The sequence below is a fragment of the Halioglobus sp. Uisw_031 genome (assembly GCF_047729875.1).
Classification (GTDB): domain Bacteria; phylum Pseudomonadota; class Gammaproteobacteria; order Pseudomonadales; family Halieaceae; genus Marimicrobium.
The window spans coordinates 1,152,745-1,268,087 of sequence record NZ_CP159826.1; the positions used below are offsets into that span (position 1 = coordinate 1,152,745).

At 50.9% G+C, this 115,343-nt stretch carries 112 protein-coding genes and 1 tRNA gene (1 of these 113 running past the window's edge); 48 read left to right on the top strand and 65 right to left on the bottom strand.

The annotated features are described in order from the left end of the window. On the top strand, positions 1–1,180 hold the 3' portion of the coding sequence (gene cls / locus ABXT62_RS05265) for a cardiolipin synthase (RefSeq protein ID WP_415357555.1). Its footprint begins 269 nt before the window's first position; only the last 1,180 of its 1,449 coding nucleotides appear in the window; its start codon lies off the left edge, out of view; its stop codon occupies positions 1,178–1,180. Between the two features lie 134 nt (positions 1,181–1,314). Here the strand turns inward: cls and ABXT62_RS05270 are convergent, their stop codons facing one another. Next, a complete protein-coding gene (locus tag ABXT62_RS05270; protein WP_415357556.1) occupies positions 1,315–3,819 on the bottom strand; it encodes a TonB-dependent receptor in 2,505 nt (834 codons plus the stop codon). Between the two features lie 107 nt (positions 3,820–3,926). Continuing rightward, positions 3,927–6,182, bottom strand: coding sequence for a TonB-dependent receptor (locus ABXT62_RS05275; protein ID WP_415357557.1), 2,256 nt, complete (start codon positions 6,180–6,182; stop codon positions 3,927–3,929). A gap of 486 nt (positions 6,183–6,668) precedes the next feature. Between ABXT62_RS05275 and ABXT62_RS05280 the strand changes: the two genes are divergently transcribed. Further along, a complete protein-coding gene (locus tag ABXT62_RS05280; protein WP_415357558.1) occupies positions 6,669–7,376 on the top strand; it encodes a polysaccharide deacetylase family protein in 708 nt (235 codons plus the stop codon). 25 nt (positions 7,377–7,401) lie between these two features. Here ABXT62_RS05280 and ABXT62_RS05285 read toward each other — a convergent pair whose 3' ends face one another. Together ABXT62_RS05285 and ABXT62_RS05290 are read right to left on the bottom strand one after the other, a co-directional pair. Next, positions 7,402–8,316, bottom strand: a complete 915-nt coding sequence (locus ABXT62_RS05285) for a sterol desaturase family protein (protein WP_415357559.1) — start codon at positions 8,314–8,316, stop codon at positions 7,402–7,404. Between the two features lie 34 nt (positions 8,317–8,350). Continuing rightward, positions 8,351–9,292 carry a sterol desaturase family protein gene (locus tag ABXT62_RS05290; protein WP_415357560.1) on the bottom strand — a complete coding sequence of 314 codons (942 nt, stop codon included), beginning with the start codon at positions 9,290–9,292 and terminating at the stop codon, positions 8,351–8,353. A gap of 56 nt (positions 9,293–9,348) precedes the next feature. Here ABXT62_RS05290 and ABXT62_RS05295 point away from each other — a divergent pair, with 56 nt between their 5' ends. Beyond that, entirely contained in the window at positions 9,349–9,531 is a 183-nt protein-coding gene (locus ABXT62_RS05295) for a hypothetical protein (protein WP_415357561.1), read from the top strand. On the opposite strand, the gene ABXT62_RS05300 is transcribed toward ABXT62_RS05295, so the two are convergent. The 6 genes from ABXT62_RS05300 to ABXT62_RS05325 all read right to left on the bottom strand — a co-directional run bounded on the left by ABXT62_RS05300 (position 9,528) and on the right by ABXT62_RS05325 (position 14,120). Continuing rightward, a complete protein-coding gene (locus tag ABXT62_RS05300; protein WP_415357562.1) occupies positions 9,528–9,962 on the bottom strand; it encodes a nuclear transport factor 2 family protein in 435 nt (144 codons plus the stop codon). The genes ABXT62_RS05295 and ABXT62_RS05300 overlap by 4 nt on opposite strands. 65 nt (positions 9,963–10,027) lie before the next feature. Continuing rightward, on the bottom strand, positions 10,028–10,423 hold the full coding sequence (locus ABXT62_RS05305) for an MAPEG family protein (protein ID WP_415357563.1): 396 nt from the start codon (positions 10,421–10,423) through the stop codon (positions 10,028–10,030). 62 nt (positions 10,424–10,485) lie between these two features. Beyond that, complete coding sequence (locus ABXT62_RS05310; protein WP_415357564.1) at positions 10,486–11,865, bottom strand: glycerophosphodiester phosphodiesterase family protein; 1,380 nt, start codon at positions 11,863–11,865, stop codon at positions 10,486–10,488. Positions 11,866–11,935: 70 nt separating this feature from the next. Further along, positions 11,936–12,799: an alpha/beta fold hydrolase gene (locus ABXT62_RS05315; protein WP_415357565.1), complete on the bottom strand. Its 864-nt coding sequence runs from the start codon at positions 12,797–12,799 to the stop codon at positions 11,936–11,938. 162 nt (positions 12,800–12,961) lie between these two features. After that, positions 12,962–13,540 (bottom strand): hypothetical protein, encoded by a 579-nt coding sequence (locus tag ABXT62_RS05320; protein ID WP_415357566.1) that lies wholly within the window; start codon positions 13,538–13,540, stop codon positions 12,962–12,964. A 67-nt stretch (positions 13,541–13,607) separates the two neighbouring features. After that, positions 13,608–14,120 (bottom strand): bactofilin family protein, encoded by a 513-nt coding sequence (locus tag ABXT62_RS05325; protein ID WP_415357567.1) that lies wholly within the window; start codon positions 14,118–14,120, stop codon positions 13,608–13,610. A gap of 210 nt (positions 14,121–14,330) precedes the next feature. On the opposite strand from ABXT62_RS05325, the gene ABXT62_RS05330 reads away from it, so the two are divergent. Genes ABXT62_RS05330 through ABXT62_RS05340 form a run of 3 tightly spaced genes read left to right on the top strand, consistent with a single transcriptional unit; the run spans position 14,331 to position 17,562 of the window. Continuing rightward, the gene (locus ABXT62_RS05330; RefSeq protein WP_415357568.1) at positions 14,331–14,993 is read left to right on the top strand and encodes a DUF3313 family protein; all 663 of its coding nucleotides are present in this window, start codon (positions 14,331–14,333) and stop codon (positions 14,991–14,993) included. A 17-nt stretch (positions 14,994–15,010) separates the two neighbouring features. Further along, entirely contained in the window at positions 15,011–16,279 is a 1,269-nt protein-coding gene (locus ABXT62_RS05335) for a sulfotransferase family protein (RefSeq protein ID WP_415357569.1), read from the top strand. After that, positions 16,276–17,562, top strand: a complete 1,287-nt coding sequence (locus ABXT62_RS05340) for an alkyl sulfatase dimerization domain-containing protein (RefSeq protein ID WP_415357570.1) — start codon at positions 16,276–16,278, stop codon at positions 17,560–17,562. Before ABXT62_RS05335 ends, ABXT62_RS05340 begins: the two co-directional genes overlap by 4 nt. Positions 17,563–17,569: 7 nt before the next feature. On the opposite strand, the gene ABXT62_RS05345 is transcribed toward ABXT62_RS05340, so the two are convergent. Beyond that, entirely contained in the window at positions 17,570–18,595 is a 1,026-nt protein-coding gene (locus tag ABXT62_RS05345; RefSeq protein ID WP_415357571.1) for an SDR family NAD(P)-dependent oxidoreductase, read from the bottom strand. A 245-nt stretch (positions 18,596–18,840) separates the two neighbouring features. On the opposite strand from ABXT62_RS05345, the gene dbpA reads away from it, so the two are divergent. Further along, complete coding sequence (gene dbpA, locus ABXT62_RS05350) at positions 18,841–20,220, top strand: ATP-dependent RNA helicase DbpA (RefSeq protein WP_415357572.1); 1,380 nt, start codon at positions 18,841–18,843, stop codon at positions 20,218–20,220. A 134-nt stretch (positions 20,221–20,354) separates the two neighbouring features. Then, entirely contained in the window at positions 20,355–21,962 is a 1,608-nt protein-coding gene (locus tag ABXT62_RS05355; protein WP_415357573.1) for an ABC-F family ATPase, read from the top strand. Between the two features lie 38 nt (positions 21,963–22,000). Here ABXT62_RS05355 and ABXT62_RS05360 read toward each other — a convergent pair whose 3' ends face one another. The 4 genes from ABXT62_RS05360 to ABXT62_RS05375 form a co-directional block, all read right to left on the bottom strand. Continuing rightward, positions 22,001–22,792, bottom strand: a complete 792-nt coding sequence (locus ABXT62_RS05360; protein WP_415357574.1) for a class II aldolase/adducin family protein — start codon at positions 22,790–22,792, stop codon at positions 22,001–22,003. A 241-nt stretch (positions 22,793–23,033) separates the two neighbouring features. Further along, complete coding sequence (gene fghA / locus ABXT62_RS05365) at positions 23,034–23,855, bottom strand: S-formylglutathione hydrolase (protein WP_415358167.1); 822 nt, start codon at positions 23,853–23,855, stop codon at positions 23,034–23,036. 305 nt (positions 23,856–24,160) lie between these two features. Continuing rightward, positions 24,161–25,267: an S-(hydroxymethyl)glutathione dehydrogenase/class III alcohol dehydrogenase gene (locus ABXT62_RS05370; RefSeq protein ID WP_415357575.1), complete on the bottom strand. Its 1,107-nt coding sequence runs from the start codon at positions 25,265–25,267 to the stop codon at positions 24,161–24,163. Between the two features lie 90 nt (positions 25,268–25,357). Then, positions 25,358–26,245: a LysR substrate-binding domain-containing protein gene (locus tag ABXT62_RS05375; protein WP_415357576.1), complete on the bottom strand. Its 888-nt coding sequence runs from the start codon at positions 26,243–26,245 to the stop codon at positions 25,358–25,360. Positions 26,246–26,356: 111 nt separating this feature from the next. Here ABXT62_RS05375 and ABXT62_RS05380 point away from each other — a divergent pair, with 111 nt between their 5' ends. From ABXT62_RS05380 to ABXT62_RS05395, 4 genes are all read left to right on the top strand, one after another. Beyond that, positions 26,357–27,130, top strand: a complete 774-nt coding sequence (locus tag ABXT62_RS05380) for a ferredoxin--NADP reductase (RefSeq protein ID WP_415357577.1) — start codon at positions 26,357–26,359, stop codon at positions 27,128–27,130. Positions 27,131–27,258: 128 nt separating this feature from the next. Then, a complete protein-coding gene (locus ABXT62_RS05385; RefSeq protein ID WP_415357578.1) occupies positions 27,259–28,059 on the top strand; it encodes a DoxX family protein in 801 nt (266 codons plus the stop codon). A gap of 81 nt (positions 28,060–28,140) precedes the next feature. After that, complete coding sequence (locus ABXT62_RS05390; RefSeq protein WP_415357579.1) at positions 28,141–28,668, top strand: DUF4136 domain-containing protein; 528 nt, start codon at positions 28,141–28,143, stop codon at positions 28,666–28,668. Between the two features lie 128 nt (positions 28,669–28,796). After that, positions 28,797–30,104, top strand: coding sequence for a DEAD/DEAH box helicase (locus ABXT62_RS05395; RefSeq protein WP_415357580.1), 1,308 nt, complete (start codon positions 28,797–28,799; stop codon positions 30,102–30,104). Positions 30,105–30,173: 69 nt separating this feature from the next. Here the strand turns inward: ABXT62_RS05395 and ABXT62_RS05400 are convergent, their stop codons facing one another. The 3 genes from ABXT62_RS05400 to ABXT62_RS05410 all read right to left on the bottom strand — a co-directional run bounded on the left by ABXT62_RS05400 (position 30,174) and on the right by ABXT62_RS05410 (position 34,492). Next, positions 30,174–31,976 carry a long-chain-acyl-CoA synthetase gene (locus tag ABXT62_RS05400; protein WP_415357581.1) on the bottom strand — a complete coding sequence of 601 codons (1,803 nt, stop codon included), beginning with the start codon at positions 31,974–31,976 and terminating at the stop codon, positions 30,174–30,176. Between the two features lie 207 nt (positions 31,977–32,183). Next, positions 32,184–32,939 (bottom strand): endonuclease/exonuclease/phosphatase family protein, encoded by a 756-nt coding sequence (locus tag ABXT62_RS05405; protein ID WP_415357582.1) that lies wholly within the window; start codon positions 32,937–32,939, stop codon positions 32,184–32,186. 29 nt (positions 32,940–32,968) lie between these two features. Then, positions 32,969–34,492 carry a PQQ-dependent sugar dehydrogenase gene (locus tag ABXT62_RS05410; RefSeq protein ID WP_415357583.1) on the bottom strand — a complete coding sequence of 508 codons (1,524 nt, stop codon included), beginning with the start codon at positions 34,490–34,492 and terminating at the stop codon, positions 32,969–32,971. Between the two features lie 362 nt (positions 34,493–34,854). Between ABXT62_RS05410 and ABXT62_RS05415 the strand changes: the two genes are divergently transcribed. Beyond that, positions 34,855–35,427, top strand: coding sequence for a hypothetical protein (locus tag ABXT62_RS05415; protein WP_415357584.1), 573 nt, complete (start codon positions 34,855–34,857; stop codon positions 35,425–35,427). Positions 35,428–35,449: 22 nt separating this feature from the next. On the opposite strand, the gene ABXT62_RS05420 is transcribed toward ABXT62_RS05415, so the two are convergent. The 6 genes from ABXT62_RS05420 to ABXT62_RS05445 all read right to left on the bottom strand — a co-directional run bounded on the left by ABXT62_RS05420 (position 35,450) and on the right by ABXT62_RS05445 (position 43,504). Further along, a complete protein-coding gene (locus ABXT62_RS05420) occupies positions 35,450–36,154 on the bottom strand; it encodes a LutC/YkgG family protein (protein WP_415357585.1) in 705 nt (234 codons plus the stop codon). Further along, positions 36,144–37,568 (bottom strand): lactate utilization protein B, encoded by a 1,425-nt coding sequence (locus ABXT62_RS05425; protein ID WP_415357586.1) that lies wholly within the window; start codon positions 37,566–37,568, stop codon positions 36,144–36,146. Before ABXT62_RS05425 ends, ABXT62_RS05420 begins: the two co-directional genes overlap by 11 nt. A 3-nt stretch (positions 37,569–37,571) precedes the next feature. Then, positions 37,572–38,363 (bottom strand): (Fe-S)-binding protein, encoded by a 792-nt coding sequence (locus ABXT62_RS05430; protein ID WP_415357587.1) that lies wholly within the window; start codon positions 38,361–38,363, stop codon positions 37,572–37,574. 121 nt (positions 38,364–38,484) lie between these two features. Then, a complete protein-coding gene (locus tag ABXT62_RS05435; RefSeq protein ID WP_415357588.1) occupies positions 38,485–40,596 on the bottom strand; it encodes a hypothetical protein in 2,112 nt (703 codons plus the stop codon). Positions 40,597–40,702: 106 nt separating this feature from the next. Next, a complete protein-coding gene (locus tag ABXT62_RS05440) occupies positions 40,703–41,938 on the bottom strand; it encodes a saccharopine dehydrogenase family protein (RefSeq protein ID WP_415357589.1) in 1,236 nt (411 codons plus the stop codon). 9 nt (positions 41,939–41,947) lie between these two features. Continuing rightward, positions 41,948–43,504 carry a peptide MFS transporter gene (locus ABXT62_RS05445; RefSeq protein ID WP_415357590.1) on the bottom strand — a complete coding sequence of 519 codons (1,557 nt, stop codon included), beginning with the start codon at positions 43,502–43,504 and terminating at the stop codon, positions 41,948–41,950. A gap of 167 nt (positions 43,505–43,671) precedes the next feature. On the opposite strand from ABXT62_RS05445, the gene ABXT62_RS05450 reads away from it, so the two are divergent. The 5 genes from ABXT62_RS05450 (at position 43,672) to leuB (ending at position 51,180) form a co-directional block, all read left to right on the top strand. Next, on the top strand, positions 43,672–45,858 hold the full coding sequence (locus ABXT62_RS05450) for an ABC transporter substrate-binding protein (RefSeq protein WP_415357592.1): 2,187 nt from the start codon (positions 43,672–43,674) through the stop codon (positions 45,856–45,858). A gap of 2 nt (positions 45,859–45,860) precedes the next feature. Continuing rightward, entirely contained in the window at positions 45,861–46,838 is a 978-nt protein-coding gene (locus tag ABXT62_RS05455) for an ABC transporter permease (protein ID WP_415357593.1), read from the top strand. Between the two features lie 3 nt (positions 46,839–46,841). Further along, positions 46,842–48,212: an ABC transporter permease gene (locus ABXT62_RS05460; RefSeq protein ID WP_415357594.1), complete on the top strand. Its 1,371-nt coding sequence runs from the start codon at positions 46,842–46,844 to the stop codon at positions 48,210–48,212. Next, positions 48,209–49,840 (top strand): ABC transporter ATP-binding protein, encoded by a 1,632-nt coding sequence (locus ABXT62_RS05465; protein ID WP_415357595.1) that lies wholly within the window; start codon positions 48,209–48,211, stop codon positions 49,838–49,840. The genes ABXT62_RS05460 and ABXT62_RS05465 overlap by 4 nt, the downstream gene beginning before the upstream one ends. A 230-nt stretch (positions 49,841–50,070) precedes the next feature. Further along, positions 50,071–51,180 (top strand): 3-isopropylmalate dehydrogenase, encoded by a 1,110-nt coding sequence (gene leuB, locus ABXT62_RS05470; RefSeq protein WP_415357596.1) that lies wholly within the window; start codon positions 50,071–50,073, stop codon positions 51,178–51,180. 28 nt (positions 51,181–51,208) lie between these two features. On the opposite strand, the gene ABXT62_RS05475 is transcribed toward leuB, so the two are convergent. Further along, positions 51,209–52,750 carry an alpha-isopropylmalate synthase regulatory domain-containing protein gene (locus ABXT62_RS05475; RefSeq protein ID WP_415357597.1) on the bottom strand — a complete coding sequence of 514 codons (1,542 nt, stop codon included), beginning with the start codon at positions 52,748–52,750 and terminating at the stop codon, positions 51,209–51,211. A 104-nt stretch (positions 52,751–52,854) separates the two neighbouring features. Then, on the bottom strand, positions 52,855–53,835 hold the full coding sequence (locus ABXT62_RS05480) for a tRNA dihydrouridine synthase (protein WP_415357598.1): 981 nt from the start codon (positions 53,833–53,835) through the stop codon (positions 52,855–52,857). Positions 53,836–54,143: 308 nt separating this feature from the next. Between ABXT62_RS05480 and ABXT62_RS05485 the strand changes: the two genes are divergently transcribed. Beyond that, positions 54,144–54,518 (top strand): DUF805 domain-containing protein, encoded by a 375-nt coding sequence (locus tag ABXT62_RS05485; RefSeq protein WP_415357599.1) that lies wholly within the window; start codon positions 54,144–54,146, stop codon positions 54,516–54,518. A gap of 86 nt (positions 54,519–54,604) precedes the next feature. Here ABXT62_RS05485 and ABXT62_RS05490 read toward each other — a convergent pair whose 3' ends face one another. From ABXT62_RS05490 to ABXT62_RS05545, 12 genes are all read right to left on the bottom strand, one after another. Continuing rightward, positions 54,605–54,943 (bottom strand): TraR/DksA family transcriptional regulator, encoded by a 339-nt coding sequence (locus tag ABXT62_RS05490; protein ID WP_415357600.1) that lies wholly within the window; start codon positions 54,941–54,943, stop codon positions 54,605–54,607. Positions 54,944–54,961: 18 nt separating this feature from the next. Next, on the bottom strand, positions 54,962–55,162 hold the full coding sequence (locus tag ABXT62_RS05495; RefSeq protein ID WP_415357601.1) for a hypothetical protein: 201 nt from the start codon (positions 55,160–55,162) through the stop codon (positions 54,962–54,964). A 9-nt stretch (positions 55,163–55,171) separates the two neighbouring features. After that, a complete protein-coding gene (locus tag ABXT62_RS05500) occupies positions 55,172–55,480 on the bottom strand; it encodes a zf-TFIIB domain-containing protein (protein WP_415357602.1) in 309 nt (102 codons plus the stop codon). Positions 55,481–55,668: 188 nt separating this feature from the next. Further along, entirely contained in the window at positions 55,669–56,499 is an 831-nt protein-coding gene (locus ABXT62_RS05505; protein WP_415357603.1) for a class I SAM-dependent methyltransferase, read from the bottom strand. Between the two features lie 216 nt (positions 56,500–56,715). Continuing rightward, positions 56,716–57,768: a TIGR03857 family LLM class F420-dependent oxidoreductase gene (locus ABXT62_RS05510; protein WP_415357604.1), complete on the bottom strand. Its 1,053-nt coding sequence runs from the start codon at positions 57,766–57,768 to the stop codon at positions 56,716–56,718. 127 nt (positions 57,769–57,895) lie between these two features. After that, a complete protein-coding gene (locus ABXT62_RS05515) occupies positions 57,896–59,128 on the bottom strand; it encodes a sulfotransferase family protein (protein ID WP_415357605.1) in 1,233 nt (410 codons plus the stop codon). Positions 59,129–59,246: 118 nt separating this feature from the next. After that, a complete protein-coding gene (locus ABXT62_RS05520) occupies positions 59,247–60,236 on the bottom strand; it encodes a hypothetical protein (RefSeq protein WP_415357606.1) in 990 nt (329 codons plus the stop codon). Continuing rightward, positions 60,236–61,000, bottom strand: coding sequence for a pyridoxine 5'-phosphate synthase (locus tag ABXT62_RS05525; RefSeq protein ID WP_415357607.1), 765 nt, complete (start codon positions 60,998–61,000; stop codon positions 60,236–60,238). The genes ABXT62_RS05520 and ABXT62_RS05525 overlap by 1 nt, the downstream gene beginning before the upstream one ends. Then, positions 61,000–61,572 (bottom strand): peptidylprolyl isomerase, encoded by a 573-nt coding sequence (locus ABXT62_RS05530; RefSeq protein ID WP_415358168.1) that lies wholly within the window; start codon positions 61,570–61,572, stop codon positions 61,000–61,002. Before ABXT62_RS05530 ends, ABXT62_RS05525 begins: the two co-directional genes overlap by 1 nt. A 26-nt stretch (positions 61,573–61,598) precedes the next feature. Then, positions 61,599–62,273, bottom strand: coding sequence for a TIGR04211 family SH3 domain-containing protein (locus ABXT62_RS05535; RefSeq protein ID WP_415357608.1), 675 nt, complete (start codon positions 62,271–62,273; stop codon positions 61,599–61,601). A 118-nt stretch (positions 62,274–62,391) separates the two neighbouring features. Beyond that, the gene (locus tag ABXT62_RS05540) at positions 62,392–62,691 is read right to left on the bottom strand and encodes a YciI family protein (RefSeq protein WP_415357609.1); all 300 of its coding nucleotides are present in this window, start codon (positions 62,689–62,691) and stop codon (positions 62,392–62,394) included. Positions 62,692–62,714: 23 nt separating this feature from the next. Then, positions 62,715–63,320, bottom strand: coding sequence for an inner membrane-spanning protein YciB (locus tag ABXT62_RS05545; RefSeq protein ID WP_415357610.1), 606 nt, complete (start codon positions 63,318–63,320; stop codon positions 62,715–62,717). Positions 63,321–63,406: 86 nt separating this feature from the next. Here ABXT62_RS05545 and ABXT62_RS05550 point away from each other — a divergent pair, with 86 nt between their 5' ends. The 5 genes from ABXT62_RS05550 to ABXT62_RS05570 all read left to right on the top strand — a co-directional run bounded on the left by ABXT62_RS05550 (position 63,407) and on the right by ABXT62_RS05570 (position 68,757). Beyond that, positions 63,407–64,237, top strand: a complete 831-nt coding sequence (locus ABXT62_RS05550) for a PHP domain-containing protein (RefSeq protein WP_415357611.1) — start codon at positions 63,407–63,409, stop codon at positions 64,235–64,237. Between the two features lie 40 nt (positions 64,238–64,277). Then, entirely contained in the window at positions 64,278–64,901 is a 624-nt protein-coding gene (locus tag ABXT62_RS05555) for an L-threonylcarbamoyladenylate synthase (RefSeq protein WP_415357612.1), read from the top strand. A 175-nt stretch (positions 64,902–65,076) separates the two neighbouring features. Next, positions 65,077–65,355, top strand: a complete 279-nt coding sequence (locus tag ABXT62_RS05560; protein ID WP_415357613.1) for a YrhK family protein — start codon at positions 65,077–65,079, stop codon at positions 65,353–65,355. Positions 65,356–65,748: 393 nt separating this feature from the next. Continuing rightward, entirely contained in the window at positions 65,749–67,254 is a 1,506-nt protein-coding gene (locus ABXT62_RS05565; RefSeq protein WP_415357614.1) for a sugar phosphate nucleotidyltransferase, read from the top strand. Positions 67,255–67,452: 198 nt separating this feature from the next. Continuing rightward, positions 67,453–68,757, top strand: a complete 1,305-nt coding sequence (locus ABXT62_RS05570) for a hypothetical protein (protein WP_415357615.1) — start codon at positions 67,453–67,455, stop codon at positions 68,755–68,757. Here the strand turns inward: ABXT62_RS05570 and ABXT62_RS05575 are convergent. The 7 genes from ABXT62_RS05575 to ABXT62_RS05605 all read right to left on the bottom strand — a co-directional run bounded on the left by ABXT62_RS05575 (position 68,754) and on the right by ABXT62_RS05605 (position 74,490). Further along, positions 68,754–69,827 carry a sulfotransferase gene (locus ABXT62_RS05575; protein ID WP_415357616.1) on the bottom strand — a complete coding sequence of 358 codons (1,074 nt, stop codon included), beginning with the start codon at positions 69,825–69,827 and terminating at the stop codon, positions 68,754–68,756. The two genes, ABXT62_RS05570 and ABXT62_RS05575, sit on opposite strands and share 4 nt — an antisense overlap. Then, positions 69,824–70,204, bottom strand: coding sequence for a hypothetical protein (locus ABXT62_RS05580; protein ID WP_415357617.1), 381 nt, complete (start codon positions 70,202–70,204; stop codon positions 69,824–69,826). The genes ABXT62_RS05575 and ABXT62_RS05580 overlap by 4 nt, the downstream gene beginning before the upstream one ends. Before the next feature lie 39 nt (positions 70,205–70,243). After that, entirely contained in the window at positions 70,244–70,513 is a 270-nt protein-coding gene (locus tag ABXT62_RS05585; RefSeq protein WP_415357618.1) for a hypothetical protein, read from the bottom strand. Positions 70,514–70,536: 23 nt separating this feature from the next. Continuing rightward, positions 70,537–71,862: an arylsulfotransferase family protein gene (locus tag ABXT62_RS05590; protein WP_415357619.1), complete on the bottom strand. Its 1,326-nt coding sequence runs from the start codon at positions 71,860–71,862 to the stop codon at positions 70,537–70,539. A 245-nt stretch (positions 71,863–72,107) separates the two neighbouring features. Then, a complete protein-coding gene (locus ABXT62_RS05595) occupies positions 72,108–72,851 on the bottom strand; it encodes an SDR family NAD(P)-dependent oxidoreductase (protein ID WP_415357620.1) in 744 nt (247 codons plus the stop codon). 7 nt (positions 72,852–72,858) lie between these two features. Continuing rightward, on the bottom strand, positions 72,859–74,160 hold the full coding sequence (locus ABXT62_RS05600) for an FAD-binding protein (protein WP_415357621.1): 1,302 nt from the start codon (positions 74,158–74,160) through the stop codon (positions 72,859–72,861). 253 nt (positions 74,161–74,413) lie between these two features. Beyond that, positions 74,414–74,490 (bottom strand) — tRNA-Arg (locus tag ABXT62_RS05605). A gap of 350 nt (positions 74,491–74,840) precedes the next feature. Here ABXT62_RS05605 and ABXT62_RS05610 point away from each other — a divergent pair. The 3 genes from ABXT62_RS05610 to rluB are packed head-to-tail and all read left to right on the top strand — an operon-like array spanning position 74,841 to position 77,379. Further along, the gene (locus ABXT62_RS05610) at positions 74,841–75,650 is read left to right on the top strand and encodes a segregation and condensation protein A (RefSeq protein WP_415358169.1); all 810 of its coding nucleotides are present in this window, start codon (positions 74,841–74,843) and stop codon (positions 75,648–75,650) included. A gap of 1 nt (position 75,651) precedes the next feature. Further along, positions 75,652–76,464, top strand: a complete 813-nt coding sequence (scpB, locus tag ABXT62_RS05615) for an SMC-Scp complex subunit ScpB (RefSeq protein ID WP_415357622.1) — start codon at positions 75,652–75,654, stop codon at positions 76,462–76,464. 6 nt (positions 76,465–76,470) lie between these two features. Further along, a complete protein-coding gene (gene rluB / locus ABXT62_RS05620) occupies positions 76,471–77,379 on the top strand; it encodes a 23S rRNA pseudouridine(2605) synthase RluB (RefSeq protein ID WP_415357623.1) in 909 nt (302 codons plus the stop codon). A gap of 14 nt (positions 77,380–77,393) precedes the next feature. Here rluB and ABXT62_RS05625 read toward each other — a convergent pair whose 3' ends face one another. The 4 genes from ABXT62_RS05625 to ABXT62_RS05640 are packed head-to-tail and all read right to left on the bottom strand — an operon-like array spanning position 77,394 to position 80,902. Continuing rightward, positions 77,394–78,152 carry a YciK family oxidoreductase gene (locus tag ABXT62_RS05625; protein WP_415357624.1) on the bottom strand — a complete coding sequence of 253 codons (759 nt, stop codon included), beginning with the start codon at positions 78,150–78,152 and terminating at the stop codon, positions 77,394–77,396. Positions 78,153–78,165: 13 nt separating this feature from the next. Further along, complete coding sequence (locus tag ABXT62_RS05630; RefSeq protein WP_415357625.1) at positions 78,166–78,855, bottom strand: HAD family hydrolase; 690 nt, start codon at positions 78,853–78,855, stop codon at positions 78,166–78,168. After that, a complete protein-coding gene (gene ubiG, locus ABXT62_RS05635; RefSeq protein ID WP_415357626.1) occupies positions 78,855–79,565 on the bottom strand; it encodes a bifunctional 2-polyprenyl-6-hydroxyphenol methylase/3-demethylubiquinol 3-O-methyltransferase UbiG in 711 nt (236 codons plus the stop codon). The genes ABXT62_RS05630 and ubiG overlap by 1 nt, the downstream gene beginning before the upstream one ends. Further along, complete coding sequence (locus ABXT62_RS05640; protein WP_415357627.1) at positions 79,562–80,902, bottom strand: TRZ/ATZ family hydrolase; 1,341 nt, start codon at positions 80,900–80,902, stop codon at positions 79,562–79,564. Before ABXT62_RS05640 ends, ubiG begins: the two co-directional genes overlap by 4 nt. Positions 80,903–81,195: 293 nt before the next feature. On the opposite strand from ABXT62_RS05640, the gene gyrA reads away from it, so the two are divergent. From gyrA to ABXT62_RS05710, 14 genes are all read left to right on the top strand, one after another. Next, positions 81,196–83,781 (top strand): DNA gyrase subunit A, encoded by a 2,586-nt coding sequence (gene gyrA / locus ABXT62_RS05645; RefSeq protein WP_415357628.1) that lies wholly within the window; start codon positions 81,196–81,198, stop codon positions 83,779–83,781. Between the two features lie 36 nt (positions 83,782–83,817). After that, positions 83,818–84,897 carry a 3-phosphoserine/phosphohydroxythreonine transaminase gene (serC, locus tag ABXT62_RS05650; protein ID WP_415357629.1) on the top strand — a complete coding sequence of 360 codons (1,080 nt, stop codon included), beginning with the start codon at positions 83,818–83,820 and terminating at the stop codon, positions 84,895–84,897. A gap of 10 nt (positions 84,898–84,907) precedes the next feature. Continuing rightward, the gene (gene pheA / locus ABXT62_RS05655) at positions 84,908–86,026 is read left to right on the top strand and encodes a prephenate dehydratase (protein ID WP_415357630.1); all 1,119 of its coding nucleotides are present in this window, start codon (positions 84,908–84,910) and stop codon (positions 86,024–86,026) included. 7 nt (positions 86,027–86,033) lie between these two features. Further along, positions 86,034–86,942 (top strand): prephenate dehydrogenase/arogenate dehydrogenase family protein, encoded by a 909-nt coding sequence (locus ABXT62_RS05660; protein ID WP_415357631.1) that lies wholly within the window; start codon positions 86,034–86,036, stop codon positions 86,940–86,942. A 14-nt stretch (positions 86,943–86,956) separates the two neighbouring features. Then, positions 86,957–88,261: a 3-phosphoshikimate 1-carboxyvinyltransferase gene (aroA, locus tag ABXT62_RS05665; protein WP_415357632.1), complete on the top strand. Its 1,305-nt coding sequence runs from the start codon at positions 86,957–86,959 to the stop codon at positions 88,259–88,261. A 2-nt stretch (positions 88,262–88,263) separates the two neighbouring features. Beyond that, entirely contained in the window at positions 88,264–88,947 is a 684-nt protein-coding gene (cmk, locus tag ABXT62_RS05670) for a (d)CMP kinase (protein ID WP_415357633.1), read from the top strand. Between the two features lie 166 nt (positions 88,948–89,113). Then, positions 89,114–90,790, top strand: a complete 1,677-nt coding sequence (gene rpsA / locus ABXT62_RS05675; protein WP_415357634.1) for a 30S ribosomal protein S1 — start codon at positions 89,114–89,116, stop codon at positions 90,788–90,790. A 204-nt stretch (positions 90,791–90,994) separates the two neighbouring features. Next, on the top strand, positions 90,995–91,291 hold the full coding sequence (locus tag ABXT62_RS05680; protein WP_415357635.1) for an integration host factor subunit beta: 297 nt from the start codon (positions 90,995–90,997) through the stop codon (positions 91,289–91,291). Positions 91,292–91,357: 66 nt separating this feature from the next. Beyond that, positions 91,358–91,693: a LapA family protein gene (locus ABXT62_RS05685; RefSeq protein ID WP_415357636.1), complete on the top strand. Its 336-nt coding sequence runs from the start codon at positions 91,358–91,360 to the stop codon at positions 91,691–91,693. Further along, on the top strand, positions 91,690–92,388 hold the full coding sequence (pyrF, locus tag ABXT62_RS05690) for an orotidine-5'-phosphate decarboxylase (RefSeq protein ID WP_415357637.1): 699 nt from the start codon (positions 91,690–91,692) through the stop codon (positions 92,386–92,388). The genes ABXT62_RS05685 and pyrF overlap by 4 nt, the downstream gene beginning before the upstream one ends. 103 nt (positions 92,389–92,491) lie before the next feature. Next, on the top strand, positions 92,492–92,875 hold the full coding sequence (locus tag ABXT62_RS05695) for a ComEA family DNA-binding protein (protein ID WP_415357638.1): 384 nt from the start codon (positions 92,492–92,494) through the stop codon (positions 92,873–92,875). 61 nt (positions 92,876–92,936) lie between these two features. Beyond that, on the top strand, positions 92,937–93,878 hold the full coding sequence (locus ABXT62_RS05700) for an NAD-dependent epimerase/dehydratase family protein (RefSeq protein ID WP_415357639.1): 942 nt from the start codon (positions 92,937–92,939) through the stop codon (positions 93,876–93,878). Then, positions 93,875–94,861 carry an MraY family glycosyltransferase gene (locus tag ABXT62_RS05705; RefSeq protein ID WP_415357640.1) on the top strand — a complete coding sequence of 329 codons (987 nt, stop codon included), beginning with the start codon at positions 93,875–93,877 and terminating at the stop codon, positions 94,859–94,861. Before ABXT62_RS05700 ends, ABXT62_RS05705 begins: the two co-directional genes overlap by 4 nt. Before the next feature lie 73 nt (positions 94,862–94,934). Further along, the gene (locus ABXT62_RS05710; RefSeq protein ID WP_415357641.1) at positions 94,935–96,950 is read left to right on the top strand and encodes a polysaccharide biosynthesis protein; all 2,016 of its coding nucleotides are present in this window, start codon (positions 94,935–94,937) and stop codon (positions 96,948–96,950) included. Between the two features lie 316 nt (positions 96,951–97,266). Here the strand turns inward: ABXT62_RS05710 and ABXT62_RS05715 are convergent, their stop codons facing one another. Further along, on the bottom strand, positions 97,267–99,690 hold the full coding sequence (locus ABXT62_RS05715; RefSeq protein ID WP_415357642.1) for an SO2930 family diheme c-type cytochrome: 2,424 nt from the start codon (positions 99,688–99,690) through the stop codon (positions 97,267–97,269). A 150-nt stretch (positions 99,691–99,840) separates the two neighbouring features. Beyond that, positions 99,841–103,836 carry a glycosyltransferase gene (locus ABXT62_RS05720; protein WP_415357643.1) on the bottom strand — a complete coding sequence of 1,332 codons (3,996 nt, stop codon included), beginning with the start codon at positions 103,834–103,836 and terminating at the stop codon, positions 99,841–99,843. A gap of 520 nt (positions 103,837–104,356) precedes the next feature. On the opposite strand from ABXT62_RS05720, the gene ABXT62_RS05725 reads away from it, so the two are divergent. From ABXT62_RS05725 to ABXT62_RS05745, 5 genes are all read left to right on the top strand, one after another. Continuing rightward, entirely contained in the window at positions 104,357–104,587 is a 231-nt protein-coding gene (locus ABXT62_RS05725; RefSeq protein WP_415357644.1) for a hypothetical protein, read from the top strand. Positions 104,588–104,590: 3 nt separating this feature from the next. After that, the gene (locus ABXT62_RS05730) at positions 104,591–104,992 is read left to right on the top strand and encodes a hypothetical protein (RefSeq protein WP_415357645.1); all 402 of its coding nucleotides are present in this window, start codon (positions 104,591–104,593) and stop codon (positions 104,990–104,992) included. An 85-nt stretch (positions 104,993–105,077) separates the two neighbouring features. Then, positions 105,078–105,215, top strand: coding sequence for a hypothetical protein (locus tag ABXT62_RS05735; protein ID WP_415357646.1), 138 nt, complete (start codon positions 105,078–105,080; stop codon positions 105,213–105,215). After that, on the top strand, positions 105,212–105,577 hold the full coding sequence (locus ABXT62_RS05740; protein ID WP_415357647.1) for a DUF1622 domain-containing protein: 366 nt from the start codon (positions 105,212–105,214) through the stop codon (positions 105,575–105,577). The genes ABXT62_RS05735 and ABXT62_RS05740 overlap by 4 nt, the downstream gene beginning before the upstream one ends. Beyond that, on the top strand, positions 105,570–105,914 hold the full coding sequence (locus tag ABXT62_RS05745) for a DUF1622 domain-containing protein (protein ID WP_415357648.1): 345 nt from the start codon (positions 105,570–105,572) through the stop codon (positions 105,912–105,914). The genes ABXT62_RS05740 and ABXT62_RS05745 overlap by 8 nt, the downstream gene beginning before the upstream one ends. A 250-nt stretch (positions 105,915–106,164) precedes the next feature. Here ABXT62_RS05745 and ABXT62_RS05750 read toward each other — a convergent pair whose 3' ends face one another. The 11 genes from ABXT62_RS05750 to ABXT62_RS05800 form a co-directional block, all read right to left on the bottom strand. After that, positions 106,165–106,497 (bottom strand): tautomerase family protein, encoded by a 333-nt coding sequence (locus tag ABXT62_RS05750; protein ID WP_415357649.1) that lies wholly within the window; start codon positions 106,495–106,497, stop codon positions 106,165–106,167. A gap of 496 nt (positions 106,498–106,993) precedes the next feature. Beyond that, complete coding sequence (locus ABXT62_RS05755; protein ID WP_415357650.1) at positions 106,994–107,437, bottom strand: ferritin-like domain-containing protein; 444 nt, start codon at positions 107,435–107,437, stop codon at positions 106,994–106,996. 412 nt (positions 107,438–107,849) lie between these two features. Next, entirely contained in the window at positions 107,850–108,671 is an 822-nt protein-coding gene (locus ABXT62_RS05760) for an alpha/beta fold hydrolase (RefSeq protein WP_415357651.1), read from the bottom strand. Between the two features lie 2 nt (positions 108,672–108,673). Next, positions 108,674–108,955 (bottom strand): putative quinol monooxygenase, encoded by a 282-nt coding sequence (locus ABXT62_RS05765; RefSeq protein ID WP_415357652.1) that lies wholly within the window; start codon positions 108,953–108,955, stop codon positions 108,674–108,676. 73 nt (positions 108,956–109,028) lie between these two features. Further along, entirely contained in the window at positions 109,029–109,409 is a 381-nt protein-coding gene (locus ABXT62_RS05770; RefSeq protein WP_415357653.1) for a hypothetical protein, read from the bottom strand. Positions 109,410–109,498: 89 nt separating this feature from the next. Next, on the bottom strand, positions 109,499–110,023 hold the full coding sequence (locus ABXT62_RS05775) for a DUF6790 family protein (protein WP_415357654.1): 525 nt from the start codon (positions 110,021–110,023) through the stop codon (positions 109,499–109,501). 27 nt (positions 110,024–110,050) lie between these two features. Then, entirely contained in the window at positions 110,051–110,713 is a 663-nt protein-coding gene (locus ABXT62_RS05780; protein WP_415357655.1) for an isochorismatase family protein, read from the bottom strand. A gap of 113 nt (positions 110,714–110,826) precedes the next feature. Beyond that, a complete protein-coding gene (locus ABXT62_RS05785; RefSeq protein ID WP_415357656.1) occupies positions 110,827–111,159 on the bottom strand; it encodes a YnfA family protein in 333 nt (110 codons plus the stop codon). A 72-nt stretch (positions 111,160–111,231) separates the two neighbouring features. Next, positions 111,232–111,492: a helix-turn-helix transcriptional regulator gene (locus tag ABXT62_RS05790; protein WP_415357657.1), complete on the bottom strand. Its 261-nt coding sequence runs from the start codon at positions 111,490–111,492 to the stop codon at positions 111,232–111,234. Beyond that, on the bottom strand, positions 111,492–111,749 hold the full coding sequence (locus tag ABXT62_RS05795; protein ID WP_415357658.1) for a type II toxin-antitoxin system mRNA interferase toxin, RelE/StbE family: 258 nt from the start codon (positions 111,747–111,749) through the stop codon (positions 111,492–111,494). The genes ABXT62_RS05790 and ABXT62_RS05795 overlap by 1 nt, the downstream gene beginning before the upstream one ends. A gap of 141 nt (positions 111,750–111,890) precedes the next feature. Continuing rightward, complete coding sequence (locus tag ABXT62_RS05800) at positions 111,891–112,430, bottom strand: MAPEG family protein (RefSeq protein WP_415357659.1); 540 nt, start codon at positions 112,428–112,430, stop codon at positions 111,891–111,893. A 144-nt stretch (positions 112,431–112,574) separates the two neighbouring features. Here ABXT62_RS05800 and ABXT62_RS05805 point away from each other — a divergent pair, with 144 nt between their 5' ends. Beyond that, positions 112,575–112,826 carry a type II toxin-antitoxin system Phd/YefM family antitoxin gene (locus ABXT62_RS05805; protein ID WP_415357660.1) on the top strand — a complete coding sequence of 84 codons (252 nt, stop codon included), beginning with the start codon at positions 112,575–112,577 and terminating at the stop codon, positions 112,824–112,826. Continuing rightward, on the top strand, positions 112,823–113,077 hold the full coding sequence (locus ABXT62_RS05810) for a Txe/YoeB family addiction module toxin (RefSeq protein WP_415357661.1): 255 nt from the start codon (positions 112,823–112,825) through the stop codon (positions 113,075–113,077). Before ABXT62_RS05805 ends, ABXT62_RS05810 begins: the two co-directional genes overlap by 4 nt. A 210-nt stretch (positions 113,078–113,287) precedes the next feature. Here ABXT62_RS05810 and ABXT62_RS05815 read toward each other — a convergent pair whose 3' ends face one another. The 3 genes from ABXT62_RS05815 to ABXT62_RS05825 form a co-directional block, all read right to left on the bottom strand. Then, positions 113,288–113,437 carry an SPASM domain-containing protein gene (locus ABXT62_RS05815; protein ID WP_415357662.1) on the bottom strand — a complete coding sequence of 50 codons (150 nt, stop codon included), beginning with the start codon at positions 113,435–113,437 and terminating at the stop codon, positions 113,288–113,290. Between the two features lie 54 nt (positions 113,438–113,491). Next, on the bottom strand, positions 113,492–114,085 hold the full coding sequence (locus ABXT62_RS05820) for a radical SAM protein (RefSeq protein WP_415357663.1): 594 nt from the start codon (positions 114,083–114,085) through the stop codon (positions 113,492–113,494). Between the two features lie 521 nt (positions 114,086–114,606). Continuing rightward, a complete protein-coding gene (locus tag ABXT62_RS05825) occupies positions 114,607–115,299 on the bottom strand; it encodes an HAD family hydrolase (protein ID WP_415357664.1) in 693 nt (230 codons plus the stop codon). Positions 115,300–115,343 lie beyond the last annotated feature (44 nt).

Genomic DNA, 115,343 nt, shown 5'->3' on the forward strand with positions numbered 1-115,343 from the left:
ATCTATCGGTATACCTTCCCGCTATGTGCACTTGTTTCGAGTGGGACGCTCCATCAGTAATTTTGCTCCTGTGGCAGGCAATAGTGCACAGTTGATGCGGGACTCAGCCGCGACCATCGACAGTATGGTGTCAGATATTGATGCTGCACGCAGTGAGGTTAACTTACTGTTCTATATCTGGCTTAATGACAATAGCGGTGTGCGCGTTGCTGAGGCCCTTAAACGCGCCGCCAGTCGTGGAGTGACTTGTCGGGCTATCGTCGACGGTTTAGGGTCGCGGGTGTTGACCAAGTCCCGGCTCTGGCGAGAGATGGGTGCTGCGGGCGTTTGTACTGCGGTAGCACTGCCTCTAGGCAATGTCTTTCTGCGCCCTTTGCAGGGGCGCGTTGATTTGCGAAATCATCGAAAAATAGTCGTTGTTGACGGTCAAATTACGTATTGCGGTAGCCAAAACTGCGCAGATAAGGAGTTCAGGCCCAAGGCAAAATATGGGCCTTGGGTCGATTCCGTTGTGCGAATGGAAGGTCCAATCGCGAGACAAAATCAAATACTGTTTACGGCCGACTGGCACCTTTGCACAAATGAGGTTATAGGCAGTCCAACTGAACAGCCGCAGACCCCTGAGGCAGAGACTGTTGTGGCTCAGGTGATTGCGAGTGGACCCACTCTGCGTCATTCGGCGATGGAAGAGGTGTTCATCTCCCTGATGTTTTCAGCACGTCATGAGTTGACGATCTCTACCCCCTATTATGTGCCCAATCAGCCGATGCAGGCAGCCCTGTGCGCTGCCGCGTACCGAGGGGTGCAAACAACGCTTATTTTACCTGCTAGAAATGATTCCAGAGAAGTGGCCGGAGCCAGCCGCAGTTACTATGCTGAATTACTGGAAGCGGGGGTAGATATTCGCGAATACGTGGGTGGGTTGTTACACAGTAAAACGCTGACACTGGACGGCGAAATTACCCTGATCGGGTCAGCGAATATGGATAGGCGCAGCTTTGATCTCAATTTCGAAAATAATATTTTGATCTATGACCCTGAGCTGACGCAAACTGTGCGTGCGCGGCAGCGGGATTATATTGATAGCGCCAACAGAATAACCTTGGAGCAGGTAGAAAAATGGTCGCTAACCCGATGTCTTTGGAACAACTCAGTCGCGATGTTGGGGCCTATACTATAACGTCTTACTGTATTTCAGGGTCACAAAAAAGGGACGTTCACGAACACTGCGTCTCAATGGCGCATTGAGTGTTTTGGTGCGTCCGGATACAGTGTTAGTGATGGACATCCGTGCTGACCTTCTACGACTCTTGGTTAAAAAGCAATGGATGCTTCAAGGCCATAGGTACGTGGCGCTCCTAAGACATAGGAGCCGGCTCCCAAAGACTCAGTGTTTGAAAAGCCGCCCTGAAAATAGTTTTCATCAGCCAGATTATCAATAAAAAACCATAGTTGAATATCATCATTGTCGATTGGTGTGTAGCCGAGTCGGAAGCTCCATAACGTGACATCGTCGATAGTGGTACGATCCCGAAACTGCGAATCCCAAGCCGTTGCATCCAGACCGGTATACAGAGAGTCTCGGTAATACATTGATAGTCGCGGTGCAAACTCACCAATTTCGGTCGGCAGGATAATCATTGCCGAAAGTGAATAAGTCAGTTTTGGTATTGCGGCAAAATCTTCAGCTGAGCGATCTATTGTTGACTGCACCGGTGGAATGGCTGCGGTATCAACATCAGACGCGATAAACTCATCGTAGCTCGCATCGGTATAACTGGTCGTTGCAGTCAGGACGACATTGGGCACAGGAAGCACCGTCAACTCCATTTCGAAGCCTTGTATGGTTGCCGCGCCCGCGTTGTCGATGAACAGCAAAATGTCGGCAAAAGATTGGCCCTGTTCCGTTATTCGAATTTGAATATCATCGTAATCCATGTAATAAAGCGCAGTATTAAAACGGAGACGCTGATCAAATGCGTCCACTTTTAGTCCGATTTCGTAGTTGGTCACGTTCTCTGGTTCGAATTGTGATATCTCAAGTCCCTTCATTTCAAACCCGCCGGATTTGAAGCCTTTGCTATAGGTCAGATACAGCAGAGTACTGTCAAATACAGTGTTTTCCAAATACCTATCGGGAAGGCTGAACGCGCTGGTAAGGGTCGGAGTCCATTTTGACCACTCCTTGTCTCCCTTTGCCTTGCCGTTGTCTCCCGCGAGTCGAACGGGTAAAACGGACGGTGGATTTTCATAAAAGCCACTGGGGTCCGTTAGCCCTAGGACGTCAAACGCACACAGATCAGTAGCGCCAGGGACTAAATTAGCGCTTAGAATAGCCTTACAATCTGGTTCGAATAAAGTCGCATCGCGCTGACGTTTCTCTATGGTATATCGGGCACCCGCTGTCAGTTGATACCAGTCTGTGATCTGGTAAGTGCCCTGAGCAAAAAAAGCAAAACTGTCATTGGTAAGATCACTGCTGGTCCCGATGATCTTCGGTATGAGTGTTGTCACATTGGCCTTATAGGAGTAGCCCCTGTCACCGACCATATTGCCCGACATGCTATTGTCTATCTCTTCTCTGGCAACAAAGATCCCCGTTGTGTATGAGAGCCGATTATCAAGGGCTCTGCCGGTAAGCTGTAACTCCTCGCTGTATTGATTGCGTTGTTCATCATCGGGCAGCGAGAAATCGCCATATCCTGATGCCAGTGAAGCTTCCAAGCCTATGCGGACAGCGAGGGGTCCAGTTTCAACGCCTGCTATGTCTGTTGCGTCACTGTCATTCACAATGCCAATATTGTTTTGATGGCTCCATGCAGTGATGCTCTTGATTTCAAAATTTTTGTACTCCCAGTTTAGCGTTAATCCAACAATCTGGCTGGTCATCTCAAATGTGGAAGGCCCATTGATGAGCACTTTGTGATCTTTGGACTCTGCTTCACTGCTCCGGCAGCGAGACTCATAGGACTTCGGTGCGGTAAACCCGGGCCAGGTAAATGTGTTAAACACGCTGTCCGGATTCTGAAAGAAACAGGTTAATCCTGCACCTTTTTCATCGGTTTTTGACCAGTAGTAGAACAGGTCAGTATTAAAGGCGTTAGAGGGCTGCCAATAAAGACGCGCCGTTGCACCGAGGCGATCCTGATCACCATATTCTTCACCGTCGTAGGTGCTCTTCAGATAGCCATCCATATGCGTGCTCTTGAGGCTAATGCTGGTTGCCAGAGTGTCAGCGTTTAGCGGTATGTTCGTGCTTATCTTGAAATCACGGCGGCCATAATTGCCAAGCCGGGTAGACACTGTGGTTTCTAGGGCATTGGTGTGCGGTTTTTTGGTGGTGACCAGCAAGGCACCACCGGTATTGTTTTTGCCAAAGAGGGTCCCCTGTGGGCCGCGCAATACCTGTATCGATTCAGTGTCCATAAGGTCCAGTAACTGGCTGTCGGTGCGCGCGATATAAATCGAATTGATATAAACACCCACGCCGGGATCAAGTGCTGCTAATGACTCTTTCTGGCCGACGCCGCGGATGAATATAGAGGGCGCTTTATTGCCCATTTCGCTGAGATTAAGACCGGGCACTGATTCCTGTAGGTCGCGGATATCGGCAATGCCAGCAACTTTCAGCGCTTCATCAGAGAAGGCTGAAATAGCGATAGGTGTCTCTTGGATTCGCTCCACTCGTTTTCGGGCTGTGATGATCACTTCTTCCTGCATCAGTCGCTGCTGAGAACTATTGGACGTAGGGCTATCAGCTTTTATTGATGCTGCGGAGTAGGATAAAAAAATGATTAAAAAAAGTAGTAATTTTCTCATTGAAAATATTGCGCCAGTGGTAGCTTGAATAGCGAAGATAGCTAATGCTTAATTTTGCGGTAGCTGTTTGATGTCATTTTCTCCTAGGTGGCATTAGATGCTGCTGGCTAAAAGTCGTAGCGGACTTCGATGCCTGCGATTCGGTTAGCATACTTTGGAACGTATTGAATATAGCCATTTGGAAGGAGGACTTCGCTATTGGCATAAATGAGCGACGCGTAGTTGGTATCGAATACATTTTTTACGAAGGCTGTAACTCGATAACCTTCGCGGGTTCCTGCGAGCGTCGCGCGTATATCAACAATGGTATAAGCCTCCTGTTTCGTGTTTTCATCTTGCGAGAGTCCGTAGAGAACATCATCCTGAGAGCGCAGGTTGCCGCCAAGCACAACATGGAAGGGTAAATCATCGAGTCGAATTGTATAGTTAGTGCTTAGATTGAGTTTCCATTTTGGCGTGTAGGGAAGCTGGCCTCCTGAAAGGTTTTGGAACCCCAGGGGACATTCACCGCGATACTTCTGGCCACCGCTACAATTACCTTCGGGGTAATCATCTATGGTGGCGTCGGTGTAGGCAACACCGCCCGTAATCATCCAGTCGACACTGGGCTGAGCAATCACTTCTAGCTCTATTCCCTGAGTAGAAACCTTGCCCGCATTGACGAGCACAAGACTAGCGGGGAGCAAGTCGTCCGGATCGTCGACCGAAGCTTGCGCCTGAAAGTTTTTATACTTCGCATAAAAAGCGGCAAAATTGACTATCAATCGATTGTCCAACCAGCGTGATTTAAATCCCGTCTCCCAAGCATCGCTAGTTTCTGGCTTCACATAGGATCCCCCCGCTATCAGGGAGGTGTCAAAGGCCGGACCTTTATATCCACCGACATAGCTGGCGTAAACCATCGCATCGTCGTTCATGTCCCACTGTATTGCGATCTTTGGTGAAATATCACTATCATCTAACGAGTCACTGAAATCGCCAGCGGGTGGAAAAATGAGGTTGTCTGTCTTGTCAGCGCTTGTATCATATTCCAACTCATCATAGGTATAACGGCCACCTAATATGAGTTGCCAGTCTTGCCAAAAATTAAAGTTCACTTCGCCAAATACGGCGACATTTTTCCCTGTGACGTCCTTTTTTGACGTGCGGGTAGTCGCTGGGACAAGGGGTTCAAGTAGAGACGTCGTCGTGGCATTGCTGGTATTGATATCCTGTTCAAAGTAAAACGCACCGACGATATAGGAACCCCAGTCAGCGGGTGGGGATGCAATACGGAACTCCTGTGAGAACTGATTCTGGTCTGTTTTTGGTGGAGATGGAAAGCTTAGTGCTAGTGGGTTGGTGGGTCCGTCATCAAAATCAACAATGCCCTCGCTTTGCCAATCGCGGTAAGCAGTAATCGATGTTAGGCCATAGTTATTCAGCTCCCAGTTGGTCGTAAGGGAAACGCCGCTGCTTCTTAGGTGAGTGAAGGTCGGTTGATCATTATTTACATTCTGATTCTTCTTCGAGGGTACTACGGGTAGCTGTTGCTCTAGGAGATTTTGTTGATCGGGTCCTGCCAGGATTGAGCGAACACTTAGCGCTGTGCAGTCACAATCGCTTTTGCTGTAGTCACTGGATAGCATAAACTCTAGATCTTCGTTTGCTTGCCACAGTAGTTTGCCACGCACGTTGTAGCTCTCTGTGCCGTTGATTTTGTCTCCGTTGTAGACATTTTCGGCATAGCCATCGTCATGCACGCCCGATCCCGTCAGTCTAAAGCCTAGGTCGTTTGTTATCGGACCCGCAACACTGCCATCGATGCGGTATTCATCATCTTGAATCGCCGTGGCCGCTGCGGTTCCGCTCAGTTCAGGGGTGGGATCCTTGGTGATGATATGCACCACACCACCCGATGCATTCTTGCCGTAGAGAGTACCCTGAGGGCCGCGGAGGACCTCAACCCGCTCAACGTCCACTAGATCCAAAAAAGCCATGCCTGATCTGCCCATTACGACGCCGTCCAACATGGTGGAGACGCTTGGGTCCACAGCAGGACTAAAGGCTTGCGTGCCAATTCCTCGAATATTGAAAGAAGAGGTCGAAGGACCAGAACTGGCTTGTACGTTAAGCGTCGGTATCAGGGTCGCTAATTCTGCGGCATTTTTAATTTGTGCATTGCGCATTGCCTTGCCCGACAGTAGTGACACTCCCACCGCCACATCCTGCAGGTTCTGTTCGCGCTTTTGCGCCGTCACTATGAGTTCTTCTAGTAGGGGGCGGTCCCCGGTAGTTGGGGTTTGAGCGACTCCGACCAAAGGCAGAAGACTGGCACTCAGTGCTGTGTAGAAAAACGCGATATTTTTTCTGTATACGGTCATTTTTATACCTTACTTATTGTTTTAAATTATTCTGATAACAGTCTACTATCCGCCCTAGGTAGGCGCAGCCCGACGAGCTATCCTCCAGCGAGCTTTCTGGCAATCCCTGAGGGATTGCCGGCGCAGGACCGCCAGTGCTCAGCCAGACTCAGCTAATAGCGTTACACGCCGCGATGGTAGTATCAGGACATGAATAGGCTACTCATCTCATCAAGGCAGTGAGCTGCAATCGACCCTCAGAGCTGCCGTCTTTGGCTGCAGCCCACTGCCTTCACGAGGTTTAGGGCATCTACTCTTGTGGCAGGTTTTTGAAGGCGTTTTCTACGCATCATGATCAACCTCTATGAGCCCTTCTGCTCCGGGAAGCTCGCTTGTGGCTACGTTTTAGTGCAGAAATTTTATGAACATTAATAGACTGATTATACGACTTCTGTTACAGATGTGAAGGTATGGCCCTCATTTAACGCACTACGTGGAAAAACCGTTATGATTGGAAAAATTGCCGCTTACGTCGCCGTTGTACTAGTTGCCTTTATTGGTGTATTTGTATGGTGTTACAGCGGGGCTATTGTGACGGCTACCGTCGCTGAAAAAGTGGTGGCTTTGACCTACGATGACGGCCCCAATCCTCCGCACACACAAGCTTTACTGGATACGTTAGAACGCCACTCCGTTAGGGCAACTTTTTTTCTCAAAGGTCAAAACGTAGAGGCGTTTCCTGAGTCCGTGCGCGCGGTAGCTAAGGCTGGTCACGAAATTGGTAACCACAGTTACAGTCATCGCCCGATGTTTTCGTTGAGTAAGACTGAGATGCTCGAGGAATTGGTGCGAACTAATCGACTGATAGAAAACCTGGTGGACTATGAGCCTGTGCTTTTCCGCCCTCCATACGGCATTCAGGGGCCGGGTTTGAAAATGGCTCTGGACGAGCTCGATATGACGTCAATACTGATGAGCACAAGTGGTTTGGATTGGGAGGTGACTGATCCTAAGTTGATTGCCAGCGCTGTTGTTGAATCGATAGAGCCGGGGAGTATTATCCTACTGCATGACGGCCACGGCGATGTGAGCGATCCGAGTGCTCAGGATAGTAGAGCCGCGAGTGTAGAAGCAACCGGCATTATTATCGAAGCGCTCAGAACTCAGGGCTATCGATTTGTGACCGTGGGTGAGTTGATACAGCTGTCGAAGTAAAAAGGGCTTCCGTCCACTGTTAATGTTAGCTTATCTGCCCTCGCGGTCGACGGGCATAGCGATTCTTCAGCATTTGAAGCCACGCAGAGAAAGGCCCTGTTTGCGCCTCCCACAGGGATTCGATCTTTTCGCCAGACGATAAGCCTGATGCCGGATATTCGTCTACCGAAGGTCGATAGTAACTGCCGAAAGCAACATCAAACATTGGAAGCCAAATAGCAAAGTTTTTATCCTGATGCTGCGGCATTTTAGAGTGGTGAATCCAATGGTATTGGGGCACTGAAAAGAACGGCATTAGACGATTGAGTCTGTCTATTCTTACGTTGGCATGGATAAAGTAGTCCCAGAGCACAGGTAATAATCCGGCCGCTACAATGGCCAAGACAGTCTCTGGCGCCTCTGTTACATCGAAAATCAACCCGATTGTTAATCCTTTCACGAGAGCCTGCCCCGCAGGTTCAAGGAAGTGGGAACGATAAATGGTCGTGCTATTCATGTGTTCATCGCTGTGATGCAGTTTGTGGAGTTCCCACAGAAATGGCACCTTATGCTGCGCACGATGCCACCAGTAATACCAAAAGTCGCCCAAAAAAACCGCAGTGAAGAATATTACTATACCCTGCAAAATAACATCCAAAAACGGAATTCCAACTGACAGTTCGGAGGTTGGTATGCGCAACTGTGTCAGGCCAGAGTAATTGACTAAAGACACCGCAAACAGCACGATCATCGCGGCGAAGGGGGGCGCCAGTAGAAGGTTGCTGCAGGTGATTTTCCAATTTAAAGCGTACTGCGAACGAGACGCATACTGCGTTACAGGTTTGAATTTTTCGACTAATAAAAAAATCGGCCAACTTAAAAGCAACGATAAATATGCAACAGCTAATACCGCGAAAGTGCCAGTCGCAAGTTCAATATACTGGGACCAAAATTCCTGCATAGAGATATCCCCAAATTAAATACGTTCAAACGTACTATGCGCGAGTTCCCTCTCGCGTGATAACGGCCCTTTTTTTGAGTGCCGCAGCTGTTTGTTGTTCGCCCTCAGGGCTCCAGCCTGGCGGGCACAAGAGGTAACCGAAAAAAGCTCTGAGATTGCCGGCGCTGCGCAAATCAGACCACAGTAAGGTGAATTCTCCAAAGTGCACATCGAGGAAGCTGGATGTATTGACCTCCCGTGTAATACCGTACTTCACTGGCTCTTGAGCTTGCAGTGGTTGTAGCGTGCCCATCAGCCAGTCGCCCAGTAGGGTGATAGAGTTGTAATTGGTATCCATGTACTTCACATTCTGGGCATGATGTACACGGTGATAAGACGGTGTCTGCATGAAGCGTTCAAGGGGTCCCCAGCGACGTGTTACCACCTTGTCACTTAAATGCAGCAGATTACCCCATACGACATCCACAAATGTGAATACGGCAATGATTATCGGATCGACACCTAGAAGAGCCGGAACCAGCCCAAGGGTGATCGGCATATAAAAGATAATTTCAAGGAAAGAATGGTTGAAACCTACGAACAGATTCATGGACTGGGGCGCATGGTGGGGTGAGTGTAGGCACCACAGCAATCGCACCTTGTGTGCGAGCCAGTGCTGTACCCAGTAGCTCATCTCATAAATAAAGAAACCGTAAAACCATCCGACAGGTGTGAGGCCCGCATCGAAGGGGCTGAGGCTGGCGCCCCACACTGCAAGCAACAATTTGCTAAACGGGCCGACCACAAATTCAACCAACACGCCGACAAGGCCGGTAAAGCCTAGTCCCTTCAGGGACATGCCATATTCGCCCAACTTCGCTTTACGTTGCCGAAAGTGTACAAAGCTCAGTTCCGCTAGTCCGTAAATGAACAGTGCCAACACGAATAGTGGCAGTATTTTTACTAGGGGTAGAGACTCGATCGGCAGGGTATCCATGGGGTTTAGCCTAACGCGACTCGAGTAAAATTTCTAGTAAAGAACAGAATACGCTTATGAAAAAAACTACCACTGAAGTTGATGAGTGTCGACTTGATCTCGCGACGCTAGTCCAGCCAAGGCCTATGGTCATGAAGGACGGCCAATCGTTCATGATATCGCGTTATATCGACAGCAACAGTGTACTGACAGACAAAGTACACTATCTCGCGAATACCCGGGCAAAGATGCTCCTTTAGTCACTAAAATCAGCCGCTGTTGACTTCATCATTTCTTCGAGAAACCAGTCAGGGAACTGGCCGGCAAACTTCTGCATGTCCCAGTAGTCGCTCCAGCGATAAATTAAGCCATCTTTGATTTCGTGCATGCTGGCAAATGTGTGGGCGGCTGTTTCCCCTGAGGTAAATGTCCATTTTTCAGTGTGGTCCAAAAAAACGATATCACCGTCTGCGGCTAGGTGGTGCGTGACCTGTTCCTGTTTTTGCAGATGCTTGAAGGCAATTTGCAGGCGTTTTACGCAATTTTCTGGTCCGTGGGCGCCGGGGTCATCGCTAGGGACATCTCGGTAGTGAATTTCTGGGTGCATACAGGCTTTCATCGCATCCCAATCCATATCACCTAGCGCCGTCCACATTTTTTCCACTACGGCTTTATTAGCATTGTTTGACATTGTCTATTCCAGTGCGTGTGATGAGAGACTCGAATTGTTGCATAACATAAGACTGTGCATCTTCTTTAGCCTGCCGACAGCGCGATATAGAACAGGTAGATGCAGATACCCAAGCCTGCGATAAAACTGAGCGAGCGCAGTTTATCTATATTGCCGATATAGAGGGGGATGTAGGCAACACGCAGTGCTACAAATACCATTATCGGTGTGGAGATGCTCTGTAAGTCTATCCCGCTGATAAAGACCGCGAGTATCGCGGCGCTGTAGACTCCCAATGCTTCCCAAGTGTTACTTTGTGCCGCTACCGCTCGGGCGCCAGCCCCTGTGAGTTGCAAGGACTGCAGTCGGGGTTCTTTATTGTCCACGCTGCCGAGTTGTTTTTGACGATAGAATCCCGCTGTCCACGCACATATTAGCGGAAGCAGAGACAAAATGAGTAAGCTGAGTATTACTGTATTCATAAGTTCTATTTTCCTTTGGTTCTATTACCCTACAGTTTTTGAGTCGCTGCGGTCGCAATTAGTCAGTCACACTGACGCTCTGCAGCTGGCGTTCCTAGTAGTTTCGCTAGCAGCACAGGTTGGTCTGTCATAATGCCGTCTACCTTGAGGTCAATCATACGCAACATGTCTTCGCAGGAGTTAATGGTCCAAACCTGCACAGCAAGATTTGCTGCGTGGCTAGCGGCTACTAATTCGGGAGTGGCAAGCGGTATCGCCGCGTCACCGGGTAGCTCATCCCCAATCTGGCTGGTATCGGGAGGTGCCTGAAAGCCTATATGCTCTGGCACCGCAGGGAAGCTTCCAGAACCCAAAAAGACTGCGAGTAGGCTAAAGGCTTGATTAAACGGCACTGAGGAGTATACACAGGGCGCCACGGCTTTAAAATTATTGGCCGCTTCATCAACGAAGGATGCTGCGATTACGTCTGTGGATCGACCATACTGCTGAAGCAGATCGGCCATCAGTCGCTCATAGTCACCGACACCGTCCTGATCCGGTTTTAACTCTAAGTTCAGCAACTCACGAGGGAAACGCGCTAATGCCTCCTCGAGTGTGGGTATTCGGAAGTCTTCGGCACTGTAGCCCACGGGCGGCGGCTGCTGCCCGGTAGCGATGCCACGGAAGCTATAGTCTTCATCTGGTCGGTCATGCGGAGTTCCTGCGCCTGGTACAAACCAATAGGCGGCATCGAGCTTGCGTAATTCTGCTAGGGTTAGGTCCACCACATCGCCTCGACCGTTGGTAGTTCGATCGACGTCTAGGTCGTGCAGGATGACCAACGCGTTATCTTTTGTCTGGTAGACATCCATTTCCAGCACGTCTGCCCCTGCCTTGGCTGCTTCCGCGTAGGCATAAAGTGTGTTTTCAGGGAAGTCGGTGACACCACCGCGGTGAGCAAAATTCAGTGGATCTGCCCCCTGCATCAGCCACGGATTAGGATCCTTAGTGAAAGGCTTGTCACAGGCGGTGTCATCATTGGCGATCGTGCCGATAACCTGTGTCTCGGTAGGTATTGCATTGTCGGAGGCGCTGAATTGTAGGATAAAGGTTTCTGCTGCTTCCTCGTCACCATCACCGATCAGGTTAATAGTGACCAGACCCTCGATAGTACCTGGCGGAATCGTTAGCTCACCGGCTGTTTGCAGGTAGTCCTGATCTTCAGTCGCGGTCCCGGCGACAGTCTGATAGACGATATTTACCGGCTGCGACTGCGGCTCAGTCATGGTGACCCTGAAAGTCAGTGTGCGCATTTCACCGGCAGCGCCTTCCGGGGCAGCACTGGGGACAATCGTCAGCGATGACGGGGGTGCGGACGGGGTAGGGGAATCGTTGGAGCCGTCGGAACATCCAACGATGAGTGCCCCAAAGCTTAAACTGACAGCTGCAATCAGATTCTTCATAATGACCTCATTTTAAAAGTACAAAAATTATCGGTACAGACTACACCATGATGTTCGGGTCGCAGCAAGATTATTTCGCTGCTTGAATATAGTGGGCTACCAGTTCTGGGTTCTGCATGGGAATGAAGTGATTTAACTCGGGAAGGTATATCTCTTGGCAGTTTGGCAGTGCGGTTGCAAGACCGGGCCAAGTAGGGGAGAGGCTCAGATTGGGTCGGGCATCATCACCCGGTGGTGCTCGCAACAGGGTGACTGGAGTATGTATATTGGGCAATTCTTCAAGGGCTGCTTCATTGCCCTTCTGGTGAAGATAGATGCCCGCCTCGTTAACGGGGTCACAGGCAAGCTGTCTCAGAGCGTCATCGTGCGCCGGTCGCAGTGCATAGTCGCAGTAGTCCTGCAGTACCGCTGGCTGCCAGCTATTGAAGGGCGCGCGTCCTTTAAATCGGTCGTACATTTCCTGTGCATCGCGCCATTGATTTTTACGCCGGCTTACAGGGTGATCTTTAGCATCGAGTCCTTCCGAGAATGCATGGAAGTCTGCATAACGCTCGGGAGACATGATGACCGGATCAATGAGGACAAGATGTTTGAAACGATCAGGAGCTTTAGCAGCGGCGCGCGCAATCAAATGTCCTCCAATGGAATGGCCCACGCCTATCAATCCAGTGAGGTTCAGTTTTTCTATGAGCAGGCGAATATCCTCGGCCATAATCCCCCAGTCCGTATCGCCGGCATCGCCGCTGGCACCGTGGAAGCGCAGGTCCACCGCATAGACCTGGCGACCTGGCAAGTGCTTGACCACCTGAGTCCAGCACCGACTATGAAAGCCAGTGGCATGTAATAGCAGAACGGGATCACCTGTCCCGGTCCACTCGATGACACACAACTCAATATCACCGATATCCAAGTGGAACTCTTTTGCCATTTGCATAATTTAACGGGAACCTGCGATCAGAGGAATAGAGTGCCATTGTACGACAGAGTGAGTTTTTTGGACGAATCAATCACAGAAAACATTGAATATCACTGCCTCTGCTTGCCCATATGCGTAATGATTGCTGCAGCTATTTGTTGATTATCAGCACAGCGAATACTACAAGCTCGCGTGCAATAGGAGTTCGAGTCGACTATCGGCAAGTAGCACGCTGCGCTCAAGTTTGAAGCAGTGTAGTAGTTGTTTCAGTTGATTCTGGCTATGCGGCGCGTATCCCGGCGGCGCTGCGAGTCGATGTCTGACGCTGAGAATATCTAGCTGCTGGATGCCGTAGAGATGACTGTTATGACGGGTTTTGAGGTTGTGTACTGAAAATGCATGGGCGAGACTGTTGTTCTTTAGGTGGGGGCGCAGTGCTGTCAGAAGTACGCCGATGGTATCTCTGTTGAGATAGTTAAACAGGTCCCAGAAAAGACAGACATCGAAGCGAGTGTCCGACGGAAACGTGAGCACTTGTGCCAGCTGCTGTTCCAGTAAGGCTGTCGTATCCTCATTGCAGACAATAGGTAACGAGGAGAATAGATCTACGAAATGTAGTTTGCAGCGGTAATTCGAGAAAAAATCTACGGTTTCCGGCAGTGCAGGGCCTACATGAAAAACAGTGACCAGCTCCCCTTCATCGATGTGTTTGAATAGGGAAGGTAATAACTTGGAGGGCTGTCTGGAAGATTTTTGCAATGGTTATGTCGAGCTCAGATAAGCCTGCTTCTGAAAAATCGCGGCTGCAGGCGTTGCGAAACTATCGTTAGACGCTCTTCAGGTCCAGTCCGGGTGAGGTCATAGGAGTGGCTGCAGAGTTGGCTGGTTGTTGCGAGGTCAGTGGTGCTTCTTTCGGCGCAATACCAGCAGGGTCCATATCAATGCTGCCCTTAAAGATAGCGCCGTCTTCAAGCATCACGCGAGGAGCCACAATGTTGCCGCTGACATTGCCAGATTTGGAGATGACCACTTTCTCGCTGGCGCAGATGTCACCGGTTACCGTGCCATCGATTTTGATGACACTGGCTTGTATGTCGGCACTGACATCGCCGGACTCCCCGATAGAAACCTGATTGCCATTCAGGTTGATGACCCCTTCAACGCGCCCTTCGATAAGAATATCTTCATCACCGGTTACCTCGCCTTTGATGATAATGCTGGACCCTATCATTACGACGCTCCTTACGCTTGAAGGGGAGGGAGAGACAGCGCTGGTATGCGCTGAATCACGGCCCTTGGTGGGCGTTCCCGCCGGTTTATTTTTGCTTCGATCAAACATGGCGATCGCCTCTGTATAGCGATGATGGTCATACATGCTATCAGCCCGCTTAGCGATTGACCAGAGCGCTTATTGGCTAAAACCGGGAACAGCGTCAACTACCTCCTCTTTTTGATGGAGGGCTGGGTGGTTTGCTTTGTTAGCAACGATAGACTAAGTTATATGGCCGTTTATTTTGTCTAAACTACTATCAATAAGAAGGTGTGCGCAATGTTGAAAGCTATTTTCATTTCTCTGGTCTTTACGTTACTAACAGCTTGTGCCACGGGCAAAGCTAGTTTCCCTGCTAAGAGTGCTGATGGCATGACCCTGATGCCGAATAGCAAAATGGCGGCATGGTATATGAAGCCCGGGGCGGACCTGAGCGAGTATGACAAAATAGCGCTACTGGATACTTACGTATCCTTTGCCAAGCATTGGCAGCAAAACTATAACGAGACTGCATCCTTTCAGGACCAAGTTAGTGATAAGGATATGAAAAAGATTCGGGATAATGTAGCCAAAGAATTTGCGTCTGAGATGACAAAGGTATTGTCTACTGAAGATGGACGACCGATGGTGTCGGCTGGTGGTACGGGGGTGCTGATTTTGCGCCCGGCTATTATTAACCTTGAGATATCGGCCCCCGACCTGATGACGCCGGGCATGAGTGAAACTTTTGTCGCTAGCGCTGGCAGCATGACCCTCTACATGGAACTGTTTGATGGTAAGACCGGTGATATCATTGGCAAGATTATCGATCCAGAGGCCGAGGACGATGCAGGTATGATGCAAATCTCTAGCAGTGTCACTAATACTGCTGATTTTGACAGAATCGTGAAGCGTTGGGCGCAGATTTTAAATAGCCATCTCGCTGAAGTCTCCAAAAACTAGCAGGATAGTTCATCTCATTGGACGAACCGATCCGCATAACTGATTTGGCACAGCCATTGCGCAGCGAGATGCAGCTCAGTGCACTGGCTTATGCCGAGACTCTTCAGATTGAACTGACGAGTCAGAGTGTTTTGCAGGAGGCTAGTCAGGCGACCGGCCTTGAAGACTTTGGCCCGCCGGACTTCCTTGCGCGGTTGGAACTGTTGTGCGATGAATGGGGTAGCGATACAAGCTTAGTGAATCTGGGTCGGCTTTCGCTGCGCAATAAATTGTTGCAGCATGCCAAGAGCCGTCTGCTCATACAGGATGTGTTGAGTCGTCATCCGGAAATTCATGAAGTAGAGATTCAGGCGCCGATTATCGTGGCAGGTCTGCCGCGTTCTGGTACCACACACTTGCTCAATCTAATGGCCGCTGATTCGAGGCTGCGCGCGCTGCCTCTATGGGAATCGTATGAACCGATTCCCTTGCCAGGAGAAGCGCTGTTGGAAAATGGTGTCGACCCTCGTTATCAGCGCTGTGAAGATACCTGGCAGATGATGCAGTCATTGTCGCCTCTGCTCGCGGCGATGCATCCTATGAGCCCAGATCATATCCATGAAGAACTGGAATTGATGGGGCCTGATTTTGCCTCCTACAACTACGAGTGGCTAAGTGTTTCTCCGCGCTGGCGCGATCACTACTATGCCTGTGATCAGACTCCTCATTACGAGTATATGAAGACCGTGCTAAAAATTCTCACTTGGCAGGATGGAGACGTCTCAGGCGATAAAACGCGGTGGGTATTGAAGTGCCCGCAGCATCTAGAGCAGTTGGGTGTTCTGCAAAAGGTGTTTCCCGATGCCACTATTGCAATCACGCATCGCGACCCGGTCTCGGTCATACAGTCGGCGGCGACAATGCTGGCTTACGGGCAGCGCATCAATCGTAAGCAGGTGGATCTTGAGGGTTTAATGCGCTACTGGACAGATCGCGTCGTTCACCTATTGCTGGCCTGCGTGCGAGACCGCGGAAATCTTCCGGCTGAGCGAAGTATCGACGTTCTATTTCACGAGTTTATGGCTGATGACTTGGGAATGGTAGAAAAAATTTATGCTAAGGCAGACCTCGACATGACAGCGCTTGCCCGTGATGAATTACAGGCATTTGTCGATGAGCATCCGCGTGGTAAGGATGGGCGGGTGATTTATAATTTGCGGAATGATTTTGGTGTTGAGCCAGAGCAGTTGCGCGCGCACTTTGATTTTTATGTCACACGATTTCCTGTCAAGGTAGAAGTGTTATGAGTTTGTCCGATAGCGCTGTTAGACACCCAATCTACAAATCTCGCCCTGTTGAGCCAAATCCTGCCGGCTTTGGCGGCCAACGTATTAATGATTTTATCATTCTGTCAGAGGCATTTTCTAACAGTTATCTGCTACAGACCTCTGAAGGTAACATCCAAATTAATGCGGGCATGGGTTTTGAGGCCCCCGTTATCAAACACAATTTTGACGAATTTTCAAAAGATGCCCTGCGATATCTGATTCTGACACAGGGACATGTTGACCATGTGGGGGGCGTTGCGTATTTTCGTGAGCATAATCCCGGTCTTGCGGTTATTGCCCAGGCGGGGAATGCTCAGCATCAGTCTTACGATGGACGCTTGGCGGCGTTTCGCGGTAACCGCTCGGCATTTGCATTTACCGATAAATTTTCATCAGCGTTTGAGCAATATGCGCGTAACGACTATTCAGACTATCCAGCACAGGATGCGCCGATAGCGGATATTTTGGTAGAGGACCGATACAGCTTTTCGCTGGGCGGGCTAACGGTGGAGGTTATCGCGGTGCCCGGTGCTGAAACCAACGACTCGGTCATTGTATGGCTTCCTCAGCATAAGATTTGCCTGACGGGAAACCTGTTTGGTTGTCCGTTTGGACATTTCCCCAACTTAGTGACTATTCGTGGTGATCGTTACCGTGATGCACTGACCGTGGCTGCTGCTGTTGAAGTGGTGATGGATCTCGGGGCTGAAACTATTTTGTACGGACATCACGAACCGATTGTTGGTGGTGAACTTATTGCCACCGAGTTAACAGTGCTGCGCGATGCGATACTCTATGTGCACGACGAGACCGTGAAGGGCATGAATGCAGGTCTGGATGTCCATACGCTAATGGCTGACATCCAGTTGCCGTCGGAATTAGAAGTAGGGGAGGGCTATGGCAAGGTCTCCTGGAGCGTACGTGCGATTTGGGAAAATTACGCGGGTTGGTTTAAGCATGAATCAACAACGGAACTTTATTCCCAACCGCGCAGCGTCATCCATGAGGATCTGATCGAACTAGCAGGTGGCCCCCAGGCCATTGTTCAACGGGCGCAGCTAAAAGTGGGTGAGGAAAAATATACGGAGGCCCTGCACCTGCTGGACATTATAGCGGCTCACCAACGGCCGTCTTCGGGCGCGGCTGCTGTGGCGATCGCTGCGCATGAAGGCCTGCTAAGCGATAGCGAAAACTTTTGGTTGTCTTCTTGGTTAAAGAGTCAGATCAAACTTTTGCAGGGGACAATACCTGAAAGTATGTGAGGTCCATTCAAGCCCTCTGATTAGCGGGGAGGTAGTTTCTGGTCAGTTCTTCTGAGACCTCCCACAGTTTTGCAGCCATGGTATCGTCCTGCATATAGGGCGATACATCTTTTTCGACATTACAGTCGGCAAAATAAAAGCCCCGTACGTCGACCAATTCAGGACTAGTAGCAACGTAGCAACTCGTGGCGGCGCCCTCAGGAATGGTTTTCAAAAAAGCCCAGCCAAAGTACTTTGCTCCCCACTGTTCCCAGACCGACAAGTGCTTTAGCAGTCCGGTTGCAATCACTCCAGGGTGAACGCTATTGGATGTAGCCTCGGTATGGGATATCCGAGCAGCCAGTTCACGAGCGCACAATGCATTAGCCAGCTTTGACACACCGTAAGCGTTCCAAGGGTCATAGTGTTTACTGCCATCTAAGTTGTCGAATTCAATGCCTTTGTCCGCGCGCTGATGGGCGCGGGAGCTGAGTAGGGTAAAGCGTCCTTGAGGCGAGGCGAGTACAGGTTTCAGAAGCTGATTGATTAAGATGAAATGACCAAGATGGTTGACCGCAAATTGTTTTTCTACCCCATTGACCAACTCTAAATCTTGCAGGGCCATGATGCCGGCATTCGTAATGAGGCCGTCTAAAGGAAGTTTCATAGCGCGGATACGCTCGGCACAGCGAACGACGGATTCCCAGTTTGCCAGATCTAAAAACATCGGTGTGGTTTCGCCATCAATGGTGGCGCAGGCTTTATCCGCTTTTTCCTGTGTACGAGCGATGCCGATAATGTGGGCACCACGTAGAGACAGAACCCGCATTGTTTCATAGCCCAATCCTGAGTTGACACCGGTGATGGCAATAGTCATGCCACTGAGGTCGATCCCCGCAGTCACATCCTCGGCGGTAGAGTCGCTGTTAAACGGACTGTGCGGCGGCTGTCGGGTGATGATTTGCGCCATTACTGCTGGCGGCAGGGCGCTCAGCACGCTCAGGGTTGCCATGTATTGAATAATCTGACGACGACTAAACTGTTGGTTTGACATAGTAGGGCCCTCTTGCTCGCTTTATGGATCTTTCTGCACTTACTTTGACCATGGCGGGTTGGCAAACTTCCAGCGTTAAAGTGTAGAGCAATCTAAGCTTGGGACACAGAGAATGATCTGGGCATAGTAACGTGAGAATTTGGGTTGTTTTTGCGATTTTCCACCGGCTAATAAGCCTTGCTTGCACAGCATTGCTGGCAGTCTGTTACACTCGCGCCCCGTTTATTCCGGAAATGGCCTACCACGTGAGTCAGCAACTTTTTTCCAGTTTGCCCCTACCCCCTGCCCAGCTTGTCAATCTGGAGAGCATGGGCTACTCAGCAATGACCCCGATCCAGGCGGCGACCTTGCCGCAGGCGCTGGCAGGCGTGGATCTCATCGGTCAGGCCAAAACCGGCAGCGGTAAAACGGCGGCATTTGCGCTGCCGCTGTTGGCCAGACTCAACCCCCGTGACTTTGGTACTCAAGCCCTGATACTGTGTCCCACGCGAGAACTGGCCTCACAGGTAGCCAGCGAGATCCGGCGTCTGGCCCGTTACCAGCAGAATATCAAGGTTGTCACGCTGTGTGGTGGTCAATCGATAGGGCCGCAAATAGGGTCGTTGGAACACGGGGCGCATGTAGTCGTAGGCACCCCGGGCCGTATCAAGGATCACTTACATAAGGAGACCCTGTCGCTAGAGCGGATTAGCACACTGGTGCTGGACGAGGCGGATCGGATGCTGGAGATGGGTTTTATTGATGACATCGCAACGATTATTGGTAAAACGCCGTCATCGAGACAAACATTGTTGTTTTCCGCGACTTTTCCGGACAACATCCAGTTACTAAGTAGTCGCTTTCAAAGTTCTCCGCAACGCATTAGCGTTGAGTCACTGCATGACGACCAGCAGATCAGTCAACGGTTTTTTGTCTGTCACAAAAACGAGCGACTAGCAGCGCTAGTCAAGCTGCTGACGACGTTTCAGCCTGCTAGTGCTGTCGTATTCTGCAACACCAAAGTATTAGTCCGTGAAGTGTGCGAGTACCTTGATCGCTCTGGTATCCACGCTCAGGCACTGCACGGTGATATGGAGCAGCGCGATCGCGACCAAGTGCTCATACAATTTAAGCAGTTAAGTTGCACTATATTGGTCGCCACCGATGTCGCTGCGCGGGGTCTGGATATTGATGATTTGCCCGCTGTAGTCAATTTTGAGCTGCCACGCAATGCTGAAGTCTATGTCCACCGCATAGGGCGCACGGGGCGCGCGGGCAAAGAGGGCCTAGCGATTAGTCTCCTTACCGAATCGGAGCATTATAAGCTGCAGGCTATTGGGCTGTATCAGCGTCGTGAGTTGGAGTTCGAGGTAATTGATCAGGTACAGGATACGAATAAGCAGTTGCCCCAGCCTGCCTTTGCCACCTTGTGTATTCATGGCGGACGCAAAGAGAAGGTCCGGGCGGGTGACGTCCTCGGGGCACTGACGGGAGAGGCGGGAATCGATGGTAAAGCCGTGGGCAAGATCACCGTGACAGAATACTCCACGTATGTCGCCATCGCCCGGCCTCAGGCAGATAGAGCCCTGGGACGGTTGCTTAATGGCAAGATTAAGGGGCGTAAGTTCAAAGTGCGTAAACTCTAGAATTGCGCTGAAAATTTGGATTATTACCGCAGACCGCGCTCGACCTGATACGGTAAATACTCTAGAGTGCTGCCCCTATTTGCAATCCCTTCGTACTCGTACCTCAACCACACACCCGTGTCAGGAAAACTCCGTTGATTTCTACCGCCAACATCACTATGCAGTTTGCTGCTAAGCCCCTATTTGAAAATATCTCGGTCAAGTTTGGTGATGGCAATCGCTATGGCCTGATCGGCGCTAATGGCTGCGGAAAATCAACCTTCATGAAGATCCTAGACGGCAGTCTGGTGCCCTCAGCCGGCAATGTATCTATTACGCCAAATGAGCGTCTTGGCAGATTAAACCAGGATCAGTTCGCCTTTGAGAAATACTCCGTTGTCGATGCGGTCTTGATGGGCCACGAGGAGTTGTGGACGGTTAAACAGGAGCGGGATCGTATCTACTCACTGCCTGAGATGTCGGAAGAGGACGGCATGAAGGTTGCAGAGTTGGAGGTCCAGTTTGCTGAAATGGACGGTTACAGCGCTGAAAGCCGTGCCGGAGAGATACTGATGGGCGCAGGTATTGCGCAAGAGCTGCACTACGGCCTAATGAGCCAGGTGGCGCCGGGCTGGAAATTGCGTGTGTTGCTGGCGCAGGCTCTGTTTTCTGATCCTGATATATTGCTGCTTGACGAGCCCACCAACAACCTCGATATTGATACAATTCGATGGCTGGAAGCTATGCTCAATGAGCGTAAGTGTACGATGATTATCATTTCGCATGATCGACATTTCCTCAACGCAGTGTGCACCCATATGGCGGATATCGACTATGGAGAACTGCGAGTTTATCCAGGCAACTACGACGACTTTATGATGGCATCTACCGCCGCTCGCGAGCGTCAGCAGTCGCAAAATGCCAAGAAGAGCGCTGAAATTGCCGATCTTCAACAGTTTGTTAGCCGCTTCTCGGCGAACGCCTCCAAGGCCAAGCAGGCCACCTCGCGTGCGAAGCGCATTGAAAAAATAAAGCTGGATGACATCAAGCCTTCCAGCCGAATCAGTCCCTACATCCGGTTCAAGCAGGAAAAGAAGTTGCACCGCCAGGCGCTGGTGCTGGATAAGTTGTCCCACGGATTTGATGAGGGACCACTGTTTACTAAGGGGAGTATGATTCTTGAAGCGGGCGCTCGAGTGGCAGTCATTGGCGAAAACGGTGCGGGCAAGACAACCTTTCTGCGTTGTCTGATAAATGAAGTCGCAGCGAACAGCGGCAGCGTCAAGTGGGCGGAAAACGCCACATTGGGTTACTGTCCGCAGGATAGTACTTCTACATTTAATTGTGACCTCAATTTGTTTGATTGGATGAGTCAGTGGCGCAAACCTCATCACGACGATCAGATTGTGCGCGCTACGCTCGGCAGGCTGTTGTTTTCATCGGATGATTTTCAAAAGCAGGTGAAGGTCTGCTCCGGTGGAGAAAAGAACCGTTTACTATTTGGTAAACTGATGATGATGGATACCAATATTCTTTTGCTGGACGAACCGACCAACCACTTGGATATGGAGTGTATTGAGTCTCTAAACCTTGCGCTCGAGCACTATGACGGCACGCTAATTTTTGTCAGCCATGATCGTGAGTTCGTGTCATCACTGGCAACGCGGATTATTGACATCCAGAATCACGAGTTAGTGGATTTTCAGGGCACCTACGAAGAGTATCTGAGCTCTCAAGAGCAGCGAGCAATACGCGCTAATTAATGTACTTTCAGTACATGCCTGAAAAATTAGGCGCGCATTTATTCCAGTAATTCCGGCTGCTCGGCGATCATTACATCGTACAGAGGCTGAAAGTTGAATTGTCCTGCGAAAGGGTTTCCGATGATTTCCCGTGTGAGAAGTGCAACGTCGTGGCGTATGAGTTTGGGTGTCCCGGCCGCTTCAGCCATCAACTGCGCCTGACAGCTGCGCTCCATGGTAATGAACCACCAGGCCGCGGCCTCGATAGATTCACCCACAGTGAGTAGCCCGTGGTTCTGCAGGATGGCTGCTTTGCGATCACCCAATGCCGCTGCGATCAGTTCGCCCTCGCTATTGTCTAATATCACGCCGCTAAAATCATCAAACAGGACATGGTCTTCATAGAAGGCACAGCTGTCCTGAGTCAGCGGATCCAGTAGTTTTCCGAGTGAGGCAAAGGCCTTGCCATACAATGAGTGGGAGTGCGCTGCTGCCGTTACCTTGGGGTTGGCCATATGAATTCGCGAGTGAATGGTGAACGCTGCGCCATTGAGTAAACCCTTCCCCTCAACTACCTCGCCAGTGTGACTGACCAGTAGCAACTCGGACACCTTGACCTGTTTGAAAGATCTGCCCATGGGGTTCACCCAAAAATGATCAGTTCGCTCGGGATCGCGCACAGTGATGTGACCCGCGACACCCTCATCAAAACCGAATTTTCCAAACAGGCGCAATGAAGCGGCTAACTTGTTTTTTCGATCCTGGCGTATCTCGTCCATATTTTCTGGCTGTGGAGTCATGCCGTTTGTGTCGCCTATATTCATGACGATACTGTTTGCTGGGGCCTTCATATTATGTACCTCGCTCATGGTTTTACAGCGTTGTTGCACAGTCTACACTTTTCTCATGCTAAAAATCGATAAGTAGCGAGACGCGATAACGTATAATTAGATGAGGGCTTGCTGCCACTAGATCTGGCAGATCCTGTTGTTTCAGTGTTTTCCAAAAAGCGTGGCAGTGGCACGAAGCTCTGTCTGCAGGGCGAGGGTAGCCGTTATGGCACAGTACTTTGAATGCTGTTGGGCCCTCGATTTATAGGTGGCGCATATGGAATTCAATGTGTTCGCCGATGAATGAGGCAATGAAGAAGTAGCTGTGATCGTATCCTGCCTGTGTGCGTATTGTGATGGGGTAGTTGGCGTCAGCACAGGCCTGCTCCAGCAGCTCTATTTTCAATTGTTGGACCAGAAAATTGTCGGCATCGCCCTGATCCACCAGCAAGGGTAAGTGCTGCTCGGCAGCCATTACGAGCTCAGTAGCATCGTAACGCTTCCAGCGTTCACGATCGCTGCCAATATAATGTTCGAGTGCTTTCTGGCCCCAGGGGCAGTTGATAGGGGAGCAGATGGGTGCAAAAGCAGAGGCTGAGCGATAGCGCCCAATATTTTTCAACGCGATGGTCAGCGCGCCATGTCCGCCCATGGAGTGACCAAAAATTCCTGCTCGCTCGCAGTCTATTGGCAGGTTGGTGGTTATTAGTTTCGGCAATTCGTTCACAATATAGTCGTACATCCGGTAGTGGCGGGACCAGGGTGGCTGCTCTGCATCCACATAAAAACCGGCACCTAACCCAAAATCGTAAGAAGCCTCTGGATCATCCGGCACACCTTCTCCGCGCGGGCTCGTGTCCGGTGCGACAAGAGCAACGCCGTGCTGGGCAGCATACTGTTGCGCTCCCGCCTTTTGCATGACGTTCTCGTCGGTGCAGGTCAATCCCGACAGCCAGTAAAGTACGGGCACGTCATTCTGCTGCGCTGCCGGTGGCAGATAAACTGAAAAATTCATATCGCAGTCGAGCGTTTTCGAGGTGTGGGAGAAGCGTAGCTGCCGCCCACCAAAAGACGATGTCTCCATTATTTTTACTAAGGAACCCACTAGATACAACCTTTTCTCATTGTCAGAATGCGAATTATTACAGACATGGTGCAACAGTGCGAGTAGGGGAGTGTGACCATCCCGAATTCCCAGTAACGTTTGTTATCTAGATGAAGATTACAGCATCAGATGTGTGTAGTCATTGGCAGCATAATAAGCTTCGCTTCCTTTAGCCTATGCATGTCCCACCTGTAAAATTTGTATTCATTTGCAAATCAAACGCACACTAACGGGGGTATAAAAAGGATTAAAACGCTCGCTAATGTGCTCTATTTCTTAGCGCCTTAGTAAACGACGACGGACCGGATGCTTTCGCCGCTGTGCATCAGATCGAACGCCTTATTGATATCTGTCAATGGCATGGTATGGGTAATCAGATCGTCAATTTGTATCTTGCCTTCCATATACCAGTCGACGATTTTTGGAACATCCGTGCGACCACGTGCACCCCCGAAAGCGGTACCGCGCCATGAGCGTCCAGTGACTAGCTGGAATGGGCGCGTCGATATTTCTTGCCCCGCGCCAGCAACACCGATAATACAACTTTGTCCCCAGCCCTTGTGGCAACATTCCAGCGCCTGGCGCATTACATTGACATTGCCAATGCACTCAAAGCTGTAGTCCACACCACCGCCTGTCATCTCAACCAGGTGATCAACTACGTTTTCAACTGTGTTCGGATTCACGAAATCCGTCATGCCGAATTTTTTCGCTAGCTCAACTTTTGAGGGATTGATGTCGACACCAATAATGCGTGTTGCACCTACCATTCTGGCGCCTTGGATGACATTGAGGCCGATGCCCCCGAGACCGAAAACTGCAACGGTAGAGCCGGGCTCGACCTTCATGGTGAAAGCGACCGCGCCGATACCGGTAGTGACGCCACAGCCGATGTAGCAGATCTTGTCAAACGGCGCGTCCTCGCGCACTTTGGCGAGCGAAATTTCCGGCAGTACACTGTGGTTGGCGAACGTGCTACAGCCCATGTAGTGCAGGATGGGTTTACCATCCAGCGAAAACCGGCTGGTACCGTCTGGCATTACGCCCTGCCCCTGTGTTGCGCGCACTGCCTGGCATAGGTTGGTCTTGGGGTTGAGACAGTATTCGCATTCTCGGCACTCGGCTGTATACAAAGGAATCACATGGTCGCCTGCTTTTAGAGAGGTGACGCCGGAACCGACTTCGACTACAACGCCCGCACCTTCGTGTCCGAGTATGGCGGGAAATGCCCCTTCGGGGTCGTCACCCGATAAAGTGAAGGCATCGGTGTGGCAGACTCCTGTCGCCTTCATTTCCACCATGACCTCACCGGCTTGCGGTCCCTCTAGATCAACGTCAACGATTTCTAAGGGTTTGCCCGCTTCAAAGGCGACTGCTGCGCGTGTTTTCATTGTAATCCTCTAAAAAATCAACTGACAGGGGGCGTCAGTTTAACGATATGCCTGTCAGAGATAAACAGCGCAGTGGTTAGCAAAAGAGATTTATACCGACCAGCGTTCCAGACAAAGTGTCAGCCACCGTTTAAGTGCCGCGCTGTGGAATTTATCGCGGTGCGTGATGAGATACCACTCACGGCGGAAGTCACGCCCAGGTACCTTAAGTGGCACCAACGAGCCGCGCTTAAACGCTTCTGCTACACAGATCTGCGACAGGCAACCCACTCCCAGACCCGCCTCTACGGCGCGTTTGATGCCTTCAGTGTGTTGCAGTTCCATGCCGATGTGCAGATCCGTCAGAATACCCTGCATTGCGCGGTCGAACGCCTGACGGGTACCGGAGCCCGGTTCCCGGACTATCCAGGGTAAGGTTAACAAGTCTTGATCGGACAGGGCAGTCGATGTTGACAGCGGATGGTTTGGAGCGGCGAACACCACCAACTCATCACGCCGCCAGTGCACAATATCCAGATCTGGGTGCTGCAGTTCGCCTTCAATCAGTCCCATATCGAGTTCGAATCCGGCGACTTGTTTGGCAATGGTCTCAGTATTCGCCACACGTAAAATAATATCCGACCTTGCATTTTGTTGGCGAAAGTCAGCGATCATGTTGACAGCAATATAGTTGCCAATGGTCAGCGTAGCGCCTATTTCGAGTCGTCCGACCACGTCTTCGCCGGTCAGTGCTTGCTCAAGGGAACGCGCTTGCTCCAGCAGACTTTCGACCTGGGGCCTGAGTTGCTGCCCCAACTCGCTGAGCTGTAGTCGCTTGCCCAGCCGATCGAAGAGCTTCATATCAAACTGGCGTTCCAATTCCTTGAGCGAGCCGCTGGCTGCCGACTGAGACATAGCCAGCGTCTCGGCAGCGCGGGTTACGTTTTCGTAGCGGGCGGTAGCAAGAAAAACTTCCAGTTGGCGCAAGCTGTAACGCATGACGTCCTCTTTATCGGAAAATACGATATATATTATAGAATATAACCACTTTACCGATTTAAAGGCAACCTTTATTCTCCCCACTTCGTCATCCAGTAACGAGTAAAGCCCATGGCACAAATATTAACAGAGCAAGTAACGGCTGTTCACCACTGGACAGATCGCTTGTTCAGCTTTAAGACCACACGCAATCCAGGTTTTCGATTCAAGAATGGTCATTTCACTATGATTGGGTTGGAGAGCGAGGGTAAGCCGCTAATGCGTGCGTATAGCCTAGCCAGCGCCAATCATGAGGACGAGTTGGAGTTCTTCAGTATCAAGGTGCCCGATGGACCGCTGACATCCAAACTACAAGCGATTGAGGTGGGCGATGCCTTGTTGGTTAATAGCAAGGCGACGGGTACCTTGGTGCAGGATAATCTGTTGCCGGGCAAGCATTTGTATCTCATCGCCACAGGCACCGGGCTGGCGCCTTTTCTCAGTCTCATCCGGGATCCCGAGCTTTATGAACAGTACGATAAGATTATTTTGACCCACGGCTGCCGCTATACCGATGAACTAGCCTATCGAGAACTGATTACTGACCATCTCCCTCGGCACGAGTATCTTGGTGAGATGGTGCGTGAGAAGCTGCTCTATTATCCAACGGTCACGCGGGAAAAATTTGCCAACAATGGGCGGCTTACTGACCTGCTGCGTATTGGAAAGCTCACCACGGATCTTGGTTTGCCACCAGTAAATGTCGACACGGACCGATTTATGATTTGTGGCAGTCCCAGTATGCTCAAGGATATATCCACCCTCTTAGATTCTCGCGGCTTGAGAGAGGCGCGCCATGGCGAGGCTGGACATTACGTTGTTGAGCGGGCCTTTGTAGAAAGCTGAGTGCTGTAAGCGTGTGTTGAGTTATCGTTTTATCAAACGCTACCAATGTACATTTCTTAAAATTTTTAACTTTAGATGAGAGTGTGTCTTAGTATATATTATAGAAGATGATATTCAGCGAGTAAGCGATGAGTAACCTAATAATAAGACTCAATAATGATCTAGCCCCGGCTAACACGCACTATCGCATTGTCGGGGGATTGACCGGTTTAGGCCTCGTCATGGCCTGCTTTGCTTTGTTCACAACATCGCGAGACGTTTTACCTCTAGGTGCGGGTTTGTTCAGCATACTTTTTTTGGCAATTTCCACGGTAGTGTGGGTAGTTGTTGTGCCTCGCACCTTTGTTCCTGGGTTTATGATTGGACTGCTGACTATGCTGATGGGCTGGCGGATAGCAGGTTTGTTAGGCATTGAGCTGGTTGCATGGGCCGTATTGCCTGCATTCTTGATGGCCATCACCGTTTTTTTTATCGCGAGGCGTGACGATCTGAAGCGGGCCGTACCAGCAATGGACGCTACACAGTGGGGGCTGACTTTTCTACGTCTGTACGTTGGATTTGATCTCGTTCCTCACTTTACTGAAAAGCTTTTTGCGGGTTCTGCAGCGCGATTAGAAGATATTTCAGCTTTTCAGAGTATGAATTTATCGGGTGCCTTTTGGTTCGTATTGGTTGCAGGTCTTTGTGAATTGGGTATTGCAATTGGTATTGGGCTGGGTTTCCTTACGCGATTAGCAGGTGCCTGTGCCGCACTGTATTTCCTGATTGCAACCTATCTTGGGGGTCATTTTAGTAAAGGGTTCATCTGGGCGTCTGAGGGCGGTGGATGGGAATATCCAGCCTTGATGATAGCCCTATTTCTTGTGTTTGCTGCGATCGGTGCGAGCCGATTTTCCTTGGATGGTATGATGAAAAGTGTGGGTCGGTAATGCGTCACGTGTTGGTCGCTAGGAAAAGCAGGTGTTGCAGTTGCCCTCCCCTGACAGAATGCTCAGATGTGGAGATAGAATATGCGAGATAGCCGCTTTTTACCGTTCCTTGGTTTGTGTCTAGCAGCACTGCTCGGTGCCTGCAATAACCTGTCGAGTACGCCCACGGCCACAGTGGATTACAACCGCAATTACGACTTTAGTCACGTGCATAACATTGCGATTCAGCCGATAGTTCGGGACACTGTCGAGACGATGATGATGTCTGATGCACAGATTGTCAGGATCAATGAGGCGCTGACCGCAGAGCTACAGCAACGGGGTTTCAAAGTAGCGACAGGAAATTCTTACGCGGACATGTTCCTCTCCTGGAGGTTTGTGCCAGAGGAAAGTGCTACCGTGAGTACATTCGATCCGGCGACACAGAAAATTACCGAGGCTACGATCTATGTCGACATGATTGATCCTGTCATTCTGCAAACGGTTTGGAGAGCTAATTTTCGCGCACATCTAGATGATCAAACAGACACTAGTGGCGCCGCTGAATACAGTCGGCAGGCAGCAGCAGCGATGCTCGCGCAATTTCCACCCAACCCGATTGAGCCCTGACTCGACCCGCAGGGATTCAGTGCTTGCGGTCGCTATTTAACCGACGATACTGTACGCTGCCGCGCCCTTACAGCCATCAGCTAGACACCTGATCATGGGGCTAATCAGAATAAGCCAAGAGAATTTTCATGACATTTGATGAGCTCGGTCTGTCTGCGCCGTTATTGCGTGCAATCGAAGAAAAGGGCTATCGCCAACCCAGTCCCATTCAGGCCGTTGCCATTCCGGCCGTTCTATCCGGTCGCGATTTGATGGCCGCCGCCCAGACCGGTACCGGTAAAACGGCGGGGTTTACACTGCCGATATTGGAGTTACTCCACGCAAAGGGTGTTGCGCATCCTCATCGCATCAGAGCGCTGGTGCTGACGCCTACGCGCGAACTGGCCGCTCAGGTTGTAGAAAGCATCGCGACCTATGGCGCGCATCTGCCGTTTAAGTCGACGGTGGTGTTCGGTGGTGTAAAGCCCAATCCGCAGATCGCTGCATTGCGCAGAGGCATCGACATCCTGGTGGCTACGCCGGGCCGACTGCTAGACTTGTGCCAACAGGGTGAGGTGAAATTCTCTGATCTTGAAGTTCTCGTCTTGGATGAGGCTGATCGCATGCTCGACATGGGTTTTATTCACGACATCCGCCGCATTCTTAAGCTGCTGCCGCAGCAGCGTCAAAACCTGATGTTCTCGGCGACGTTCGCCAACGAGATCAGGGGCTTGGCCAAAACGATAATGAACAACCCTCTGGAAGTGTCGGTGTCTGCTCCTAATACAACCGCTGAGAGGGTGAAACAGTGGGTATACCCGGTAGACAAAATCCGTAAATCCGCATTACTGCGGGAGCTTGTTGTACAGAACGATTGGCAGCAGGTATTAGTGTTCAGTCGGACAAAGCATGGCGCCAACCGGCTGTCAGAGTATTTGGAAAAGGCCGGCGTTAATGCCTCCGCGATTCACGGTAACAAGAGTCAGGGTGCTCGCACCAAGGCTTTGTCAGGATTTAAGAGCGGTAAGATACGTGTGCTGGTAGCAACGGATATTGCGGCTCGTGGACTCGATATCGCGCAGTTGCCACAGGTGGTCAATTTCGACTTACCCAATGTCCCTGAAGATTATGTGCATCGGATTGGCCGGACGGGTCGGGCGGGTGCTTCCGGGCGGGCATTTTCCCTAGTCAGCGCGGATGAGATCAAACAGCTTAATGACATTGAACAAGTTATTCAGCGGCATATTACCCGAGAATATGTTGATGGGTTCGAGCCTGATCATGAAGTCCCTGCTAGTGCACCGCTGCGTAAGCCTCGCACGTCGGGACAGGGGAAGACCGCTGGCGGGCGAGGTCGTCGCGATGACAAGCAGCCTGGTCCTACTTCACGTGGACGCAGTACAGAAGGGCATAATCGGCCGAGACAAAAAAAGCGAACAGGCAACAGCACAAGATAGGTTTGGTTGTCAGCTGCCTTTTTTGCTGTGATCCATACCCTCTCAGTGGTTAAAGGGAGATAAGGGCTATCAGTACCCTGCGTCTCCTGCCTTCAATATGGCTGCAAAATCTTCCGTCAGACGCACATAAGTATCACTGCGCGGTTTGAGTATAAAGATGAGGTCATTGACCTGATCTAGGTCGTATCCCTCTTTGCGCAACTCTCCCTTGACCATTTTGAACGTACCCGTTGTGTCCATTTCACTTTGTATGCGAAGAAATACGGGTCGGGCGTAAGCGGGTAGGTGTTCGTTGACGTGGCTTGAAAAACTCTCGATATCCAGTGTGTCCAGCCCTTCAGTCAGTACCAGCGATGCCATGCCAGCCCTGCCGTCAGCTTTCGGGATTTCCACACCGTAGACGTTGCAAAAATCTATCTGAGTATGAGCGTTGATGATTTCACCGACTTCGTTGGTTGAAACATTCTCAGATTTCCAGCGAAAAGTATCGCCTACACGATCGACAAACTGAAAATGCCGTAGTCCAAGAGAAAACCCTACGTCCACCGTTTTCATGAGATCGCCGGTATTAAACCATGCATCTCCTGTTTCAAAAATGTCGCGCAGGATCTTCTTTTCAGTCTCTTCTTTGCTGGTATAGCCTTCGAAACTTGTTTTTTCAGTTATTTTCCCCAACAGTAGGCCGGGCTCACCATCGGCGACCAGGACACAATGACCGCTTCCATCGATTACAATTTCGTCGGCATCTACATCGTATTTTACTAAGGCTATTGGAACGCTGGTGGAACCAACCGTACAATCCTTGTTTAACATGTTGATGAATGCAACATTGCCTTCACTTGAGCCGTAAAATTCTGCGATTCGTTCGACGCCAAAGCGATTCTTGAACTCGTGCCAGACATCAGGCCGCAGCCCGTTCCCCATCATGCGGGTCAGGGGAGTGTTGTGATCGTCTGGTTGCGCAGGAATATTAAGCAGGTAACGGCATAATTCGCCAATATAAATGAAGCAGGTTGCACGATGTTCGCGCACTTCGTGGAGGAAGTTGCTGCCGGAAAATTTTCGCCGGATAAACATGCAGGCTCCGGTAGAAAATGCAGCACCAGCGCCGAGGAAAAGGCCTGTACCGTGATAGAGCGGCAGACAGAGATAAATGCAGTCGTTCTCTTTGCATTTTATGCCCGCCTTGTATGACAGCGCAGAGGATAGCAGAAAGCGACGATTGGTGATTACCGAGGCCTTGGGTAGACCAGTGGTGCCGGAGGTGTACATATACAGCGCTACATCGGCTAGGGTATTTTGGTTTGTCTGGGCCGGGTTTGTGTTGTTCTCGGCGCCTTCTTCCAGGTTTGTGGCCCAAGCAGGGCATAGCTGCTTGCCTGCGTCTTTAACAAACAGCCAGTTTTTGACGCATTCAAGACCAGGATCGGACTTTACATCGGCTATTTCTTGCAGACGTTCTTCGCCGAAAATACACATTTTGGATTTGGTGATCTTGATGCAATGTATAAGAGGGGAGCCTACCAGATTGGTATTGATCAGGGCGGTAATTGCTCCGAGTTTATTGAGGGCAATAAGCGAGGTCAGGAATTCGATGCGGTTTTCCATAATGAGGCTTACTGCATCGCCAGCGGCCAAACCCTGCGCGCGCAAGGCACTTGAGCACCGGTTAGCCTTGGCGTTGAGCTCCGCCCAGGTGAGACTCTGACCTTCAAATATGACTGCAGTATGCGCAGGAAAGCGTGCTGCGGTGCGTTCCACTCTGGCTGCGAGGCAATCTCTAGTGGTCAATGGCCTAGCTTTTGTCTCTTTAGTAACCTGTAGCAGAGTAGGTACCTCTGCCAGTGTTGAGAGGACATCTTTTAAGCTCATGGTGTTGCTCTCTATAATTAGACGTTAGGGCGAAACCATAGCGGATATAAGCTAGGGCCATAAGATAGTACCAATTTTAACTTTATAGGAAAGGGTTTTCTTGGCTCCAGGTCTGAGCGGGTTAGGCGTTGTGGCGCCCAATTGCGCCTAGTGCAGTCTGCCCAAGAATTTAATCGATAAGAGTAATAGCGGAATTTATATCTACGGTCATAGGCGAAACACGCCAAAAAGTGCCGCGTGGTCAGACAGTTCGCGCCAGTGATCGGTACTGAGACGTTTGCAAGCGGTTGGTTTTAATCCGCGGTAGTAAATGCGGTCCACTGGCAGAAGCGGTGCCCAAACGGGAAAGGTCAAGGCGTGGCGGCCATGCAGTTTTACGAACAGTTCCTCTAGGTCCAGCTCAGTATGTAGCTGGCGTCCCGCGCGGCGCCGCCAGTCGTTGAAATCCCCGGCGATGATCAATGGCTCATTATCGGGAACATGGCTTTTTATTCTGTCGGTGAGAGCTTGCAGCTGCTCGCGGCGTTCCTGTTCAAGCAGTCCCAGGTGGACACAAAGCGTATGCAGGCGACTTTTTTTTTGTGGTAGTTCAATCACACCGTGTAAAATGCTGCGACTGGAGCCTCGGAAAACTGAAATATCGATATTCTCCCAGCTGACGAAAGGATGCTTGCTCAAAATAGCATTACCATGATCTCCTTTACGGTAGATCGCGTTGCGTCCATAAGCGAAGTGAGGCCAGGCCTCCTCTGCCAGGTACTCAAAATGCGGCTGATCTGGGTAAGAGAAGCGCCTGCGTTTGGCGTTACTTTTGATCGCCGTGCCATGAATTTCTTGCAGGAAGACAATGTCTGCCCCGGTCTCAGCGATACGGTCGCGCATAGCCTTCAACACAAACCGACGATTGCCACTGCAATAGCCCTTGTGGATGTTGTAGGTCAATACATTGATGTCGTCACTCACAGGTATACCCGCCATAAAGCCACAGAAAATTATTGTTCGTTAGCAGAACTTTCAGGTGGCTGCCATAGCAAAAAAACGGCGAGTTCTCGCTGTTCGGACTCGGTCAGAGGAAATAAAGGCATGGGCGATGGCGGAGCCGCCAGCACGTCGATCACTGCCGCATAACCGAGACGCTCTCTCAGATTCTCTAATCCTTTCGGGTTTTCGCCCTCTTCATGACAACTTCGACACTGGTAGCGTTGATAGAGTTCATTGCCTTGATCGGCCATAGTCACCATATTGGCTGTCTCAAGCCATTCGGGCGGTTGGGCGTCGAGGCGATTCACCGTGGGTAGTTCAAAGGCGGCAGCATTATTGTTATCGGTTGCGCTGTAGCGAACTCGATAGATTGCTCCGGCGTAATCATCGGAGATATAAATTGCGCCGTCAGGTCCCTGAGCGACATCAACCGGACGGCCACTGATTGTTCCGTCTCGGTTGAAACCGGTCAGAAAATCGCGTTCTTCGATACCGTCAGTTCCCCAATGCAGTGACACCACCTTATAACCGTCAGGGGAGCTGCGATTCCATGAGCCGTGCAATGCCACCAGCGCAGCACGCTCATACGGCGGAGGGAGAGTGTTTGGGTCAAGGAATGTCATGCCCAAGGGTGCATTATGGGCGCGAAAATTGTGCGCGGGGGCGGTTGGATCGCGGTCCTTCGCAAGCGGATCATCGCCCATGTCTGGGTCGGCAATATTGTCACCGTAAAAGTAGGGCCAGCCATAAAAATTGCCCGCTTCTATCTGGTTTAATTCACAGGGGGGCAGGTCATCGCCCAACAGATCGCGTCCGTTCTCAGTAGCATAGAGCGCGCCATTCCAGGGTGCCCAGTCAAAGCCAACACTATTGCGCAGCCCTGTCGCAATGATTTCAGGCTGGCTGCCATCAAGTTGAAAGCGCATTAGGGTTGCCCGCCTAGAATCCTCTTCCTCGCAGATATTGCAAGTGGACCCTTGCGCCAAATACAGCTTTTGATCCTGGCCTATGCGAATAGTTTTGCTCCAATGGTTGCCGTTATCAGTCAAACCTTTCACCACCGTCTCTAGGGCACCGTCGACAGTTCCAGTGTCACTGTCAAAACGTATGCGGCTTACGCGGTTTGACTCGGCGATATACAGCCATCCACCGCTGATATCCATTCCCAGTGGTCGTTCTAATCCCTCGATCAGTGTTGCCCGAGCATCGGGTTTACCGTCCCCATCTGCGTCACGCCCCAACAGCAGTATGTCGCCGGAATGTGGCCTACTGACGAGTAGGTCTCCCGATGGTGTGAAAAGCAAAAAGCGCGCGCGAGGCAGGTTTGCATCGTAAAGCTCCAGAGTGAAGCCGTCGGGAACGTTATATTGCTGGCGTACGATATCACTATTGGCCGCAGGACCGGCTATGCCCATCATGCTATTGAAAAGCATGCGTAGGGTGGAGCTATCTGTGGTGCCGCTGGCCAGTAAGAAGGCTGGTATACTAACGAGCAACAGCAGCAGCAGACCCAAGCTGATTAACAATTTGCGCATAGGATAATCCTGTTCCGTGATCTAGACGTGCTGAGCTGAAAGACAATATACGAATATAGCACAGGATGCGCTACGAAGATTACTCAGAGCAGATCAGGGCCGCTGATTCACAGCGTCATTCGAAGTACATCGGCATGACCTGCGCTCTTTGAGCTGCAGAGTCTAGAAACTCAAGGTTCTGGGATGCCTTAGTCGCTCTGCGCAGCTCTTTGGCGGCATAATGCTCACAGATGTGACTTGACCTGCTGCGGTTGTGTACACAATATGGGCCCTTGGCATCGATGTTCGCTTGGAGTGAGCAGCTCACAGTTTAAATCCTTGCGTTAAACACACTATGCACCATCAATTTAAGGCTTATTTTTATGCACAGACTCATAAAGATTGTTCTACTTTTCGGCCTGTGTGTCGGAGGCTCCGCTGCGTGGGCGAATAGCTATAGCGATACCATAAAGGCATTCAGCGATGCGGGTGAAAGTGGAAAATACTTCAGAATGTCCTATGGTTATGCGTTATTTCCTATCGTAGGCAAGGGGGGACTGTTCTTCGTCGGTGGAGGATACGGTGAAGGTAAGGTATTTGTTGACACCAAACATGTGGGCAATTCCACTATGACACAGTTATCGCTGGGCCCGCAGATTGGAGGACAGGCTTTTAGCCAGATCATTTTTTTCCAACATGAGCAGGCTTTTAATGATTTCACCTCGGGTAACTTTGAATTCAGTGCCCAGGCCTCGGCTGTTGTCATTACAGCCGGCGTATCGGCCGAAGCCAATACAGGGGGTGGAACTTCAGCGGGCATGAGTGGTGGGCGCAATGATGCTGTTACAGCATCTGGCGGCTACCGCAAGGGCATGGCCATCTTTACCATAGCAACAGGCGGATTAATGTTTGAAGCGGCATTGGGGGGGCAGAAATTTAGTTACACACAGCTGTAGCGATGCTCCGTGTGGTCTCGCGCTAGCTCTGATCTTTGGAAGCAGCACGCGCAATGTTCTGCGCATCGACTGGAATATCACCCAACAGAACGACATGCCAGCGGTGTGGTCCATGAGCACCGTAAACTAATTCCCCCTCGATATCGGCTGTACTAGAAGGCCCGGCGATAAAGTTTATGCCGCGGGGGCGTCCGGTTGTTTCCAAAGCATGATTAATTCTTTCCCAAGCCTTCTCCATCGTTGGGACGAGATCGTTTTTATCCACCAGAACGATATGGTGTTCCGGCAGGAAGTTGTTTGCTGCGGGGTTGGCCTTGCTGGTCCAGGTTACCACCGCGCCCGTTTCCACGACGCCTAGCCGGGCGAAGCTAAGGGCTACCGGTTCGCCTGCTTCTAGGCTACCAAAGCGAGGCAGTACTCCCGCATCCCTCCAAGGCATGGCCGCCAGACGAGGGTCGTTGCCGGCCACCAGACGGTAATTGTGGAAATGTGCATACAGATAATGCGCTATCGCCTTGACCGCCTCTGACCGATTACTCACGCAATCCACGCTACCCTGATTTTTCAGTACATTGAGGATAAAGGCCTGACAGTGCTCGGGCGCGGGAGGTGTGGGGGCGGGCGCACTGCCCAGAGACAGTCGCTCGCGCTGAATGTTTTCTTCGGTCTCGCCGCGACTCGCTTTGCGCAGCCTGGAAAAAATCTCTGATCGGGCGCTACCGCTCATTGTTCTGCTTCATCTTGGCCTTGTATAACTGCATAAAGGTGTTTTCTTGAGGGGCTGGAAAATCGCGCTGACTGGTCCACCCGCTGGCGAAAGGTAGTCTTGAAAAGCCGCCTCGTTTGCGACCTAACCGGTGCAATATACGAATGCTTGTAGCGGTCACTGTCTGGTATATCGACGGATGTCTCGCCAGCCAGCTATGCAGTTTCAGACCGTATCGCCAGCGCGGCGCAGATAGTTTTTTTATGCCCTCCTCATGTCGCAAATCGCGCAACAAATCCGGCAGAGGAATATTCGCCGGACATACCTCTGCGCAGCGACCGCAGCTGGTGCATGCATTCGGAAGCAAATGGCTTTGTTCCAGAGAGGTCAATAGCGGTGTCAATACTGAACCTATGGGGCCCGGATAAGCCGAACCGTAGGCGTGTCCTCCTACGCTGGTATAGATAGGGCAGTGATTGAGACAGGCACCGCAGCGTATACATTCGAGTATTTCACGGTAATCGCTGGACAAGATATTACTGCGCTCGTTATCCAGCAGTACGAAATGTGTTTCCAGCGGTCCGTCGATCTCACCTTCGCGACGGGGCCCTGAGTAGAAGCTGGTATAGCAGCTTTGGGGCAGGCCTGTCGCTGAGCGGGCCAGCAATCGTGACATCGCAGTGGCGTCCTCTGCCCGCGGCAGTACCCGGTCGATGGTCGTGCAAATAATTAACACATTGGGCAGATTGGCGCAGAGGTCGCCGTTACCCTCGTTAGTGACCAGCATGGAATATCCATTCTCGGCGATCAGTGCATTGGCGCCAATAACCCCCACTTCAGCCTGCAGGAAATGTTCCCGTAACACAGTACGTGCTTCGGCAACCAGGTCTGAGGTATTCTGCAGCTCCCTGTGGCCCAGATCATGCTTTTGCTGGAATAGTTCGCGAACTTCGTTAGCAGATTTATGCAGCGCTGGGCTCACAATATGGCTTGGTGTTTCCCCTGCCTGCTGGATAATATATTCGCCCAGGTCAGTCTCCATGACATTAAGACCCGCGCTTTGCAAGAAGCTGTTCAGACCGGTCTCTTCCGTCACAATGGATTTTCCCTTGGCGATACGCCGGGCGTCGTGTTGCTGGCAGATATCCAAGACGAGGCTGTTGAATTCCTCGCTGTCACGGGCAAAGTGGACCTGATTGCCGTTGTGCACGGCTTCCTTTTCAAACTGACTGAGGTAATAGTCCAGGTTATCCAGACTGTGTTGCCGAATTTTCTTTACGTGGTGCCTGAGGTCGTCAAAATCTTCGAAACTGTCAATTGCAGCTGTACGTATCTGTGACGCGAACAACGCGATTCTATCGCGGCGCTCGGCCTGCCCACTGTTTTTTAGCGCCTCACTGGCATTGTCGAGAAAGGTGTCGCTATGTTGTTCCATCGGTTACCTTCCCTCTCCGATAGGGGAGCTGTCCATATCTCCGCTTAACAACTCTGCGATATGGCGCACCTCGATCTTTTGACCCTGGCGTTGTGCTCGACCTGCGATATTGAGCAGGCAGCCCAGATCGCCGCCGGCGAGAATTTTGGCCCCGGTAGCGAGTGCATGATCGAGTTTATCATTGACCATTTTCCCTGATATTTCCGGCATCTTTGCACAAAATGTACCGCCAAAACCGCAACAGACTTCGCTCTGCTCTAGTTCATCGACTTCAATGCCACACAGTTCCCGCAGGAGTTCCCGCGGCTGTTCTTTGATGCTCATTTCGCGCAGTCCGGCACAGCCGTCGTGGTAGGTGACGGAGAAGGTGCTCGGCGGGTTATTGCGTTGCGGCTCTATGCGGGCGATGTCTTTCAGGAAAACGGTTAACTCAAAAGTTTTGGCGGCTAGTTTGAGTGCACGATCGCGCCACTCTCCTTGCAGTAGTTTGGGGTAGTGGTGGCATATCATGCCGGCACAAGAGCCGGATGGGACGACAACATAATCAGCGGTTTCTAACAGCGCGATGACTTGCTGGGCAAGGGGCACTGTGGCTTCGTAGTCGCCACTGTTGTATGCAGGTTGGCCGCAACAGGTTTGTTGCAGAGGTACAGTGACCTCACAGCCCGCCTGCTCCAGCAATTTGATGCTGGCGAAGGCTACCGATGGTCGAAACAGGTCTGCCAGGCAGGTGACAAAGAGTGACACCCGCATGCGCTGCGGGGGAGGCGACTGATCGTGATGCTGCTCATTCATGCAGTCCGCATTTCCTTCCTTGTTGCTGATAGTGTAGCGCCGCTGTGGCAGCTCCCAGTAGTGCAGTATATCGAATTGAATGAACCGATGTCGCCCTGCATCGCACCGTGTTGCTCATAGTCTAGAAAATTTCTTGCAGGCAGAGTATTGAGATCGCCGCGACAGCGGCCATAATCATTGCCATGGCGCATTGGGCCAGAGGGTGGCGCGCTTGCAGTAGCTTGACTGCGAGGGTGTTACGATCGACTTTTGCCCCGCGTATCATCATCGGTGTGATCCATTGCTCAATTTGGGCATCTGGGAACACCGGAAGTAAGCGACTGCCGCAGAAGACGACAATATCGTCGATCAGAAGGAAATGTCCCCGATATTGCACATCGGAGCCGCCCGCGAAATGATACATCCCAGTGTGGTCCACGAGTAAAAGTCTGTCCTGCCAAATGCCGATGTGCCCAACGGGCTGCCTTTCGAGTAGTAGCAGGGCGGCAGCTGGGCCGCTGAGTGCTATTAATAGCGCGACGAACGGCCATGCCGTCACGCTTAGCCCTGCGCTCACCAGTATTGCCGCGAGTGCCAGCAGGCTGTAGCTGAAGCGTCTGCGGCGCAATAGCGCGGGCCGATTTTGCATGGGTTCGATCCAGTAGAGTGAATCTGCGTAGTCGTCCAGTGGTTCTGCACCGCGCTCTCGGCGTGATTTGTAGACGAACCTGCGCAATCCCTGCAGGTACCCAGTACATACGCTTACCACGGTGCCCAGTCCACAGATGAGCAGGAGGCCTAGCCATCCTGCGGTGGCAAGACTGGCACGCCGCTGCTGTCGGCTGATCAGTGTTTTTAACTGAGTAGATACCAGTGGTGCCTCAATGGCACCCTGAGCACTCAATCTCTGAATCGCGATGCTATGCGAATTGTTGACCAGGGTTTTCTCGCCCCAACTTGTCAGTTGCAGGGTGCCGTTGGCTATCGGTAGTAGAACGTGCTGAATGTAATTCCAATCTTCGTCGAAACGATACAGCCCCATACTCCCTGACTCCAGGTTTTTTAGGATTGCCCACCAGAAGCCACCCGACCAGACAAAATCGCTAACATCGAATTGTCCGGCCTCTCGTGCGGCCGGTGGCAGCAATGGGATCTCATCCAGTTGTTGACCAAAAGCACTTGTTTCATAGCGGAATACACCGACCCCAGTACCCTGTGGACTATTGATCAATAATAATCCAGCGTGCAGTCGCAATACTGGGTGCGCGGGGATCTCGATGGCAGCGCGAGCCAATATCTTGCCGTCCCGATTCGCTTTTAGCAGCAATCCTGCTGAAGTGTCTATAAGTAACAGGTTGCCATCCACGGGGTTTATTACGAACGCGTCGATACTGATTTCTTTGAGGTCAGGTAAAAAACGCTGACAGTGAGACGTGAGAAGCTCACAGCGCAGCAATGGTAAGTTTGTATCGTCTGATCGCTCTGTGTCATCGATAGTAAGGCTGCCAAAAGCGAACAATGTACCGGTATTGTCAAAGGCCATGGGCGGTTTTAGCGTGGTTACTCCGATGGTGTCTAGCAGCACCTCACCTGTGCTAATGCCAGAACGATCGTGCAACAGCAGGAAATCTCCCGCCAGCAATACGGGCCTGGATCGCTGATCGATGGCGACGTCATCAACGCCAGTGATGATCGGTTCCGTCGGTTGCTCTAAAAAACCCCAGCCCGCTAAAAGAAATCCAAGTAGGGCAATACTGCCTAATAGGTAACTTTGGCGCATGCGTTGGTGAGCTCGCGCACTTCGGTCGCGCACCTCATCGGAATTACGAAAGGGCCGAAGCTTGTACAGATTGGGTTTGCCCGATTGATGTTGGCGCGGGTTCACTGCAGTGGCGTCAGTGGCCGTTCGCAGTGGCTCGGCGAGCTCTGCTTTTACTTCAGATGCCTCCTGTGCATCCAGTTGTGGGTCCACTCTCACAGTATCTGCGCGCGCGCCGGCTGTGACCTTTACCAGTGCGCCTACGGCACCCAGAACCTGCATTTCATGATAATATTGGGCCGCTTCTTTGCGCTCGAGATTGCGGCGCATGACAATGGTTTCTCCTGAAAAACAATGCTCAAGCAGGACTGGATCGTCGATGGTGAACATTTTTCCAAAGCCCAACTTTACTGCTGCTGGATCTTTGCCAGCCAGTATCTCGCCGCTAAACGTGAGGTTAAATGTGTTCACCTCGCGCTCAATGTCTCCTTTCATTTTTATCGTTATTTGCAGTAAATGTACGAGGATTTAGGGTTCTTTACCAGCGGCACAACTTATCAATAGTGATTCTCAGCGCTGGAGGCGGCTGGTATTGGAAAGCCTAGGGTGTCACCGAATCAACAACCTTGAAGGTCAGGCCTGCGCTTGAGGTTAAACGGTTCAGGTACTTGCCGGCTAAAGCTGAAGCAGGTGTCCAGAACCCTCCGCCCACGGTTAGCTCATCTTTTGCTAGACATACGGCAGCTTCGCCTAGCATTTTAGCGGTTGAGCCGTATCCCGGGTCTAAGTCACCACTGACGCTGATCGTGATCTCTTTTTGAGGGTTCTGAGAGTCAATGCCGCGAAAAAAAACTTCATAGTAGCCGGCCTCTCGCTGATCACGCGTTGGCCCTTCACCCGGCTTGGGCAAAAAGCGTTGTGCCAGTTTTCGTGTTGGGCCCAAGGCTAACGCAACCATACCTATACCGCCTGCAACACTATTACGAGTGGCCTCATAGCGGGAGGTATTGAGTGTGGCTTCGTCATAGCGGAAACTCTCGCCCCACGGAAAGCCCAGCAGCGCGTTGCTGCGGCGCACTACGCGAGTGTTAATCGCTGCCATGATGAAAGGCGAGGTCCACTGGTTAAAGTCCGCATCAAATTTTGCGCCTGTCTGGTCGGGGCCATCCCTGCCATCGGGTGTGTCCGCAGGGTAGAGCGCATAGGGATTAGCCACTTCGCGTCGCACGGACGGGTCGTTCTGAGCCTCTTCCATCATGTTGAGGACACTGGCGATTGTGCCGCCACTGGCGGCGCCCCTATTTTTGCCAACTCGGCCTTTGACCCGCTGTGCATACACACCATGACGTTCGAACATCACCTGCTGTAGATACCAGTTTCCCATATCAAAGGGTACTGAATCGAAGCCGCAGGTATGCACAATGCGGGCTCCACTCGCCTCGGCGGCTTTCTGATACTGAGGGATTACCCGCGCCATCCATTGCACTTCACCCGTTAGATCGCAGTAATGTGTGCCGGCCTCGACGCAGGACTCGACCAGCGTTGTCCCATATTTCGCGTAGGGTCCAACCGTCGTGCATATCACGCGCGCCTTCTGTACTAGTGTCGCAAGGCTGTCGGGGTCGTTGCTGTCGGCGATGAGGATGGGAAGCTGGTCATGCTGTCCATCGGGAAGACAGGACTGTCGCACAGACTCAAGTTTGTTACGATTACGCCCGGCGATGGCCCAGCGCAGTTCACCGTCCACGCCATAGGTTTCCACTAGGTACTCCACGACTAATTGACCTGTAAAGCCGGTCGCTCCCCAGACGATAATATCGAATTCGCGGTTGGACATTAGAATCTCCTAGTGAATGCCGTGCATCATTTTTTTCAACAATGGGGATAGTAATAACAATAGTGCTGCCATTGCCAGGCCCACGTACAGTAAATTAGTAAATAACGCCGTATAGCTTGCTAGTGCCGCGCCGATATCGGTCACTGCGCCGTTAACGGTTTCAACCGCTGCCAGCTTAGCCAATTGTACGGCAACAAACTCAGAGTAAGCCGTTGCCAGAAACCAGGCTCCCATCATGACCCCGACCACGCTTGGAACGGAGAGTTTGGTGACGGCTGATAGCCCGACAGGGGAGAGACATAGCTCGCCAGTGGTGTGTAATAAGTAGGCCAGCACCATCCAATACCCAGCCACCATGCCGGCCTCGTTCGGTGTGGCTGCGCCGATGACAAGAGCCCCAAATCCGAGTCCTGCCTGAGCGATACCCATCGCGAACTTAACGGGAGTGTTAGGCTCGAGCCCCCGTCGACCTAAAAAGATCCAGAGCCAGGCAAAAAGCGGGGCAAACACAAAAATAAAGAAAGCGTTGAGTGAGCCAAACTGGGATGCCGTCATCTCCAAGCCGAGAATATTACGATCCAGTACACGGTCGGCGTACAGAGTCATAGAGGCGGAGGCTTGCTCAAATAGCGCCCAGAATACCACGCTAGACATGGTTAGAATGATCAGCGCCAGCATGCGGCTGCGCTCAATCGGATTGCATTTGACCATGATGAACCAACCCAGCCCTAGCAGGACTGTCAGTGAGAGTAGGTTAAGGGTGTACCCAACCGCGCTGTGAAATTGCAGCATTTTCCAGACCGCAATAACGCCCAGCAGGCCGCACAGATAGATTGTCCATTCCTTATTCAGGCCGATCGGAGATTTTTGTTTAAGAGTAGCGCTATTGTGGGGTTCGGCAAGACCGTGTAGGTATTTTTGTCCGAGCAGAAAAGTGGCCAGTCCTATGGCCATTCCAATTCCTGCCACACCGAAACCGTAGCGCCAGCCAAAAGTTTCGCCAAGGTAGCCGCACAGTAAAGTCGCAGCAAAGGCGCCCATGTTGATGCCCATATAAAAAATAGTAAAGCCTGCATCACGCCTTGGATCGTCCTGAGCATAGAGCTTACCCACAATCGTCGAGATGTTTGGCTTGAGAAAGCCCACTCCGATGACGATCAGTGCCAGCGACAAATAAAAGACTTGTAGACTGCCCTCATCGCGAATGACCTGGTCCCCGACTACGCGAGCTTGCTCTCCCTCCATCGCCATGCCCAGATGGCCTAATACCAGTAATACCCCACCGAAGATGACGGCCTTGCGCATACCTAAATAGCGGTCTGCCAGCAGGCCACCTATAACGGGCATGGCGTATACCAGTGCGGCGTAGCTGCCGAGTACTTCGAGTCCATTGCTATCACTGAACAGGTGGTATTTCGTTAGGTAAAGCAGCAGAAGGAATTTCATGCCATAGAAAGAAAAACGTTCCCACATTTCAGTGGCAAAGCAGACAAATAGACCAACGGGATGACCGAAAAAGGCGTTGTCTGTTACGGGCAAGGGTGATGCCGCATTGGCGTTGGTCATTATTATTCTGCTTCCGATGAGGTCGAGGCTGGGTCGGTTTTCACCATTATAGGCACTAGAGCGTCGGTGTCGCATCTTTTTTGCGGGTGCGAATCCTGTAGCGACAGGTTATGCTTGCTCGCTTGTAAAGATGCCGCTGCCCATTATAGCCAATGAAAGCCGATCAAATGACCCCTAGTACCAAGACCCAGCGCCACTTCACTTGGTTGTTGTTGGTTGCGGTGGTGATGTTTCTGGCGGCCTGTGATGAGCGGCCCTGGAATGATCCGCAGTTGCCGTCTCCCGACGGGCTGGCCACTTACCAGTCAATGATTATCTCTACTCCGCCCAAGCACCTCGACCCGGCGATCTCCTATGCCTCAGACGAATCATTGTTTACGATGCAGATTTATGAGCCACCTCTGACTTACCATTTTCTCAAACGTCCCTACGAGCTGATTCCAGGCGCATTGGTCTCCTTGCCAGAGGTGAGCTATCTTGATTCTTCAGGCAATGTGGTGAATGAGGACGATGAGTCAGTAGCCTTTACCCGGTACACCCTGCATTTGCGCGATGATCTGCACTATCAGCCTCATCCGGCTTTTGCACTCGACGCATCCGGGCGGCCTGAATATTTGTTTGAGACTGCGGCGGCCGGTGAGCGCTATCACCAAATTCCGGATTTTCCTCATACGGGTGATCGTCCGGTACATGCCAACGACTATGTCTATGCCATTAAGCGGCTAGCCGACCCGGTCATTGGGTCTCCCATGCTGGGTTTCATGTCCCAATATATTGTCGGTATGAAGGCGTTTTCCGAGCAAGTGGCTTCTCTGCCCCGTGATCAGTGGCTTGACCTAGACAACTACGCTATGGAAGGCCTCGAGGTGGTGGATGAGCGTACGTTGACTATTACGATTATCGGTCGTTATCCACAATTTTTATTCTGGTTAGCGATGCCGTTTTTTTCACCTGTCGGGCCGGAAGTCGATCAGTTTTATCACAACCCAGGCTTCGTCGATCGTAATCTCACCCTGGACTGGTGGCCGGTCGGTTCCGGACCATTTCTTATGGCCAGCAATGATCCCAACAGCGAAATTATACTGGAACGTAATCCTAATTACCGGGACGATTTTTTTCCATCAGAGGGCGAGCCGGGGGATTTAGAGGCAGGGTTTTTGGCGGATGCTGGTAAGCCTATTCCTTTTGTGGACCGTGCGGTTTTTCGAATTGAAAAAGAGTCGTTGTCGCAGTGGACCAAGTTTCTACAGGGTTACTATGATCGCTCAGGAGAGGTCCACAGCCAGCCCGCTGGGCTATTCGATCGAGCCTTCCAGATCGGTGCCAATGGGGTGGAGCTTGCGCCAGAATTGAAAGAACACAACATCACTATGTCGCCGGATGTGCAGCCGGCTGTTTATTATTACGGATTCAATATGCGTGATCCGGTTGTAGGTGGCTACACCGAGAAAAAACGGAAGTTGCGACGGGCTTTACAGATTGCCTTCCGAACGGAAGATTACCTCAATATTTTTTACATGGGCAATGGTATCGTAGCCGAAAACCCTATTCCTCCGGGCATTCCTGGTCATTTGGAGGGTGAGGCCGGAATGAACCCCTATGTCTACGATTGGGTAGATGGCGTGGCGCAGCGAAAATCGGTCGAATACGCCCGGCAACTGCTAGCGGAGGCGGGCTACCCCAATGGCCGTGATGAGATTACCGGTGAACCGTTAAAGATTTTTCTAGATGTTCAGAGTCAGGCGATCAACAACACTCTGATGACTTGGATTGTCCGTGTGTTTTCACAGATTGGTGTGCAGGTGGAATTTCGTCCTGCTGATTTCAACCGAACACGGGAGAAAATGCTGACCGGGAATACGCAGATATTCTCATTCGGTTGGTCGGCTGATTATCCTGACCCGGAGAATTTTTTGTTTTTGCTCTATGGACCAGAGGGCCCTCTGGAATGCGGGTGCGATGGTGCTAATAATGGCAACTACGCTAACGAGGAATATGATAGTTTATTCCGTCAGATGCGCATTTTACCGCAGGGACCTGAGCGCGATTCACTCGTCGCTCGAATGGTCGAGCTGTTCCGTCATGACGCGGTGTGGCTATTTGCCTATTACCCCACGGAAATATTCTTGAATAACAGCTGGGTGCATAACAATAAGCGCCACGGTATTTCTAGAGCCACATTAAAGTATGTTCGAGTCGAGCCTGACGAGCGAGCCAAAATGCAGAACCGTTGGAACCAACCGATTACGAAACCCCTTTACGCGGCGGCTCTCATTTTAGTCGCATTGGCGTTGCCCGGAGTCATTGCCTATCGCCGTCGTCAGAAAGCGACTGCACGGCACGCACAGGAATAGTTATGCTGACCTATATTATTCGACGACTGTTTTACGCCATCCCTATTTTGCTGGGTGTTAATCTGCTGACGTTTACGCTATTTTTTGTGGTGAATTCCCCTGACGATATGGCGGTCTCCCAGCTGGGAGCGAAATATGTGACACCCGAAGCTATCCAGTCATGGAAGAAAAAAAATGGCTATGACAAGCCGCTTTTTTATAATCCTGACGCTGCTGGCAGTGGTGCTGTGACGGAAACGATTTTCTTTGCCAAGTCACTCCGATTGTTTGCATTTGACTTTGGTCGATCTGAGAGCGGGCGCGATATCACCACTGACATATCCACGCGCATGTGGCCAAGCTTGGCGGTGGCGGTGCCGAGCTTTGTAGTGGGTATCTGGGTGAATATTTGTGTCGCGCTACTGGTAGTGATGTTCCACGCCACGCGACTGGATCGCTGGATCGTGTTTGTATTCGTGGCGATGATGTCGATTTCTTATTTGTTTTATATTATCGGGGGACAATATCTTGTGGCCAAAACTTGGCGGCTGGTACCTATTTCCGGTTTTCATGCCCATGGACAGTTCTGGAAGTTTTTAATCTTGCCCGTGCTAGTCGGTGTTGTGGCGGGTATTGGGTCTGGAGCACGCTGGTATCGCACGCTATTTTTGGAGGAAGCAAACCAAGACTATGTGCGCACTGCGAGAGCGAAGGGCGCCAGCGAGATCCGCATCCTTTTTAGGCATATATTGCCTAACGCACTGATCCCCATCCTTACCGGCATTGTAGTGTTGATACCGTCGCTGTTTATGGGTGGACTGTTGGTGGAATCGTTTTTCGGCATCCCGGGCCTAGGCAGCTATATGCTTGATGCCATCAAGTCGCAGGACTTTGCCATCGTTCGCAGTATGGTGTTTATAGGCTCCATCCTGTACATCATCGGACTTATCCTTACTGATATTTCCTATACCTGGGCTGATCCTAGGTTGCGGTTGGATTAGCAGATGAAGCCCTTGCTGCTCTGGTCCGACGTATTGATTTATTTATTGGTACTGGCGCTGTGCCTGTTTTTCCTGCGGTTGCGGCGCGATCCCCAGACACGAGAGCACTGGCGGCGGGTATTTAGCACACGCCTAGGTATGGTGACTTTCACGCTGATTTTGGTCTATGTCGGTATAGCACTGCTCGATTCGCTGCACTTCCGTCGAGCGCTGGAGCCCGTTGAAGGAGCGCAAAGTAGTGAGGTCTTTTACAATAATCAGGTCACCAGCGCTCTGGATGTAATGCTGGTGGGGATGGGTGAGCGCTTTGAGCGCACCTACTCTGCGCCCTTTGCACTGAAGTCCTTTGCGAAAGAGAACATGAAGGATGAAAATGGCCTGTTATACAGAGATTTTCCCCTACTCGAGCATGCGGGACGCCATCTTTCAAAACCCGCAGAGCGCTGGGCAGATGTTGTTGCGAGGACCCTCTGGGCGCTGGTCTGTGGCCTATTGATCTCGGCTGTATTGGTCGGCGTGCAATGGGCTTTTTTGCGCCGTAGTTCACTGCCCTGGTATGCCTCATGGGGGACACAGACGGCCGTCATCTGTTTGGCGGTGTGGCTGGTGCTTATCAGTCGTTACTACCATGTATTGGGCACCGATCGTGGTGGCGTCGATGTGGCCTATCAGAGTATCAAGGGTGTACGCACAGCCGTGCTATTGGGTACGTTGGCTACGCTGATTATGCTGCCCATTGCGGTTACTCTTGGTGTGATGGCAGGATATTTCAAGGGCTGGGTGGATGATGTAGTACAGTATCTCTACACCACCATGAGTTCCATCCCGGGTATTTTACTGATCGCCGCTTCTGTACTGTTGTTTCAGGTGTATATCGACTTGCATCCGGACTTCTTTTCTACCGGTATGGAAAAAGCCGATGCGCGATTTATTGCTCTGTGTTTTATTTTGGGTGTCACCAGTTGGTCGTCTCTTTGTCGTTTGATCCGCGGAGAAACACTGAAGATCAGTCAGCTGGAATTCGTCCAGGCCGCGCACGCTTTCGGCGTGAGCCACAGCCGTATCGTGACGCGTCACATATTGCCCAATGTCGTTCACATTATTTTGATTACCTTTGTACTTGATTTCAGTTCGCTGGTATTAGCAGAGGCGGTGCTGTCCTATATTGGGGTGGGCATTGATCCTGCGATGGGCAGTTGGGGCAATATGATTAACAGCGCTCGATCTGAATTGTCTCGTGAGCCTGTCGTATGGTGGACACTCAGTGGGGCGTTCTTCTTTATGTTTGTACTAGTGCTGGCAGCCAATCTGTTTGCGGATTTGGTGCGTGATGCTTTTGATCCGCGTACCGGATCAGGGGTGGCTCCCGCATGACGGGGCGGTCTACTGTTGTTATGCAGGTACAGAATCTCAGAGTGAAAGCGCTGGAGACGGGTGACACCATACTCAATGGCGTCAGCTTCGAGTTAAAGGCTGGCGAGATATTCGCGCTAGTCGGTGAGTCGGGTAGTGGTAAATCGGTGACCTCTCTTGCGGCGATGCGTCTGTTGCCGACGGCTCTGGGGATCACCGGTGGCGAGGTTCGGGTTGCGGGCTTGGATCTGTTGGAGCTGCCAGAAGCGGATATGCAGACAGTGCGCGGTGAGCGTGTGGCGATGATTTTCCAAAATGCCATGTCTGCCTTGAATCCAGTACAGACGGTCGGTGAGCAGGTCGCTGAGACCCTACGTTTGCACACATCCTTAAGGGGCGGCGCTCTTCGGCAGAGGGTTATGCAATTATTTGCAGAGGTAGGTATCCAGAGCCCAGATGAACGCTATGGCTTCTACCCACACCAGTTATCGGGGGGACAACAGCAGCGCGTGATGATTGCGATGGCGCTAGCCTGCGAGCCCGATATTCTCATCGCTGATGAGCCTACGACTGCACTTGATGTGACTATTCAGCAGCAGGTGTTGGCGCTGATCAGAGGCTTGACCCGCTCGCGCCAGTTGGCGGTGTTGCTGATCACGCACGATATGGGCGTGGTCAGAAATACGGCCGATGAGGTCGCTGTTATGTATCGCGGCGAAATTATCGAGCGAGCGCCAGTGGATGCTTTTTTTCGCAATCCCAAAGAGGCCTACAGCCGCAGACTGATTGAAGCTTTGCCAGACCTTACAGATTTCCACAGTACCTTTGAAGGTGAGGCGTTGTTGCAACTGGATGATGTCAAAGTACACTTTCCGATTCGCAAGGGTATTTTACAGCGAGTCTCAGATTACGTTCGAGCTGTCGATGGCGTGTCGCTCAGCATTGGTCGGGGAGAGACCTATGCACTGGTGGGTGAGTCCGGGAGTGGCAAGTCGACTCTCGGCCGTGCCATCCTGAATCTTGACCGAATTTCGACAGGTAAAATCACCTTCCAAGGCGTCCCGATACAGTCACTAAATCGACGAGCCTTACTACCATACCGTAAGAAAATTCAGGTGATATTTCAGAACCCCTTTTCTTCTATGAATCCGCGTCTCACTGTAAGAGAAATTATTCGTGAAGGTGTGGATAGCCTTATGGGCCTGCCCGTTGCAGAACGCGAACAACGTATAAGCGCGTTATTGGAGCGCGTACAACTGGGTGCTGAGTTTAGCCAACGTTATCCGCATGAACTGTCCGGCGGTCAGTTGCAGCGCGTCGCCATAGCGAGGGCGCTGGCGGTGGAGCCTGAATTGATTATTTGTGATGAGCCTACCAGTGCGTTGGATGTTTCCATCCGTGCAGAGGTATTGGAGTTGCTGCAGGAATTACAGAGCGAGTTCGGCGTCTCCTACCTTTTCATTACGCATGACCTGTCTATTGTTCCCGGCCTGGCACATCGGGTGGGTGTGATGCAGTCGGGCAGGTTGGTAGAGCAAGGTACGACTGAGGAGATTCTGACGCGCCCGCAACACCCCTATACTCGGGCCCTGTTAGCGTCAGTGCCACGGGTTGATGCAGCGTGGTCAACAGACAGTATCGCGGAGTAACGCGATGAATATCGGTAGTCTGGACGATGCCATGGTGCCGTTGCTATGTGGCGGATTGGGGTGAGCCTGCGATTGTCTGGCGGTGATATTGGCTAGCGCCAGCAAATCTGTTGGGTGCGATGGGGTCAAACCGATGAAACTTCCACTGATCTAAAGTAGAATAGCCCGCTTTCGTGATTGGGTAGCTGTATCAGCTGCATCCTATAGAGACTAACCCAGAGAACTACAGTATGAAGAACTACACCATCGCCCTGTTGGCGGGAGACGGGATTGGCCCTGAAATCATGCACGAGGCAGTGAAAATATTTCGCCTGATAGAAGAGCGTAACGATGTCACATTCACCTTGATTGAAGCAGATTTTGGTGCCGCGGCGTATTTCAAGTGCGGCCATCCTTTTCCCGACGAGACCAAGGCGATTTGTGATGAAGCCGATGCCATCATCAAGGGCCCGATCGGCCTGAGTCATGAAGAGTCGAAAAAAATTCCGATCGATATGCAGCCAGAGCGGGGCGCACTATTACCCCTGCGTCGGCGCTACAATACTTTCGCTAATTTCCGTCCTGTGTCGCTGCCGAAGGCTCTCGCACATTTTTCTCCGTTAAAGCCTGAGATCATCGGCGAGGGCATCGATTTAGTCATGGTGCGTGAACTGGTCGGTGGCTTGTACTTTGGTGACAAGGAAGTCGGGGTGAATGAAAAAGGCTTGCGCTATGTTAAGGAGACCTTGGAGTACGACGAGGAACAGATTTGCCGCATCATGCATGAAGCATTGCGGCTATCAATGCGCCGTAAAAAAGTACTGCACAATATCCATAAAAGCAATGTTTTAAAGTCCAGCGTTCTATGGAATGAGGTGTTGGAGGAGGTTGCTGTGGAATATCCGGAGGTAGAGATCAAACACATCCTAGTCGATGCGGCTGCCACACAGTTGTGCCTCAACCCGGGACAGTTTGATGTCATGGTAATGGAAAATATGTTTGGCGATATATTGAGTGATCAGGGCGGCGGTATTCTGGGTTCTCTGGGCTTGATGCCTTCTGCGTGTAAGGGGCCTGAAAAAAGTTACTACGAGCCCTCGCATGGCTCTGCACCTGATATCGCCGGGCAGAATATTGCTAATCCCTATTCCATGATTGGTTCTGTTGCCATGATGTTGGAGGATAGCTTTGGCATGGTGGAGGAGTCGAAAAATGTCTGGACAGCGATGCAGAGTGTGTTTGCTGATGGCTACTCGACGCCGGATCTATCTAAGCCAGGCAGCGGTGTGAAAATGATTAAAACCGCCGAGTTCGGCGATAAAGTGGTCGCGGCGCTGAGGGCAATGCCAGCAGTGGTCTAGTGTCCCAGTACGCATGAGAAACATGATACTACTGGGCTGATGAGCGTTCGTGCAACTGCAAATTGATGATCCGTAGCGCAGCCAATATGCTGGCAAACACCTGGTTAGAGTGCACTCCCCGGGTTTTCGTTTCCTGCCCATCGCAGTCCCAGGTAATAACACACTCTGTTAATGCATTGGTGTGGCCGCCCCTGGGGATACGCACCTCGTAGTCCGCCAGTTTCGGTAATGCATAGTTTTTTGACGCCATGATTTCATTCATGGCGTAGATAAAGGCATCAAAACCGCCGTTCCCCGAGCCGGTAGCCTGCTGTATGTCTCCATCAACATCGACACGTATACTCACCGTCGAGTTTAGGTTTAGTTCGCTGGTGACAGAGCAGTGCAATAGTTTGATGTGGTGATAATTCTTGCTTTCAAGTACCTCGGCGATGATAAAGGGGAGGTCTTCGGTCGTGATCAGTTCTTTCGAGTCACCCAGCTTAACAATTCTCGCCAATACCCTTTGTTGGTTTTCTTCGGACAGCTTCAGCCCCAGTGCTTCGAGATTTTTGGTCAGCGATGCTTTGCCGCTCATCTTGCCCAATGCGTAACTGCGGGTGCGGGAGAAGCGCTCTGGGCTGAGTCGGGTCTTGTAAAGACCGCCTTTGCTGTCTCCATCTGCGTGAATGCCTGCCGTCTGCGTGAATACGTCGGCCCCGACAATGGGCGCATTTGCGGGTACTCTTTTGCCAGAGAAAGATTCAACCATAGTACTAAGTTGTACGATGTAGCTTTCATCGATTGACAGGTCGATGTCCATCTTGTCGCGCAAAACGACACTGATTTCAGCCATTGATGCATTGCCGGCTCGTTCTCCCAGGCAATTGACGGTGCAGTGTATGGAGTTCACTCCGGCTCGAACCGCAGCCATAACATTGGCAGTTGCTAGGCCGTAATCGTTGTGGGGGTGAAAATCGAACTGTTGTTCCCGATAGCGTGCTGTCATATCGCTGAGGCTGTCGAAGACCTCTTGGGGCGCCATAACGCCCAGGGTATCGGGCAGCATGAAGTGACGTATCCCGCAATCTTTCAGCTGATCCATCATTGTGTAAACATAATCACGGCTGTTCATGTAGCCGTTCGACCAGTCCTCGAGGTACGCATTGACCTGCAAACCTTTTTCCAGCGCGTAGTTTACGGTTTGCAAGATTTCAGTTACGTGCTGATCGAGTGTCTTCCCTAACTGCTCCCTGCAATGCTTTTCACTGCCTTTGGTCAGTAGATTGATTACCTGACCACCGGTTTGCAGAATCCAGTCAACACTCTTGGTGTGATCGACAAAACCCAGCACTTCAATTCGGTCACCTAGCCCTTGTTCCTTGGCCCATTGATTGATACTGGAAACCGCTTCCATTTCCCCTTGAGATACCCGTGCCGATGCAACTTCAATGCGATCGACTTTGAGCTGTTTTAACAGTGCGCTAGCGAGATTCACTTTTTCCTCAGGGGAAAAGGAGACTCCTTGGGTTTGCTCCCCGTCGCGCAGAGTGGTGTCCATCAGCTGGATATGTCGTTGTGTCTTGCTCATACGGTTTCCGTCAAAAACTGTGGCCACTGCATGCATGACCTCACACTAATCTAGAAGTATGTCTTGATTGGCCGCGCTTGTACAATCGTGATCCTGTTAATTCGTTAGGCTGCGCAGCGCTTTGCGGCAATAGGGGGCAGGGCCTGTTGTAAGATAGATCGAATGTCTTCAGGTGCGCGTAGCCGTTTGATCTGTTCAAATAGGAGTGCGGCCTGAGGAAAGTAGCCGCGTAGGTAAACCAGCCACTGTTTGAGAGGGTTGCCTGCGTTTCGGGCGTCGTAGTGCAGGAGATTGAGCTCGAAGAAGTGCGCCAATAGCGGCGTGATGTCTGGCCAGTGCAGAGACTCTCCAGGTTCCCCGCAGATCGCCGCTGCCGCAATCAGTCTCGGTAGATCTGGCCGGCATAAGACACCTCGCCCCAGCATCAATGCATCACAGCCGGTGACGGCGAGGCAGCGAAACGCATCGTCGACACTCCAAATATCGCCATTGGCAATGATTGGCAGTGACACTAATTCTCGAGCTTCGGCGATGGCGTCCCAGCAGACAGGCGGGCGATAGCCTTGGCTTTTGGTTCGGGCATGCACCGTAAGTTCGTTCGCGCCGGCGGCTTCTATGCCCGCCACGATATCCAAAAATAGTGCTTTATCCTCATACCCCAGTCGCGTTTTCACTGTGACGGGAATATGCGCAGGCACAGCGGCTCTTGCTGCTGCAGCAATATCGTGAACACGCTGAGGCTCACGTAAAAGAATGGCGCCCCCATTAGAGCGGTTCACTGTTTTAGCAGGGCAACCAAAATTCAGGTCAATACCTAGAGCACCCAGTTCCGCTGCACGTGCAGCGTTGTCCGCCACCACAGTCGGCTGGCCTCCCAGCAGTTGCAGATAAACCGGAACTCCGCAAGCAGTCGTTCCGCCCGCCAGCAGCTCTGGGCAGAGGCGGTGAAAAACGCGTGGCGGCAGCAGGCGATCCGTGACGCGCACGAACTCCGTGACACAGCGGTCTACGCCACCCAGCGAGGTGAGTAACTGACGCATGGTATGGTCAATGACACCTTCCATGGGCGCAAGCATCAGGCGCATAAAAAGGTTATATTCCCGTAACTAATTGATAATGTGACGTTTTTATCCATGAGTGGCTGGCTTGATCTGCTCCGAAAACGCTGTGGACCCCATGTGGGTCAAAATATTGAATCAGTGACCCGGGCTTCACCCCTCGTCCCCAGTCTTTTAGTGTAGTTGAATCAGTTGGTGGGAGGCTAACAATTTCGAGTTCAGTGTCCATAGCCATATCCAAGGTAACGACAGCTTTTAGTCAGGCTCATCCCGCATACTGTCAAGCTCGCACTATTGGTGGCATAGTAGCTAACAATGCGGAAGAGGATATAGCGATGGACATACAAACTGCAGTTCGAACCGTTCTTGGCAAGTACGCGACGTTCACCGGCAGAGCATCCCGTTCGGAATACTGGTGGTGGTTTCTCGCCATGTTGCTGTTCAATCTCTTTTTACGGGTTATTGATGCTGCTGTCTTCGGAGCAGAGGCCTTTGATGGCCAGACAGGGGGTCCGCTGGCAATGGTGGCAGCGCTAGCGCTATTACTGCCGAATCTCGCTGTCGCTGTAAGACGTCTCCGTGACACGGACAGAAGCGGTTGGTGGATACTGATTCTGCTGATACCAATTATTGGTTACCTGATTTTTCTGTACTGGTTAGTACAGCCCAGCCATGAAGGTGAAAATCGATTCGATGAGCCGTCAGAATAATCTAATGGCCCTCTTGAGCGCGTTACACTGCATGTCCGTGACCCATTAGGGGGTGCTGTAAACAAATTCGCGATACAGAAGAGCGCTTAGTTATCCATGCAGCCAATGCAGCGGGTGCTAGCTGAATCAAAGTCTAGCCTGGCCCTCTCGATTTCATCGCCACATCGTAGGCAATACCCGTATGTGCCTGCATCCATGCGACGCAATGCGCTGTCGATTTTCTGTAACTGTATCTTTCTCCGGCGTGTCGTTTCTTGTGCCATCTGCTGGCCTTGTAGCGCGTCCATGCGAGATAGACGACCCATCATGGACTGGTCAAGTGTAACCGTACCAGCGGCCTCTGTATTCGTCTTGCGTATTTGCTCGATCTCTTCTTTGCTAGAGATCAACAACAGCCGAAAGTGATCTAACTGTTTTTTTTTCATGGACTTCAGTCTCGTGGATTAGTCGAGCGCTCTCCATGCCTCGACGTCAATAACAGAAGCGAAAAAACGTTCTGCCATCACATCAACAAGCTGTGAAAAACGCGCTGTAGAATCGTTTGCCAGACAATACAGGCGCACTGGAATACCGAGATAGGGCGGTAAATTTTTATTCTTCTCGATCGTCATTCCCAGATAGCGTCGAAGTTCTCCGCGACTCACGCGCATCACCTACATTGGATAGGCGAGTCCCGTTGCCATTAGCATCAGGGCCTCACTCTCAGCCCCATTTCGCATTTGATCAAGTTCGCCACCATCCAGCCAGACGCCGGAACAGGTAGGACAGCGATCAATGACGACCACGTGTGCTATTTCCTTGCGCATGGTGGTGCCGTCGATAGGGCAGGCTCGCAACGCTTCCTTTCCAGCTTCGATCAGGAGGTGCATTTCCTGAGCACAGATCTCGCAAATAGCCCTGTCATCCTCTTTGTTCCTGGTGCGTGTCCCACACCGAGCGCATTTTTCTCCAAATAAACTCATAATCTACCCCTCACGTTGACCTCGTGTTAGCCTCGCTGTGGTGCTGTTCTTTTAAAGGCGCATGTCTGATTCGACACTATTGAATAGTGGCAGATAGAGAGAGTCAAGCGGCGAATCAAAGTTCTTCTTCTCACAATAGAAGGATATAGAAGTGGGGGTGATATGCCCGCAAGATAAGTGGTATTGCCTCAGGCAGGGGTACAGATCATGTAGTGTTGTATTTCTTCTTCAGGCTCATTGAGGCTCTCGATCTTCCAACCGTTTTCCTCAACCAGTTGGATGGCGTACTCCCGAGAGAAGATCGCCCACTTCAGCGGCTGTGCCGGGTCGAAGTCGATAAAGTCCAGCGTTCCATTCTCTTTAAACTGACTGGCGAAGCTATCTTCGTGAGCCTCAAGCCCCGCCAGATTTTTTGACCACATGCTCTGCACATTATCAATAAAGCCAAGGCCGGAGGTGGTGGTCTCGTTCACGAATAAACTGAATATCAGTTTGCCCTCAGGGTGCACATACGGGCGTAGCAGCTTTAGCATTGCGGCATAATCGTGTGGTGCAAGATGGGTGAATACCGAAAACAGGCAAATGATGTCGAATGTAGCTTCCGGCACGTTTAACGCCGTCAGTTCCAGCAGAGGGCTACCAGACGGATTGTACATCTCGTTATGTGCGTTGAGCGTATGAAAGCTGAAACGCGGGTCGCTAACGTTAGTTTGCAAAAAATCAACCATCTCTGCAAAGACATCCATTCCTACGTACTCTGCAATTGGAATATTATTGTCTAGCAGTGTTTTTGCCATGCGCCAGCCACAACCCATATCCAACACGTGGGACTTACTAAAGTCCGGCACGTCGAGCTTGCGATACATTAACTCGATGATTTTCAGTGTTGACTGTACTGAGGTCTCAACGTCGTTTAGCTTGCCGCCGCGACGAAGTACCCTGGGTATATCGAAGGATTTTGCCGGCATGTTGCCTCTAATCGACCGTTGAGTGAATGTCCGAGATGTTCTGCTCGTCATGCTACTTTCCGCCAACCATCATATCAAGCAATGTTCCGGGGTGATACCAATATGACTATGATCAATATGCTGGGCGGACTATCGGAACCTTAGGGTAAGTGCGTTTGCATATTATGGTAGGGCGCTTGTTTGAGTTTGTATGCAAAGATCATACATTTTGGCAAAGTTATTAGGCCATTGGCACCTAAGCCACGAATCTACACGTTGAAAAAGATGCTAGTTTTTCAACTGGCGATAAGCAGCCACTATTGGCGCGAATTCTTCGGGGGTGGAACCATGAATCACCACGCCATCGGAACCTACACGTAATTGATTTCGCCAAGCTTGAGCACATTCATCCGCATTGCCCGTGGCCGCAGGTAACCACTCTCGGGGAATTAATTCGCTGATCTGTTCTAGCTGCTCTAAAGTGGCGACGCTATCAATGCCACCCGCCATCGAAGAAACGACTTCATTTGCTCTAAAGGCCACGAGCACTTCCGGGTCCCACTCATTGAGGGCAATCAGCATCTCTGCATAACCCGGCGCTTGCATATAGGTCGCCATACGTGCGACTAATTTACGCAAATAGCCTTCATGGTCAAGACCAATGCCAGTTGCCAATACGGAGTGCAACTTGACGTCTTTGGGGTCCCGTCCGGCAAGTTCGGCACCCTCCTCAATGAATGACTTGGCGCGACGCAAGCCATGATCAGTGACAAAGGTATGTAAATGCACGCCATCAAAGTGCTGTCCGGCAAAGCGTAAACTCTTGGGCCCAAAGCCTACAAAATGTAGAGGGATATCTGCGCTCATCCAATCGCCCATACTCAGATAGGGCAAGTTACCCATTTTACCCTCGTGCCCCATGATTTTTTCACCCCGCCAAAGGCTACGCAATAGCTGTATACCCTCTGCCATTTGAGCATTACTGACTGAGTTCAGACCCATTAGTTGATTGCGAATAGCGACCCCCCGTGCCAAACCTAGCTCAAAACGCCCACCCGACATATAATGCAGAGTGCTGCACATCGTTGCGAGCACCATAGGGTGGCGAGTATGAAGATTGGTGCCCCCTGTGGCGACATGAATAGAGTCCGTCACCGCCAACGCCGCCGAGCAAATCACGCCAGCATCTTTAACATCGAACCGCTCCGACACCCAGACTTTACCCAACCCTAAAGCTTCTGCCTGCTTAGCCTCTGCAATTGCATCGGCCGGCGTAGTGGTATGGCCTGGTAGTAAATAACAGCTCAATTCCGGAAATTCTGCCTTGCTTGTCATCGTCATTCTCAATTCGGTGAGTTGAAGTCATTAGGGAAAGTCTGAAAAAAAACATTTCCGCACAGGCAGGAATTCATACATACCCTACGCCCATGTCGCGCCAGTAATGGAAGGAGTGTCTTGCAGAGCACCCCTAGAATCCATAGCGCTGATTGTACTCTTGGAACAGGGGATTGTGTGCTTTTCGACTCAAGCCAAAGTCCTCCAGGGTATACTGATGCGTACCGTGTTTATCTCGAGGTCTATGATCAAGATAATGCTGCATGGCCTGCCGTGCTTCTGTACTAAAGTCAAAACCAAAGTGTTGATAGAGATTGTCAATAATTGCGATGGGATCAGTAATAATATCGCTAAACTGAACATCGAAAAACCGACTGTCTTTATCGGGCATAGCGTCTCGTTGTGCCATGCCCGCCTTTAACATTCCAGAGAAAAAAATCACCTCATTAGCGGCAATTTCCATAGGGTCAATGTCATCGCTAAAGGCGCTATGCAAGGTACAAGACAAACTGGAAATCGAGCCCATTACATCCATTGGGTCGCGATGAGTTTGAATAATTGCAGCATCGGGATATTGCTTAACAATAGCATCGAGATAGGCCAGATGCGGTGGAGTCTTTAATACCCAGCGCTGTTTGCTGTAATCCACTTGTAAGTGCTGAAGAAACTGATAGTGCCAAGCATAGGCCTTCGCCATATCCTGATGGGATGTCCATTCACGGTATTGGGGAATAAAAAAAGTGGCGCCGTATTGATCTGATATAAAGTGCGATGCAAGAATGGCTACGCACTCCTGCGGCAATTGTGAGCCAATTTCATGGATAGCCTTAAAGCCAGGCGCCAGTATTTCTGTCTTCTGCAAGACCTTCTCTATTTCAGCAATACGTGGGTCCGATGAGAAAGTATCCGGATGAGCTGGCGGCATGGGCTGCGCGACCTCCCAACTCACCGGCGATCGATGTGCAGGATCCTGTGCAAGCAATTCGTAAAGGATGGTAGTTCCTGTTCGGGGCAGACCTAACACAAACAAAGGACGTTGAATGTTTTGTTGCACAACTTCTGGTCTCTGTTTTCTATAGGCTGTTAACTGCAGGCGGATTTTTAAATTATCAATCAACATGCCTTGCGCCGCTATGCGCCCTATCTGGGATAACTTAGCCTCCCTATCCAATGATTGGCAGAGCCTATTCAGGGCAGGCAGAAAGCTCTCGTCGCCAAAATCATTGAGCCCGGTCTGCTTTTTAGCCTTAGACAATAGAGATTGAGGCGATAATGACGGCACAGCGATGCCAATCGCTCGCAGCCCACGCCCCAAACGGTTAATCAACTTGATAGCTAACGGCTGTTGAGCCGATGGGTACCGCATACTGTAACTCTGCGATTGTTTTTTGATGTTCTATTTTTTCACGGCCGAACAGTGGCTGCAAGCGCCATCACAAAGCTACCGATTTTGTGCGGCGGATAGATTGTAGGGTCAAGTGGCCCTAGTGGTCGATGTACACGCCCAGAACACAGGAAAAACCTTCCGGCGGCGTGGTGAGCTCGAAGTCGGCAACGGGTGTTCCTTTAGGGTGCGACAGCAGTGTTGCTGCCGCCCAGGGGCCGAAGGCGTTGGGCCAAGGGTGACCATGCGTCCCGGAGCAGGAGACAGTGACAACATTATTTTGGGCGGCGTAGTACTCGGCCGCCAATTTTGTTTCGATGCCGTAATCCGAAGCGCCGTAGCGGTCGTTTTCTCCGCCCCAAAGAAGAACCACGATAGAACTATCCATAGCGACAGTGTCTACCGGCTGTATGGGAAATTGGCTGAGATACTGGAAGTTTCCCGACCCAATTATTCCGCCGGCAAACAGGTCAGAATTGAACATCATATTGCGACTGGTCATGGTGCCGCCGGCAGAGCTTCCGCCGTTATAGATACGCTCTTTGTCCACCGGATAATCGGCGGCGATACAATTGACCATGGATTCGATAAATCGCACATCAGGGCCTTCATCATTACTCTGGGGAATCCAGCCGTCAAACCAGGGCTCCCAAAATCGACCGTCATCACTGCCCGTGGCACCAATACCGGCACAGCGTCTATTTTCTGTAGTACAGCTTCGGAAGGGTGCAACCACAATCCAGCCACTGTCGGCCAGCGACTCGAATTGAGAAATAGTATCGGACACAAATTCCAGTTCAGTGGCTACGGTGCCCGTTAAAGAAACAAACAGCGGCCTTGGAGTATCCAGGTTGTCGGGTAGGAAAATGTGAAACTGTCGGGACTTTCCGTCCGACATGAATCCGCTGTTCCCGCCACTTTGAACAGTAAAGTTCTCGGGACAGTTGCCCTCTAATACGCTGGCCTGGGGACTGTCCTCGTTATTCATGTTGCTGCTAGAGCCACTTGAACAACCACTGACCCACGCTGCAGACAGTACGATCAAAAAAACGTTGTGTAACCCGCACCTGCTGAAAATGCTCGAATCCATCAGCCTGTTCCTAATGCGCGCTGATAGGCGGCCACGGCATCAGCTAGCCCTATTCGAATCGCGTCTACCGTGAGATGGTGTCCGATAGAGACTTCTCTCAATCCCGCTATGGTGGCGAAGCGTGGCAAGTTGTTGAGGTCTAGATCATGCCCGGCGTTGAGTCCCAGACCTTCGTCTACAGCCACTTCAGCCGCCCGCACAAATTGTTGGAATACGTGCTCGAGATCGTCACCCGTCCTAAATGCGCGCGCATAGGTTTCGGTATAGAGCTCAACACGATCGGTGCCTGTTTGTGCCGCAAGACGGATCTGCTGTGGGTCCGGGTCCATGAATAGGCTGGTACGGATCCCTAACGATTGGAGCTCCTGCACGAGTCGCGCAACTTGCTCGCCATCCTGTTTGAGGTCAAAGCCATGATCTGAGGTGAGTTGGCCATCACCATCAGGCACAAGGGTACATTGAGTCGGGCGAATCTCTTTTACCAGCGCCATGAAACCCGGATAGTCCTCCACATCTGAGCGCTCAGTTTTGCGCGGTCCTGTCATCGGGTTCCCTTCGATGTTGAACTCAACATGCAACATCGAGGCAAGGTCAAAACAGTCTGTGACACGAATGTGCCGCTGATCAGGGCGAGGGTGCACAGTAATACCATTGGCACCTGCATCAATGCACATCTGAGCATGCTGAGGAATGTTCGGATTGGTGGTGTCGCGTGAGTTGCGGATCAGAGCAATTTTGTTGAGATTAACACTGAGCGCAATCATCAGGGCTGCTGGCGCACTATTTCTTTGATCAGGATCGCTTGTTGGGGTACGTCGCCCATGCCCTTCACCCTACCGGTGTCTGCTGTGGCGATAAAGTCTACAACCTTCATGCCTTGGCGGACCTCACCAAAAACAGCGTAGCCTTCGCGGCGAGGAGCCCAATCCAAGTTCAGGTTTGAGCGTAGGTTGATGTAAAACTGGGAGGTGGCGGAATCAGGGTCGTTAGTGCGGGCCATGGCGAGTGTACCCCGAGTGTTGTGCAGCCGGTTTTTCGACTCGTTGATAATAGGGTCCGAGTTTTCCTTCTCTGTCATGTCGGGCAAGAAGCCTCCGCCCTGTATCATAAAATTGGAGATGACTCTGTGAAAAATTGTGCCATTGTAAAAACCGCTGTCCACATAGCTTAGAAAATTTGCAACGGTGATGGGAGCTTTATCGGCAAAAAGCTCCACTGTGATATCCCCATCGCTGGTTTTGATAACGACAAAAGGGTTGGCCAGTGCAGGCTCATCGGCGAGGGTGATAGCCGGTAGCATTAGGGATAGACAAAGTAACAGTAATTTAAACATGATGATTTTCTCGCATACTTTAAGTTGTTTTAGGCCCAGCTTGAATTTTTGCGCCGTCTGGGAATTAGGCGGGGTGCCACTAGGGCAATAATGACTCCCAGCAATACTGCCATAGCGCCGTTCATAAAGTCTTCACTTTTCACCTTGTCTTGCAGTCGGAGACGCTCCGCTTCAAGCATTTCTACATCTGAGCGCAAGTTCTCTGTTTCCTCTACCAGCCTGCGATTGTCCTTGTCCAACTGCACCGACTTGCCAGAGATTTTTTTCAGCTCGTGCAACTCGCGGGAGACACTACTCAATTCGAAATCACTTCCGGTGACTTGGTTAATGAGTTCGTCTCGTTCAGCGTTTAGAGTCTTCAGTTCAGCCGCTAGATCGATACTATTTGCCCCCGCTTTTGCAGCTTCTGCAGTAATTGCATCGAGTTTTAGTCGCGCCGGAAGATCTGGCATAAGGAACTGAGGCTGAATCCAACCACTGTTGCCATTTTCCATGGTGACTTCTGACCACGATCCGTCAGCAAGCGAACTGTTGACGGTCAGGCGGGTCCCTGAGGGAATGCCGCGGTGAACGATGCGATAATTGTTGCCGGCTCCACTGCGCAGGGGGACAAACTGTTTGTCGCTGACATAGCGTATTTCCGCAGCGTGGATGGAGAACGAAAAGAGTAATGACAGCAGTAGTACAGATACGGAAGGTCGCAAAGTGTGTTCCTTATAAGTCAGCTCAAAAATAGAGAGATACTGAGGTTTGGTTAGGCCGAGCGTGCATGGTACCGTGCCATGATGCCGAATATAACCCGACGGGTGAAGAAGTTGAAGTTCAGGGCAGTACCAGTTTGTAGGGCTTGACGATGATCTTGCTGAATACACCGGCGGTCACGTACGGATCTAGATCAGCCCAGGCGGTAGCGGCCTCCAAACTGTCAAACTCAGCAATAATAAGGCTTCCAGTGAAGCCCGCCTGTCCAGGCTTTTCTGTGTCCAGAGCTGGGTGGGGGCCTGCGGCTAGAAGCTTTCCCTGATCGGCCAGTGATTGCAGGCGAGCCAGGTGGGCCGCGCGCGCACTTTGGCGCAGTGGCAAGCTGTTTTCAACGTCTTCACACAATATTGCGTAGTACATCCTCGAATAATCTCCGTCAGGTATTAATCGTCCTGCTGCAGCACTCGTTTTTTTGCCGCATCGTCTTTGAGATGGGGGCTGATAATCAAGGCTGTTAGAATCGTCAATAACAGGGTGAATCCGATCGCGGAATACAATTTGTAGCTGACCCAGGTCTCTTCACTATAGCCGTAAGCGACGACCAAGTTGAGTGTGCCTACGATCAAAAAGTTTGTAACCCATATGAGGTTAAGCCGAGTCCATATTACCTTGGGCAGGTGGAGCTGACTGCCCAGCGTGCGCTCCATCAGGTTCTTGTCGCCGACGAACTGGGAGATTCCGAATGCAAGCGCGAGGGCCCAGTTGAAAATGGACGGTTTCCACTGAATAAACATCTGGTTGCGAAAGATCAATGTGGCCCCACCGAATACCATTACTGCCAGCAGCAACCACAACAGGCGCTTTTCAAGCTTGCGAGTTAGTGCGTAGACAAAAATCACCTGTAGCACGGTGGCTAACATCATCGCAGCGGTGGCGGAAAATATACCGTCGAATTCATAGTGCCAGCCTGCTAGGCTGATAGTTTGACCATCAAGCTGATAGACGATAAAAAACAGTGCGATGGGAACGAATTCAGCGATTTGCTTCATGGATTCTGTAGTGCTCCGGCTGTTACTATGTGTGATGATTAAATTACTTGACCCGCTTCAAGGTCGCCTTGCCAAGTGTAAAGACTGTGTTGATTGATTTCCACACCCATACCAGTGCCTCTGATGGGGCGCTTTCTCCGTGCGAACTGATGGCGCGAGCCGCAGCCAGTAAGGTGGAATTGCTGGCAATTACTGACCATGACACAGTGGCAGGATACGAGGCAGCGGCAGCTTATCATACGGAGAATCCCAGTGGTATGCGGCTTATTTCGGGTATCGAGCTCTCCTGCCAATGGTCGGGCGTCACGATCCATATTCTGGGCCTAGGGGTAGACTGTGAGCATCCGGTGATGCGTGCAGGGTTGGAGCGCATGGCTGCAGCAAGGAAGGAGCGTGGCGCGAAGATCGCCAGCCGGCTTGAGTCTCGTGGTTTCGACGGAGCCCTTCAGGGTGCTTTGATGCAGGCTGGAGACAGTCAGTTAGGGCGACCGCACTTTGCTGCATGGATGGTAGAGCAAGGGCACGTTAGGGACCCTAATCAGGCCTTTGATCGCTATCTGGGTCAGGGCAAGATAGGAGACGTTAAGGCATTCTGGCCGGAACTGGCTGAAGTGACTCAGTGGATCGAGTCCTCCAATGGTGTGGCCGTTATTGCTCACCCACTGAAATACCGCTTTACTGGCACGAAATTGCGACGCTTTATAGCAGCTTTTGTAGCGGCGGGAGGCCGCGGTATGGAGGTCCTAAGTGGCCGTCAAACCACCGATCAAACAAAGCATCTGGTACGTCTGGCCCAAGATTTCGATCTGGAAGTCTCCGTTGGCAGCGATTTCCATCGGGATGCCACCTACAGCGCGCCCCTCGGTGTAGAGTCAGCACCATTTGGGGATTTACGCGGCGTATGGCAGCGCTGGTAAATCTTAACCCAACTAACACTAAAAAAATAAGAGACACACCGTGAGCCAGTTTTATCAGATTCACCCAGAAAACCCACAGGCACGCCTGATACGCAATGCTGTGGATATTATCCACAATGGCGGAGTGCTGGTCTATCCTACAGACTCAGGCTATGCTTTAGGTTGTCATATCGGCGACAAAACGGCATTGGATCGAATTCGGCGTATTCGCAAGCTTGACGACAAGCACAACTTTACTTTGGTGTGTCGCGACCTGTCAGAGATCGCCACTTACGCCAAAGTGAATAATACGTCGTATCGACTGTTGCGCCATACCACGCCCGGCGCCTATACCTTTATCTTGCAGGCCACAAGCGAGGTGCCACGGCGCCTGATGCATCCCAAACGGAAGACGGTCGGGTTGCGCGTGCCGGATAATGCCATTGCTGCAGCTTTGCTGGCGGATCTGGGGGAGCCGCTGATGAGCGTCACGCTTATAATGCCGGGGGATGAGTTTCCCCTTACTGACCCCTACGATATCCGCGAAACGCTGGAGCATGAAGTTGATCTGGTGATTGACGGAGGTTATTGCGGTATGGAGCCGACTACGGTTGTAGATTTGGCTGACGATAGGCCGGTGATATTGCGGGCGGGCAAGGGAGACGTCACGCCCTTTGAAAGTTAGAAATTGTAACGGTTAAAAATGGGACAAACGTTTTTTGGTTCGACTGTAGGCAAGAACGATGGCTAAAATGCCACCTTAACTTATAGCCTCAGCAAGATAGCACCTACGATAGTATTATTTAGAGACAGTTTGAACGACACATATAATGATTTATCTGCAGAAAGGACCATTCGAAATGAGTTTATTTGATCCCGAAAATTCCACGCGCAGCAAGCGACACAAAAAAGTCTATGCACTGTATGAAATTGCCTACACCATAGTTGATGTTTCCGCAGCCTTATTATTTGTCATTGGCAGTATATTGTTTTTTTATCCGAAGAGCACTGACGTGGGTATTTGGTTTTTTCTGATTGGCTCTATCTTTTTTGGTCTTCGTCCAACAATCAAGCTAGCCCGAGAGTTCGCTTATTTGCGAATCGGCGATTACACCGATGTTGCAGACAACGTGAAGTAGGTTTAAACCGACGATGCCAAAGACCCCGTCATTTGATCTTCTTTTAATGCGTGGGCAAAGCGGCGAAAGCGAGGGGCATGACGGAATCAACGCATTCAAAAGACGCGCTAGAGACCTCGCTGTGTATGGCGATAAACCACCTTTGGCCTGCGCAGCAACAATATGGACCGCGGCTGAGGGCATTCCCTTGGCGCTCGCGAGTTGGCTTCTGGGGATATCTCCAAAGCGTCAAGTGGCCTCAGGACGCGACCAAATCAATTTGGGCGCTCTAAGCAAAAAATTGGGCTCATGAGTCGCGCCTTGTAAGCGAGCATAAATGTAATACATACTGTGTGACGACGTCTTAGATAAATCGTCTCGCTAACGTTGACTCATTCAGGAATGGATTATCTGATGGATTCAGTGGCCATAACCAATCAAGATACTATTTTCGGCGTTATACTGGCCGCCGGCAAAGGCGTGCGAGCGTATCCCGCGACTCGCGATATTCCCAAGGTCTTGCTGGATATTGCTGGAAAAACTCTGATAGAGCGGAACCTGGATTTACTGGTTGGAAAGCTTGGAATTACAGATATTATTATCGTCATTGGGCATTATGGTGATCAGATCGAAGATCGAATTGGGGATTCATTTGAGGGAGCCCGTATTCGTTATGTCCGGCAGGCAAATCAAAAAGGAATTGGCCATGCCGTGCTAGCTGTAGAACCGCTCGTGGGAGATTCGCGTTTTATAACGATTCTGGGCGACGAACTTTATATCGACTCAAACCACCATGAATTACTGGATGTTATCCAAAGAGAGCCCTCTGTAGATGCTGTGCTTATGTTCAAGCATGAGGACGACCCCGCCAAGATATCGAATAACTATACCCCCACGCTGGATGGCGATCGTGTAATGGGTCTTATCGAGAAACCGGTGAATCCTCTGGGCAATATTATGGGACTGGGGACCTATCTTCTTAATGCCAAAGTATTTGATTACATTCGAAATACGCGACCATCTACTTTGCGTGATGAAGTAGAAATAACGGATGCGCTCTCCAATATGGCGCAGAAAGAAAATGTTAAAATGTTGATGTCCACTGGTAAGTATCTCAATGTAAATACTACGGATGATCGCAACCTTGCCAACTACTCTATTCGTGACAGGGGGTTCGGTCAGTACAAAATATCAGTAGTCGTGCCCGCCTATAATGAAGAGGGCTCAATTGCCAGTGTTGTAAAGGAATACTTAGCCTTGTCTTGTGTTGGTGAAGTGTTGGTGGTTGATAATAACTCCTCGGATAAAACTGCCGAAAAAGCCCTGAATGCAGGAGCCCGAGTCGTTCAGGAGCACGAGCAAGGCTACGGTTGTGCGCTGCGTCGAGGACTTGATGACGCCACCGGTGATATTGTTATTTTGACTGAAGCTGATGGTAGCTTTTCACCTGCTGACGTCCCAAAACTGCTGGAATATCTGAAAGACTGTGACATGGTTTTGGGAACAAGAACGACACGACAAATGATTGAGCAGGGCGCTAATATGAATGCTTTTCCGCGCTTCATCAATATACTGTTTGGTAAAATTATCGAGCTGTTGTGGTGGGATTCAGAGCCTCGTTTTACCGATGTCGGCTGCACTTACCGCGCCATCTGGAAGACAAGTTACGACAAAATTCGGCCTTATGTGAGATCTGATGGGCCCGCATATTCGCCGGATATGACTATAGCAGTGCTTAACTGTAAGTTACGGGTGATTGAAATTCCCGTCACTTACCGAATGCGTCGCAGCGGTGATTCGAGCCACTCTGCGAATGTCTATCAACTAGCGCGAACGGCCTTTCAAATGGCAAAAGTAATTGTCCACCGACGCTTATTTTACTCAAGGCTGAACCTTGGCCGACTAAAAAATAAGGTATAGATTTTTTTAGAATTTACGGTGGCGCTGCATGTCAAGAGACTGCGATATGTATTCCTTGGAGTCCAGTGCTTTAAATTGTCAAAGCTATATTTTGACGTTAAAGGCTATGCTATTCTCCAGCGGTAATTTGTAATGAGTAGAATCGCCTTATAGTATTATTTCGTTTGGTTAGATCAGTCGTATAGAGATTTTATATAAGTGATACCCAGTTTAAGAAATAGCAGCATCTACCTATTTTCTGCCATCGCATCCCTGGCGGTGGTATCTATTTATGCGACAGCCATTTTTTCGCAGAGCCTTAATATTCCATTCAGGGATGATTTTCAGGATATCCTGATGTTTGTAGTAGAGTTTCATGCTGCCTCGGGCATACGCGATTCTATGCGAGTGTTGGTAGAACAGCATGCTGATCATCTTACCTATGCATCGAGAGTGTTCTATTACCTGATATTTATGCTTGAGGGCGAGGTAAATTTTCGTACCATGGTGGTCGTTTCACATTTGGGGGTGTTGTTCCTATCCTGCTTGTTCTATTCACAGATAGACGTTATCTCACCCCTAAAACCGGTATTTTTCGTTTGTTTGTTCTTGCTGCTACTGCATCCAAGGGCCTATGGGCTATTGATTTGGCCTATGGCCACATTCGCATTTTTCTTTGCTTTCGCCTACCCATTGGCAACTTTTGCATTGCTGAAAAATCCTGCGGGTTATCGCTATCCACTGGCTATCCTTTGCGCAGTGTTGGCAACTTTCACGATGTCTATGGGTCAATTTGTCTGGGTGCTTGGGTTACTGTTCCTGTGGATAGAACGTCATGTGCTCGGGGGCAGGTATCGTGGCTACCTGTTCGGATGGGTTCTGGCTGCGTTAGCGACCATGGTGCTGTTTTATTCCTACTTCTCTCCTCAATTTCAAATGTCTAACCTGCTTGGTTACGTTCTGGAAAATCCAATTCACAGTTTGGAAGTATATGTGACAATGCTGGGATCAGGCTTGGGGTTTGGTCATGCTCCGTTGTCTCAGGTATTGGGGGTCGTCAGCCTCGTAGTGAGTGTATTTTTTCTGTTCCAGGGTGTTAAAAATGGGCTGAAGCCCCTGCATTACTTCCTCCTGTTTAATCTCGGATCCATCGCGATGATCGTGATGGGAAGGGCATACGGATTTGCATTCTTTGAGACGCCAGTAGAAAAAATAGCGCTGAGGCCAAGGTATACCTTTGCATCGTTGATGCTATGGCTAACTCTTTTTGTTCTCTGTCTAAACGCTATCAAGGCGGTGAGTCTTTTGCGAGTGGTGTCGGTGCTGGCAATAGCGATGCTTTATAATGCTGCTTGCTATCAGTTGTTTTATCCCCAGTTCGAACAGCACCGCAAACAGAGGTTGGGCGAATTCAATAGTTTCGGCGTGGCTGATTCCATCGCGTGGCCGACCCAGGAGATATTGAAAAAAGCCGAGGAGTCTGGCATCTATGTGCAGCCTAAAAGGCCCTATAAGCCTCATTAGCAACGAGAGGCCTCGAGTAGGCCCCAGTGAATACTCTTAGCTTTCGAAAGCAGTTGATCAGACACGTAAGCGGTATTCACAGGGTGCTCCGTCACTGCACGTAAATCGCTCGCTTGACGGGTCAGCGCCTGCGGCGTTGTCAGCTTTAGTGTTTGCTCAATTCGTTCTAGCGTGCGCTCAGGCTGCGACACCAGTTCTTCAAACGAGAGTAAGTTTGCTGCTTTGGCATGGTTAGCCAGAACGTGACCGTAAGTCGCGACCCAGTATTCCAGCCAGAACCCTAGTGTCATTGCGTCAGGATAGTTGGCGTCATGCAACCAGTTGCCAAAGTTAATGGGTCTCAAGTTTTCGCCAAAGTCAAAATGACCCGTACCGGACATATAGCGGTGCGCAAAACGATCCTCCGCGTGCATTCGAATAAATCCGCGATGCTGGCGGAGCAAAGAGCTTGCATGCTGCAGCGGTTCACGAAAGGGCACGATGAGGGCGCAGTCGGGAGCCAGATTTTTAAGCGCTCGCAGTCGCGCGATATTCATATTATTTTTGGAGGCGTATCGTGCCGGTTCCTCAGGCGATCGCAGTGCAATAATTTTACGCATGTGGTCTATGAAGAAGGCGCGGAACTGTTCGTTTTTACCCTGCTTCCAGGGCTTGATGCGGTCCTGTTCATAATGGCCGCTCCAAAATTGCTGCCAGATGATTTCCTCTAGCGCCTCTGGACTGTCTAAAGAGATACTGACGCCGTCACCGTGTGCGCGTTCGCGTGCAATCGATTCGGTGCCAAAAATACTCGCAAAGCGTTGCCATAGCATTGGGCACAGTACGAATGGCATGTCGCGGTAAGTGTGGCTGGCGAACTCGCCTGTGCCGACCAGAAGATTGAGTAAGAGTGTTGTGCCAGCACGGGGCAGGGCGGTGACGAACACGGGTCTTTCGCAGATTACCGGTTCCAGCTGCTTCTTGAACAAGCTACTTTCTATGTCGGCTAGGCCAACTTGGGCACCTGTGGTGGCGAAGCTGAGCCGATGTAGCCACTGATTTGGTAGAGAGTACTGGTTTTCGAACTTCATGGGGTGCGTTTGTGCAATATGTAAAAGACGCCAAACCCTATAATGGTTGCGGCCAACAGAAACTCCCAACGCATCAACATTGCCATAACGGCATCGAAGGACAGTACACCGACTCTGTCGGCGAGCCAGACTGCGCCAATCGGGAGGCCCAGAGCTGCGACACTGCCAACAATAAGCAGCCCGAGCAGTTTAAACATGACACGTGCAGCACGTTGTATAGCCTTTTCCTTGGCGAGGTCATCAAGGGAGGCGTCTCCTAGAACTGCGGATGCCCCCCGAGCGTGCGCAATGACCTCGGTAGTCCAGCGAATCAGGCCGATAAAATGCGCGAGAAAGGCAAATCCAATAACGACGAAAGTAGCGGCAAAAATAGTCATCGTGCTTTACCCGACGTTTTAGACACGCATCGCGGCGTTCTAGGGAGTACTGGCGTCTCGCTCATCATCTTCTGGTTCATCATCGTCGTCTTCATCAACAGTCCGAGATTTACCCGAGAGCATACGCTTGAGCGGAAACCAGACAAAGCCGATAACAGCAAGCAGCACCGCGCCGATCAGCGCTAGAAGTGCTCCGATACTCGAAACTGCCCCGCCGGGGCCGAGATAGGCCAGTGCTGGCATTGCAACCAGAGTCGAGCATATCAGCAGTAGTCGCGTAAGTGGAATGTGGCTGATGTAGCGCTGCATGTCGAAATGCTCCTGCTATTGTTTCAATTTTTTGGGCTGCATGCCCAATTAGCAACCTGTTCGGCGCTGATGTCGTAACGGGTGGCTTCCATGACTTCCGCCACGCGGTTGTCGTTGTTGGGCTTATTTATCCATTCCCAAATGACATCGCCATCGGAGGTTGTTTCAAACACTTTGCCTGCATAGGGCTCCGCGATTAGCATATTGCCATTGTCCAGCAGCTGCCACTTGCCGCCGCGTTGGCTGTAGAACCTCTCGCCCTCCTTCGGTGGATACTGAACTATGGTGTGCCCTGTGGTGGGGTCGAAATTAACCAGTCGACTCCCACCCAGCATGCTGCCCAATTTGCCACCAAAGCCCTTATTGTTATCGTACACGGTGATTGTGCCGTCAGGGTTGAAATCTGGGTCGTGCTGTTCTATCCAGTCATCGGTTTCATGCCACTTAACGTGGCCGCTCTGCGGGTCGAATACCAGCACCATATGCAGGTGTCGCAGTGATACCAGTAAGTCTCCTGCGCTAAACATTGGGAACGCCCGCGCCATAGCGGCGTCCAGCACCTCAACGTCGTTCATGTGCAGAATATCACCACTTTGGCGGCGGGATATTTTGGGGATATAACGTTGCAAATCGTTCAGATACAGAACTTCCAGCATACTGATGTCCTCCAGCAGTTCTCCCTGTGGCGACACCTTGTAAATCCTGTCCTCCATGATCGGGACTTTCTTGAGTGGCGAAATACCAATGAACGGCTTGAGGTAGGCCATGTCTTGAGGGTCGTCGACGCTGAGTTTGACATTGCCAGGCACCCAAAAGTTGCCGTCATCGTCCCGGTCGACAGAATGATGCGTCGTATAGGGGAGGCGCCAGACAAGTTCCCCGCAGGCGTCAATACGGAACAAACCCTGGAATTCTAAATTGAACACAACGTCGCCATTGCCAAATAGGTAAGACCCGTGCACAAATGGTTTGATGTAGTTCATGATGTCAGCAGACTCGGGCCATAACTCTGCACCGTCAGCGCGCCATGTGTGCAAGACAGAGCCGTCAGTGTCGATGAGCTTGAGTGCGGCTCGCCAATTGGTATCTTCCCAAAAGCTGGTGAGCAGTGTTAGCCCTGGTTGCATCGCTGAGGCATTTTTTGCTCGGGCTCCATGCCAGTCGTATCGGGCCGGCTCAAGGTAGTGCGGAACAACGTCTATTTTCTTGCGAGTTAATTTGTCAACTTCAGCAAAGGCAGGTTCAAGAAGTGTATAAGGGAATAGTTCGAAACGCTGTGCCGCAAAGCCGTATAGTAATGCGAGAAACGTCAGCGACAGCGCGGCAACCAGAACATCTATTTTGCCCATACGGCTCTTCTATACCTTTAACACAGCTTAATACGACTCGAGTGGTTTTTTGTAAGCACCAGTGATGGTACGGATATTATCTGATATTACCATCTAAACATGTCCACTGAGACGATAGCGCTCATCTCCCTTGAACTGGTTGTCTATTGTCCCGCAGTGCAGTGCAATACTGCACGTCATGTACCGGTAACGTGTGACCTAGGTAACCCGCACTGCACTGTCCGGGGAAACAGTCTTTTTAGTGCTCAAATGTCCATCCTGTTGAAGATGAAGCGCGGAAGATGGCGGATTATCATCATAATAACCCACCATCTTCGCGGAGCATAAACGATGCTTCGTCGCTTCTCCATGCCGCTGACAATAGTGGCAGCGACTTTGGCGACATCTGCAAGCGATGGACCAGAGTCGCCCAAATGTGCGGTCATTGGGGTGCGAGTGGGGCCGGGTTTGATCAGAATGACGGCAACCTCAGTGCCCGCTAAGCGATGCTGTAAGCCCTGAACGTAGCGGGTAATCATGCCTTTCCCCGCGCCATAGACATAGTTAGATTTGCGGCCACGGTCCCCAGCCACTGAACCGATAACGCCAAGGGTGCCGTGCCCCGCGCGGACCATGCTACTAGCGATAGCTTCAGCAAACAAAACTGGAGAAATACCATTAATGCTCAATTCTTCCGCGGTGAGCGCGAGGTCTTGTTGGCAAGCGGATTGGTCAGCTAACGAACCGTGGGCAATCAGTGCGCAGTCAGCGTTGCCATCTTTCAGAATTTGGTCAACGAGGCGCTGAATAGAGTCAGGTTCCACGAGATTGCCGCTGACTACGGTTATCGCTGAGCTTGGGCTACGCACCTTGAGGTCGTCGGCGATAGATTTTGTCCGGGATGCATCGCGTCCTACCAGCGTTAAGTTAATGGGCGCCTCAGCGATCCAGAGCCGAGCGCAGTGCTCTGCAATCGATGACGTAGCGCCAATTATAATAAAGCGTTTCATTGAAAATTCACCAGCCCATTACCCGTTTGGAAAATCCGGAACTGAGGCCCGGATCTCTATAGGGCAGAAACTCAGGTAGATGCGGGTACCCTGCGGTAAATAGTGCCTCTGTCATTCTAGCATCCTTGGCGGGATATAGCCGCCCTCCGGCTTCGGCCACAATAGCGTCAATGCGTCTGAAAAGTTGTAGCGTAATGTCTCCCCTATTGGGGAAATCCAGAGCAAGCGTTAAACCCTCCATCGGGAAGCTGAGTAAGCCAGGGGAGGGTACATCGCCGAAAGTTTTAAGTACTGAAAGGAAAGAGCCTTGCCCCGATACGGCTATCTCGTGCAGGATTGCTTTGATTGCTGGCATTCCAGATTCGTAGGGAACAACCAGTTGATATTGGTAGAATCCTTTGGGGCCGTACATGCGGTTCCAGTCTAAAATGCCATCAAGCGGATAGAAGTAAGACTGGTAGTGGCTTCTGCCCATTCCGGATTTCTGTTTCTGGCTTAAAAAGTAGGCTTGGTTAAATGCGGTTAGAGTCATGCGATTCACTAGAGATACGGGGGGCACCAGGGGCACGCGCAGACGACTCTTGCTCGGTGTGCTCTCGGCTTCAGATTGACTGTGGTTTGCTCGAATGAAAATGCCCCGATTATGTTTACGGGAGTTGCAGTCAATCCATGACACCGTGTACTCCCAATCCGCCTCCGAATCCTTACTAATCTGAGAGAACTCAGCAAGGCTTGCATAGGTCAGAGTCTCTGTATCCAGCCAGCAGCTGTTTACTCGTCTCAGGTTAAGCGATACTTCTTTGATAACACCCGTCAGTCCCAGACCTCCGGTAGTAGCGTTAAACCAGCTTGGCTCTTTGGTGGGCGAGCAAATAAATTCCTCACGATCCGTTCTGGCTAACCTGATCCAGTTTACGTGGTTGCTGAAGCACCCGTGCGTGTGGTGATTCTTACCATGAATGTCGTTAGCGACTGCGCCACCAACGGTAACATATTGCGTTCCAGGTGTGACTGGCAGCATCCAGCCTTGGGCAACAAATAGTGTTTGGATGTCTTTGAGCAGCACTCCGGCCTCGCAAATCAGTTCGCCGGATTCTGCGTCAAAGCTGCAAAGCCGATCTAGACCGCTAGACAGGTAAACGCCCCCGCCAGGGTTGAGGCATACGTCGCCATAGCTGCGGCCCATGCCATACACGATAGACGTTTCACCATTGTCCGATTGAGTTAACTGTTGATTGCCGATCTCTCTAGACAATGCGGTCGCAGGGTAATTGTCATCGCTCAGCCTGCCCCATGAAGAGAGTTTCATAGATTAACCCCAAAAGCGCTTAGTAGTATGATCCCGCCAAAGATTGCGCCGCATATCAGACTCACCTTGTCAGTTATGGCCACTACCACCGGCTCACCGTGCATTCGCTACGATGAGCATTGAGCCGGATCGAGCTCACCCGATAGAGCAGCAAAGCCAGGCCATTTTCGGCATCTGTCCAGTTGCCACCGGCGGTGCTTTCTAGGCAAAATGCCAGTAGTAGCGGGCAAATAGACCCTTTTACTGCAGAAGTTGGTGCGCCCGGAGAGATTCGAACTCCCGACCAATCGGTTCGAAGCCGATTACTCTATCCAGCTGAGCTACGGGCGCGTGGTGGACAGTGGATTATATAGATTCCTGACTCCGGCGAAAGGGCTGTTAGGTAGATAGTCACTGAATATCCTTACATTTCTTGCAAATTCTGGCTTTCCCAAGGAGTGAGGGTAGCCTGATGTTGATGCTTTGCGCCCTCAGGGGCCACACGTCTGGCCTGCAACGTGGGACCAATGGTCGGCTGAACAGGCTCACTCTTTGGGCATTAGTCAGGTATACTATTGGAGACCTAAAAGTGGGTGAATAAAGTGTCAGTCGATGAATCCAATACTGAAGTCCAGGCCGGCACGCCTCCGGTTGATGGCGATCCTTTGGCGAGTCAGGATGCCTCCCAGGCTGTCGCTGCGATGGCACCTTTTCTAGCTGGGCCTGCGCTGCAGGGGGAGATGCCCTTCGCAATGGTGATGGGGCAAGCCGTTACCGAGTTTCCCAAGGATTTATATATTCCTCCGCAGGCTCTGGAAGTGTTCCTGGAGGCCTTTGAAGGTCCTTTGGACCTGCTTCTTTACCTGATTAAGCGCCAGAATCTGGATATTCTGGAAATCGACGTTTCCCAGATTACCGAACAATACATGGAATACGTGGAGCTGATGGATGCCATGCAATTTGAGTTGGCAGCAGAGTATCTGCTGATGGCCGCTATGCTGGCAGAGATTAAGTCGCGTATGTTGCTGCCGCGCGCCAGCGAACTGGAAGATGATGAAGAAGATCCGCGCGCACAGCTTCTTAGGCGTCTGCAGGAATATGAGCGCTTTAAGAAAGCGGCTGAAGATATTGAAGAGTTGCCGCGTGTGGAGCGGGATACCTGGATCGGCAGTGCTAATCCACCGGAACTGAACCGCACGCGTCCCGACCCGGAAGTAGATTTACGGGAATTAATGGTCGCTCTGGGTGAGGTAATGCGCAGGGCTGATATGTTTGCAAGCCACCATATTCAGCAAGAGGCGCTCTCCACTCGAGAGCGGATGAGTGAGGTTCTTGAGAGGCTGGCAGGGCAGCAGTTTGTGCCGTTTGTGTCTCTGTTTCGGGTATCTGAAGGACGTTTGGGAGTTGTCGTGACTTTCCTGGCATTGATGGAACTCATTAAGGAAGCGCTTGTGGAGATCGTACAGACCGAAAATTTTGGTCCCATCCACGTTAAGGCAAGGTCGGAGTAGTATGTCGGAAATAGGCTTGGTACAGATTATTGAGGGCGCTTTACTTGCCGCCGGCAGGCCGATGACAGTGGCGCAACTCGCGGAACTGTTCGAGGAGCATGAGCGGCCCGAAAATGCGGCGATTCGAGAGGCTCTCGAAGAGGCGGCGGCGCGTTGTGAAGGTCGGGGTTTCGAATTGCTGGAAGTGGCCGGAGGCTTTCGTTATCAGGTGCGCCAGTCCCTCAGTCCGTGGGTGGCCAGGTTGTGGCACGAGCGTCCGCAAAAATACTCGCGCGCGCTGCTGGAGACTTTATCCCTGATGGCCTATAGGCAGCCTATTACGCGTGGAGAAATAGAAGAGATTCGCGGTGTTGCGGTTAGTACCAATATTATTAAGACGCTGCATGAGCGTGAATGGATCCGTGTCGTGGGGCACCGTGATGTTCCGGGTCGACCGGCTATGTATGCTACCACACGGCACTTTCTGGACTATTTCAACCTGAAAAGCCTGGATCAACTTCCAGCCCTGGCTGAGATACGTGACCTGGATACACTGAATGCGGAGCTTGGGTTTAGCCAGCCACTACCCGACGATACTGACGCGGGTGAGGGTGCCTCGGGTTTGACCTTGGTCGGAGGTACGGAGCACGCACTGGGCGAAGGCCAGGGTAGCGATGACGCCGTCACGCTCTCTCAGGCTGCGGATGATCTTGAAGCCAGAGCGGCACAGTCGTCAGACGAAGATCTTGACAGCATTGGCGGTGAGGCTGACGTTGATCCTGAATTGGGCGACCCTGTGCAAACCGAGTCATCCAATCCCGAATCGAAAGTCTGACCAACCATGGCGAATAAACCCCAGAAGCCATTGCCGAAGTCGCAGGCCCAGCCAACGGAGCCCGAGCTACCCGAACCTGCGGCGGGAGAGAAAGTACAAAAAGTGCTTGCCCGTGCTGGACTCGGCTCTCGCCGAGAAATAGAACGATGGATTGAGGCCGGAAGAGTTGCTGTTAACGGCAAGGCCGCTCGTCTTGGAGATCGTGTCGACGACCATGATCGGCTAGCGGTTGATGGTCGCGCCGTCGATCTGGCGCCGGCTCAGGAGGCGCGGTGTATTCTTTATCACAAGCCTCCCGGCGAAGTCTGTTCACGCAGTGACCCGGAGGGTCGCCGCACGGTATTTGGGCGGTTACCTAATCTGAAGTCCGGCCGTTGGATTTCCATTGGTCGATTAGATTTCAACACTTCTGGACTATTATTATTCACTACCGACGGCGATCTGGCCAACGGGTTGATGCATCCATCCTCCAATATTGAACGCGAATATATGGTGCGCGTCATGGGAGACGTGCAGGAGGACATGCTCCGACGTATGTTAGAAGGCGTTATGCTGGACGACGGCATGGCGCGTTTTGCGGATATTCAAGACGGCGGCGGCGATGGCATTAACCGCTGGTACTATGTGGTGCTTATGGAGGGCCGCAATCGCGAGGTTCGCCGTTTGTGGGAGTCGCAGGGTTTAACGGTGTCACGCTTAAAGCGAGTGCGGTACGGAGACGTTTTTATTCCGTCCAAGGTCAAGCAAGGGCAGTGGGTGGAAATGGATCGCACCGATGTCAAATCACTCTACCGTATCGCCAGTCTGAAACCCAAAGAGATAAAACGTAGCACCGCCAAGGAGCGTGAAGTGATGGAACGGCAGTTTGGCAAGCGCCTTGGTCGCGGTGCGGCAAAGAAGAGTGGCCGAACCTAGCAGAGTGAGTTCACTTAGCGAGCATCAAACGCCTTGCCGGTGATGCCGGCGCTATCGTCCCCCATCAAAAAAAGATAAGCCGGCATGATATTCTGTGGTGCGGGGTTGGTTGCGGGGTTTTCTCCGGGATAGGCGGCTCTGCGCATAGCCGTATTGGTGGCGCGAGGGTTGAGACTATTGACGCGAATTTTTGACGTATTCTCCAGCTCACTGGCGAGCACTTGCATGAAACCTTCAGTCGCAAATTTGGACACTGCATAGGCACCCCAGTAGGCCTTACCAACACGGCCAACTGTGGATGACGTGAAAATGATCGAGGCAGTAGGGGCCTGTTGCAGTAAGGGTAAAAAATGTTGGGTCAATAAAAACTGGGCGTTGACGTTCACCTGCATGACGTCTTGCCAGTTTGCGTATCCGGCACTTTCGATGGGGCGTCGATCGCCAAGAAGCGCAGCATTGTGCAGTATCCCATCAAGGCAGGAAAACTCCTCGCCAAGGCTTGCAGCGAGGGACGTATACATATCCTCGGGAGCGGTGGCCAGATCCATTTCTATAATGCCAGGCTTTGATCCGCCTGCGTTTTCGATTTCATCGTATACGGCCTCCAGTTTGCTCCCCGTGCGTCCAAGCAGCAGGACTGAGGCTCCATATTTAGCATAATTAAGAGCCGCGCTGCGACCTATGCCGTCACCCGCACCCGTGACAAGAATAGTTTTCCCTGACAACAGGTTGGTACGGGGTCTGTAATCTATAGGGATGTTTGATACTTGCATGCTGCGTCCTTAGTTACTGCGTTCCCAAAATGAGCTCGAACAGATCTTGACTAGACAGTGCCTGGGCATTGGCACCCCAGCCTTGCGGGTCATCGTTTTCTTCGATATAGCCGTAAGCGGCTGCGATGGTATACATGCCCGCGCGCCGTCCCGCCTCAATGTCACGCAAATGATCACCGATGTAGATTGCTTCGTGGGGCGCGCAGTGTAGATCATGACAATTGCGGTAGAGTGATTCCGGATGCGGTTTGCGATTAGTGATGTCGTCTGGACAGACCACACTACCCGGGGGCGGTTGTATGTTGAGCCGTGCCAACAGTGGCTCAGTATACGCTCGCGGTTTGTTGGTGGAAATGCCCCAGACAATGCCCTTAGCTTGCAGTCGTGCGAGTAGGGATTCGATGCCAGGATAGGGCGAAGCCATTGTGCCTACAACCTGGCTGTAGAGTTCCAGTAGGCGTAGGCGTTTACTCTCGAATTCTGGTGCATCCTCATTGATGTCAAGACCTAAGCTGACCAGTGCACGCGCGCCGTTGGAAACTGAGGCGCGGATGCGCTGTGGATCCATTGCATCATGTCCGTGCTCTGCACGCAGACCCTGCACGACCGGCACAAATTCGTCTGCGGTATCGACCAGGGTGCCGTCCAAATCAAAAATGACCGCCTTTAAATTTTGGGGAAACGCTGAGCGGGGATCTTTCATCAGGCAGGTTTCACAGTGCGTACCATGTAATTCACACTGACATCCGTCTCATCCAGTCGATAGCGTTTGGACAGTGGATTGTAGGTAAGCCCTGTCATGCCTTGTAGGACGAGGCCGGCTTCACGTATCCAACTGGCCATCTCTGAAGGTTTTATAAATTTAGCATACTCATGGGTGCCCGCTGGGAGTAATTGCAAAATGTGTTCGGCACCGACGATGGCAAAAGCGAACGACTTTAGATTGCGGTTAAGGGTTGAGAAATACAGTGCTCCACCGGGTTTTACCAGTCTGGCACAGGCCGCGATGACCTCTCCAGGCTCGGGCACGTGCTCCAACATTTCAAGACAGCACACGATGTCATAGCTTTGCGGAACCGTTTCCGCCAGTTGTTCTGCGGTGGATTGTCGGTAGTCGACCTCGACACCTGACTCTAGTTGGTGCAGCCTCGCCACAGACAGTGGCGCCTCACCCATGTCGATACCCGTGACGATGGCTCCGCGCTGGGCCATGGCTTCCGCTAGGATGCCGCCGCCACATCCCACGTCTAATAGATATTTACCCGCGACCGGTGAATGGTGGTCGATATAGTTAGCGCGCAGGGGATTGATATCGTGTAATGCACGGAATTCGCTGTTGCGGTCCCACCACCGCGAGGCAAGTGCTTCAAACTTGGCGATTTCCTGTGGGTCTACATTGAGGTTTTTGATCATTGTGGTCGACTCGCAGTGTGACTGATTCGGTGTTGCCATGAGTTGACCCGTGTTGCCAGTGTTTCGAGATCAACTCGGGTGAGCTTTCGTTGTGCCATCACTGGCTCGCCGCCTATCCAACTGTGTGTCACCTGGCTGCCGTTGCAGGCATAAACCAGCTGTGACAGCGGATGATACAGCGGCTGTGTTTCGGGGCCACGCAAATCGACAGCAATGAGATCGGCCTGTTTACCAATCTCCAGACTGCCGATGCTATCTTCAAGTCCCAATGCTCTAGCGCCATTGATAGTCGCCATTGCCAGTGTATCTGCCGCAGGGAGGGAGCCGGCGTCGCCCGATTGTAACTTAGCCAGCAGCGCTGCGGTTTGCATTTCCCCGAACATGTTGAGATCGTTGTTGCTGGCGGCGCTGTCCGTACCCAGTGCAACATTCACGCCTTCCTTTAGCAAATGACTGACTCGGCAGGCGCCAGAGGCCAATTTCATATTGGATTGTGGGCAGTGCACCACGTGAGCGCCTGTTGCTGCCAGCAAGGCTATCTCATTATCGCGAAGATCAGTCATGTGCACGCATTGAGTTCGAGGGCCGAGTAACCCTAGGCGGTGTAACATGTTCAGCGGACGTTCCCCATGCTCTTCTATAGCCTGCAGCACTTCTGCGGCGGTCTCGTGCAGATGAATCTGTATCGGCGAATCCAGCTCGGCGGCGAGAGTCGCTATTTTAATCAGGTTGCTTTCACAAACGGTATAGGGGGCGTGGGGTCCGAAGACCACAGTCACCAGAGTGCTGTGCTTGAAGTCGTCCCTCAGGGCTAGCCCCTTTCTGATGTAGTCGTCTCCGTCCAGACCCCAGGCAGTAGGAAAATCAAAAATTGGAAAAGTAATCTGGCAGCGCATACCCAGCCTTTGGGCGGTCGCGGCGCAAACATCGGGGAAAAAATACATATCACTGAAGGTTGTAGTGCCTGAGCGTATCATCTCAGCTATGGCCAGTTCTGTGCCATCCCCTACAAATGCTTCGCTGACGTGTGCCTGTTCTGCTGGCCAGATATGCTGCTCCAGCCAAGGCATTAGAGGTTGGTCGTCAGCGTAGCCACGAAACAGACTCATCGCAGCATGTCCATGGCAGTTTACCAACCCCGGCAGCAGCGCTTGGCCCGGCAATTCAAGTATTTCGCGCGCGTCGATAGATTCTGCTTCTGCTCTGGGTAGCAGGGCAGAAATGCGACCCTCCGTCAGCGCAATACTGTGATTTGGTAGCACTACACCATGAGGCAACACCGGCACTATCCAGTCAGGATGAATCAGCAAATCTGCGGTTTTTTGTTGCAACGTCATGGTTTTTTCCTGTTTCTTGAGGCGCATGTGCTGGCGCGAAAATGCCGTCCTGCCCAGTGGAGAAGCCGGAACAGGCGCATCCTTGTGAAAGTATAACCACAAATAGAGCAAACACGGGCTAAACGGGCCTGATTTTCTGCAAAAACATGGCGGGAAGGGGGCAACTTCCCGTATAATGTCGTGCATTATTTGGGGCTTTGGCAGTGTGAAATGTTCGCTGCAAAGAGTGCTTGCTGAAGGCCCCAATGCTGTATTCAACGCGCGTTCGCAGTTACTCTAGGAAGTCGTTATACATGGGTGAAATAGCCAAAGAAATAGTCCCCGTCAATATCGAAGACGAGATGAAGAAGTCCTATCTTGATTACGCGATGAGTGTGATTGTCGGTAGGGCCTTGCCAGACGTTCGGGATGGGTTGAAGCCGGTGCACCGGCGCGTCTTGTTCGCCATGAACGAGCTCAACAACGATTGGAATAAGACCTATAAAAAGTCCGCCCGCGTGGTCGGCGATGTTATTGGTAAGTACCATCCTCACGGCGATTCCGCGGTGTATGACACCATCGTAAGAATGGCTCAGCCGTTCTCTTTGCGCTACATGCTGGTGGATGGCCAGGGCAATTTCGGGTCTGTAGATGGCGACTCCGCAGCGGCAATGCGTTATACCGAGATTCGCATGCGCAAGATTGCGCACTCGCTGTTAGCGGACCTCGACAAAGAGACAGTCGACTTTGTAGAGAACTACGACGGCACCGAACACATACCTGTCGTTATGCCTACCCGGATCCCCAACCTGCTGATTAATGGTTCGTCAGGTATCGCTGTGGGCATGGCCACTAATATTCCGCCACATAACCTGACGGAGGTGGTCAGCGGCTGTCTGGCGTTGATTCGTGATCCGGACCTGACAGTGGATGAATTAATGGAGCACATCCCGGGCCCCGACTTTCCAACTGCCGGCATTATCAATGGGCGAGCCGGTATTATTCAAGCCTACCGCACCGGACGTGGACGTATTTATGTGCGCGCACGGGCAGAAGTTACCCATGATGAGAAGCGTGGCAAGGATATTATTCTAATCCACGAGCTGCCTTACCAGTTGAATAAGGCGCGTCTGATTGAGCGTATTGCGGAATTGGTAAAAGAGAAAAAAATAGAAGGCATCACCGAATTACGTGATGAATCCGATAAGGATGGTATGCGGGTGGTGATAGAGCTGCGGCGTGGTGAAATCGGCGATGTTGTGCTCAATAATTTGTATGCACAAACCAGTATGCAATCCGTATTTGGTATCAATATGGTTGCCCTCGTTGATGGCCAGCCAAAGATTCTGAACCTCAAGGAAATACTCGAAGCGTTTATTCGCCACCGCCGCGAAGTCGTGACGCGACGCACTGTGTATCTGTTGCGCAAGGCGCGAGAGCGTGGCCATATCCTGGAAGGCCTGGCCATTGCGCTGTGTAATATCGATCCGGTTATTGCCATGATCAAGGCTTCCCCTAGTTCAGCAGAGGCCAAGGAAAAACTGTTGGCGCAGCCCTGGGAGCCGGGTGATGTTACTAGGATGCTGGAGCGCTCCGGCAGCGACGCTTGTCGCCCCGATGAATTGGAACCCCAATACGGCATGCACGATGGGAAATACCACCTGTCGCCAGTACAGGCTCAAGCCATTCTAGAGTTGCGTCTACATCGCCTGACCGGATTGGAGCATGAAAAGCTGCTGAATGAGTACCAGGAGAGATTAATCGAGATTGCTGATTTTCTCGATATTCTCACCGATTCCGAACGCCTCAAGCTAGTCATCCGTGAAGAGCTAGAAGAAATTGTCACTGAATTTGGTGATGAGCGTCGTACCGTAATCTCTGCATCTCAACACGACCTGACAGTGGAAGACCTGATTACAGAAGAGGACCGTGTGGTCACCATTTCACACGGTGGTTATGCCAAGACCCAACCTTTGAGTGATTATCAGGCCCAGCGTCGCGGTGGCGTTGGCAAAGCTGCGTTAGCGGTCAAGGATGAGGATTTTGTTGAGCACCTATTAATAGCCAGCACTCACGCCACTATTTTGTGCTTTTCTAACCTGGGAAAAGTGTACTGGCTGAAGGTCTACCTGATACCACTTGCGGGTCGTAATTCGCGGGGCCGTCCTATGGTTAACCTGCTGCCCTTGGAGGCAGGGGAGCGTGTCACTTCGATTTTGCCGGTTGAGGAATACGCAGAGGGCCATTACATTTTCATGGCAACTGCCAACGGTACTGTGAAGAAGACGCCTCTCACAGATTTTGCTCGCAGGCGCAGCGTAGGTCTGCGAGCCCTGCACTTGGATGACGACGATGTGCTGGTCGGCACCGCAATTACCCAGGGTGATTGCGATGTCATGCTGTTCAGCAGCGAAGGCAAGGCCGTACGATTCAAGGAAACGGATGTGCGATCAATGGGTCGCACCGCGCGCGGGATACGTGGGATTCGCTTGGGAGAAGGGTACACTATGATTTCTCTTATCATTCCGCAGCCAGACGGTATGGTGTTGTCCGTGAGTGAAAATGGCTACGGAAAACGCACTCAAATCGAGGGCTTTCCGACCAAGGGTCGCGGCGGCAAGGGGTTGATCGCGATGTCGACCAGCGATCGCAATGGTAAAATGGTGGGTGCCGTTCAAGTGTTCGACGGTGACGAACTCATGCTGATTTCCAACCAGGGGACTCTTGTGAGGACTCGCAGTGATGAAGTTTCAATTCTGGGGCGTAATACGCAAGGTGTGCGAGTTATTCGCACCAAGGACGGAGAGAGCCTGGTAGGGGTGCAACGTATCGATGAGCCTGATGCAGACTTAATCTTAGAAAACAGCGAAGACGAAATAGAAGACGGCGCTGCTGATTAATACAATGTGTCTTCAAGATGTGAGGAAGTAAGTAAAATGTCCCGTTGTTATAACTTTTGTGCCGGACCGGCCGCTTTGCCGGAGTCGGTACTCGAAATTGCCCGCAATGACATGCTGGAGTGGCATGGCAAGGGTTTATCCTTGATGGAAATGAGCCATCGAAGCCCCGAAGTGGTAGGAGTGGTGAATCACGCAGAGCAAACGCTGCGAAGCTTGCTGGGTATTTCTGACGATTACGCAGTGTTGTTTTTACAAGGGGGTGCCAGCACACAGTTTGGTTCTGTGCCACTTAACTTGCTTGGCGACAAACTCAGCGCGGATTATGTTAATACGGGGCAGTGGTCCAAAAAGGCGATAGAGGAAGGTCGGCGCTACTGTGAGGTGAACGTTGTTGCCAGTTCGCAGGACACCAATTTTAGTACGATCCCACCTCAAGCTCAGTGGCAATTGGGCAATGACGCAGCCTACCTGCATTACACCCCGAACGAAACCATTGGTGGTGTAGAGTATTTCTGGACGCCGCAGGTGGAAGTGCCACTAGTGGCGGACATGTCCTCTACCATTTTGTCGCGGCCGACACGGGTGGAAGATTTTGGCGTTATTTATGCGGGTGCCCAGAAAAATATCGGCCCTTCTGGTCTCACTTTGGTCATTGTGCGTCGTGATTTATTGGGTAGGGCTAATGCCATGTGCCCCGCCATGCTTAACTGGCAGTTGGCTGCAGATAATGAGTCTATGTATAACACGCCACCGACGTTCGCCTTGTATCTGGCGGCATTGGTTTTCGATTGGCTGGTGGAGCAGGGTGGGCTCTTAGGCATTGAGACGATCAATCGTCGCAAGGCGCAAAAACTCTATGCAGCAATCGATAATAGTGATTTCTATGCCAACCCGGTCGAACTTCCGAGTCGTTCCTTAATGAATGTCACCTTCACTCTGGCGGATGCTGCGCTGGATAAACAATTTCTGACGGAATCGGAGTCAGCGGGCCTATTGAATCTCAAGGGCCACCGGTCAGTAGGAGGCATGCGCGCTAGTCTCTACAATGCGGTGAGTGAGGCAGCGGTGGATGCGCTGATAGCGTTTATGCTGGACTTCGAACAACGTAACGGTTGATTTTCTGCTTATGACAGATACCAGAGATCTAGACCAGGTCAGGGCAGCTATAGACGCCATTGACCAGGATATTCAGGCGTTGATTAATCGCCGGGCCCAGTGCGCACAGCGTGTCGCCGAGATCAAAATGAGCGAGGTGGCAGCGGCGCACGAACGCGGTGAGGCCCAGGCCGAGGTGGTGTATTACAGACCGGAGCGCGAGGCTCAGGTATTGGAGCGCATTCTTAAGCGCAATGCTGGTCCGCTTGATGCCGCCAGTGTCGTGCATATTTTTCGTGAAATTATGTCGGCCTGCCTCGCACTTGAAAAGCCGCTGCAAGTTGCTTACCTGGGGCCTCAGGGCACTTTTACTCAGGGTGCGACCATTAAGCACTTTGGTCATGCCGGCGTCTGCGTGCCGCAAACCACGATTGACGCCGTATTCTTGCAGGTTGAGTCCGGGGAGTGTCACTACGGTGTGGTACCGGTGGAGAATTCAACCGAAGGAATGGTGAGCCATACACTGGATAACTTCATGGATTCATCTTTGAAGATTTCGGGTGAAGTGGAAATGCGTATCGGGCACCATCTACTGGTGGCCCCGAACACCTTGGAGGCCAGTATCACTCGCATCTGCGCACACCAGCAGGCTCTTGCGCAGTGCCGCCATTGGTTGGACAAGTATTGGCCGCATGTCGAGCGCGAAGCGGTTAGCAGTAACGGAGAGGCGGCCCGGATGGCGTCTGAATGTCAGGGCGTGGCTGCAGTGGCTGGAGATATGGCGGCAGAGCTTTATCAGTTAGATAAGTTGGCGACGCACATTGAAGATTATACAAACAACACCACGCGATTTTTAATTATTGGACGAGAAGATGTCCCGCCGAGTGGTCGAGACAAAACTTCGATTATCGTCTCTAGTCGTAATAAGCCGGGTGCTCTGTTTACACTGCTGGAACCGTTCAGGCGAGGCGGGGTCAACCTGACCCGTATCGACACCCGACCTTCCCGCACTGAGAAATGGGCCTACGTATTTTTTATTGAGTTTGAGGGCCATTTACAGGACGAGAAAGTCGCTGCCATTGTTGCGGAGTTGGAAGAGCAATCCATTTTGTTGAAACCCCTGGGATCTTATCCCCAGGCGTTGTTGTAGGTGTGGTGTGACTTACGCTTCTGACAATGTGGTGATTGTTGGTCTCGGTCTTATCGGCGGGTCGCTTGCGAGGGCGTTGCGCAGCAGTGGTTTCAGCCAACGTTTTATTGGCTACGGACACCGAGAGGCTTCTTTGCAGCGCGGGGTGGAACTGGGTGTCATAGACGAATTCACGCTTGATCTTGACGAAGCGATTGAACGAGCGGATATCATTGTGATCTGTACGCCGACACTGACGACAGTGCAGATGCTGGAGAAAATCTTGCCCCGGTTGTCAGGTCGGTCTGGCGGCCCAGTGATTACCGATGTGGCCAGCGTCAAAGGCAATTTACGCACTGCCGCGATTGCAGTTGCCGGAGCAATGCCGCCGCAACTCGTATTGGGACACCCCATAGCAGGTTCACAGTACAGTGGAGTGAACGCCTCAAAAGCCGACTTGTTTGTTGATCACCGCGTGATCCTCACGCCCGATGCCGCCAATGATCCGGCGGCAGTGGAACTGGTGCGTGCAATGTGGCGCAGTGCCGGTGCTGAAGTGGTTGATATGACGGTGGAGCAGCATGATGCAGTGCTGGCATCGACCAGCCATCTGCCACATGTGCTGGCCTATACTTTGGTCGATGCATTGGCGTCAGCTGATAATAGCGAGGATATTTTTCGCTGTGCCGCCGGTGGCTTTCGAGACTTTACTCGCATTGCATCGAGCGACCCCATTATGTGGCGCGATATCGCTATTGCTAACAAATCCGCGTTACTCAATTCTATTGATTTGTTCAGCGATCATCTCGCTCGGTTACGTGAAGCCGTGCAGGATGAGAACGCGCACGAATTATTCAACACTTTTGATCGAGCCAAGCAGGCCCGAGACGAGTTCGCGACCCTATTGGCTCAGCGGATTCAGCCAAAACTTCCCTAAGGCGCCCAAAACTTATGCAATTCAAGATACTGCCCGGTGGCGCAATGAGCGGGGAGGCAAGGGTTCCAGGGGATAAATCGATCTCCCACCGTTCTATTATGCTAGGTGCTTTAGCCAACGGAACCACACGGGTTAAGGGATTTCTCGAGGGAGAGGATGCGCTGGCAACGTTGGCGGCGTTTCGTGCCATGGGAGTCCACATTGAGGGTCCTGAGCACGGTAATGTCACCGTCCATGGCGTTGGACTTCACGGCCTGACTGCGCCTGCCGACGCTCTGGATTTGGGTAATGCCGGGACCGGTATGCGTCTAATATGTGGTCTTTTAGCGGGACAGACCTTCGATGCCGAACTGACAGGGGACGCCTCGCTCTGCAGTCGCCCCATGGGTCGAGTCATCGACCCTCTTACAATGATGGGCGCGAGTATTCAGTCCGCCCAGGGCGGCAGACCCCCACTGTCAATTCGCGGAGGGCAAAAACTGCGCAGTATTCACTATGAACTGCCCATGGCTAGCGCTCAGGTCAAATCCTGTGTGTTATTGGCGGGCCTCTACAGTGAAGGCTGTACTTCCGTTGCAGAGCCTGGCCCCTCTCGCGACCACACCGAGCGCATGCTGCGTGGATTTGGTTACCCGGTGCGGTCCGTTAAAGGTGTGATTTCACTGCAAGGAGGTGGCAGTCTCCAGGCTTGCGATATCGATGTGCCTGCAGACATCTCCTCTGCGGCTTTTTTTCTGGTGGCGGCAAGCATTGCGCCTGATTCAGACCTTATTCTGACCCATGTGGGTATTAACCCTACCCGTATCGGCGTCATCAATATTCTGCAGTTGATGGGAGCGAATATCACTCTCCAAAATCACAGCGAGGTGGGAGGGGAGCCCGTTGCGGATATTCGCGTGCGATCAGCTGCGCTAAGGGGTATCGAGATACCCTTAGATCAGGTGCCATTGGCGATAGACGAGTTTCCTGTATTGTTTGTTGCCGCAGCTTGCGCAACTGGGCGCACCGTATTAAGGGGTGCTGAAGAGTTGCGGGTCAAGGAAAGCGACCGTATTGCCGCTATGGCAGAGGGTCTTAGTACTCTGGGGATCATCAATGAAGTGCTGGAAGACGGCATCATTATAGAGGGTGGCACCTTCGGCGGTGGTGTGATCAAAACCTACCATGATCACCGTATTGCGATGTCATTTGCCATTGCTGCCCTGCGTGCTGAAGACGAAATTACCGTACTCGATTGCGATCATGTGGCGACGTCGTTCCCTGGCTTCGACTCTCTGGCTCGAAGTCTGGGATTGCAGATACAAGCTGAGGCGAGTTAGGCATGGTGACCGTCGTTCCGGTGATTACAGTTGATGGGCCTTCCGGGGCCGGCAAGGGCACTATTAGCCATATGCTTGCAGAGCACCTTGGATGGCATTTGTTAGACAGTGGCGCACTGTATCGTGTGACGGGGCAGGCTTGCCTGATTGAAGGTGTGAGTTGGGGTGACCATCCGGCTGTTGCTGAAATAGCCAGGCATCTGGAGGTTTCTTTCTCTACGGCTAAAAATGGCGAAATTCTGGTCGCCTATAGGGGGTTAGATGTCAGCTCAGCTATTCGTACGGAAGAGGGGGGCCGCGGAGCATCCAAGGTGGCGGCTATTCCCGCAGTGCGTGAGGCCCTGCTGCAGCGTCAGCGGGAGTTGCAGCGATCGCCTGGCCTAGTGGCAGATGGGCGCGATATGGGCACAGTGGTATTTCACGATGCACCGCTTAAATTCTTCCTGACGGCCAGTGTGTCAGAACGCGCCGCGCGCCGCTATGCTCAGTTGATTGCAAAGGGGGAAAGTGTTAGTCTGCCGCGCCTTCTAGAGGATATAGAGGAGCGAGATGCGCGTGACAGAAGCCGCGAAGTCTCCCCCCTGGCTCCCGCAGAAGACGCCATTGTTATCGACAGCAGCGCCTCTCCCATCACAGATGTGTTTGAGCGCGTAATGCACGAGGCGAAAAGCAAGGGTTTTAGCTAGCGGCCTTGGGCACCTAGAACCTCTTGCGTAAATGGCATTTAACGCTGCTTTGCCCGCGCACTCCAGTTTAGAGTGGGGAATGCAGATTTTATTGGATGACCCGTGTCGACTGGAGGCGCGGTAGAGACAGGCAACTGGCTCGATCAATTTAAACAGGTACTGTGTAATGAGCGATTCCTTCGCGGAACTATTTGAAGAAAGTCTAAAAACCGTCGATATGAAACCCGGTTCGATTGTCACCGGGGTTATTATTGATATCGATAACGAGTGGGTCACCGTACATGCGGGTTTAAAATCCGAAGGTGTTATCTCTCGTGACGAGTTCCTTGATGCCAACGGCAAGTGTAGCCTCAGTATCGGCGACGAAGTACAGGTAGCCCTGGAGGCGGTGGAAGACGGTTTTGGTGAAACCAAACTGTCCCGCGAAAAGGCCAAGCGTGCCGAATCCTGGAAAGACCTCGAAGCAGCACACGAAGCCAACGCCGTAGTCGTCGGCATTATCAACGGCAAGGTCAAAGGCGGTTTTACCGTCGACATCAATACTATTCGGGCTTTCCTGCCGGGTTCTTTGGTGGATGTACGTCCAGTTCGCGAAACTGCGCATCTGGAAGGAAAGGAGCTGGAATTCAAGGTTATAAAGCTGGATCAGAAGCGTAACAACGTAGTGGTGTCACGCCGCGCTGTTATGGAAGCGGCTAATAGCGTTGAGCGCGATGCACTGCTGGAGTCTCTGCAGGAAGGTATGTCTGTTAAGGGTATCGTGAAGAACCTGACTGACTACGGTGCATTTGTAGATCTAGGCGGTGTTGATGGCTTGCTTCACATTACCGATATGGCGTGGAAGCGTATCAAACACCCCTCCGAAATCGTGGAAGTGGCTCAAGAAATTGATGTCAAGATTCTCAAGTTTGATCGAGAGCGAAACCGCGTATCACTGGGTCTGAAACAGCTCGGTGAAGATCCATGGTTGGAAATCACAGGACGCTATCCTGAAGGCACTCGTGTGATGGCTAAAATCACCAACCTCACTGACTACGGCTGTTTTGCAGAGTTGGAAGAGGGTGTTGAAGGGCTGGTGCATGTGTCTGAAATGGACTGGACTAACAAGAATGTTCACCCTTCCAAAATTGTCAATTTGGGCGATGAGTTAGAGGTGCTGGTGCTCGATATTGATGAAGAGCGTCGTCGTATTTCTCTGGGCATCAAGCAGTGTCAGCAAAACCCGTGGGATGCTTTCGCATCACAATATACTAAGGGCGCCAAAATCTCCGGCAATATCAAGTCGATCACTGACTTTGGTATCTTTATCGGATTGGAAGGCAATATTGACGGCCTGGTGCACTTGTCCGATATCAGTTGGAATGAAACGGGTGAAGAGGCCGTTCGCAACTATAAGAAGGGTGACGAGATTGAGACGGTTATCCTGTCAATCGATTCTGAGCGGGAGCGTATTTCCCTTGGCGTCAAGCAGTTGGAAGATGATCCCTTCAGTAACTATGTTGCCGAAAATGATCGTGGTGCCATCGTTACTGGAGAAGTTGTCGAAGTCGATGCCAAGTCGGTGACGATCAAGCTGGCGGAAGAAGTTGAAGGTATTCTAAAAGCCGCCGACATCAGTCGCGAAAAGGTTGAAGATGCCCGCAATTCCTTCAAGGTTGGCGATTCTGTTGAAGCTAAGATCACCTCGGTTGATCGTAAGACACGTGCTCTTGCCCTGTCCATTAAGGCCAAGGACTTTGACGATGAGAAGGAGGCAGTGAAGTCTCTCAAGGACACTGAGAGTGAGACAGCTTCACCAGGTACAATCGGTGACCTTATCAAGGCGCAGATGACCGACAAATAGCCCCACGACTGAGCCTCGGTTCACTTCCCTAAAAGGGCCCATCTTTGATGGGCCCTTTTTTGTTGGGGCCAGATGAGAGAGAGAATGAGGGCCTATTAAATCCACTTTTTCGTTATAAAATAAGGACTTGCGAAAAATTATCGGAGGGTACACAATACCCATTCTTTGAGCACAACCCATAAGAACACCTCGCTAGGGGGCTGAATGACTAAAAGTGAGCTGATCGAGGCAATCTTGTCCCGACAGAGCCAGTTATCTTCCAAGGATGTGGAACTGGCGGTAAAGACCGTTCTGGAACACATGTCGCAAGCGTTGTCTGATGGCGAACGTATTGAAATCCGTGGTTTCGGTAGTTTTTCGCTGCACTTTCGCGAGCCTCGTCGCGGCCGCAACCCTAAGACAGGTGATGCTGTTGAGCTCCCTGGTAAGTACGTACCTCATTTCAAGCCGGGCAAGGAACTGCGTGAGCGGGTGAATATAGGCCTGCAATCCGAGTGTTAGACTTGTTCTGCGACAATCAGGCGGTATGATCGAGAGGTCGTACCGTTTTTTTTAGATGTTTTTTAGATGTTGTTTAGTGATCTGGGTGATTCAATGAAGCCACTGCGCAAACTGTTGACTGTTTTAATTGTACTGGCCATGCTTGTGATCAGCGTGTTATTCGCGCTGCAAAATGAGGTGCAGGTACCTCTCGATCTCTTGGTCTATAGCTTCGGAGCACAAAGTTTGGCTTTGTGGATTCTGGTTGCATTCGCATTGGGTGGGCTTCTGGGTATGCTTATCTCGTTTGTGATTCTGCTGCGAACGCGCGCATCGTTGAGATCGGCGAGACGGCAGCTGGAAAAGGCCAAAGTGGAGATCAGCAAACTGCAAGATGAAGTCTCTTCGCGATTTGTCTCGTGACAGGACCTGTCATTGTCGCTCTGGATTATTCTCTGGCGTCTACCGCGCTGGATTTAGCACGGCGCCTCTCGCCAAAGCTGTGTCGGCTAAAAGTCGGTAAGGAGTTGTTCACCAGTAGTGGGCCTGCATTGGTTGAAGAACTGCAGAATCTTGGTTTCGAGGTATTTCTGGACCTAAAGTTCCATGACATCCCAAACACTGTGGCCGGCGCGGTTCGGGCGGCGGCGGAATTGGGTGTCTGGATGGTAAACGTACATGCCTCGGGTGGCCGCAGAATGATGGCTGCCGCAGGTGAGGCGGTCGCAGCCTTTTCCCAGCGCCCTTTGTTGATTGGCGTGACGGTTCTAACCAGTATGTCCGATGCGGACTTGTTGGAACTGGGTTATAGCGAAACTGCACAAGATCGTGTTTTGCGCATGGCGGGTCTTGCCGCCGAAAGTGGATTGGACGGTGTAGTGTGCTCGGCGTTGGAGGCGTCGGTAGTGCGCCAGGCGCGAGGAAATGCATTTTGCCTGGTTACCCCGGGTATTCGTATGACCGGCGATGATGGTGCAGATCAGCGTCGCGTCGTTACACCCTCAGATGCCTTGGCTATGGGGGCCGATTACCTGGTCATTGGCCGATCTATAACAGCGGCGGAGGATCCTTTGGCAGCACTTGAACGTGTCCATCATCAGCTGGGTTTTACGCCGTAAGATCATATGCAGTCTCGTAAGCTCCGCCACTCCCAATAAGTGCTAACATTTTGGTAGTGCGGATGCCTGCATGGAAGCAGTTTACCTAAATGGAGATTTCATTATGATCAATTCCCTATGGATACAAGCCAATACCCGAGCTGCCATGGCGGCAAGGAATATACGTTGGACGGATTTCTGGGGCGCAATCGTCGCCTCGTTTCTCATGTTAGTACTGGTCGTTGGGCTATTGACGGGCAGTCCGTCAGTGCTTGCGCAAGAGCAAAGTTTGAATGTTTCGCCAGCAGTCACCTCGGTCAATATCAATACCGCTGGTGCTCAGGTGCTGGCAGCAAATCTCAAGGGAGTCGGCGAAGCCCGCGCGATGGAGATTGTACGCTACCGTGAGTCCTATGGTCCCTTTGAATCTGTCGACGAACTCGCAGATGTGAAGGGAATCGGAAAGTCCACGCTCGACATGAACCGCAGTGTAATAACACTGGAATAAGCCAACCGCATCCGTATTATTGGGGGCTATGCCCCCTTCTTCACCATAGTGACCCAATATCGTGAAATGCATTGTCAGTGGTGCCACCGGTTTTATCGGTCGTAAGCTTTGCCAGCAACTCGAAGCTCGAGGCAATGTCGTTATTGCGCTGAGCAGGCGTGGCGATGTGTTGGGTAATGGTGAGCCGACCTTGGCACTGGACTTTACGGTGAATGACCCTAGTGAGGATTTACTGTGCGGGGTGGATGTATTTTTTCATTTAGCTGGCATTGCTCATCAGCAGGCGCCAGAGTCAGCGTACGAAGTGTTGAATTATCGTGCAACGGAGCGTCTTGCAAAATTAGCGTCAGCGGCCGGCGTCAGGTGTTTTATATTCCTTAGCAGTGTAAAGGCGATGGGCTCGCCCGCATCTCTTCACCTGCGTTCAGAAAGTGAGTGTGCTGTACCCAGTGATCCTTATGGGCTATCCAAGTGGCATGCGGAACGTGCTTTGCAGCAGGCATTTGCGGACGATGAGATGTCTGTGGTGATCTTGCGTCCGGCTTTGGTTTACGGGCCTGATGTCAAAGGCAATTTGCAGGCATTTTCCCGCGGTATACGTTGGGGTTTGCCGAGGCCTCCAAACCGAGGCGCCCGCTCCATGATCGCAGTGGAGGATTTGGTCGCTTTACTGTGTGTGATAGCACAACGCCCACCCGTGGGAGTGCACCTGTGGATAGCGTGCGATGCGCAAAGCTACAGCACGCAGGTCATTTACGACCTGATGCGAAAAGCGAGTGGCAAGGGCAGGGGTGCTGGTTGGCTTCCGCACTGGGCCTGGTGGCTGGGCGCGCAGGTGCTGGATATGACTTCTGGACAGCAAAGTGGGTCTACCTACGAGAAGCTGTTTGGCACCGAACTGTATAGCAATGCGGCCGTTTTAGCGGATACCGATTGGAGGCCTCGGGTCACGCTGGAACACGTCATCGAAGACATAATTTCGCCAAGAGACGCTGACTCGTGACAGCACTGGTGACTACGTTTCTGCTGTCCGCCTTGTTGTGCGGAGGCTACTTACGGTTTGCCCGAGTGAGACGATTCCTTGATACTCCTAACGAGCGCAGTTCTCATTCGTATCCGACGCCTCATGGTGGAGGAACTGCTGTATTGCTGGCGTTCATCGCCGGCCTGTTACTGGCAGCGCAGCGCTACAACAGCTGGGACGAATCATTTGTTGTGCTGGCTGTCGCTGCACTGTTGCTGATGATTGTGGGCGTCATTGACGATCTGCGAGGCTTGTCCGTGCGAGTGCGCATGGCCTTGTACAGTCTGGTGTGTCTGTGGGTAGCGGACACCCTGCTACAGTCAATATTTATCGACAGTGGCGCAAGTCGAGTAGTGGTGGGGCTGTTAGTGGCTCTCGTGATGCTCTGGTCGCTCAATTTATACAATTTTATGGATGGCATTGACGGTATCGCCGCACTGCAAACAGTACTGGCCTGTTGTTTTGGCGCATGGCTCTCCTTAAAATCTGGGCCTAGTGATAGCTATGCCATGCTCTGTCTATTGCTGGCCGCCGCGCACGCTGGTTTTCTCATTTGGAATTGTCCCCCCGCGCGATTATTTATGGGAGATGCCGGCAGCGTCCCCACGGGATTTTTAGTGGCGGCGATAGCGCTTCTTGGGGCACTGCAGGGCCACCTGAACCCTTTTTGTTGGGCGATACTGTTAGCTGTGTTTATTACTGATGCGAGTTGGACACTAGTGTGGCGCCTGTCTACTGGACAAGCTTTCACGCAACCTCATCGGCTACATGCGTATCAACGATTGAGTCGATATTGGGATTCGCACCTCAGTGTCGACATGCTACTGCTGGCGATAAACGTGATGTGGTTATTCCCGTTAGCATGGGCGGTGCAAGCGTGGCCGAGTTATAGCATTATTTTAGTAATTTTGGCATATTTTCCTTTGCTCTGTGGCATGGCGAAGGTCGGCAGATTAGCGTAAGGTCAAAGGTCGTTAAAGTGTTCAAAATACGGTGAGGTAAACCTTCACCGTGGCCTGTAGAGCCGGGGGTAACTTGCAACAATTGTCTGATATCTTCGTGTTACGGTGGCTTGTCAGCGCTATTCGAGGCTGTCGAGATATCCTTCATAAAGCGATAGAGCTCCCTCGTAACATCAAGCAGGCCTTCCTGCTCATCCTCGATATGGCCTATGTGGCTGGCGCGATGTGGGCAGCAGTCGCTGTCCCTTGGGGGCACACGAATTTCCAACTGGGCGCAGTGGAATGGGCCTGTGGTGCGGCCACCATTATCGCCAGTGCAGTTATTTTTCTGCGTCTGGGATTGTACAGGGCCGTTATTCGTTTCATGGGTCAGCAGGCTATCTGGGCCCTTATTACTGCAGCGAGTTATTCCACGCTTGTGCTGGGAGCCACTGTCTTTTTGACTCGGGCTGATGTGCCGCGGTCGACGCCTTTCATCTATTGGTTACTGATATTACTTGGTATCGGCGGTACGAGACTCGTCGCGCGTGGATATTATCAGGCGAAATTACGCTCAGTGTCTGAAAATGTGATTATTTACGGCGCCGGACAATCGGGCCGACAACTCCTGAACGGTCTGCATCACGGAGAGCAATTTCACCCGGTAGCATTTGTTGATGATAACCCTCGCTTGCAACGCTCGGTCATCAATGGACTGCATATCGCGCGTCCGGAAGATATAGAGCAGCTAGTCTTGCAGTATGATGTAACGCAGGTGTTGCTAGCCATTCCCTCTGCTTCTCCAGAGCGACGCAAAGAAATAATCAATTCATTGGTCGGTCTGCCTGTCCATGTGCGCACTGTGCCAACGATTAACGAATTACTGGCCGGCGAAGCCAGCATCAGCCAGATTCGGGATATTGATCTGGACGACTTACTGGGCAGAGAACCGGTTCCTCCGCACCCGGAGTTAGTTGAGCGCTGTATAACTGACAAGGTGGTGCTGGTGACAGGCGCAGGTGGATCTATTGGCGCCGAGCTGTGTCGTCAAATAGTCGCGTCAGGCCCACAGGAACTCATTCTATTCGACAACTCTGAGTATGCCCTTTACCGCATAGAGCGCGAATTACGCGTCACGATGAAACAGCTTGGCTTGAAGGTGGAGTTGATCGCTTTGCTTGGCTCAGTGCAGGACCAGAATCGATTAGAAAGTGTTTATCGCACGTTTGAGGTGCACACGGTTTATCACGCTGCTGCTTATAAACATGTGCCGTTAGTGGAATACAATATTGCGGAAGGTGTGGCGAATAATGTTTTTGGTACCTGGTATGCAGCGGAGGCTGCCCACAAGGCAGGTGTCGAGACTTTTGTGCTGGTGTCGACGGACAAAGCGGTGCGTCCCACCAACATCATGGGAGCATCGAAACGCCTGGCCGAAATGGTCCTGCAAGGTCTTGCTCAAGAGGATACGCGAACCCGGTTTTGTATGGTGCGATTTGGTAACGTCCTTGGTTCTTCAGGGTCTGTGGTGCCGCTATTTCGACAGCAGATCGAAGATGGAGGCCCACTTACGGTGACCCACCCTGAGGTGTCCCGTTACTTCATGAGTATTCCAGAGGCGGCACAGCTGGTGTTGCAGGCAGGGGCAATGGGTACTGGCGGAGATGTGTTCGTGCTGGATATGGGCGAACCCGTGCGCATTGTGGATCTGGCGAGGCGGATGATAAGGCTAAGCGGCCATGATATGAAACATGTTATCCCTGTAGGCGGGGACATTGATATTGAATTTATTGGACTACGCCCGGGTGAAAAACTGCATGAAGAGTTATTGCTTGGGACTAAAGTGGCTGGGACCGGACATCCGATGATTATGCGTGCGGAAGAGGAATGCTTACCGTTTGGCCATATTCAAAGACTACTGGTGACATTGAGGGACCATTGCGACACGCTTGATTGCGATGGTATCAGTTCAGTATTGAGTTCCGCAGTGAGTGGCTTTGGCGACCATCGGGTCCGCTACGATTATCTTTGGAAAAGACAAGGCGAAATGAGTGTCATAGGGCCTGTTCAAGTGTCTAACGTGAAGGTCTTGTTTCCTGACATCTCCTAATATCTTAGAACGTTGATCAGCTTTACGCTGGCGTTCCGAAGGGGCTTGCAGTGGTTGTTCGCAGTCAGGCGTAACCGCCTTCTCGCGGCCATTAGACGTGCCGAGGTTGCACAATCACTGATCCCGCGCCTCTCTTTAGCTTCGACTAAAACCTAGTTCTCACAGATCAACGTGCTCCCGCATCACGGCTACTTCTAGTGCGCCCAAGCAGCCGACGTGCGATACAGGCTCAGCCACCCTAGAAAGAGATGGCAGCGCGGAGCAGCAATCCGGTAGGGGCATCACGCTGCTGCCGAAGCGACGCTATGCAGCTGCTTTAACAAGGTTCAGGTTCCATCGCATCGATCCAATCGGCAATTAATTGTACCCCCTCAGTGTGGATAACACTGCGCCCCGACTCTGGCATACGTATTTCGGGTTCGTCTGAATTCATGCGGAAGTAGAGAATAGAGGCAGCTGCATTCCCCGGAACGATGGCATATTTGAGTCCGCCTGAACCGTCTCCCGCGGCAACCGGTGGCTTACATTCACCTACTTCACGTCCGAATGTGCGCCAATACTCCAGGGATAAACCCGAGGTATTGGTAGCGCCGGCGGCACTACCGTGGCAGCTAGCACAATTGATGTCCAGATAACCCCTAGCACGATCGTCCAGACTGGCGCTTGTGTCGTCCCACAACGGGACAGTATGAATGGTGTTCAGATCACTCGGCACACCGGCTAGAATGCCGACCTCGGCCCAGTGGGTCAACTGATTACCTGAGCTACTGTCATAGGCGTAGTCTTTGTTTAGCGAGCGAGCCTTTGGTCCTATCGGGATCAGTTCATCCTCGCCATGACAATTGGCGCAGTTGTTGGAGTTAGGGATGACGTAGTCGGTGGACTGTGCCGCCCCGCTGATGTCGACCCAGTTCACATTTTGTGTGCCACCGGTGGGGGTCAGCACTGCGTCTGTTTTGCTTGGATTCCAAGTGTACGGCAGTGCTTTCCAGCCATCCTTGCGGCGCAATAGCAGACGCGTCTCAATGAGTTTTTGCCTGCTGTCGGCAATTCTCAAGTCCGCCTGAATAGTGAAGGTCTTAGCGATAATGGTTCCCACAGGAAAGTCAAACACCTCCTGATTGCGATAGGCTGCTGCAGCGCCCTCTGGAACATAGACGAAGCGATATTTATTTGCGTAATCTGAAAATAGTGAGGTATTCAGATCGTATCCAACCCCGTTACCGTTGGGGCCAGTAAGCGGGTCAGCTGCGTCGGCAAAGAGACGGTAATCTGACAAATTCGGACAGTCGGCAACAAACGCGGTGACGTTCACATCTGTGCCCTCGGCACCGCACAGTGCTGCTGTATCGACCGACGGAGTCTCCGAATTATTTGGATCAACGGGCGGTTCGAGTACTATCGGTGGAAGCGACGGATGGCGGCAGTCAAAAAATGCAGGGTCCGTGGAAGTGGCCCAATCGTCTACCGACCGCCCCCCCAATACCGCCTCAATATTGAACTGCCCCATGGCGGTTTCGGGGCCATTATCTACGATACAAATTGCCTGGCTCTCGGTTAAACCATCAGGAAACTCAACCAGTAACCCGTAATCCGTTCCAACACCCGAACTGTCGTAGAAATGATCTTGAGGCTGGCCAAGAACTCCTCCGACCAGCGCGGCATCACCCTCTGGTGCGTAGGCGTTGTTGCTCATGATGTTGTCATGGATGTAGATTTTTTCCGGAACAGGGTCGTAGGTTGGTTTGCTGACATCCGCATCGACAAAGTAGTAGCTAACGATGAGTGTCGCAAACGACTGGTGTCCTGTGATGGTATTACCAAACGCTTCAATATCATCGTTGGCCATGATCATCAGGCCGATGCCGGAAGGCACTGTGCCAACGATATTGCCAGCAGGGGCAAAGTTTGGTTCATTGTTATCCACAATCATATTGTTGAATACGCGAGTCGCTTCGCCTCCTTGAATCGGCGGGCCAGGCAGGTCGAACACTAGAATCCCGGCTGTGTTGCCAGTCGTATTATTCTCATACACATCGGCAAATTTAGAGTTTTCGATTTCTATGCCAGCCACGTTTTCATAGACGTAGTTTCGCCTAACAATAATATTTTCTGATTGGCCCACATACACGCCTGCGTCGCTGGCGCCCCGCACCTCACAATCTTCGATAAGCACGTTGCGGGTTTGAACTGGATATAAACCATATGCGCCATTGCCAACATCGGGTCCGTTAGTCCATTCCACACGAACCCGTCGGATAGTAACGCCGTTCGCGCCATTGACCTTGATAGCGTCACCGGGTGAGTTTTCTATGGCGAGGTCTTGAACCACGAAGTTGTCCCCGGTGGCCAAAATACTCTGAGCGCCGGTGGTCTGACCACCGAAGCGCAGTACTGTGCCCGTCTCAGCGTCCATGCCGGTCCCGCGCAGCACGACGTTGTCGACGCTTGAGCTTAATTCCCCTACAAAATCATAGATGCCAGCAGGTAGTTGGACAACTGTGTTTGGCTCAGCGGTAATAAGAGCACTCAATGCCCGAGTTTCCAGGTCAGCACCGGGCTCTAGAGACACTAAAACATACTCAGGGAAATCGGAATCTACCGGATCTACCGGATCTACGGGACCTATTTCAAACGGGTTATCGTCGTTGCCACCACTAGAGCAAGACCAGAGAAGGGATACTGAAAAGAAAATTAAGAGGTGTTTTGCCAGCGTCTTTGCGGAAAGCGTAGTGAACATATTGATGCTCCGGGATGAAAACGATTTATTAAGCTATTATTAATTTCAGATACTATATCGGTCTTTGTCGCAAGTCGAGAGGAAACCTGTATACCACCGTTAGCGTGATGACAGTGAGTATCTCATGTGACCTAGGTCAACTGCCCCCCTTTATTCGAGTAAATCAGTCGATAAGAGTTGACATCGAGAGTGGAAATCAAGCAATAAATCCCTAACTCTGGGAAGCGAGCCCAACCGTTCGATAAAGATAGCTTGTGCATCTTCATACAGCTTCATGTCCCAATGATTCTTCTCTCGGAACTCGACGGTAAGTTCTGGTCCTAGTTGGTTAAACACGTTCTTGATCCGCTGCTCAAGGTCGTCTTCTCGGTTGGGTGTTGCATTCTGGCGAATATAACAGAGATCTATAGCGGGGAAATGCTGCTGCAATTCATGCTCAAGGAGCAGCATGCTTTCGTCGTACCGTTCTACAATCACCATTAGTGATGTCCTAGTGAGAAGCGCGACACTGTCTAAATATCCCTGCTCGTCTATCTCGCTGTCAAAATTGCTGGTGCAAAAGGCGCAATGAAAGTTGCGAATAGTCGGGCCTACGTCCGGCAGCATTCTCCAGCGTATATAGTCTGCAAAGGATAGCTCCTTCGCTTTAATGGCGCCAGGCGTGTTGGCCTCCTGCCGACGCTCAAAGTCGTAAACGGAGCGTGCCCGGTCGATTGGATGACGCAACGCGATAACGGGTAAAAGCTCGAAATTTTTTGAGTCAGGAAGTGGAAACCGGACATCATGACTTGAGATGGCGGCCAGCATTGTATGGCTTTCTATATACGGGCCAAGGAAACCGGCTCCTAATCGCATACTGTCACCATCACGGTGATCCACAAATGTGGAGCCAAACTGTTTGTGTAAGCTCCAGTCTAATGTGCTGCCCGCATTTTTAAACAAATGGCAATGCAGGACGACCGGTCGCGATAATGTACCTTTTGTTTTACGAGAAGTTGAGCTTGGTTGTAGTACTTTTTCAAGCGCAGCACGAATGGTGTCGACGCTGAACTGCTCTCTGATCACCTGTCGACAGTTGGTGGAAATCTGCTGCCACAGGAACTTGTCTGTGTATAAGTCGATGACTTTGCTAGCAAACTCCGTCTCACTGTCAGAAATTAGAGCATTATGTCTGTCTGTCAGATGCATGCCTTCGGCACCAATGCTGGTAGTCACTACGGGTAAGCCGTAAGAAAAACTTTGTCCAATTTTCCCTTTAACGCCCGCCCCATGTAACAGAGGCGAGACAAAAACCCGACTCTCACTGAAATAACAGGACACATCTTCTACATAGCCTGTCACCGTAATCGTAGGCGATTCCATGGCACGTAGTCTTTCTGTCGTGTCACTTCCGACTATTGTTAGATGGATGTCAGGAATTTTTTTCCGAATAAGGGGCAGAATATATTCAATGAACCAGATAATGCCTTCTTCGTTCGGTGGATGAGCAAAACCCCCGATAAACATCAAGCCATGCCTGTCCTCAAAGCTATGAGTGCACGGCTCTAGCGAGTGGATATTCGAGACCACTGAGACTTTGCCGGCAAAATTTTCAGCGGCGAGAATTTCTTTTTCCGTTGGACTGACAACGAGTGTTGCGTCCGCTTCTTCGGCCAAGAAAAACTCTAGATTTTTCCAGTCTTGAACTTCCAGCTCCATACGCCGCTGTTCGCGGACGAAATGCAGATCTACCGTGTCAAAAATAGTCTGGGCGTTTGAGTACTTCTTGACCAGCTGTAAATATTTCTTTGCCGTCGCTGGGCGGGACATCAGCACGGCGTCCAGGTTGTTGCCCTGTTCCCTGATAAAATCCTCAAAGCTTAGCTCGCCGTAGTAGATTTCGATTCCAAGGTTCTGCAGCGTCTTTGTGTACCTTGAGTCATACGTGAGATCGTCGGGCCAGAAAGAGACCTTGTAGTCCATTGTCTGCAGGATCTGCAACATATTAAGCATGCGTACGGAGCCAGAATCCTTGTCGAATGTCGGAGCATAGTGGTCGATGATGAGAATGTGCTTTTCGCCAAGCCTCTCCCGCGCCTTGGTGACCCCTTCGGAGCTAAAAACATGGTCTTGATCGAGCACCTCTGCCCATTTCTCTACAAACTTGTGTCGATTAATTTCTTGGAACCGTTTATAGCCAGAACTGGTCTCCTTGCCTGCCGATGCGCCGCCGTAGTGCACAACCAATGCCTCAGGTTGATAGATTACGCTGTAGCCTAACGCACGAGCGGCGAAGCAAAGATCTGTGTCCTCGTAATAGGCCGGCGCATAACGCTGGTCGAGGCCTCCGATTTTGTCCCACAGCTTCCGAGCGATCATTAAACAGGCGCCGGAACAGTAGTCAACCACCCTTCGATATGAATACTGAGGCAGGTCAGGGTCGTCCCCGTGTCCGTAATTACAGCCAGTCCCATCTCGCCAGATAATGCTGCCAGCCTCCTGTAATGTGCCGTCAGGATAAACAAGTTTGGCGCCAACGACCCCGGTATTCGTTTCAGAGAACGGCGCTAACATCGCTTCGAGCCAGCCTGGCGTTACTTCAGTGTCGTTGTTCAGTAGGAGCAGGTAGTCTCCTCTGGCTATGTCTGCGGCCTGGTTGCAGGCGTTCACAAACACCTCGTTTGATTCATTGGTGATAACTCGAATGCCCTTCATATCTGATAGCAACTGTGACGTTGCATCCGTAGAGTTGTTGTTCACAACAATGATTTCATAGCTGCCTGACGTGTATTTGGCAACTGACAACAAACATTTGTAGGTAAATCCCCAGTTATTAAATACGGGTATGATTATACTTACAGAGGGTCTCTCAGATACGGGAAAAGTTATTTTTTTCCACGTTGAAATGTCTTCGACGTGAGTGCTTGCCTCTGCGGGTAACTGTGACTGCGCGGTTTTGAGTTTCTCGAGATTTTTAGGTTTCATTCGAAATCGATATTTGTTCTGCTGAAAAAAACCAGTAAGGCGGCCGCCGTTGAGGACAGGGCTTAGAGATTGTTTGAATTGTTGAAGTGTTGTTCGAAGGCGAGTGCCTTCGGGTAAAAACTTTTCGACCGATGCCTGATATTTTTTATAAACTTGCCAAACTGGACTGTCGATTAAGCTCTCTAGCTGATCAACTTTGGTATAAAGAGATTTGGTGTTAGCGATGTAGCGGTATTCGCGGTATACCTTGTCTTTTTCGAACTTTAGTTTGGTGTTTTTAAGCTCGGCCTCATACCAGGCAGGTGAGCGTATCTGCTTTGCCATCGTCACTTTATTGACTTCATCGGTGTTGTAAAATAATGCTTGAATGGTCTCGAATTGCTCGCCCAGTTCGTCTAATCTTCTTAGGTCCTCAGAGCTGCTTGTCTCGCGATCTGATATTTTACACAGTAGTCGATAATAGTCTGCAACAATATTAAAGCAGCGTGCGTCGAGCTCTTCATCTGAGGTGCTATGGTGACGCAAATTTTTGTCGAGAAAGCGGGACAGGTCTTGTTCGCTTGAATTTGACGCTTTTGGCAGTTCTAGCTTGGCATCGCGTAACACTTTTTCGACACTACTTTTTGGCTCAGTCAGCAGCGATTCATATTTGATGAAGCCGCGTGGTAGGTGTCGGGTATGCCTTTCGGCATCAAGCATATATTGCATCCAGAGAATTAGAGATTTTTCAGTTGAAAAACCGTTTCGAAGTGACAGTGATTCTGCGATTTCCACTGGGTTTCGAATAACAATGGCAAAGTGTGGGGTGATATCTTCCGCAGAAAATAACGGTAGCCATAGCGGGAGTAGTCGACATAGTCTTGGGTCTTTGAGAGCAGAAAGCTGTCCGTCGATGATATCTGTGTTTAGGAAAGAGCGTATATCAGCGTGTAATTGACTACCTTCAAACCTGCCGAGCCAATCCTGAGGCAAGGGATAGGTGTCATCCCACGATGAGTTAAGTGTTTCCAGAATGCAGTCATTAGCGAGCACCACATACTTGTTTTCAAAAAAACCTGTAGGGTTGTCAGGTTGCGTCTCGAGCATTCTGGTGCCGAGGTTCACTCCGAGAAGGTCAAGAATGCCAGCGAATGCTGAGGTGCCGCTGCGATGCATTCCCAATACGACAAGACATTTCTTCATAGGTTTTAAGCAGACTTCAGACTTTCTGTGGTTTGTATTTTTTATTACAACGCCAAAGGGCGCGACCCGAAAATAGTACATCAAAAAGGCGTCTGTGGGGGCGTGGCATAGGATATTTTTGCGGGAAACCGCCAGTTGCCATGTAAAAATCCCGTTAACAGGCGTCCCACTTCGGTATTTCACTGGAAATCAGTGACCTTTTGGACAACAGTCTCAGGGTAAACGGGTGCCGACATACGATTTAAGACTGCGTGGCGACTTTCAAGCACCGTGACCGGGCATTTTGAGGGGACGCAGAGGGTACTTATCCTGGAGCAGTTTCGCCAGACTATTGGTAAAAACATCGGTGTTTTATGCTGTGAGAGGCACACCCAAATTTCGTTTTTAATGCGAGATTGCACTGCCTGTAATTACCCTCTAAATTTGCTAATGTTATAGTTGTAATAAGAGGGCGTATTGAAGATGCAGAATGTTTGGATGCAATGCGGCAGATAAAGAATAGAGGAGAGCTTTCTGCACTATGAAAAGGATTGGTGAAGTAAAAGAAGGTCTGGTGAATCGCTATCGGTCGAAAATCCGTGAGCGGGCAATCACGCAGGCAAAGGTTAAAATTGCGCTCTCTCAGAAGCCATTTGAAGACTTCACAGAGGATGAGATTGAAATTGTCGTTCGGGCGGAAGAAGATAACGTCAAGACAAGTCTGAAGCAGTCTGCCGCGGTGGCCTTGCTTATTGCGCTGGGCTTGAGCTAGCTCATGCTCAACCAACTGTTAAAATTCACCCTGATTAGCTCCCTGCTGCTCTGGCTTAAACCACGTTGGCGGGGGTTGCTGGCGCTTTCTGCGCTGGTCATTGCAGTACATACTTTTCACGGAGAGTATCTGGACTATGCAGAGCGTTCGGGCGATCAGTCTTTTTTAGTGTGGTCCTATGTTATTAAGTGGATCGCGTTAACAGTGGGGGTGTTAATATATATGGTCTATACGATAGCGGGCCAGAATAACCGAGCGCAGAGTGTGGATGAAACGCGTCTTAAGAAAAATAGAAAGGTAAACGCTGTTCCAGTGGCTGACGATGGGTTTGATTTTATAAGAAAAAAAAAGCACTTGCAGAACCGCGCTGATAAAATAGTGGGGGGGGATAAGCGTGAGGAGTAGATATGTTGCCAGTGATAGCGTCACTCTGTCCGCGACGTCCCGTTTGTAATAACGGTACTTGCGAAATGACAAGGAACGACTAACCGTGTCGCTCAACAGTGGCCACTGCACTATTGTCGCTCATTTGCTGACCTCGTTTAAGCTACTGCGCGCCTATCCCTGGCTCTGGAGCGGTCTTCAGCGGCTGCATATCCGCCAGTCCTCGGGTGACTACCGAGAATGATCGAACACACACTTCACTGGCTAGAACTCGCTGGCGAAGCCGTCAATGTGTTTGCGGTGGCGTTGATCGTCGCCGGCTTCATGCTCGCTGCGATACGTTATCTGCTTCGATTCCGAGCGTTGGCTGTGGAGGAAAATTTCACAGCGTTTAAGATAGAACTGGGGCACGCGTTGACGCTGGGATTAGAGATTCTCATTATTGCCGATGTCATTGAGACGATCACTGTAGAACCCTCGTTCGCTTCGCTACAAATTCTCGCCTTTCTAGTGGTAATTCGCACGCTCTTGGGCTGGACGCTGTGCCTCGAAATTGAGGGGCGCTGGCCCTGGCAATCGGCCAGCGAGGGCCAACAGGATGAGTGATAGCATTATTGTGGGGCTGAACACATTGGTACATGTGGTAGAAATTGTTGGCGCCAGTATTCTATTGCTGGGCTTTATTATTGCGACCGTCCGATGCTTCCTTGAGTCGTTACAAGTTGGCGGAAAACAAGCCGTGAAAAGTTATCGCCGAGGACTCGCGCGTGTCATTCTTACGGGTCTGGAATTGTTGGTGGTGGCAACCATTATCAGAACGGTCACGTTCGAGCCAACCTTGGAAAACCTTGAAATTCTTATCTTGATGATCGTAATTCGTACTATTATTGGTTGGACTACTGCCTTAGAAATGAACAACCGGTGGCCCTGGCAACGACCCTGATCACAGGAAGCGGTCGTAGGGTGGTCAGCGAATATCGGGTGCAGCTCGGCGTATGATCGACCACCAATCTACTCTAGACGCAACGCTACCTCGTGCCAATGCTAGATCCTAAGTGGTGGGCGAGCGACAGTCAGATCAAGCTCTAGATACCTGCCAGAAATGCGCTTTTAATCAATGTTTAGCGCAGCGGAGACGAAACCGTTGAACGGTTTTGGCGTCGGGCACTTTAGAGACCAACTGCCAGAGCTTGTTATACGTTGATTTCATAGTTAAGCTGGATTTCATCGCCGTGCATACCTCGAAACCCCCAGTTACATGCAGGACTTTCGTAGATACAAATTTCTAAATCCATATGACTGATGCCAACCTGTTCTTGTATTCGATCAAATAGAAGACGAATCAATTTTTTCTTTGTCTCTGAGGTGCGGCCTTCTATCATCGATATTTCTATGCTGGTGTAAGCCTCTGTTCTTCCTTCTGGCATCATAAAGTCTTCCTTCGCCAAGGCAATAAATCGGTGAGCGCGCTTGTCTTTTGGTATGCCCAGTGCATCCATTACGCAGGAATGAATTACGTTGGACAACTGGTTCCTTACTGGGGCCAATCGGCAACCAACCCCATAGATCTTTATTTGAGACATATATTCTTCGTAGGCGTGTAACGCCTAAACAAGTGATCGGCAACACATAGATGGTTTCGATTCCATACCTCTTTTTCGGACATTAGGAGCCCCTAACGCCTGCAGCTAGGGTGCGCTGTAAGCGCGTCTCAGCAGCCTGTGCGGGTTAGATGGCCGAGATTCCTAAAGGCCTCGATTTCCTCTGCCTGCACGATCAATATGAAATGCATAGCACACAACGACAGCGATGTAGAAAATAGTACCCCCCACAAGGGCAGCTTGCGGAATCGCGAATGTGAGATTGATGTAAAGAAGTGTAAAGAGAAGCGCTACAAATGCATAGAGCTGAAAAATTGCTGCCCTAGTGGTGTGGAAAAATAAGTATTTCGGGTGCATGTCAGGCCTTTTAACGCCCAGCTAAGGAACGCCGCATGCGGCGTCCTTTGCTTTAAGCTGTTGGTTAGGTGGTTTTAAATGGCTCAACATCACCTGGTTTCCTTAACATTTTATTCACTTCGTCAAGGTGTAATTCTTCACTTGTGATCATTTCTCTTGCGTATTCTTCAACCAATATATTTTTTTCTTTTTCAGCCAATTTCAATAACTCGTAGTAGCAGTCTAACGCTGCTCTTTCGTGATCTAAACTTTCACGGAGAATATCACCGATATCGTGATTTTCGGTTTCTAATAAATTTCCAATTTTTAATGATGGATGCCCGCCAAGTAAAGTTACCATTTCACCAGCTCGATGAGCATGGTCTAAGCCTTCTGCTGCATTGTTTTTCATCCAGCTAACAATAGGAATACGATTATATCCATAAATCATCAGCGAATAATGAGTGTATCTCACAACACCTGCCAGCTCTAATTCCATTATTTGATTAAGCTTGTTTATGATCTTCATTTGTTTCTCCTAGCCTTCTGTTAAAAACAATATTACCGCGTAAAGACTAGACACCTAACGCTTGCAACTAGGGCGAGCTGGAAGCGCGTCTCAGCAGCCTGTGCTGGTTAAATGGCCGAGAGTCCTAAAGACCTCGATTTCCTCTGCCTGCACGATCAACCGGAAATGCATAGTACACTACGATGGCTAAGTAGAGAATAGTCAACTGCGGGAGGGTAGCTTACGGAATCGTAAATGTAAGAGTGCGATAGAGAAATGCAAGGGGAAGAGCTGTAAATGCAGAGAACTAAAAAATGACTGCCGTAGTGGTGTAAAAAAACAGGTATTTTGGTCAGATATTAAGCGGTTTAACGATTTTTTACTGCGTTTTTAGAGCGAAGCGAAAAATCCCCATTGACAAACTTGTTAAGAGTTATTCTGCTAAAAACCTCAATACTTTGCTTTCAAATATATCAGGAGATTGAACCGTTAAAGCATGACCGGAGTTTTTAACTACAAACTTCTTTGCACCTGAAATGTGTGCAACTAACCGATCTGCTTCAGTCACGTAATGCTTATCCCTTTCTCCTACAATAACTAGGGTGGGAGCCTGTATGTTTTTCAACGCATCAATCATTGAAGGTCTATCAATGGTGACTCGAAAACACCCCTGAAAGCCATGAGATGTAGCCTTTTCAACCACGCTTTCTATTTGCTTCTTAAATTCTGGTTTATCGGACTCTCCCTCGAACAACGGTCCAGAAAAATAAAATTCATAAGCCTTTCTTAGCCCATCGCGCTCAAGTATTGCTTCTATAACCTTCGCCCTCTGGATGATAGCTTCAGGTAATCGTGAAGCCATGGCCGAAACTAAAACTAATCGCTCAACTCTTTTCGGCCACTGTGTCGAAAAGCTAAGCGCTGATGCTGCTCCCATGGAATACCCAAGGATTGCAGCTTTCTCGATGTCGAGTGCATCTAATACGGCTCGAAGGTCTTGACCAAAGCTCTCTGTACTGTACGGACTTTTATCACTATGTACAGATAACGGATGATCTGAATCACCGCTCCCTCGTTGATCAAAGGTAATTAATTGATGCGCGCTGGAAAATCGATCTCTGTGATCATCCCATAACGTGTGATCCCACCCCATGGCGTGACAACATACGAGTGGAGGTCCATCCCCTGATGTCTGGAAGGCAATTTTCACGGCACCCGCCTTTGCGAACCCGCGCTGAATGTTCTCTTCATTCATAGTTAGCTATCTTCGCTGATTTGGTAGTGCCGCTCAACATTAGCCGCTATATGACCCCAGCGTGAGTCTTTAGCTCTCCTTTGATGTGCTTCGAATGCAGCACGATTAACAAATTTTTCATGCACGTTGAAGCGATTTTTATTCTTAGTATCTTGATATACGGTGAAATGTAAACAGCCCTGTTCTCGCTGAGTTAGCTCAATATGCTCTAGAAGTCCATCTTGCACTGATGCAAGGTCAGTATCAGGAACAACGATGTATCCTTGTAAAGTTACGACACCCAAGGTTCAATTCTCCGAGACATATAGCCTCAAGGGTGGGCAAAGCACGCAGTACTTTGTCCAATGCCTTGACCTGTTAAGCCATCCGATCATGACGCCAAAAACCGGTAGACCAGAGAACCCAAGCAATAAATGGAAACTGTAAAAATACCCTTATCCATGCTCCCAAGGGATCTACATGACTGCCAAACATAGGTATGTCATTTATCGCCATGTTTATATTCGCCGGCAAAACTGCCAAAGCAAATATACTTATTAGTATGCCTGTAGCCCGACGATACCTAAGTAGCAGCAAGAAAGCCGCAAAGACGAACTCTACAATTCCTGTAAACCATACGATCGCGTAAGCATAGGGCAAGGGCGTAATTTTCACTAACTCTGAGTCATGGGTGAAGTGAAGTATCCCTGACACCAGGAAAATCGTGGTTAGGAGAGCGATCGAGAGTTTTTTCATCATACAAGGTTGCCCTTAGCTTCTAGGCTTAACGCCTGAATAAGTGGCGGCTTTAGGCCGCCGTGTTTGATTGCCTTGTTATACGCTGAGGCTTATTGCCGGGTGGGCAAAACAACCGTTTCCTGCTTGTACTGTTGATGCAGTAGCGCAAAAGCTATTATTGGCAAAATAACATCTGTCCAAAATATAATCCCGGCATTCCCGGGTGAAAAGTTGTGTGCTGTTATCATTTGATATATGTGCCCCCCAGCTGCCCCCCAAAGGAAAAATGATGGTCCTATTACCGCCGCAGCTCTAAAACCTAAGCTTTGTTTAAACGCAATTATTCCTACAATAGCAAAGCCCAAGCTGGCATAACCCACTTCGTATTGAAACGGGCTATTTTCCCACCCAATAAAAGATGCCGCCATTTCTGCAAAAAATACGTGGAAAATGAAATTGTATAAAAAACTAATCCCCATGCTAAACAGTAGGAAATAAGAAAAAAACGCTTCAATAATCTGTTGTCTATCCAGTGGCTTTTGTTTGGTAGAAAGAACAACAAGTGAGAAAAATAAGCCAATAAATAGGAACGTTAGCGTGAAGTTGCCTAATACAAACTCAATAAAATCCTTCATAATCCATGCCCCTATTATTTATGCTGGCTAGTCCAAAAATTTGGATTGTTTCACAAATCTCGAGATTTCGTCGTGTGATTTTCCTTGTGATTGAGCCTCCCAAAAGCTTGATCGCCGGAACGCTTTGGCACAATTGAGGTAACATTCTTCTACTCTTAAGGTCAACAGCCCATCAGATATACCAGAGACCTCAACTTTTTTCGCAGGGGTAATTAAGTTCCTCCAAACCCAGTTATGATGTTCGATAATCTGTTCAGCCTGAAGATGAGGCCTATTACTTAGGGTGTGGCAATCGGATGCTACGACGACATTATAATTGTGACTCACCGACGAGCGTACAGTTGTGTCAACACAGAAATCAGTAGCCCAGCCAGAGATAATTAATTTTTCAGGATTTATTCCAGCTAGGACGTCATGTAGTTCCGTGTTGTAAAATGCGTCATTTGTGGTTTTTCTAATGATAATATCCAGATCAGTCCTAGTAAGAGCTGAAAGTATTTCCCACCCTGAAGTGTTTGGGCGCAGGCCTTCTTCCGCAGTACCGTCATGCTGGATAAAGGTTACACGTCCCTCGTTAGCACGGAGATACTCAGATAACGGATTAATTCGACTAATTACCCCGTCAAAGTCGACTGTATCAGACTCATAAAATGAAGCATCTTGCATATCGATAATTAGCAGAACATCCATTGCGATTCCTGGCGCATTTATAAACGTAACGCTGCGGTGATTGGCGGCTGGAACAGAGCGAAGCGGCGTGTAAGCTGTTCCAGTGAGCGGTGCGAGTCCAATTGGCCGTCTTCTTATGTGGTGCGTGGCGCAAACATAATAATTGCCATACCTATTAGCGCTACACTGGCTCCCACGATATCCCAAGTTGTTGGGCGAATGTCCTCTATTGCCCACAGCCACAGTATGGCCATAAAAACATACATGCCGCCATAGGCTGCATAGACCCTGCCCGCAGCTGCAGGATGCAGAGTGAGCAACCAAACAAAAGCAGCTAAGCTCAGGGCGGCTGGCGCTAATAGCCAGATCGTTTTCCCTTCCCGCAGCCATAGATAGGGCAGGTAGCACCCAACAATTTCAGCCAACGCTGTAATAATAAACAGACCAACCGTCTTTAATTCAGGCATGAGAAGTTACCTGTCAGTGATGGCCCATCACGCATCAAACTGCGGCGCGCAGCGTCCGACAGCCTTGACTTGTTATGCAGCGGATTCAGCACTGGCATCCCAGCCCGGAAATACAAGCACCGCTGGATGGCACTTCAGCGCTCTGGCCAGCACTTTGGCACGCTCTACCCCAAGATTTATGCGCTCCCGTTCTATGGCAGAAATTGTGGATTGAGGAATACCAGCGGCTTCTGCTAGCTGATTCTGGCTGAGTTCTTGTAGTTCACGCATAATGCGAACTGACTCACCGGAAGAGACTCGGATACGGGTCTTTGCTTTTCGAAATTCGCTCATTAGGATTTCCTCTTGTAGTCGTGAGGCGTCACCTCTAATACATAAACTTTCAGCCGATTTCCCTCGACCTGGTAAATCACTCGATACTGTTGATTCAGCCGGGAAGAGCGGTAACCTCTCCACTCGCCTCGAAGCGCTTCGTCTCGAAAGCCTCGGACGAGCTTTAGCCCAGCAGGACCGGAAATCTCTACGATATCCTTCCATTTCTCGTAGCGCTTCTGGACTTCCATTGGCACCTTGGCTAATTGCTTGTCCAAGCGGCGATGTTCAAATATCGACCACATACCATAAAAAGTATATATACTATATTTAGTATGTCAATGCTTGGGCTGTATAACGCCTCAAACAGTGGCGTGTAAGGCCGTCCAGCCACGAAGTGGCGATGCTGCTTTGACCTGTTAGCTGATTTGCCGCCACAACAGAACTCCAATCATTGTGAAGAGCATGATTAACGAAGGGTAGAAAGATAATGTAAAGCCAATAGCCCGTGCTGATGCTCCTCGATTGTAACCTGCAAAAAATAATATACGACCCGCCCCGAAGGCTATAGCGGCGATTGGGACTGTAGATAACCATGTGGTCGGCATTACAGCTGCCCATGCACAATATACTAACGAGGCAAGCAGAGCTTGTTCGATTGTATTTTGCAATAGTGATTGTAATAGGTTCGCCTGTGGCGTCCCAGCAGAGAGGCCACCGCCATCGATGTCTTCAGGGGTTAAAAAACGATGCTTGGCCAGGCGACCAATAGAAACAGCTAAAAAGAAAGTAGGAACTAGGCAGCATAAGATTGCAATATGTAGCTTATTGATTGGCTCAAAGGTTTCGTTGTAGCCGAAAGGGTTCATATAAGAGCCCAGCCCAACGATGCATAGCGCAATCGAAAGACCAACAATTATTCTTTTCAATACGCCAAATTGTTTCTCTGTAAGAGACATGACCTCTCCGTGATTGATAGCAGCTAACGCTTCAAGCTGAGCCGGCGGTAACGCCGTCCTGTGCCGAAGGCGCCTTGCAGCCTTGACGTGTTATGCGCGGATAATGTATTGTACATAAATATGTACATGTACGGATTAAAGAATATGGAAAGCATAAGCTATACAGCAGCCCGCAGCAACCTTGCGAAAACAATGGAACAAGTGTGCGACGACCACGCGCCAGTTGCAATAACACGCAAAGGTGAAGGCGCCGTGGTAATGATGTCGATGGCGGACTACCAGGCGCTGGAAGAGACTGCATATTTACTACGAAGCCCAAAGAACGCTCGTAGGTTGATCGAGTCTATTGCAGAGCTTGAGGCTGGACGAGGAAAGACCAGGGAACTGGCAGAGTGAAACTGATCTTTGCAGAAAATGCATGGGAAGATTACCTCTATTGGCAAAAGACGGATAAGAAACTACTTAAACGAATAAACCTGCTCATTCGGGAGATTACTCGTGACCCTTTCGAGGGTATTGGGAAACCTGAACCACTGAAGCACGCGTTGTCCGGGTATTGGTCTCGCCGGATTAACGATGAGCATAGAGTCGTGTATAAAATAGATCATGACTCGTTACTCATCTTGCAACTTCGATTTCACTATTGAGTTAGGCGCATAACGCTCGCCCCAGTGGCGCCAGGACCGCGCAGTGGTTTTGGCGTTCAGCCCCGTAGGAGCGAACTGCCGGTTCTTGTTATGTTTACATTCACTCTTTTCTGCCTAAATCCCTCCCTTCCAATGAAGAGTATTGGACAGAAATCTATTCACTGGATCGCGCGTACATTGCGCGCAAATGGGGCTTCGCGCTTGAACGGCTCACTGGCGTGCGGCGTAGGTTTCTTCTATGGCGTGGGTTTCAATGTGCCCCACCGGCGCCTTCTTTTGCCAATCAGACGAGCACAGGTAGTAGTAGCCATCCCAGCCAATAAAAAAGAAAAAGTAGGGTACAAGGCAGGCGTCTAGCACTCCCTTCTCCCCTAGTGTCTGTTTTACCTCACGAACTTCTTGTGCAGGTATCTCTCAATGTGGGTAAAGCGCTCCCGCGCGATTGATTATCTCGTAATTTATGAATTCATTAACGCCCCTTGACCGCCGATACGCCTCTTCATCCTCGTAGCGAGCTGCCTCATCGTGAAGCACCAAAGCTATTCGAGTTGCGCATCTACCCTTTGACAGTTTGACAAATTTTAGTATGTTCTCGTGCGTTGTTTGAAAGTCCAATCCATAATCTTGCTCGTATTTTTCTCCGCGAGGCGCAATATTGAAAGTGACCTGAGAAACACCTGCCTCGATTAAAGCCTGAGCCTTCTCTTCATTCATCAGGTGTCCGTTGGTAGCGATGCTCAGATTACAGCCGGCATCTTTGATATATTGAGCATATTCGACGATATGTTTATTCATGAGGGAGTCACCGGTGCCACAGAAGGCAAAAAAGGGTGTCCCCGGGTGTTCCAATCCCCGCTCTACCGCTTTGTAAAAGTGTTCCGGCTTGATAGTTCCAATATCGGGCATTTTGTCGCGGGGGCAGAAGGTGCAGCTTGCATTGCATGCGTTGGTTAGCTCGATATCTACGGAAAACTTATCGGGGATTTTTTCTTTTGTAAAATCTCTCATAGTTAAACCCTAAAAATGGATTGAAACCTCAGCACAATTTTCAGCGAGCGTGTAAATAGTGAATATCTTCAGGTCATGATTACAGGCTCTGGCCTTCGAACTGGAGTCCAGCGCACGCAGTGTGCGGTGTGCCCGGCCTTGTTAAATGACCTCTACTCACGGACCGCATACCGACTTACCCTTGGCAAAACAATAAAAGATACAAATAAGAATAGCCCAATATCACAGATAAACGATATTTTATTATAGCCAAGATCAACCAATAGGAATTTAGCTGAAAGGGATAACGCCCAATAGAGGACGATACACACAATAATGGACGGCAGAAAGCTAGTAGCCTGAAGCTGTGCACCGCAGCCTGGGCAAATGAGGCTTTTTTTCAAGCCGCCATGCTTATACAGAGAATTACACTCGGGGCATCTCATGAGGCTTTTAACGCTTGCAGCAGCGGGCGCCCAACCCGCGCGGCGGTTTGGGCGTCCGGCCCAGAAGGGGCGGCCTGCCGGCACTTGTTATGTGGCCTATAGCACATTATCTAGTACCTCAGTTGCCTTGGAGAAAACATGTTCTTTTGGAATATTCGCTGGCGGGGATTGGGAAACTAAAAATGACTCCAATCCTAAGCGTCTAGGGGCAACGTAGTCATGCTCGTATGAGTCACCAACGAACACTGAAAGCTCGGGCCGAGATTCTAGTCGTGAGAGTGCTGCTTTATAGATAGATTCATGCGGTTTCGGCCTTCCATGCTCTATCGATGTAACTACAGTCTCGAAGTATTTCAAAAGGCCAAATTTTTCAAGGAGTCCGGGCACTAAAGGCTTGTGGTGGGTATTACTTACAATGCCAAGTTTATAGCCTGAAGAAAGCTTATTCAGGGCTATGTCAAGATTCTCTATAGGACGAATTTCAGCGCACCATTCAACCAAAAAAAGCTCTATGAATTCCGATTTCTGTTCCTTTGCCATTGGTATATCGGCATTTCTGTTTGAGAATCGATCAACAGCATCATCAAGAGAGAACTCTATTAGGGTTTTTTGTGACTCACGCTCAAGCGTGCAAAAGGCCTCATCCCAACTCACTACGTACTGCTCATAAGTCATTGAAGCCCCATTAGCTTCTAGATAGCTGTGTGACATAGAGTAATTTTGCACTCGTCTACTATGGGAGTAGTCGACTAGAGTCCCGAAGAAATCGAAAATGATTGTATCGATCATGCCCGACCCTTAAACGAGTACAGATAACGCGCAGCTAAGCCGCC

Coding starts and splice junctions, on each gene's coding strand:
- ABXT62_RS05285 (WP_415357559.1), bottom strand. CDS start 8,316: ATGCAGGAATTTTGGTCCCAGTATATTGAACTTGCGACTGGCACTTTC.
- ABXT62_RS05525 (WP_415357607.1), bottom strand. CDS start 61,000: ATGATTGCGCTCAGTGTTAATCTCAACAAAATTGCTCTGATCCGCAAC.
- ABXT62_RS05485 (WP_415357599.1), top strand. CDS start 54,144: ATGGACATACAAACTGCAGTTCGAACCGTTCTTGGCAAGTACGCGACG.
- ABXT62_RS05500 (WP_415357602.1), bottom strand. CDS start 55,480: ATGAGTTTATTTGGAGAAAAATGCGCTCGGTGTGGGACACGCACCAGG.
- ABXT62_RS05760 (WP_415357651.1), bottom strand. CDS start 108,671: ATGAATGAAGAGAACATTCAGCGCGGGTTCGCAAAGGCGGGTGCCGTG.
- ABXT62_RS05475 (WP_415357597.1), bottom strand. CDS start 52,750: ATGAGCAAGACACAACGACATATCCAGCTGATGGACACCACTCTGCGC.
- gyrA (WP_415357628.1), top strand. CDS start 81,196: ATGGGTGAAATAGCCAAAGAAATAGTCCCCGTCAATATCGAAGACGAG.
- ABXT62_RS05480 (WP_415357598.1), bottom strand. CDS start 53,835: ATGCGCCTGATGCTTGCGCCCATGGAAGGTGTCATTGACCATACCATG.
- ABXT62_RS05290 (WP_415357560.1), bottom strand. CDS start 9,292: ATGGATACCCTGCCGATCGAGTCTCTACCCCTAGTAAAAATACTGCCA.
- rpsA (WP_415357634.1), top strand. CDS start 89,114: ATGAGCGATTCCTTCGCGGAACTATTTGAAGAAAGTCTAAAAACCGTC.
- ABXT62_RS05400 (WP_415357581.1), bottom strand. CDS start 31,976: ATGAGCTTAAAAGATGTCCTCTCAACACTGGCAGAGGTACCTACTCTG.
- ABXT62_RS05270 (WP_415357556.1), bottom strand. CDS start 3,819: ATGAGAAAATTACTACTTTTTTTAATCATTTTTTTATCCTACTCCGCA.
- ABXT62_RS05755 (WP_415357650.1), bottom strand. CDS start 107,437: ATGAAGATCATAAACAAGCTTAATCAAATAATGGAATTAGAGCTGGCA.
- ABXT62_RS05425 (WP_415357586.1), bottom strand. CDS start 37,568: ATGGAACAACATAGCGACACCTTTCTCGACAATGCCAGTGAGGCGCTA.
- ABXT62_RS05390 (WP_415357579.1), top strand. CDS start 28,141: ATGCGAGATAGCCGCTTTTTACCGTTCCTTGGTTTGTGTCTAGCAGCA.
- ABXT62_RS05295 (WP_415357561.1), top strand. CDS start 9,349: ATGAAAAAAACTACCACTGAAGTTGATGAGTGTCGACTTGATCTCGCG.
- ABXT62_RS05640 (WP_415357627.1), bottom strand. CDS start 80,902: ATGACGTTGCAACAAAAAACCGCAGATTTGCTGATTCATCCTGACTGG.
- ABXT62_RS05800 (WP_415357659.1), bottom strand. CDS start 112,430: ATGTCTCTTACAGAGAAACAATTTGGCGTATTGAAAAGAATAATTGTT.
- ABXT62_RS05540 (WP_415357609.1), bottom strand. CDS start 62,691: ATGTACTACGCAATATTGTGTGAAGACGTTGAAAACAGCTTGCCACTG.
- ABXT62_RS05785 (WP_415357656.1), bottom strand. CDS start 111,159: ATGCCTGAATTAAAGACGGTTGGTCTGTTTATTATTACAGCGTTGGCT.
- ABXT62_RS05565 (WP_415357614.1), top strand. CDS start 65,749: ATGGATTCAGTGGCCATAACCAATCAAGATACTATTTTCGGCGTTATA.
- ABXT62_RS05465 (WP_415357595.1), top strand. CDS start 48,209: ATGACGGGGCGGTCTACTGTTGTTATGCAGGTACAGAATCTCAGAGTG.
- ABXT62_RS05315 (WP_415357565.1), bottom strand. CDS start 12,799: ATGCAAATGGCAAAAGAGTTCCACTTGGATATCGGTGATATTGAGTTG.
- fghA (WP_415358167.1), bottom strand. CDS start 23,855: ATGGAGACATCGTCTTTTGGTGGGCGGCAGCTACGCTTCTCCCACACC.
- ABXT62_RS05780 (WP_415357655.1), bottom strand. CDS start 110,713: ATGGATGTTCTGCTAATTATCGATATGCAAGATGCTTCATTTTATGAG.
- ABXT62_RS05740 (WP_415357647.1), top strand. CDS start 105,212: ATGATCGAACACACACTTCACTGGCTAGAACTCGCTGGCGAAGCCGTC.
- ABXT62_RS05515 (WP_415357605.1), bottom strand. CDS start 59,128: ATGCGGTACCCATCGGCTCAACAGCCGTTAGCTATCAAGTTGATTAAC.
- ABXT62_RS05370 (WP_415357575.1), bottom strand. CDS start 25,267: ATGAAAACACGCGCAGCAGTCGCCTTTGAAGCGGGCAAACCCTTAGAA.
- ABXT62_RS05825 (WP_415357664.1), bottom strand. CDS start 115,299: ATGATCGATACAATCATTTTCGATTTCTTCGGGACTCTAGTCGACTAC.
- ABXT62_RS05455 (WP_415357593.1), top strand. CDS start 45,861: ATGCTGACCTATATTATTCGACGACTGTTTTACGCCATCCCTATTTTG.
- ABXT62_RS05510 (WP_415357604.1), bottom strand. CDS start 57,768: ATGACGATGACAAGCAAGGCAGAATTTCCGGAATTGAGCTGTTATTTA.
- ABXT62_RS05725 (WP_415357644.1), top strand. CDS start 104,357: ATGAAAAGGATTGGTGAAGTAAAAGAAGGTCTGGTGAATCGCTATCGG.
- ABXT62_RS05610 (WP_415358169.1), top strand. CDS start 74,841: ATGGCACCTTTTCTAGCTGGGCCTGCGCTGCAGGGGGAGATGCCCTTC.
- ABXT62_RS05490 (WP_415357600.1), bottom strand. CDS start 54,943: ATGAAAAAAAAACAGTTAGATCACTTTCGGCTGTTGTTGATCTCTAGC.
- ABXT62_RS05460 (WP_415357594.1), top strand. CDS start 46,842: ATGAAGCCCTTGCTGCTCTGGTCCGACGTATTGATTTATTTATTGGTA.
- ABXT62_RS05680 (WP_415357635.1), top strand. CDS start 90,995: ATGACTAAAAGTGAGCTGATCGAGGCAATCTTGTCCCGACAGAGCCAG.
- ABXT62_RS05585 (WP_415357618.1), bottom strand. CDS start 70,513: ATGCAGCGCTACATCAGCCACATTCCACTTACGCGACTACTGCTGATA.
- ABXT62_RS05820 (WP_415357663.1), bottom strand. CDS start 114,085: ATGAGAGATTTTACAAAAGAAAAAATCCCCGATAAGTTTTCCGTAGAT.
- ABXT62_RS05580 (WP_415357617.1), bottom strand. CDS start 70,204: ATGACTATTTTTGCCGCTACTTTCGTCGTTATTGGATTTGCCTTTCTC.
- ABXT62_RS05385 (WP_415357578.1), top strand. CDS start 27,259: ATGAGTAACCTAATAATAAGACTCAATAATGATCTAGCCCCGGCTAAC.
- scpB (WP_415357622.1), top strand. CDS start 75,652: ATGTCGGAAATAGGCTTGGTACAGATTATTGAGGGCGCTTTACTTGCC.
- ABXT62_RS05625 (WP_415357624.1), bottom strand. CDS start 78,152: ATGCAAGTATCAAACATCCCTATAGATTACAGACCCCGTACCAACCTG.
- ABXT62_RS05595 (WP_415357620.1), bottom strand. CDS start 72,851: ATGAAACGCTTTATTATAATTGGCGCTACGTCATCGATTGCAGAGCAC.
- ABXT62_RS05340 (WP_415357570.1), top strand. CDS start 16,276: ATGAGTTTGTCCGATAGCGCTGTTAGACACCCAATCTACAAATCTCGC.
- ABXT62_RS05275 (WP_415357557.1), bottom strand. CDS start 6,182: ATGACCGTATACAGAAAAAATATCGCGTTTTTCTACACAGCACTGAGT.
- ABXT62_RS05545 (WP_415357610.1), bottom strand. CDS start 63,320: ATGAAGCAAATCGCTGAATTCGTTCCCATCGCACTGTTTTTTATCGTC.
- ABXT62_RS05575 (WP_415357616.1), bottom strand. CDS start 69,827: ATGAAGTTCGAAAACCAGTACTCTCTACCAAATCAGTGGCTACATCGG.
- ABXT62_RS05310 (WP_415357564.1), bottom strand. CDS start 11,865: ATGAAGAATCTGATTGCAGCTGTCAGTTTAAGCTTTGGGGCACTCATC.
- ABXT62_RS05305 (WP_415357563.1), bottom strand. CDS start 10,423: ATGAATACAGTAATACTCAGCTTACTCATTTTGTCTCTGCTTCCGCTA.
- ABXT62_RS05420 (WP_415357585.1), bottom strand. CDS start 36,154: ATGAGCGGTAGCGCCCGATCAGAGATTTTTTCCAGGCTGCGCAAAGCG.
- ABXT62_RS05360 (WP_415357574.1), bottom strand. CDS start 22,792: ATGAAGGCCCCAGCAAACAGTATCGTCATGAATATAGGCGACACAAAC.
- ABXT62_RS05770 (WP_415357653.1), bottom strand. CDS start 109,409: ATGATGAAAAAACTCTCGATCGCTCTCCTAACCACGATTTTCCTGGTG.
- ABXT62_RS05410 (WP_415357583.1), bottom strand. CDS start 34,492: ATGCGCAAATTGTTAATCAGCTTGGGTCTGCTGCTGCTGTTGCTCGTT.
- ABXT62_RS05445 (WP_415357590.1), bottom strand. CDS start 43,504: ATGACCAACGCCAATGCGGCATCACCCTTGCCCGTAACAGACAACGCC.
- ABXT62_RS05330 (WP_415357568.1), top strand. CDS start 14,331: ATGTTGAAAGCTATTTTCATTTCTCTGGTCTTTACGTTACTAACAGCT.
- rluB (WP_415357623.1), top strand. CDS start 76,471: ATGGCGAATAAACCCCAGAAGCCATTGCCGAAGTCGCAGGCCCAGCCA.
- ABXT62_RS05775 (WP_415357654.1), bottom strand. CDS start 110,023: ATGAAGGATTTTATTGAGTTTGTATTAGGCAACTTCACGCTAACGTTC.
- ABXT62_RS05380 (WP_415357577.1), top strand. CDS start 26,357: ATGGCACAAATATTAACAGAGCAAGTAACGGCTGTTCACCACTGGACA.
- ABXT62_RS05715 (WP_415357642.1), bottom strand. CDS start 99,690: ATGTTCACTACGCTTTCCGCAAAGACGCTGGCAAAACACCTCTTAATT.
- ABXT62_RS05805 (WP_415357660.1), top strand. CDS start 112,575: ATGGAAAGCATAAGCTATACAGCAGCCCGCAGCAACCTTGCGAAAACA.
- ABXT62_RS05375 (WP_415357576.1), bottom strand. CDS start 26,245: ATGCGTTACAGCTTGCGCCAACTGGAAGTTTTTCTTGCTACCGCCCGC.
- ABXT62_RS05345 (WP_415357571.1), bottom strand. CDS start 18,595: ATGTCAAACCAACAGTTTAGTCGTCGTCAGATTATTCAATACATGGCA.
- ABXT62_RS05300 (WP_415357562.1), bottom strand. CDS start 9,962: ATGTCAAACAATGCTAATAAAGCCGTAGTGGAAAAAATGTGGACGGCG.
- ABXT62_RS05745 (WP_415357648.1), top strand. CDS start 105,570: ATGAGTGATAGCATTATTGTGGGGCTGAACACATTGGTACATGTGGTA.
- cmk (WP_415357633.1), top strand. CDS start 88,264: ATGGTGACCGTCGTTCCGGTGATTACAGTTGATGGGCCTTCCGGGGCC.
- ABXT62_RS05430 (WP_415357587.1), bottom strand. CDS start 38,363: ATGAATGAGCAGCATCACGATCAGTCGCCTCCCCCGCAGCGCATGCGG.
- ABXT62_RS05520 (WP_415357606.1), bottom strand. CDS start 60,236: ATGGATTCGAGCATTTTCAGCAGGTGCGGGTTACACAACGTTTTTTTG.
- ABXT62_RS05325 (WP_415357567.1), bottom strand. CDS start 14,120: ATGTTTGATCGAAGCAAAAATAAACCGGCGGGAACGCCCACCAAGGGC.
- ubiG (WP_415357626.1), bottom strand. CDS start 79,565: ATGATCAAAAACCTCAATGTAGACCCACAGGAAATCGCCAAGTTTGAA.
- aroA (WP_415357632.1), top strand. CDS start 86,957: ATGCAATTCAAGATACTGCCCGGTGGCGCAATGAGCGGGGAGGCAAGG.
- ABXT62_RS05560 (WP_415357613.1), top strand. CDS start 65,077: ATGAGTTTATTTGATCCCGAAAATTCCACGCGCAGCAAGCGACACAAA.
- leuB (WP_415357596.1), top strand. CDS start 50,071: ATGAAGAACTACACCATCGCCCTGTTGGCGGGAGACGGGATTGGCCCT.
- ABXT62_RS05685 (WP_415357636.1), top strand. CDS start 91,358: ATGTTGTTTAGTGATCTGGGTGATTCAATGAAGCCACTGCGCAAACTG.
- ABXT62_RS05630 (WP_415357625.1), bottom strand. CDS start 78,855: ATGAAAGATCCCCGCTCAGCGTTTCCCCAAAATTTAAAGGCGGTCATT.
- serC (WP_415357629.1), top strand. CDS start 83,818: ATGTCCCGTTGTTATAACTTTTGTGCCGGACCGGCCGCTTTGCCGGAG.
- ABXT62_RS05450 (WP_415357592.1), top strand. CDS start 43,672: ATGACCCCTAGTACCAAGACCCAGCGCCACTTCACTTGGTTGTTGTTG.
- ABXT62_RS05505 (WP_415357603.1), bottom strand. CDS start 56,499: ATGACGAGCAGAACATCTCGGACATTCACTCAACGGTCGATTAGAGGC.
- ABXT62_RS05730 (WP_415357645.1), top strand. CDS start 104,591: ATGCTCAACCAACTGTTAAAATTCACCCTGATTAGCTCCCTGCTGCTC.
- ABXT62_RS05435 (WP_415357588.1), bottom strand. CDS start 40,596: ATGAAAGGAGACATTGAGCGCGAGGTGAACACATTTAACCTCACGTTT.
- ABXT62_RS05790 (WP_415357657.1), bottom strand. CDS start 111,492: ATGAGCGAATTTCGAAAAGCAAAGACCCGTATCCGAGTCTCTTCCGGT.
- ABXT62_RS05600 (WP_415357621.1), bottom strand. CDS start 74,160: ATGAAACTCTCTTCATGGGGCAGGCTGAGCGATGACAATTACCCTGCG.
- ABXT62_RS05415 (WP_415357584.1), top strand. CDS start 34,855: ATGCACAGACTCATAAAGATTGTTCTACTTTTCGGCCTGTGTGTCGGA.
- ABXT62_RS05590 (WP_415357619.1), bottom strand. CDS start 71,862: ATGGGCAAAATAGATGTTCTGGTTGCCGCGCTGTCGCTGACGTTTCTC.
- ABXT62_RS05395 (WP_415357580.1), top strand. CDS start 28,797: ATGACATTTGATGAGCTCGGTCTGTCTGCGCCGTTATTGCGTGCAATC.
- ABXT62_RS05720 (WP_415357643.1), bottom strand. CDS start 103,836: ATGAAGAAATGTCTTGTCGTATTGGGAATGCATCGCAGCGGCACCTCA.
- ABXT62_RS05440 (WP_415357589.1), bottom strand. CDS start 41,938: ATGTCCAACCGCGAATTCGATATTATCGTCTGGGGAGCGACCGGCTTT.
- ABXT62_RS05695 (WP_415357638.1), top strand. CDS start 92,492: ATGATCAATTCCCTATGGATACAAGCCAATACCCGAGCTGCCATGGCG.
- pheA (WP_415357630.1), top strand. CDS start 84,908: ATGACAGATACCAGAGATCTAGACCAGGTCAGGGCAGCTATAGACGCC.
- ABXT62_RS05280 (WP_415357558.1), top strand. CDS start 6,669: ATGATTGGAAAAATTGCCGCTTACGTCGCCGTTGTACTAGTTGCCTTT.